The organism is Rhodanobacter terrae (assembly GCF_042657005.1).
Lineage (GTDB): Bacteria > Pseudomonadota > Gammaproteobacteria > Xanthomonadales > Rhodanobacteraceae > Rhodanobacter > Rhodanobacter terrae.
The window spans coordinates 1-113,713 of the sequence record NZ_JBHSNG010000010.1 but is presented as its reverse complement, the minus strand read 5'-3'; the positions used below and the strand labels follow the sequence as shown (position 1 = coordinate 113,713).

General features: G+C 65.7%; 100 protein-coding genes, 2 tRNA genes, 1 other RNA gene and 2 riboswitches (1 of these 105 cut by a window edge). Of the genes, 56 read left to right on the top strand and 47 right to left on the bottom strand.

Features of this window, described 5'->3' with window-relative positions:
- A protein-coding gene (crp, locus tag ACFPPB_RS11200) for a cAMP-activated global transcriptional regulator CRP (RefSeq protein WP_377327120.1) crosses the window boundary here: on the bottom strand, window positions 1-596 show its 5' portion. 106 nt of this gene lie to the left of the window's left edge; the window shows 596 of its 702 coding nt (coding positions 1-596); it begins with the start codon at window positions 594-596; its stop codon lies beyond the left edge, outside the window.
- 287 nt (window positions 597-883) lie between these two features.
- Here crp and speD point away from each other — a divergent pair, with 287 nt between their 5' ends.
- Window positions 884-1,669: an adenosylmethionine decarboxylase gene (gene speD / locus ACFPPB_RS11195; protein WP_377327039.1), complete on the top strand. Its 786-nt coding sequence runs from the start codon at window positions 884-886 to the stop codon at window positions 1,667-1,669.
- Window positions 1,670-1,839: 170 nt separating this feature from the next.
- On the opposite strand, the gene coq7 is transcribed toward speD, so the two are convergent.
- Both coq7 and ACFPPB_RS11185 read right to left on the bottom strand, forming a co-directional pair.
- On the bottom strand, window positions 1,840-2,481 hold the full coding sequence (gene coq7 / locus ACFPPB_RS11190) for a 2-polyprenyl-3-methyl-6-methoxy-1,4-benzoquinone monooxygenase (RefSeq protein WP_377327037.1): 642 nt from the start codon (window positions 2,479-2,481) through the stop codon (window positions 1,840-1,842).
- 13 nt (window positions 2,482-2,494) lie between these two features.
- Window positions 2,495-3,703 (bottom strand): (Fe-S)-binding protein, encoded by a 1,209-nt coding sequence (locus ACFPPB_RS11185; RefSeq protein ID WP_377327035.1) that lies wholly within the window; start codon window positions 3,701-3,703, stop codon window positions 2,495-2,497.
- A 156-nt stretch (window positions 3,704-3,859) separates the two neighbouring features.
- Here ACFPPB_RS11185 and rplM point away from each other — a divergent pair, with 156 nt between their 5' ends.
- The 3 genes from rplM (at window position 3,860) to ACFPPB_RS11170 (ending at window position 4,833) form a co-directional block, all read left to right on the top strand.
- The gene (rplM, locus tag ACFPPB_RS11180) at window positions 3,860-4,288 is read left to right on the top strand and encodes a 50S ribosomal protein L13 (RefSeq protein WP_072758724.1); all 429 of its coding nucleotides are present in this window, start codon (window positions 3,860-3,862) and stop codon (window positions 4,286-4,288) included.
- Between the two features lie 9 nt (window positions 4,289-4,297).
- On the top strand, window positions 4,298-4,690 hold the full coding sequence (rpsI, locus tag ACFPPB_RS11175) for a 30S ribosomal protein S9 (RefSeq protein WP_377327033.1): 393 nt from the start codon (window positions 4,298-4,300) through the stop codon (window positions 4,688-4,690).
- 69 nt (window positions 4,691-4,759) lie between these two features.
- Window positions 4,760-4,833 (top strand) — tRNA-Gln (locus tag ACFPPB_RS11170).
- Between the two features lie 397 nt (window positions 4,834-5,230).
- On the opposite strand, the gene chrA is transcribed toward ACFPPB_RS11170, so the two are convergent.
- From chrA to ACFPPB_RS11155, 3 genes are read right to left on the bottom strand one after another with little or no spacing between them, the layout of a single operon-like run.
- Complete coding sequence (gene chrA / locus ACFPPB_RS11165; protein ID WP_377327031.1) at window positions 5,231-6,622, bottom strand: chromate efflux transporter; 1,392 nt, start codon at window positions 6,620-6,622, stop codon at window positions 5,231-5,233.
- A gap of 47 nt (window positions 6,623-6,669) precedes the next feature.
- A complete protein-coding gene (locus ACFPPB_RS11160) occupies window positions 6,670-7,593 on the bottom strand; it encodes a DUF1259 domain-containing protein (RefSeq protein WP_377327029.1) in 924 nt (307 codons plus the stop codon).
- Entirely contained in the window at window positions 7,590-8,537 is a 948-nt protein-coding gene (locus tag ACFPPB_RS11155; RefSeq protein WP_377327027.1) for a chromate resistance protein ChrB domain-containing protein, read from the bottom strand. The genes ACFPPB_RS11160 and ACFPPB_RS11155 overlap by 4 nt, the downstream gene beginning before the upstream one ends.
- Window positions 8,538-8,702: 165 nt before the next feature.
- Here ACFPPB_RS11155 and ACFPPB_RS11150 point away from each other — a divergent pair, with 165 nt between their 5' ends.
- The 3 genes from ACFPPB_RS11150 to ACFPPB_RS11140 all read left to right on the top strand — a co-directional run bounded on the left by ACFPPB_RS11150 (window position 8,703) and on the right by ACFPPB_RS11140 (window position 12,125).
- Window positions 8,703-9,722, top strand: a complete 1,020-nt coding sequence (locus ACFPPB_RS11150) for a YncE family protein (protein WP_377327025.1) — start codon at window positions 8,703-8,705, stop codon at window positions 9,720-9,722.
- Between the two features lie 83 nt (window positions 9,723-9,805).
- Entirely contained in the window at window positions 9,806-11,698 is a 1,893-nt protein-coding gene (locus ACFPPB_RS11145; RefSeq protein WP_377327023.1) for a chloride channel protein, read from the top strand.
- Window positions 11,699-11,849: 151 nt separating this feature from the next.
- Window positions 11,850-12,125 carry a hypothetical protein gene (locus ACFPPB_RS11140; protein ID WP_377327021.1) on the top strand — a complete coding sequence of 92 codons (276 nt, stop codon included), beginning with the start codon at window positions 11,850-11,852 and terminating at the stop codon, window positions 12,123-12,125.
- Window positions 12,126-12,223: 98 nt separating this feature from the next.
- Here ACFPPB_RS11140 and rpiA read toward each other — a convergent pair whose 3' ends face one another.
- From rpiA to ACFPPB_RS11110, 6 genes are all read right to left on the bottom strand, one after another.
- On the bottom strand, window positions 12,224-12,883 hold the full coding sequence (gene rpiA / locus ACFPPB_RS11135) for a ribose-5-phosphate isomerase RpiA (protein ID WP_377327019.1): 660 nt from the start codon (window positions 12,881-12,883) through the stop codon (window positions 12,224-12,226).
- A 64-nt stretch (window positions 12,884-12,947) separates the two neighbouring features.
- The gene (locus ACFPPB_RS11130; RefSeq protein ID WP_377327017.1) at window positions 12,948-13,400 is read right to left on the bottom strand and encodes an EVE domain-containing protein; all 453 of its coding nucleotides are present in this window, start codon (window positions 13,398-13,400) and stop codon (window positions 12,948-12,950) included.
- Window positions 13,397-14,014, bottom strand: a complete 618-nt coding sequence (locus tag ACFPPB_RS11125) for a 5-formyltetrahydrofolate cyclo-ligase (RefSeq protein ID WP_377327015.1) — start codon at window positions 14,012-14,014, stop codon at window positions 13,397-13,399. Before ACFPPB_RS11125 ends, ACFPPB_RS11130 begins: the two co-directional genes overlap by 4 nt.
- Window positions 14,015-14,134: 120 nt before the next feature.
- A non-coding RNA gene (ssrS, locus tag ACFPPB_RS11120) (6S RNA) lies at window positions 14,135-14,321 on the bottom strand.
- 98 nt (window positions 14,322-14,419) lie between these two features.
- A complete protein-coding gene (locus ACFPPB_RS11115) occupies window positions 14,420-14,728 on the bottom strand; it encodes a cell division protein ZapA (RefSeq protein WP_377327013.1) in 309 nt (102 codons plus the stop codon).
- An 8-nt stretch (window positions 14,729-14,736) separates the two neighbouring features.
- Window positions 14,737-14,976, bottom strand: a complete 240-nt coding sequence (locus ACFPPB_RS11110) for a TIGR02449 family protein (RefSeq protein WP_072758696.1) — start codon at window positions 14,974-14,976, stop codon at window positions 14,737-14,739.
- A 111-nt stretch (window positions 14,977-15,087) separates the two neighbouring features.
- Between ACFPPB_RS11110 and ACFPPB_RS11105 the strand changes: the two genes are divergently transcribed.
- Both ACFPPB_RS11105 and ACFPPB_RS11100 read left to right on the top strand, forming a co-directional pair.
- A complete protein-coding gene (locus ACFPPB_RS11105; RefSeq protein ID WP_377327011.1) occupies window positions 15,088-15,651 on the top strand; it encodes a UPF0149 family protein in 564 nt (187 codons plus the stop codon).
- A complete protein-coding gene (locus tag ACFPPB_RS11100; RefSeq protein WP_377327009.1) occupies window positions 15,609-17,000 on the top strand; it encodes an aminopeptidase P N-terminal domain-containing protein in 1,392 nt (463 codons plus the stop codon). The genes ACFPPB_RS11105 and ACFPPB_RS11100 overlap by 43 nt, the downstream gene beginning before the upstream one ends.
- Here the strand turns inward: ACFPPB_RS11100 and cydX are convergent.
- The 3 genes from cydX to ACFPPB_RS11085 all read right to left on the bottom strand — a co-directional run bounded on the left by cydX (window position 16,997) and on the right by ACFPPB_RS11085 (window position 19,977).
- On the bottom strand, window positions 16,997-17,137 hold the full coding sequence (cydX, locus tag ACFPPB_RS11095) for a cytochrome bd-I oxidase subunit CydX (RefSeq protein ID WP_072758693.1): 141 nt from the start codon (window positions 17,135-17,137) through the stop codon (window positions 16,997-16,999). The two genes, ACFPPB_RS11100 and cydX, sit on opposite strands and share 4 nt — an antisense overlap.
- Window positions 17,138-17,273: 136 nt before the next feature.
- The gene (cydB, locus tag ACFPPB_RS11090; protein ID WP_377327007.1) at window positions 17,274-18,404 is read right to left on the bottom strand and encodes a cytochrome d ubiquinol oxidase subunit II; all 1,131 of its coding nucleotides are present in this window, start codon (window positions 18,402-18,404) and stop codon (window positions 17,274-17,276) included.
- A gap of 10 nt (window positions 18,405-18,414) precedes the next feature.
- On the bottom strand, window positions 18,415-19,977 hold the full coding sequence (locus ACFPPB_RS11085; RefSeq protein WP_377327118.1) for a cytochrome ubiquinol oxidase subunit I: 1,563 nt from the start codon (window positions 19,975-19,977) through the stop codon (window positions 18,415-18,417).
- Window positions 19,978-20,502: 525 nt separating this feature from the next.
- On the opposite strand from ACFPPB_RS11085, the gene ACFPPB_RS11080 reads away from it, so the two are divergent.
- On the top strand, window positions 20,503-20,916 hold the full coding sequence (locus ACFPPB_RS11080) for a hypothetical protein (RefSeq protein WP_377327005.1): 414 nt from the start codon (window positions 20,503-20,505) through the stop codon (window positions 20,914-20,916).
- Between the two features lie 153 nt (window positions 20,917-21,069).
- Window positions 21,070-21,579, top strand: a complete 510-nt coding sequence (locus ACFPPB_RS11075) for a DUF2127 domain-containing protein (protein WP_377327003.1) — start codon at window positions 21,070-21,072, stop codon at window positions 21,577-21,579.
- A 101-nt stretch (window positions 21,580-21,680) separates the two neighbouring features.
- On the opposite strand, the gene pepQ is transcribed toward ACFPPB_RS11075, so the two are convergent.
- The 6 genes from pepQ to rph form a co-directional block, all read right to left on the bottom strand.
- Window positions 21,681-23,000 (bottom strand): Xaa-Pro dipeptidase, encoded by a 1,320-nt coding sequence (pepQ, locus tag ACFPPB_RS11070; protein WP_377327001.1) that lies wholly within the window; start codon window positions 22,998-23,000, stop codon window positions 21,681-21,683.
- A 171-nt stretch (window positions 23,001-23,171) separates the two neighbouring features.
- Window positions 23,172-23,519 (bottom strand): PilZ domain-containing protein, encoded by a 348-nt coding sequence (locus ACFPPB_RS11065; RefSeq protein WP_377326999.1) that lies wholly within the window; start codon window positions 23,517-23,519, stop codon window positions 23,172-23,174.
- Entirely contained in the window at window positions 23,516-25,852 is a 2,337-nt protein-coding gene (locus ACFPPB_RS11060) for a DUF1631 family protein (protein WP_377326997.1), read from the bottom strand. The genes ACFPPB_RS11065 and ACFPPB_RS11060 overlap by 4 nt, the downstream gene beginning before the upstream one ends.
- Window positions 25,853-25,941: 89 nt before the next feature.
- Window positions 25,942-27,108 (bottom strand): radical SAM family heme chaperone HemW, encoded by a 1,167-nt coding sequence (gene hemW / locus ACFPPB_RS11055; RefSeq protein ID WP_377326995.1) that lies wholly within the window; start codon window positions 27,106-27,108, stop codon window positions 25,942-25,944.
- The gene (rdgB, locus tag ACFPPB_RS11050; RefSeq protein ID WP_377327116.1) at window positions 27,105-27,704 is read right to left on the bottom strand and encodes an RdgB/HAM1 family non-canonical purine NTP pyrophosphatase; all 600 of its coding nucleotides are present in this window, start codon (window positions 27,702-27,704) and stop codon (window positions 27,105-27,107) included. Before rdgB ends, hemW begins: the two co-directional genes overlap by 4 nt.
- A gap of 39 nt (window positions 27,705-27,743) precedes the next feature.
- Window positions 27,744-28,472, bottom strand: a complete 729-nt coding sequence (gene rph, locus ACFPPB_RS11045) for a ribonuclease PH (protein WP_377326994.1) — start codon at window positions 28,470-28,472, stop codon at window positions 27,744-27,746.
- A 93-nt stretch (window positions 28,473-28,565) separates the two neighbouring features.
- On the opposite strand from rph, the gene ACFPPB_RS11040 reads away from it, so the two are divergent.
- From ACFPPB_RS11040 to ACFPPB_RS11010, 7 genes are all read left to right on the top strand, one after another.
- Window positions 28,566-29,429, top strand: a complete 864-nt coding sequence (locus ACFPPB_RS11040; RefSeq protein WP_377326992.1) for a YicC/YloC family endoribonuclease — start codon at window positions 28,566-28,568, stop codon at window positions 29,427-29,429.
- Between the two features lie 77 nt (window positions 29,430-29,506).
- Window positions 29,507-30,130 carry a guanylate kinase gene (gene gmk, locus ACFPPB_RS11035; protein WP_377326990.1) on the top strand — a complete coding sequence of 208 codons (624 nt, stop codon included), beginning with the start codon at window positions 29,507-29,509 and terminating at the stop codon, window positions 30,128-30,130.
- A 63-nt stretch (window positions 30,131-30,193) separates the two neighbouring features.
- Window positions 30,194-31,030 carry an ABC transporter ATP-binding protein gene (locus ACFPPB_RS11030; protein WP_377326988.1) on the top strand — a complete coding sequence of 279 codons (837 nt, stop codon included), beginning with the start codon at window positions 30,194-30,196 and terminating at the stop codon, window positions 31,028-31,030.
- Window positions 31,027-31,803, top strand: coding sequence for a lipid asymmetry maintenance ABC transporter permease subunit MlaE (gene mlaE, locus ACFPPB_RS11025; protein ID WP_377326986.1), 777 nt, complete (start codon window positions 31,027-31,029; stop codon window positions 31,801-31,803). The genes ACFPPB_RS11030 and mlaE overlap by 4 nt, the downstream gene beginning before the upstream one ends.
- A 63-nt stretch (window positions 31,804-31,866) precedes the next feature.
- Window positions 31,867-32,742 (top strand): outer membrane lipid asymmetry maintenance protein MlaD, encoded by an 876-nt coding sequence (gene mlaD / locus ACFPPB_RS11020; RefSeq protein WP_377326984.1) that lies wholly within the window; start codon window positions 31,867-31,869, stop codon window positions 32,740-32,742.
- Window positions 32,743-32,771: 29 nt separating this feature from the next.
- On the top strand, window positions 32,772-33,449 hold the full coding sequence (locus ACFPPB_RS11015) for an MlaC/ttg2D family ABC transporter substrate-binding protein (RefSeq protein WP_377326982.1): 678 nt from the start codon (window positions 32,772-32,774) through the stop codon (window positions 33,447-33,449).
- The gene (locus ACFPPB_RS11010) at window positions 33,446-33,754 is read left to right on the top strand and encodes an STAS domain-containing protein (RefSeq protein ID WP_377326980.1); all 309 of its coding nucleotides are present in this window, start codon (window positions 33,446-33,448) and stop codon (window positions 33,752-33,754) included. Before ACFPPB_RS11015 ends, ACFPPB_RS11010 begins: the two co-directional genes overlap by 4 nt.
- Before the next feature lie 76 nt (window positions 33,755-33,830).
- Here the strand turns inward: ACFPPB_RS11010 and ACFPPB_RS11005 are convergent, their stop codons facing one another.
- A complete protein-coding gene (locus tag ACFPPB_RS11005) occupies window positions 33,831-34,670 on the bottom strand; it encodes an MlaA family lipoprotein (RefSeq protein WP_377326978.1) in 840 nt (279 codons plus the stop codon).
- A gap of 237 nt (window positions 34,671-34,907) precedes the next feature.
- On the opposite strand from ACFPPB_RS11005, the gene rpoZ reads away from it, so the two are divergent.
- From rpoZ to ACFPPB_RS10970, 7 genes are all read left to right on the top strand, one after another.
- The gene (gene rpoZ, locus ACFPPB_RS11000; RefSeq protein ID WP_007509529.1) at window positions 34,908-35,198 is read left to right on the top strand and encodes a DNA-directed RNA polymerase subunit omega; all 291 of its coding nucleotides are present in this window, start codon (window positions 34,908-34,910) and stop codon (window positions 35,196-35,198) included.
- A gap of 117 nt (window positions 35,199-35,315) precedes the next feature.
- Window positions 35,316-37,499, top strand: coding sequence for a RelA/SpoT family protein (locus ACFPPB_RS10995; protein WP_377327114.1), 2,184 nt, complete (start codon window positions 35,316-35,318; stop codon window positions 37,497-37,499).
- Between the two features lie 104 nt (window positions 37,500-37,603).
- A complete protein-coding gene (locus ACFPPB_RS10990) occupies window positions 37,604-37,987 on the top strand; it encodes a Rid family detoxifying hydrolase (protein ID WP_377326976.1) in 384 nt (127 codons plus the stop codon).
- A gap of 95 nt (window positions 37,988-38,082) precedes the next feature.
- Entirely contained in the window at window positions 38,083-40,197 is a 2,115-nt protein-coding gene (gene recG, locus ACFPPB_RS10985; protein WP_377326974.1) for an ATP-dependent DNA helicase RecG, read from the top strand.
- Window positions 40,198-40,262: 65 nt separating this feature from the next.
- A complete protein-coding gene (locus ACFPPB_RS10980; protein ID WP_377326972.1) occupies window positions 40,263-41,198 on the top strand; it encodes a nucleoside hydrolase in 936 nt (311 codons plus the stop codon).
- 117 nt (window positions 41,199-41,315) lie between these two features.
- Window positions 41,316-41,570 carry a type B 50S ribosomal protein L31 gene (locus tag ACFPPB_RS10975; RefSeq protein WP_377326970.1) on the top strand — a complete coding sequence of 85 codons (255 nt, stop codon included), beginning with the start codon at window positions 41,316-41,318 and terminating at the stop codon, window positions 41,568-41,570.
- A 295-nt stretch (window positions 41,571-41,865) separates the two neighbouring features.
- Complete coding sequence (locus ACFPPB_RS10970; protein WP_377326969.1) at window positions 41,866-43,161, top strand: citrate synthase; 1,296 nt, start codon at window positions 41,866-41,868, stop codon at window positions 43,159-43,161.
- An 87-nt stretch (window positions 43,162-43,248) separates the two neighbouring features.
- Here ACFPPB_RS10970 and ACFPPB_RS10965 read toward each other — a convergent pair whose 3' ends face one another.
- Window positions 43,249-43,920 (bottom strand): hypothetical protein, encoded by a 672-nt coding sequence (locus tag ACFPPB_RS10965; protein WP_377326967.1) that lies wholly within the window; start codon window positions 43,918-43,920, stop codon window positions 43,249-43,251.
- A gap of 70 nt (window positions 43,921-43,990) precedes the next feature.
- Window positions 43,991-46,513: a penicillin-binding protein 1A gene (locus ACFPPB_RS10960; RefSeq protein ID WP_377326965.1), complete on the bottom strand. Its 2,523-nt coding sequence runs from the start codon at window positions 46,511-46,513 to the stop codon at window positions 43,991-43,993.
- Between the two features lie 252 nt (window positions 46,514-46,765).
- Here ACFPPB_RS10960 and ACFPPB_RS10955 point away from each other — a divergent pair, with 252 nt between their 5' ends.
- The 11 genes from ACFPPB_RS10955 to ACFPPB_RS10905 all read left to right on the top strand — a co-directional run bounded on the left by ACFPPB_RS10955 (window position 46,766) and on the right by ACFPPB_RS10905 (window position 59,169).
- Window positions 46,766-47,824, top strand: coding sequence for a pilus assembly protein PilM (locus ACFPPB_RS10955; protein ID WP_377326963.1), 1,059 nt, complete (start codon window positions 46,766-46,768; stop codon window positions 47,822-47,824).
- Window positions 47,824-48,582 carry a PilN domain-containing protein gene (locus ACFPPB_RS10950; RefSeq protein WP_377326961.1) on the top strand — a complete coding sequence of 253 codons (759 nt, stop codon included), beginning with the start codon at window positions 47,824-47,826 and terminating at the stop codon, window positions 48,580-48,582. The genes ACFPPB_RS10955 and ACFPPB_RS10950 overlap by 1 nt, the downstream gene beginning before the upstream one ends.
- The gene (locus ACFPPB_RS10945) at window positions 48,579-49,238 is read left to right on the top strand and encodes a type IV pilus inner membrane component PilO (protein WP_377326959.1); all 660 of its coding nucleotides are present in this window, start codon (window positions 48,579-48,581) and stop codon (window positions 49,236-49,238) included. The genes ACFPPB_RS10950 and ACFPPB_RS10945 overlap by 4 nt, the downstream gene beginning before the upstream one ends.
- Complete coding sequence (locus ACFPPB_RS10940; RefSeq protein ID WP_377326958.1) at window positions 49,238-49,780, top strand: pilus assembly protein PilP; 543 nt, start codon at window positions 49,238-49,240, stop codon at window positions 49,778-49,780. The genes ACFPPB_RS10945 and ACFPPB_RS10940 overlap by 1 nt, the downstream gene beginning before the upstream one ends.
- Before the next feature lie 56 nt (window positions 49,781-49,836).
- Complete coding sequence (gene pilQ, locus ACFPPB_RS10935; RefSeq protein ID WP_377326957.1) at window positions 49,837-51,975, top strand: type IV pilus secretin PilQ; 2,139 nt, start codon at window positions 49,837-49,839, stop codon at window positions 51,973-51,975.
- 183 nt (window positions 51,976-52,158) lie between these two features.
- Window positions 52,159-53,154 carry an AAA family ATPase gene (locus ACFPPB_RS10930; protein ID WP_377326955.1) on the top strand — a complete coding sequence of 332 codons (996 nt, stop codon included), beginning with the start codon at window positions 52,159-52,161 and terminating at the stop codon, window positions 53,152-53,154.
- Window positions 53,151-54,089 (top strand): DUF58 domain-containing protein, encoded by a 939-nt coding sequence (locus tag ACFPPB_RS10925; protein ID WP_377326953.1) that lies wholly within the window; start codon window positions 53,151-53,153, stop codon window positions 54,087-54,089. The genes ACFPPB_RS10930 and ACFPPB_RS10925 overlap by 4 nt, the downstream gene beginning before the upstream one ends.
- The gene (locus ACFPPB_RS10920) at window positions 54,086-54,619 is read left to right on the top strand and encodes a DUF4381 domain-containing protein (RefSeq protein ID WP_377326951.1); all 534 of its coding nucleotides are present in this window, start codon (window positions 54,086-54,088) and stop codon (window positions 54,617-54,619) included. Before ACFPPB_RS10925 ends, ACFPPB_RS10920 begins: the two co-directional genes overlap by 4 nt.
- The gene (locus ACFPPB_RS10915) at window positions 54,612-55,598 is read left to right on the top strand and encodes a VWA domain-containing protein (RefSeq protein WP_377326949.1); all 987 of its coding nucleotides are present in this window, start codon (window positions 54,612-54,614) and stop codon (window positions 55,596-55,598) included. Before ACFPPB_RS10920 ends, ACFPPB_RS10915 begins: the two co-directional genes overlap by 8 nt.
- A complete protein-coding gene (locus ACFPPB_RS10910; protein ID WP_377326947.1) occupies window positions 55,595-57,487 on the top strand; it encodes a VWA domain-containing protein in 1,893 nt (630 codons plus the stop codon). The genes ACFPPB_RS10915 and ACFPPB_RS10910 overlap by 4 nt, the downstream gene beginning before the upstream one ends.
- A complete protein-coding gene (locus ACFPPB_RS10905; RefSeq protein WP_377326945.1) occupies window positions 57,487-59,169 on the top strand; it encodes a BatD family protein in 1,683 nt (560 codons plus the stop codon). Before ACFPPB_RS10910 ends, ACFPPB_RS10905 begins: the two co-directional genes overlap by 1 nt.
- On the opposite strand, the gene ACFPPB_RS10900 is transcribed toward ACFPPB_RS10905, so the two are convergent.
- Complete coding sequence (locus tag ACFPPB_RS10900) at window positions 59,156-59,677, bottom strand: O-acetyl-ADP-ribose deacetylase (protein WP_377326943.1); 522 nt, start codon at window positions 59,675-59,677, stop codon at window positions 59,156-59,158. The genes ACFPPB_RS10905 and ACFPPB_RS10900 overlap by 14 nt on opposite strands.
- Window positions 59,678-59,744: 67 nt before the next feature.
- On the opposite strand from ACFPPB_RS10900, the gene ACFPPB_RS10895 reads away from it, so the two are divergent.
- The 3 genes from ACFPPB_RS10895 to ACFPPB_RS10885 all read left to right on the top strand — a co-directional run bounded on the left by ACFPPB_RS10895 (window position 59,745) and on the right by ACFPPB_RS10885 (window position 64,615).
- Window positions 59,745-60,209: a MarR family winged helix-turn-helix transcriptional regulator gene (locus tag ACFPPB_RS10895; RefSeq protein ID WP_377326941.1), complete on the top strand. Its 465-nt coding sequence runs from the start codon at window positions 59,745-59,747 to the stop codon at window positions 60,207-60,209.
- A gap of 170 nt (window positions 60,210-60,379) precedes the next feature.
- Entirely contained in the window at window positions 60,380-61,510 is a 1,131-nt protein-coding gene (locus ACFPPB_RS10890; RefSeq protein ID WP_377326939.1) for an efflux RND transporter periplasmic adaptor subunit, read from the top strand.
- A 9-nt stretch (window positions 61,511-61,519) separates the two neighbouring features.
- A complete protein-coding gene (locus ACFPPB_RS10885; RefSeq protein WP_377326937.1) occupies window positions 61,520-64,615 on the top strand; it encodes an efflux RND transporter permease subunit in 3,096 nt (1,031 codons plus the stop codon).
- Window positions 64,616-64,663: 48 nt separating this feature from the next.
- Here the strand turns inward: ACFPPB_RS10885 and ACFPPB_RS10880 are convergent, their stop codons facing one another.
- The 3 genes from ACFPPB_RS10880 to ACFPPB_RS10870 all read right to left on the bottom strand — a co-directional run bounded on the left by ACFPPB_RS10880 (window position 64,664) and on the right by ACFPPB_RS10870 (window position 67,419).
- Window positions 64,664-66,106 (bottom strand): M20/M25/M40 family metallo-hydrolase, encoded by a 1,443-nt coding sequence (locus ACFPPB_RS10880; RefSeq protein ID WP_377326935.1) that lies wholly within the window; start codon window positions 66,104-66,106, stop codon window positions 64,664-64,666.
- A 135-nt stretch (window positions 66,107-66,241) separates the two neighbouring features.
- Window positions 66,242-66,652, bottom strand: coding sequence for a large-conductance mechanosensitive channel protein MscL (gene mscL / locus ACFPPB_RS10875; protein WP_377326933.1), 411 nt, complete (start codon window positions 66,650-66,652; stop codon window positions 66,242-66,244).
- An 80-nt stretch (window positions 66,653-66,732) separates the two neighbouring features.
- Window positions 66,733-67,419, bottom strand: a complete 687-nt coding sequence (locus tag ACFPPB_RS10870; RefSeq protein WP_377326931.1) for a fumarylacetoacetate hydrolase family protein — start codon at window positions 67,417-67,419, stop codon at window positions 66,733-66,735.
- A gap of 391 nt (window positions 67,420-67,810) precedes the next feature.
- On the opposite strand from ACFPPB_RS10870, the gene ACFPPB_RS10865 reads away from it, so the two are divergent.
- From ACFPPB_RS10865 to ACFPPB_RS10850, 4 genes are all read left to right on the top strand, one after another.
- Entirely contained in the window at window positions 67,811-69,046 is a 1,236-nt protein-coding gene (locus ACFPPB_RS10865; RefSeq protein ID WP_377326929.1) for an efflux RND transporter periplasmic adaptor subunit, read from the top strand.
- 145 nt (window positions 69,047-69,191) lie between these two features.
- Window positions 69,192-69,881 carry an ABC transporter ATP-binding protein gene (locus ACFPPB_RS10860; RefSeq protein WP_377326927.1) on the top strand — a complete coding sequence of 230 codons (690 nt, stop codon included), beginning with the start codon at window positions 69,192-69,194 and terminating at the stop codon, window positions 69,879-69,881.
- 103 nt (window positions 69,882-69,984) lie between these two features.
- Window positions 69,985-71,145, top strand: a complete 1,161-nt coding sequence (locus ACFPPB_RS10855; RefSeq protein ID WP_377326925.1) for an ABC transporter permease — start codon at window positions 69,985-69,987, stop codon at window positions 71,143-71,145.
- 11 nt (window positions 71,146-71,156) lie between these two features.
- Window positions 71,157-72,476: an ABC transporter permease gene (locus tag ACFPPB_RS10850; protein ID WP_377326924.1), complete on the top strand. Its 1,320-nt coding sequence runs from the start codon at window positions 71,157-71,159 to the stop codon at window positions 72,474-72,476.
- A 107-nt stretch (window positions 72,477-72,583) separates the two neighbouring features.
- Here ACFPPB_RS10850 and ACFPPB_RS10845 read toward each other — a convergent pair whose 3' ends face one another.
- From ACFPPB_RS10845 to ACFPPB_RS10835, 3 genes are all read right to left on the bottom strand, one after another.
- Window positions 72,584-73,972, bottom strand: coding sequence for a short-chain fatty acid transporter (locus ACFPPB_RS10845; RefSeq protein WP_377327112.1), 1,389 nt, complete (start codon window positions 73,970-73,972; stop codon window positions 72,584-72,586).
- Window positions 73,973-74,196: 224 nt separating this feature from the next.
- A complete protein-coding gene (gene yedA, locus ACFPPB_RS10840) occupies window positions 74,197-75,117 on the bottom strand; it encodes a drug/metabolite exporter YedA (RefSeq protein WP_377326922.1) in 921 nt (306 codons plus the stop codon).
- A 157-nt stretch (window positions 75,118-75,274) separates the two neighbouring features.
- The gene (locus ACFPPB_RS10835; protein ID WP_377326920.1) at window positions 75,275-75,550 is read right to left on the bottom strand and encodes a hypothetical protein; all 276 of its coding nucleotides are present in this window, start codon (window positions 75,548-75,550) and stop codon (window positions 75,275-75,277) included.
- Between the two features lie 77 nt (window positions 75,551-75,627).
- Here ACFPPB_RS10835 and ACFPPB_RS10830 point away from each other — a divergent pair, with 77 nt between their 5' ends.
- A complete protein-coding gene (locus ACFPPB_RS10830) occupies window positions 75,628-76,020 on the top strand; it encodes a Rieske (2Fe-2S) protein (RefSeq protein WP_377326919.1) in 393 nt (130 codons plus the stop codon).
- A gap of 70 nt (window positions 76,021-76,090) precedes the next feature.
- Here the strand turns inward: ACFPPB_RS10830 and ACFPPB_RS10825 are convergent, their stop codons facing one another.
- The 3 genes from ACFPPB_RS10825 to ACFPPB_RS10815 form a co-directional block, all read right to left on the bottom strand.
- On the bottom strand, window positions 76,091-77,908 hold the full coding sequence (locus tag ACFPPB_RS10825; RefSeq protein WP_377326917.1) for an SLC13 family permease: 1,818 nt from the start codon (window positions 77,906-77,908) through the stop codon (window positions 76,091-76,093).
- Window positions 77,909-78,144: 236 nt separating this feature from the next.
- A complete protein-coding gene (trmB, locus tag ACFPPB_RS10820; RefSeq protein ID WP_377326915.1) occupies window positions 78,145-78,876 on the bottom strand; it encodes a tRNA (guanosine(46)-N7)-methyltransferase TrmB in 732 nt (243 codons plus the stop codon).
- Window positions 78,877-78,981: 105 nt separating this feature from the next.
- Window positions 78,982-81,279 carry a DUF6600 domain-containing protein gene (locus ACFPPB_RS10815; protein WP_377326913.1) on the bottom strand — a complete coding sequence of 766 codons (2,298 nt, stop codon included), beginning with the start codon at window positions 81,277-81,279 and terminating at the stop codon, window positions 78,982-78,984.
- A 293-nt stretch (window positions 81,280-81,572) separates the two neighbouring features.
- On the opposite strand from ACFPPB_RS10815, the gene ACFPPB_RS10810 reads away from it, so the two are divergent.
- The 8 genes from ACFPPB_RS10810 to ACFPPB_RS10775 all read left to right on the top strand — a co-directional run bounded on the left by ACFPPB_RS10810 (window position 81,573) and on the right by ACFPPB_RS10775 (window position 88,297).
- Window positions 81,573-81,646: transfer RNA gene (locus ACFPPB_RS10810), tRNA-Gly, on the top strand.
- 37 nt (window positions 81,647-81,683) lie between these two features.
- Window positions 81,684-82,151, top strand: coding sequence for an ATP-dependent zinc protease family protein (locus ACFPPB_RS10805; protein WP_377326911.1), 468 nt, complete (start codon window positions 81,684-81,686; stop codon window positions 82,149-82,151).
- 10 nt (window positions 82,152-82,161) lie between these two features.
- Complete coding sequence (gene rimK / locus ACFPPB_RS10800; protein ID WP_377326909.1) at window positions 82,162-83,085, top strand: 30S ribosomal protein S6--L-glutamate ligase; 924 nt, start codon at window positions 82,162-82,164, stop codon at window positions 83,083-83,085.
- A gap of 109 nt (window positions 83,086-83,194) precedes the next feature.
- Entirely contained in the window at window positions 83,195-83,683 is a 489-nt protein-coding gene (locus ACFPPB_RS10795; protein ID WP_377326907.1) for a hypothetical protein, read from the top strand.
- Between the two features lie 67 nt (window positions 83,684-83,750).
- Window positions 83,751-84,146 (top strand): BlaI/MecI/CopY family transcriptional regulator, encoded by a 396-nt coding sequence (locus ACFPPB_RS10790; RefSeq protein WP_377326905.1) that lies wholly within the window; start codon window positions 83,751-83,753, stop codon window positions 84,144-84,146.
- Window positions 84,146-85,864, top strand: a complete 1,719-nt coding sequence (locus ACFPPB_RS10785; protein ID WP_377326903.1) for a TonB family protein — start codon at window positions 84,146-84,148, stop codon at window positions 85,862-85,864. Before ACFPPB_RS10790 ends, ACFPPB_RS10785 begins: the two co-directional genes overlap by 1 nt.
- Window positions 85,865-86,346: 482 nt before the next feature.
- Window positions 86,347-87,033 (top strand): response regulator transcription factor, encoded by a 687-nt coding sequence (locus tag ACFPPB_RS10780; RefSeq protein WP_007809337.1) that lies wholly within the window; start codon window positions 86,347-86,349, stop codon window positions 87,031-87,033.
- The gene (locus ACFPPB_RS10775) at window positions 87,017-88,297 is read left to right on the top strand and encodes a sensor histidine kinase (protein ID WP_377326901.1); all 1,281 of its coding nucleotides are present in this window, start codon (window positions 87,017-87,019) and stop codon (window positions 88,295-88,297) included. The genes ACFPPB_RS10780 and ACFPPB_RS10775 overlap by 17 nt, the downstream gene beginning before the upstream one ends.
- 257 nt (window positions 88,298-88,554) lie before the next feature.
- Here ACFPPB_RS10775 and ACFPPB_RS10770 read toward each other — a convergent pair whose 3' ends face one another.
- The 4 genes from ACFPPB_RS10770 to ahcY form a co-directional block, all read right to left on the bottom strand.
- Window positions 88,555-89,472, bottom strand: coding sequence for a branched-chain amino acid transaminase (locus tag ACFPPB_RS10770; protein ID WP_072758574.1), 918 nt, complete (start codon window positions 89,470-89,472; stop codon window positions 88,555-88,557).
- 67 nt (window positions 89,473-89,539) lie between these two features.
- Window positions 89,540-90,145, bottom strand: coding sequence for a DUF4124 domain-containing protein (locus tag ACFPPB_RS10765; RefSeq protein WP_377326899.1), 606 nt, complete (start codon window positions 90,143-90,145; stop codon window positions 89,540-89,542).
- Between the two features lie 22 nt (window positions 90,146-90,167).
- The gene (gene metF, locus ACFPPB_RS10760) at window positions 90,168-90,992 is read right to left on the bottom strand and encodes a methylenetetrahydrofolate reductase [NAD(P)H] (RefSeq protein ID WP_377326897.1); all 825 of its coding nucleotides are present in this window, start codon (window positions 90,990-90,992) and stop codon (window positions 90,168-90,170) included.
- Between the two features lie 232 nt (window positions 90,993-91,224).
- Window positions 91,225-92,667: an adenosylhomocysteinase gene (gene ahcY, locus ACFPPB_RS10755; RefSeq protein ID WP_377326895.1), complete on the bottom strand. Its 1,443-nt coding sequence runs from the start codon at window positions 92,665-92,667 to the stop codon at window positions 91,225-91,227.
- A gap of 73 nt (window positions 92,668-92,740) precedes the next feature.
- Window positions 92,741-92,839, bottom strand: a riboswitch (S-adenosyl-L-homocysteine riboswitch).
- Between the two features lie 87 nt (window positions 92,840-92,926).
- On the opposite strand from ahcY, the gene ppc reads away from it, so the two are divergent.
- Entirely contained in the window at window positions 92,927-95,632 is a 2,706-nt protein-coding gene (ppc, locus tag ACFPPB_RS10750; RefSeq protein ID WP_377326893.1) for a phosphoenolpyruvate carboxylase, read from the top strand.
- 113 nt (window positions 95,633-95,745) lie between these two features.
- On the opposite strand, the gene ACFPPB_RS10745 is transcribed toward ppc, so the two are convergent.
- Together ACFPPB_RS10745 and ACFPPB_RS10740 are read right to left on the bottom strand one after the other, a co-directional pair.
- Window positions 95,746-96,027, bottom strand: coding sequence for a GIY-YIG nuclease family protein (locus ACFPPB_RS10745; protein WP_377326892.1), 282 nt, complete (start codon window positions 96,025-96,027; stop codon window positions 95,746-95,748).
- A gap of 4 nt (window positions 96,028-96,031) precedes the next feature.
- On the bottom strand, window positions 96,032-96,661 hold the full coding sequence (locus tag ACFPPB_RS10740; protein WP_377326890.1) for a glutathione S-transferase family protein: 630 nt from the start codon (window positions 96,659-96,661) through the stop codon (window positions 96,032-96,034).
- A gap of 264 nt (window positions 96,662-96,925) precedes the next feature.
- Between ACFPPB_RS10740 and ACFPPB_RS10735 the strand changes: the two genes are divergently transcribed.
- Window positions 96,926-98,065 (top strand): D-alanyl-D-alanine carboxypeptidase family protein, encoded by a 1,140-nt coding sequence (locus tag ACFPPB_RS10735; protein ID WP_377326888.1) that lies wholly within the window; start codon window positions 96,926-96,928, stop codon window positions 98,063-98,065.
- 118 nt (window positions 98,066-98,183) lie between these two features.
- Here ACFPPB_RS10735 and ACFPPB_RS10730 read toward each other — a convergent pair whose 3' ends face one another.
- Complete coding sequence (locus tag ACFPPB_RS10730; RefSeq protein ID WP_377326886.1) at window positions 98,184-100,058, bottom strand: ATP-binding cassette domain-containing protein; 1,875 nt, start codon at window positions 100,056-100,058, stop codon at window positions 98,184-98,186.
- Between the two features lie 458 nt (window positions 100,059-100,516).
- On the opposite strand from ACFPPB_RS10730, the gene ACFPPB_RS10725 reads away from it, so the two are divergent.
- Window positions 100,517-103,357 (top strand): serine/threonine-protein kinase, encoded by a 2,841-nt coding sequence (locus tag ACFPPB_RS10725; protein ID WP_377326884.1) that lies wholly within the window; start codon window positions 100,517-100,519, stop codon window positions 103,355-103,357.
- Between the two features lie 95 nt (window positions 103,358-103,452).
- Here ACFPPB_RS10725 and metK read toward each other — a convergent pair whose 3' ends face one another.
- From metK to ACFPPB_RS10695, 6 genes are all read right to left on the bottom strand, one after another.
- On the bottom strand, window positions 103,453-104,652 hold the full coding sequence (gene metK / locus ACFPPB_RS10720) for a methionine adenosyltransferase (RefSeq protein WP_377326882.1): 1,200 nt from the start codon (window positions 104,650-104,652) through the stop codon (window positions 103,453-103,455).
- Between the two features lie 243 nt (window positions 104,653-104,895).
- Window positions 104,896-107,190: a 5-methyltetrahydropteroyltriglutamate--homocysteine S-methyltransferase gene (metE, locus tag ACFPPB_RS10715; protein ID WP_377326880.1), complete on the bottom strand. Its 2,295-nt coding sequence runs from the start codon at window positions 107,188-107,190 to the stop codon at window positions 104,896-104,898.
- 194 nt (window positions 107,191-107,384) lie between these two features.
- A riboswitch (cobalamin riboswitch) is annotated at window positions 107,385-107,595 on the bottom strand.
- A gap of 210 nt (window positions 107,596-107,805) precedes the next feature.
- Window positions 107,806-108,792: a tRNA dihydrouridine synthase DusB gene (gene dusB / locus ACFPPB_RS10710; RefSeq protein ID WP_377326878.1), complete on the bottom strand. Its 987-nt coding sequence runs from the start codon at window positions 108,790-108,792 to the stop codon at window positions 107,806-107,808.
- A gap of 76 nt (window positions 108,793-108,868) precedes the next feature.
- The gene (locus ACFPPB_RS10705) at window positions 108,869-110,140 is read right to left on the bottom strand and encodes a nucleoside permease (protein ID WP_377326876.1); all 1,272 of its coding nucleotides are present in this window, start codon (window positions 110,138-110,140) and stop codon (window positions 108,869-108,871) included.
- A gap of 121 nt (window positions 110,141-110,261) precedes the next feature.
- Window positions 110,262-110,897, bottom strand: a complete 636-nt coding sequence (locus ACFPPB_RS10700; RefSeq protein ID WP_377326874.1) for a uracil-DNA glycosylase family protein — start codon at window positions 110,895-110,897, stop codon at window positions 110,262-110,264.
- Window positions 110,898-110,920: 23 nt separating this feature from the next.
- Window positions 110,921-112,291 carry an FAD-binding oxidoreductase gene (locus tag ACFPPB_RS10695; protein ID WP_377326872.1) on the bottom strand — a complete coding sequence of 457 codons (1,371 nt, stop codon included), beginning with the start codon at window positions 112,289-112,291 and terminating at the stop codon, window positions 110,921-110,923.
- Window positions 112,292-112,567: 276 nt separating this feature from the next.
- Here ACFPPB_RS10695 and ACFPPB_RS10690 point away from each other — a divergent pair, with 276 nt between their 5' ends.
- Window positions 112,568-113,128, top strand: coding sequence for a methyltransferase family protein (locus tag ACFPPB_RS10690; protein WP_377326870.1), 561 nt, complete (start codon window positions 112,568-112,570; stop codon window positions 113,126-113,128).
- Window positions 113,129-113,713: the final 585 nt, after the last annotated feature.

Genomic DNA, 113,713 nt, shown 5'->3' with positions numbered 1-113,713 from the left:
ATGCGGCTCACTTCCTGACGCGAGATGCGGATCTGGGTACCGTCCGGATGGGTCATCGAATCCGGCTCCTGGCACAGGTCCAGCAGCGTGCGCGAGATGCGGTTGGTGACGTCCATGAACGCCATCCGGCTGACCTGGCGCGAGGTGCGCAGCAGGCGGTTGGTGAGCTGGGCGCCGATCGCGAACAGGATCTTCGGGCATTCCTCGCGCAGCGGGCCTTCCATCAGCTGGAACAGGCGCTCGTAGCTGATCTCGGCCATCTCGCACGGGGTACGCGTGCGCACCATCGACTCGCGCTGAGCCTGCTCCACGAACAAGCCCATCTCGCCGATGAACTGGCCACGGCTGATATACGCGAGGATCAGTTCACGGCCCTGTTCGTCCTCGGTACATACCGCCAGCGAGCCTTCCATGACGTAGTAAAGCGTGTTGGCCGGGTCGCCGGGCCGGATGATCGCGGTCTTGCCGGGATAACGGCGGCGATGGCATAGCCCGAGAAAGCGCTCCATCGCAGCAGGGTCGGGAGCAAAGCCGAGCGGAGCCTGGGAGCGCTCGAAAGCCTGTTGGAGCTGGTATTTAAGTTGCGCCACGATGATCCCCGAAGGTACTTGTTTTTCCTGCAGCCGTTGCAGTGACGGCGGGTTTGCGTGTCTGTAACCACCTTGCAAGCTTGGCATTATGGCAAACCCTGACGGCTTGCCGAAGGTTCAATTTCATTTCATTTTGCCGCATACTTCGCAGTCTCCCGGTGGCGACGAGCTTGTCGCATACCGTTCACAAGGGTCGTGCAGGCTACCTGCCTGCGCTTCACACCATTCTGCGGGGACCCTTGTCGCTAACCCGCCTCTACTGCTGACCGGATGTCCGGTCATGGAGAGCTGCCGTGGTCAAACCACTTCCCCGTCTGCGCCTGCAGGGTTTCAACAACCTGACCAAGGCGTTGAGCTTCAACATTTACGACATCTGCTACGCGGTGTCCGAGGAGCAGCGCAGCCGCTACATCGAATACATCGATGAGCAGTACGACGCCGACCGGCTGACCCAGATCCTCACCGACGTGGCCGAGATCATCGGCGCGAACATCCTCAGCATCGCGCGCCAGGACTACGATCCGCAGGGCGCCTCGGTGACCATGCTGATCTCCGAGGAGCCGGTGGTCGAGAAGCTTGGCCGCGACACCATCTCCGGCGCCGTCGTCGCACACATGGACAAGAGCCACATCACCGTCCATACCTACCCGGAAACGCATCCGCACAACGGCATCGCGACGTTCCGCGCGGACATCGACGTGGCCACCTGTGGCGTGATCTCGCCGCTGAAGGCGTTGAACTACCTGATCGACAGCTTCGAGTCCGACATCGTGATCGCCGACTACCGCGTGCGCGGCTTCACCCGCGACGTCAAGGGCAAGAAGCACTTCATCGACCACAAGATCAATTCGGTGCAGGACTACCTGGCCAAGCACATCCGCCAGAAGTACGAGATGTTCGACGTCAACGTGTACCAGGAAAACATGTTCCACACGAAGATGCACATCAAGGACTTCGACCTCGACACCTACCTGTTCGAGGCGCATGCCGACGACCTCTCGTTCAAGGAACGCCAGCGCATCGAGCAGCTGCTGCGCCGCGAGATCGAGGAACTGTTCCACGGCCGCAACCTGATGTGACGAAAACCCCGCCGAAAGGCGGGTTTTTCGTATGCGGCAGCTTCGCCTCTTCTATCGCTCACATAGTAGGAGCCCGCTGGCGGGCGATGCTCCTGCTCTGATGGTTGAGCTAGGAAAAATCAGAGCAGGAGCATCGCCCGCCAGCGGGTTCCTACACATGTTTTGCGGTCCTACAGGCGGTACGCCACGGCCTTCATCACCATCGAGCTGACGTGCATCAGCTGGGGCAGCGGGAACGGCAGTTCGATGCCGCCGCGCTGTTGCGCCGCCTGCGCATGGCGGATCTCGTCGGCCTGCATCAGGGTCAGCACCGCGCGTGAGCGTTCGTCCTGCGCCGGCAGCTTTTCCAGGTGTTCGGCCAGATGCGTTTCCACCTGGCGCTCGGTCTCGACCACGAAGCCGAGGCTGACCGGATCGCCGGCCAGCGCAGCGGCGGCGCCGATCGCGTAGCTGCCGGCATACCACAGCGGATTGAGCAGGCTGGGACGGCTGTGCAGCTGCTGCAAGCGCTGGGCGCACCAGGCCAGGTGATCGGTTTCCTCGGCGGCCGCATGCAGCAGGTGTCGGCGGGTACCGGCGTCGCGCGCCAGCGCGGCCTGGCCGAAGTACAGCGCCTGCGCGCAGACCTCGCCGGTATGGTTGATCCGCATCAAGCCGGCGGCATGGCGGCGCTCGGCATCATCCAGTTCCGCTTCGGCGAGGCCGACGGCGGGCGAGTGGCGATGCGCCTGCGGCGAACTGGCGATCGCTTCCAGTGCGCGCTCGCAACCGGCCAGCAGGCGATCGAGCGGGCTCAGCGTGCGGATGTTCATGGGCGTTCCTGTTTCAATGGCTAGGTTCCAGTTGTCGGGCCAGCAAGGTCAGCGGATGCCGAGTGGGCCAGTGCAAACCCTGCTGGTCGATGCCCGCGGCCAGATGCAGGCGGCAGCCGATATTGGACGACAACAGCTGCTGCGGTTCCAGCGTGGCGGCTTGTCGAAGCGTCGCGTCGCGCAGCTGTGCCGCGCGGGCGGGAAACTCCAGCAGGTGGCTGCCGGCCGCGCCGCAACAATACGGCGGACGCGGCAACGACAGCACGTCGAGTTCGGGTATACGGCGCAGCAACTGCAGCAAGGCCGCATCGGTGCGCGCCACATTGATCTGCGTGCATGGCAGGTGCAGCGCCATCCGTTGCGCCAATGGGCGGAAGTGCAGCGATCCGGCCCGTGCCGCCAGCAGTTCCACCGGATCGAGCACGCTGATGCCGGGCAGGGCGCGACGCAGCGTGCCGAGGCAGCCAGGCGTCACCGAGAGCAACTGGCTCGCGCCGCTGGCGGCCCAGGCTCGACGCACCTGCTGCGCGGCTTGTTCGGCCGCGGCTGCTGCGCCGCCATGCAAGTCCATCGCTCCGCAGCAGAATGCCGGCAGCACGCTGACGTGGAAACCCGCCGCCTGCAGCAAGGTCACCGCGGCCTGCTGCGCCTCCGCATCGTCGACGCTGGCCACGCAACCGGGGAACAGCGCCAGTCGCGGCTGTTCATTCTTGTTGTCACTGACTCGAACAGGTGCGGCCGGAGACCCGGCCGGCAGGCCGAGCAGGGCGGCACGCCATGGCGAGCGCTGCGGCAGTCGTCGCGCCAGCCGGTTTTTCCAAAGCGACAACCCCAGCCAGCCGCCGACCCGGCGCAGCGCGCGCAGCAGCGCCGGGCGCTTGACCAGTTCCAGCAACAGCCGTGGCCGATGCGACGCCGGTCCCAGCAGGGCGCGGGTTTCGATCAGCAATTCGCCGTACTGCACGTTCGCCGGGCAGACCTTTTCACAGTTCAGGCAGCCCAGGCAGTGATCCAGGTGCTCGCGCAGCCCGGCGCCGGGCTCGGCCAGCCCGCGCGCCAGGGCGGAGGCGATGGCGATGCGCCCCCGCGGCGATTCCGCCTCGTTGCGGTCCAGAGCGTAAGTGGGGCAGACCGGCAGGCACAATCCGCATTGCACGCACTGGTCGGCCAACTCGGCGATGCGGCCGGCAGGCGCGTGCAAGGGGGACTTTTCAAGCAGCATGCTCGTCATGCTATCATTGCCAGCTCACAGCCCGCCGGTCGGTGGGCTTGCGCCATGGATGACGGCTCCGCTATCATCTCGCGCCTTTGTTCCACCGAAAGCATGCTTTCTCGAATCATGCGTACCGCCTCGCGGCGGCAGACCAGGTATTCTGAAATGAAAACGTTTAGCGCCAATGCAGACAACGTCAAGCGCGACTGGTTCGTGGTCGACGCCACGAACAAGACGCTCGGTCGCCTGTCGACCGAAATCGCTCGTCGTCTGCGCGGCAAGCACAAGCCGGAATACACCCCGCATTGCGACACCGGCGATTATATCGTGGTGATCAACGCGCAGAAGGTGGCCGTCACCGGTGCCAAGCTGGACGACAAGAAGTACCACCGCTTCACCGGCTACATCGGCAACCTGAAGACCACCAGTCTGAAGGACTTGCTGGCGACCTACCCGGAGCGCGTGATCGAGATCGCCGTCAAGGGCATGCTGCCGAAGAACCCGCTGGGCCGCGAGATGTACCGCAAGCTCAAGGTCTACGGCGGCGCCGAGCATCCGCATATCGCACAGCAGCCACAGGCGCTGGAACTCTAAGGAATCAATATGACGATCCAGCAGAACTACGGCACCGGTCGCCGCAAAACCTCCGCCGCCCGCGTGTTCCTGCGCAAGGGCAAGGGCGCCATCGAAGTCAACGGCAAGTCGCTCGAGGCATTTTTCGGCCGCGAGACGTCGTGCATGATCGTGCGCCAGCCGCTCGAGCTGACCCAGAACACCGAGAAGTTCGATATCAAGGTGACGGTCGCCGGCGGTGGCATCACCGGCCAGGCGGGTGCGATCCGCCTCGGCATCGCCCGCGCGCTGATCGAGTATGATGAGACCCTGAAATCGCCGCTGCGCAAGGCCGGTTTCGTGACCCGCGACGCCCGCGAAGTCGAGCGCAAGAAGGTCGGCCTGCACAAGGCCCGTCGCGCAACCCAGTTCTCGAAGCGCTAATTTAGCTACCGGAAATCGCGCTTGTTGGTTCGATGCATCAAAGTCAGAGCGCGTCGATCCAGTTGTTTTTGGGAGATCGTCTAACGGTAGGACGACAGCCTCTGACGCTGTCTATCTAGGTTCGAATCCTAGTCTCCCAGCCAAAATAAAAAACCCGTCCTCGTGGCGGGTTTTTTATTTTGGCTGGGGTACAGGAGGCGAACCACGTTCGACAAATTTGTCTGGAACAAATTTGGACAGCCGCAGGCTGGCCCTGAGCGCAGCGAAGGGTGAGTCCCATGGATGGGACGAACAATCCCGATCTCGCAGCCGCCCCGATCCCTTCTGCGGCCAAGCTACCGACTTCCCGTGCCTCGCCCTTCGGGCCATCGGCTGCGCCGATGTTCGCTCCGGGATCCTGCCTTCGCAGTCGACGTGTTGCCTGGGACTTGTTGGACAGCCGCAGGCTGGTCCCGCGCAGCGGGGTTTGGCCCATGGCATGGATGGGCCAGACAATCCTAGTCTCCCAGCGGCGCGCGCCTGGACCAAACACCTCGGCGCCTACGGCAAGTGACTGATCAAGAGGAGCGACAACGCCCCAACGAAGCCACTGCCCAGCAGCGTCCATCCCATGCCGATCTTGAAGCGCAGCATGGCCAGCATGGCGCCGACCGCCAGGGCTGTGGCCAGGCCGTGGAGTGTGGACCATTGCGGCACCTCCACAGCCAGCGCACCATAACGCTGCGTCTGCACCGTTCCGAACAACGTGTGCAGGGCGAACCAGACCGAAAGATTCAGCACGACCCCCACGATGGCGGCGGTGACCGTCGAGAGGGCCGCGTTGAGGGTGTGCTGGCTCCGTAGCGCTTCGACATAAGGGGCGCCCAGGAAGATCCACAAGAAACAGGGCGCAAAAGTCACCCAGGTGGTGAGCACCGAGCCGATGACGCCGGCAGCCATGGGAGACAGGCCCGCCTGATGATGGAAAGCCCCTAGGAAGGCCACGAACTGCAGCACCATGATCAATGGTCCTGGCGTGGTCTCCGCCAAAGCCAGTCCATCGAGCATCTGCCCGGGCGTGATCCAGTGAAAGTGTTCCACGGCGCGCTGTGCGACATAGGCCAGCACCGCGTACGCACCACCAAATGTCACCACGGCCGTCTGCGAAAAGAAAATGCCTTGTTGCGCGAGCACGCTGTGCAAACCGAAGGTGCCGATCACCACGCCTACCGGCAGCAGCCAGATAGCCAGCCACGTCAGCAAAATACGCACGGCGCGGCGGCCCGATGGCATGGTGTGCCGAAGTTGGCCTTGGCCGAGCAGTCGATCGATCAGGTATTCCGATGACGCATCGGCTTCCGTGGACTTGGGTGGGGGAAAACTTTGCGGCAACCACCAACGCCCCAGCACACCCAGCACTGCAGCCGCGGCGACGATGAGGGGGAAGGGCAGCTTGAAGACGTAAATGGCAATGAATGCCAAGCCGGCAATACCCACCATCGCCCGGTTCTTCAGCGCCTTCCGCCCGATACGCAGCACCGCTTCCACTACGACCGCCAACACGGCGGCCTTCAACCCGAAGAACACGGCGGCGATGAGGGGGACATCCCCAAGCAGGGCATAGATGATGCTGAGCCCGAGGATCGTGATGAAACCAGGCAACACGAAGAGAATGCCCGCGATGAGCCCGCCCACGGTTCGATGCAGCATCCAACCGATGTAGATGGCCAACTGCGTGGCCTCGGGGCCAGGCAGTAGCATGCAATAGTTCAATGCATGCAGAAACCGTGCATCGCTGATCCACTTGTGCCGTTCCACCAGTTCCCTGTGCATCACCGCAATCTGGCCAGCGGGGCCGCCGAAGCTGAGCATGCCGACCTTCGTCCAAATGCACGTGGCCTCGCGCAACGAAGGCCGGTCTGGCTCGGCAACGGCAGGGGAGGTGTCCATCATGGCTGCCGCCGCGGGCTTTCATTGTTCAAAAAAAGTTGGTGGATTCATCAGTGCGATGTGTGGTTCGCTTGGGCATCCAGCGCCGCGCGGAAGCCACGGGCCAAGTCCGCCGTCGTGCCCTCGCCCCAGAAGTGGGTGAAGTAGAGGTTGGGGGTTTCACTCATCATGTGGTTGTGCAAGGCCACGACGTGGATACCGGCTTTGCGCAACGCCATCAGCACCGGGCGCACTTCATTGGTGCGCATGATGAAATCGCCATCGACCGCAGCCAATTTATCGCTGCCGCTGAACGCGGCCCAGGTGGTCAGTCCCATGGAAGCGCCAACCGCCCGCCCGTGCATCTGACCTTCAGTGCCGATCGTCACTTTGACTACGCCATCGGTGACCGGAGCCGGATGGCCCACGATCTTGGCGATGGCTCCGGCATTCATCGCACCCATCGACGGTATGTGGCTGCCGAAACCATCGGCCGGTTGCGGATGTGCGGCGCGTACCGCCTTGATCGCATCCCACACGGCTTTCACCCCGGCCGCCAACTGCGTGGGCGAACCATCGCCACCGAGATGCATGAAATAGACCTTGGGCTGGTCGTAGAAGAAGTGGTTGTGCAGGCCAGTGACTTGCAAGCCATGGGCAAATGCCGCGTCCATCGCCGCATCCACTTCGTCCTGGAACACCACGGTGTCGCCCATCACCATCGCCTGGTTGCCCATGGCAGTGAACGCAGCCCACGAGCCCAGGCCTGCCACCGGCGACAAGCGCATGCCGTCCACGGTGACCGGCACGTCGTTGCGGCTCCAACCGATCTTCACCACGCCGTCGGGTTGCGCCTTGGCTTCGACGCCTGCGGCCTTGCCAATGGAGACTGGGTCCAAGGCCGCCGCGGCTGCCGGGAGTGCGGTGAGCAAGCTCAGCATCAGCGCCATTGTGCTCAACAAAGGCACGCAGCGCACAGCGAATGTCGTCGTCATGAGAGTTCTCCAGGGATATCAAGGTAGGCGGCATACAGGCAATCGAGCACCATGCCGATGTCGGCCAGCAGGCCGTCGTCGTCGTCGCTGAGGCGGGCGCGGGCACCTGTCATCACACTTGCAAATCCGGCGGCGTCTGCCACGGGAACGCCGCCCACATCGAGGTAGTGCACCAGCCGGCCCATGCGGACCAGGCCGGGGTCGTGGTCCAGGAGGCCAAAGCTGGCGGCCAGCACTTCAAAGCTGACCCGCGATCCCACATGAGTGAAAGCGGCGCCGTCGAAATCGAACCCCAGCGCGTCGGCAGGGCAGTCGGCGGGACTGGCCAACCACAGAAACCGGGCATCGGGATCAATGAAGCGGCGAATCAACCAGGCCGAGGCGACGCGATCCACCCAGAGGTGGCGCCGCGTGGCCCAACGTCGGCCGTGGTAGTCGGCCAGGTTCCGACGGGTGATGGACCCTTTGGTGGCGTGCGGTTCGTCGGGGGAAAACTGGGCATTGACCGCCTGCTCTGCGTCGCGCAGCGCTCCTTCCGCCTGATTCCGTGCCGGTCCCGGGAAGAAATCCACAGCCGCGATCCCTGCCAGCTCCCGGCGCAACGCCACCAGTTGCCGGCGCGCGTCCACCTCCGACAAGCCACGCAGCTCAGCCTTCAGTCGGGTCATTCGTTCCAGACTTTCGGCGTAAAGCGCCGTGCGATCGAAGGCCTGGCGAAGTTCGGCTTCCTGCCCGCCATCGGCCGCCGTGAACGGGATGACGTGGGCTGAACCACCGGCTTCCGTCACCTCCGTAGCCTGGACTCGGAGAAAGGACCAGCTCGCTTCATTCGAGGGGAGGACATAAACGCCATCCCGGATGGCTGCCACACCAGCGGCTTTGAGGGCGCGCCAGAGACGCATGCGCGGGTTGGGACTGCGCCCTGTCAACGAGGCGACCAGCATGACCCAGGTGGCTTGGTTCCATGGCATGTCATGAATACTACGTTTCTGTCATAGTTATAACAAGATGAGATTGGGCTGCCCAACCTGGCTGCAGGTGCCATGCCTCTGGGCAGGCTGGCCGAGCCTCGATCATTTGACGAACCAGCAGGCTTTCGGGAGGACGCTATGGCCCCGCAACTGACTCCGAAACGCCGCTGGGCTATGGCGTTCACGCCGGTGCTCATCGTGGCCGCCACTACCGCGTGCAGCAGTCCAGCGATTGGGCACCTCCCGCTCGCCGCGGTGGCCGATGCGCCCCTGACCGGTGGAACCACCCGCTGGGATTACGCCAGTCTCGACCCAGCTGCCCATCGCCTTTATCTGGCCCACCTGGGCGACAGCGTGGTCACGGTGTTCGACACGCAGACCCAAAGGGTTGTGGCGGACGTGCCCAACGTCAGTCACGTGCATGGGGTGCTGTTCGTGCCTGAGTTGCGACGGGTCTATGCCTCGGCCACGGGCACCGATGAAGTGGTGGCGATTGATCCCGTCACGTTGAAGATCACGGCACGCGTGCCAGCGGGCGACTACCCCGATGGAATGGCCTATGCCTCGGAGGCCCACAAACTTTATGTGTCCGACGAGCACGGTGGCACCGACACGGTGATCGACGTGCGCACGAATACGCGGGTGGCGACCATCCCGCTGGGCGGCGAGGTGGGCAACACGCAATACGACCCCGTGTCCAGGCACATCTTTGCGAACGTGCAGACCCGCAGGCAGTTGGTGGAGATCGACCCAGCCACCGACAAAGTGATCAGCCGGATGGATCTGCCGGGGGCAGAGGGCAACCACGGCCTCTATATTGATCCCGTCACGCATCTGGCTTTTGTCGCCTGCGAGGACAACAACAAGCTGATCGTGGTGGATCTCACCAGTCGACGCGTGGTGTCCACGTTCGATGTCGCCAGGGATCCCGATGTGCTGGCGTTCGATCGCGGCCTCGGCTGGTTGTATGTGGCCGGTGAGTCCGGAGAGGTCTCGTTGTTCCATGTTCAGGGGCAGACCGTCGATCCGGTGGCTTCGGGCGTGTTGGGACCGAATGCCCATGTGGTGGCGGTAGATGAGGTCACACACCGGGCCTATTTTCCGCTCAAATCCCTGGCAGGCAGGCCTCAGTTGCGGATCACGGAGCCCAAGCGGTAACAAACCGCCATTCGCAAAAACCTGCCTCTTCGGTTCCTCACTCCGTCAGCGTAAAATTTCCACTTTTACCCTGCGGCGAATCGATGACCTCCGAGACCGAAAACACCATCGGGCATGCCGACGTGCGCCTGGAAGGCAGTACCGACGCGCTGCCGCTGTCGCCTTCACTCGGCGTGACGCTGGACGCCACCCGAATGCCGCGGCGCTCCACCCTGGTGGATCGTCGGGTGTTGCGCATCACGGCGGTTGCCGTGCTGCTCGGTGTCGGCGCAGCCTTCATCGCGCGGATCCTTACCGCGCTGATCGGACTGGTGACGAACCTTGCATTCTACGGCCGGGTGTCGACGGCGTTCAGCTCGCCGGCGAATAACCATCTGGGACCGTGGGTAATCGTGGTGCCGGTGATCGGCGGCCTGATCGTCGGCGTGATGGCGCGTTGGGGTTCGCGCGCGATCCGCGGCCACGGCATTCCGGAAGCGATGGAGCAGGTACTGCTCAACGAGTCGAAGATCCCGCCAAGGATCACCTTCCTGAAGCCGATCTCGTCCGCGATCGCGATCGGCACCGGCGGCCCGTTCGGTGCCGAGGGCCCGATCATTGCCACCGGTGGCGCGCTCGGTTCATTCATCGGCCAGTTGCTGCATGTGACCGGCGCCGAGCGCAAGGTGCTGCTGGCGGCAGGTGCCGCGGCGGGCATGGCGGCGGTGTTCGGCTCACCGATTGCGGCGGTGGTTCTGGCGATCGAACTGCTGTTGTTCGAACTGCGTCCGCGTTCGCTGATCCCGGTGGCGCTGGCCGCCGTCGCGGCAACCGGCGTGCGTTATGCCACGGTGGGTTCGGCACCGGTGTTCGCGATGCCGCCGCTGGCCACGCCGGGCCTGGTGGCGCTGCTTTCGTACGTCGGCATCGGCGCCTTGCTCGGCCTGGTCAGCGTGGGCGTGACGCGGCTCGTCTACGGCATCGAGGACGTGTTCGAGAAGCTGCCGATCCACTGGATGTGGTGGCCGGCGATCGGCGGTGTCGTGGTGGGTGTGGTCGGCTATTTCGCGCCGCTGACCCTTGGCGTGGGCTACAGCAACATTGAAAACATCGTGTCCGGCCAGCTGACCTTGCAGGCGCTGGCGTTCCTGTGCGTGATGAAATTCCTGTCGTGGTCGATCGCACTGGGCAGCGGCACGTCCGGCGGCACGCTGGCGCCGTTGTTCACCATAGGCGGCGCGCTGGGCGCGCTGCTCGGCCTGGGCGTCGCCGCGCTGGCGCCGCAGTTCGGCGTCGACCCGCGAATCGCCGCGCTGGTCGGCATGGCGGCGATTTTCGCCGGCTCCGCGCGTGCGATGCTGACGGCCGTGGTGTTTGCGTTCGAGACCACCGGCCAGCCGGCCGGATTGCTGCCCCTGCTCGGCGGTTGTACCGCGGCTTATCTGATTTCCGCGCTGCTGATGCGCAATACCATCATGACCGAGAAGATCGCCCGTCGCGGTGTGCGGGTGCCGGCCGAGTACGTCGCCGACTATCTGGATCAGGTGGTGGTGCGCGATGCCTGCACGCATGAAGTGATGACCTTGCGCACCACCCAGACGCTGGCCGAAGTGCGCCGCCGGTTCGACGAAGGCCTGCCCGACATGCAGCATCAAGGCTATCCGGTGATCGACGACGCGGGCCACGTGCGCGGTGTCCTCACCCGCCGCACCTTGCTGGATCCGCAGTGGCACTACACCCTGACCCTGGGCGAGCTGGTGCTGCGCGAGCCGATCGTGGTGAAGGAAAGCCATTCGCTGCGCGAGGCAGCCGATCACATGGTGGCGCACAACGTCGGTCGTCTGATCGTGGTGGGCGACGAGGCGCCGCACGTGCTGGTCGGCATCCTCACCCGCGGCGATATTCTCGCCGCGCATGGGCAGCGCCTGCAGGAGGCCCGCCAGTCCGGACGCTATCTGCATTTCCGCAAGGGGCGCGTGGTGAAGCGCCCGGTCTAGCCGGCTTGCTGATTGTTCCGGATCTCATCGGGGGCGGCGGATACGGTGCGGACCATCGGTATAACGGCCTAGGCCTGATGGCTACTGCAAGCACGGAATCGTTCGGCGTAGCGTGTGCCGGATCGCGCACGGTGCGCGTCTGGAGGTCATCATGGCTGTGCAAAAGAAAGTCGCCCTGACGTTGGAAGGGATGGTCGAGAAATACGGTATCGCCGCACTCGCGGCGCTGCGCAACCCGGCGTTGTGGGACGTGATCGTCCCGCATGGGCCGATCCAGAACGGCGGCCTGTCCGCAAGCGCGAAGAAGCAGCTGCATAGTGAACTGGATGCGGTCTACAGTGTCCTGCTCGGCAACGCCAAGGCCGGCGATGCGATATCCGGCGCCTTCGCGGCGCAGGTGGCCATGCAGAAAGCGGCCTTGCACTGAGCGCCCTGGACCGCATGGGCCGGGGAAGGGCCGCATTGCCGAGGCGGCCTTTCCAGCAGCGGGAGATGCCGGGGGTCGAATAAGACCCCCGCGGGTGGTCAGGCCATCAACTGACCGCCGATCAGCACCACGTCGGCCGGACGCCGTGCGAACAGGCCGACGGTGACGATGCCGGGCAGCTGGTTGAGCTCGCTCTCCAGCGCGGCCGGGTCGGCGATCCGCCAGCCGTGCACGTCGATGATCCAGTTGCCGTTGTCGGTGACCACGCCGTCGCGCCACACCGGCTGGCCGCCGCGCTTTACGATCTCGCGGCCGACCAGGCTGCGCGCCATCGGGATTACCTCGATCGGCACCGGAAACTTGCCGAGCAGGTCGACTTGCTTGCTGGAATCGATGATGCAGACGAACTTCTCGCTGGCCGCCGCGACGATCTTCTCGCGGGTGAGCGCCGCGCCGCCGCCCTTGATCAAGCGCTTGCACGGGTCGCATTCGTCGGCGCCGTCGATGTAGATCGTCAGCGGACCGGCGCTGTTGAGGTCGAGCACCGGAATACCGAGCCGCTTCAGTTGCGCGGTGGATTGTTCGGAACTGGACACTGCACCCTGGATGCGATGCTTCAGGTCGGCCAGCGCGTCGATGAAATAAGCCACCGTGGAGCCGGTGCCGACGCCGACGATGGCGCCGTCCTCGACATAGCGGATCGCGGCCTCACCGGCCTGGCGCTTCTGGTTGACGGTGCCGTCGTTGGCATTGCTCATGACATCGGTTCCGGGAAGAGTATGGTCTGGACAGTGGATGGGTAGCGCGCGGGGCCGACCGAAATCATTCGAGCGCGAGGATATAGCGCCATTCCGTGGCAGCCACCGGCATCACCGACAGCCGGTTGCCTTTGCGCAGCAGCGGCATTTCGTCCAGCGCGTCGTGACCCTTGAGTTCGTCCAGGGTTATCGTGCGCTTGAGTTTCTTCACGAACTTCACGTCGACCAGCATCCAGCGCGGTTCTTCGCGCTTGCTGCCCGGATCGAAGTACTTGCTCTTGGCATCGAACTGGCTGGAATCGGGATAAGCCTCGGACGCGACCTCGGCGATGCCGACGATGCCGGGCTCGGCGCAGTTGGAGTGATAGAAGAACACCTTGTCGCCGGGCCGCATGCCGTCGCGCATGAAGTTGCGCGCCTGGTAGTTGCGCACGCCGTCCCAGGCCTCGGTGCGCTTGCGCTTGAGATCATCGATCGAGAATGCCTCGGGTTCGGATTTCATCAACCAGTATTTCATAGGCCTGCCTTGCCGCCCCGATCAGTAGAACAGTCGATCAGCTCGCGCTCGGTCGCCACGAAGTCGAGCGGAACATCCCACGCCTCCTCCTCGACCCGCGGCAATTCCTGGAAGGAGTAGGCGATGCCGACCAGCAACGGCTCGGTCGGTCGCATCTGCCCGTTGAGGAATGCGAAGCTGTGATCGTAGTAGCCGCCGCCGTGGCCGAGCCGGTGGCCGCGGCGATCGAAGCCCAGCAGCGGCACGAATACCAGGTCGAGCTGGAACGGCTCGAACAATTCGCGCGATTCGACCGGCTCGGGGATGCCGTAACGATTCGGCTGTACCTCGTCGCCGGATTGCCACGGCGCGAAACGCAGATGCTTGCTCTGGCCGATCACCGGCAGCAGAAACTGCTGGCCGCGCGCGGCCAGCGGCGGAATCACCAGGTTGAGCGGCAGCTCGCCGTGGCTGGCCCAGTAGCCGGCCACGCGCGTGTCGGTGAGGTATTCGGGCAATTGCTCGAGGCTGCGGCGCAGGCCTTGCGCGGCACTCATGCGTTCGGGCGGGCTCAGGGCACGGCGGCGTTCGGCCAGGCTCCGGCGCAGCTCGCGGCGTTGGGCGATGGCGTCCACGTGTCGCGCGTCTCCCGTCAAAAAAAGCGCGCCCGGCGGACGTCGCTGCGAGCGAATGGTTACTGCCTGCGTCAACGTCCGGTCGCCGTCATCGACGGCGACCGGACGGGGAATGAAGTGGCGTCAACCGCAATGCCGCTGCCCACCAAACGACCTTGATCCAAGATGGATCAGGTGGGAGAGCTACATGGTCTCGAGGCTTTCCGCACGTGGCGGACATGCACAACAACCGATGTGAAGCCGACCCGGGGCCGTATTTAGGAACAAGGCAAATGTAAGAGTGTGCTGGCGCACATCGCAGAAAACGCCGAGACCGATTTTAGGCGTTTGCCCGGCAATGCGCCACTGGGGAATTACAGTCGTGGTTCATCGAACAGCGCGACAGGCACGTATCGATACCGTCGTTCACCGCTTCAGCGGATCGCTCTCGAGCGCAGCATCCAGCTTGCTGCGCAATGCGGCCAGGCTGTCGCTGAGGCGCCGTTCCTGGCCATCGTGCTGCTTGCGCAAGGAGAGGAATTCATGCGTGACGCTGATCGCGGTCAGCACCGCCAGCCGCTCGAAACTGGGTGCTTTCGCGTTTGCGCGCAGTTCGCGCATCTTGCGATCGAGAAAGCCGGCCGCTTCGAGCAGGCCATCGCGCTCTTCCGGTGCGCAGGCGATCAGGAATTCGCGGTCGATCAGTCGCAGGGCGACCGGTTCACTGCTGGACATGGTTTCTATCAACCGTTGTTTTCAAGCGATTTCAGCCGCTGGATCATCGCCTCGACGCGGCTACGTGCCTGTTCGTTGCGTGCCATCAAACCGGCCCGCTCGCCGGACAACTGCTCCTGGCTCTGGCGCAGGCTGCGGTTTTCCTCGGTGAGCCGACGTACGGTGTCGAGCAACCGGTCCAACTGCTGGCTCAACGCAACCAGCTCGTCGTGGACATGGGTGGACTGAACGGGATCAGGCGTGCTCATGCGCGAAACTATAACAGGACGCTGGTGGAAATCAGCCGGTCTTGACCGGCGGTCGTGGCTGGCATGGCGGCTGCATTAAACTGGCGGCCATTCCCTGTAAGGAGTACCGCCATGACAGCTGCCGGGCCCGTAGGCCACGACGATATCGACGCGCTGATCATGCGCTTGCGGCTGGGTACCGAGGCCAGCGAATTGCACGGCTCGCTGTGCGGCTATATGGCGGGCGGCGGCTCGCTGCGCGGCAGCTCGGTGCTGGCGGCGCTGCAGCTGGACGGCGAGGCCACCGATCCCAGCGTGGCCGACGAGGCCTTGCTGCAGCAGCTGGCCCGGCAGTGCGAGGCCGAGCTGGCCGATCCGGAGCTGGGTTTCGAGCCGCTGCTGCCCGCCGACGATCGGCCGCTGGCCGAGCGTGCCGAGGCGATGGTCGACTGGTGCCGCGGTTTCCTGGGCGGTTTCGGCCTGGCCGGCACGGCGGCGCATGCGCAATTGTCGGAGGAGGCGCAGGAAATCCTGCGCGACCTCGGCACGGTCGCCGCCTCGTCGTTCGATTTCGGCAATGAGGCCGAAGACGAGGACGCGCTGATCGAAGTGCAGGAATTCGTCCGCGTCGCCGCGATGCTGCTGCACACCGAATGCACCGCGCACGACCCTTCCGCCAGCGGCACCGTGCATTGATCCCCAGCGCACCGAACCTGGCGGCGCTGGCGATCACGCCGGACGAATTCGCAAGACGTCGCCGCCAGCTGATGCAGATGGCTGGCGAGGACGCCGTGCTGCTGGTCGCCGCCGCGCCCGAGCGCATGCGCAATGCCGATGCGGCGTGGCCGTACCGGCAGGACTCGGACTTTCATTACCTGGCGGGCTTTCCCGAAGCCGACGCCGTGCTGGCGCTGCTGCCGGGCCGCAAGCATGGCGAGGCCGTGCTGTTCTGCCGCGAGCGCGACCCGATCCGCGAGCGCTGGCATGGCCAGGCGATCGGCACCGAGCAGGCCGTCGTCGGCTATGGGATGGACGACGCGTTTCCGATCGACGACATTGACGACATCCTGCCCGGCATGATCGAGGGTCGCGGTCGCGTGTACTGCCACTTCGGCCGCGAACCGGAATTCGATGCGCATTTGCTGGGCTGGATGCGCAAGCTGCGGCAGCTGCGCGGCGGCGGCGTGGTGCCGAAGGAGTTCGTGGCGTTAGGCCATCTGCTGCACGACCTGCGCCTGTACAAGTCCCGTGCGGAGCTGAAGCTGATGCGCGCATCAGCCGCGATCGCGGTGGACGCGCACCTGGCGGCGTTGCTGGTCGCCACGCCCGGTCGCCTGGAGTACGAGGTCGAAGCCGAGCTGTTGCGCGTGATGCGCAGCAGCGGCGGGGTGCCGGCGTTTGCGCCGATCATCGCCGGTGGCGCGAATGCCTGCGTGATGCATTACCAGAGCCACCGCGCGTCGCTGCGCGATGGCGACCTGCTGCTGATCGACGCAGGCGCCGAGCTGGACTGCTATGCGTCCGACATCAGCCGCACGTTTCCGCTCAACGGGCGCTACAGCCGCGAACAGCGCGCGCTGTACGAAGTGGTGCTGGCCGCGCAACTGGCGGCGATCGACGAAGTGCGGCCCGGCCGGCCGTTCGGCGCCGCGCATACGGCGGCGGTGCGCGTGCTCACCGAGGGTTTGTGCGAGCTGGGCCTGCTCAAGGGCAGCGCCGACGCGGCGATCGCCGAGGGCAGCTACCAGCGCTTCTTCCCGGCCAAGACCGGCCACTGGCTGGGGCTGGACGTGCACGACGTCGGCGATTACCGGGTCGGCGGCGAGTCGCGCCTGCTCGAACCGGACATGGTGCTGACGGTGGAGCCGGGCCTGTACGTGGCGCCGGACGATCGCTCGGTGGCCGAGCGCTGGCGCGGCATCGGCATTCGCATCGAAGACGACGTGGCGGTGACCCGTGACGGCAGCGAGGTGCTTACCGCAGCGATGCCGAAAGAGGCCGAGGCGATCGAAGCCTTGCTGGCTGCGCGCCAGGGGCGTCCCTAGCTCAACTCGTCGGGCAGCTGTGAATCTTCCCGCAAGCGATTGGCCTCGTCGGTGGCATGCACCTCGTACCACATCGCATTGAGGATGGCGAAGGCGCAGGCCAGCCCGAGTCCGAGAATCCAGGAAAAATACCACATGCCGGCTTACCTCGTGTTCGTGTAAAAAACCGCGTCGTCTTGTAGGAGCCCGCTCGCGGGCGATGCCTTTGCTTTGATCTTTCCTACCCAACTATCAGAGCAACAACATCGCCCGCGAGCGGGCTCCTACAAGCATTCAATAGCCGCCGTGCGCCTTGCGCACCTGTTCCAGCGTGACCCGTCCGCGCATCACGCGATAGACCCAGCTGGTATAGAGAATGACGATCGGCAGCAGCACTGCGCTGACCAGCAGCATCAGCTGCAGGGTGCCGCGGCTGGACGAAGCGTCCCACACGGTGAGGCTGGAGCGCGGGTCGAGGCTGGACGGCAGCAAGAACGGAAACAGCGCGAAACCGGCCGAAGCGATCGTGCTGCCCACCATCAGGCTGCTGGCGATGAAGCCGGCGATGCTGCGCCGGCCGATCAAGGCCTGCACGCCGACGGCGGAAACCAGCGCCAGCAGCGGTGCACTCCAGAACCACGGGTATTGCATGTAGCCGGCAAACCAGCTGCCGCCTTCGGCGACCTGCTTGTACAGCGGATTGGAGGCGCCGTCGGTGATCACCGGGCCGACCACGGCGTAGCCGGGAATGCCGTAGGCCAGCCAGACCCCGGCCAGCACGTAAAGCGCGGCGAAGACCAGCGTCATCCATCGCGCGATTTTCACTGCGCGCACCGCAATCGCGTGATCGGCTTTCAGCGCGGCCCAGCACGCGCCGTGCGCCAGCAGCATGCTCAGCGACACCAGCCCGCACAGCAGCGCGAACGGATGCAGCAGATCGAAGAAGCCGCCGTGCCAGCTCATGCGCAGGTCGCCGTCGAACCGGAACGGCACGCCGAGGAACAGGTTGCCGAAGGCGACCCCGGCAACCAGCATCACGACGAATCCGGAGCCGGTGAGAACCCAGTCCCACAGCGACGCCCAGCGCGGGTCGTGGATCTTGCCGCGGAAGTTGAAGCCGACCGGGCGCAGGATCAGCGCCAGCAGTACCAGCGCGATCGCCATGTACATGCCGGAGAACGACACAGCATAGAGCATCGGCCATGCCGCGAACGTGGCGCCGCCGGCGAGGATGAACCATACCTGGTTGCCTTCCCAGGTCGGCTCGATGCCTTCCAGCAGGACCAGCCGTTCCTCGTTGTCGCGGCCGAGCACCTTGAGCAGGCCTGCGACACCGAAATCGAAGCCGTCCATGATGGCGAAGCCGATCAGCAGCGTGCCGAGGAGTGCCCACCAGATCATCCGCAGCGTGGCGTAGTCGAGCATGGCGATGTCCTCAGTGAGCGGCTGCTGTGGATGGAGCCATGGACGGCCAGATGCCCAGGCCATCCGGCCCCTTGCGGGCGAACTTCAGCATCAGCACCACGTCGACGATCGCCAGCGCGGTATAGAACAGCACGAAGCCGCCGAGCGAGGTGAGCACCTGGCCGGCACCGACCGAGGACACGCCGAGCGCCGTCGGCAGCACGCCTTCGATCGCCCATGGCTGGCGGCCGTATTCGGCGACGATCCAGCCCAGCTCGATCGCCAGCCATGGCAGCGGCAGGCTGTACAGCGCGAGGCGCAGATACCAGCACTGAGTATCGAGCTGGCGTCTGCTGGCCTTCCAGAAGGAGAACGCGAACAGCGCGATGAAATAGAAGCCGCAGCCGACCATGATGCGGAACGCCCAGAACAGCACCGGCACGTTCGGAATCGTGCTGTCGGCAGCCTTCTGGATGTCTGTCGGTGTGGCCTGGCGTGGATCGTCGACGTATTGCTTCAACAGCAGGGCGTAGCCGAGGTCCTTGTCGTGCGCGGCGAGGGTGGCCTTCGCTGCTGCGTTGTCCTTGTCCTGGCGCAGCATCAGCATGGCGTCATAAGCCTGGATGCCGTTGCCGATGCGGCCCTTGGCTGCATCCACCAGTTCGGCGATGCCGGGCATCGTCTCGTCGATCGAGCGGGTACCGATCAGGCCCATCACCCAGGGAACCTTCACGGCGTAGTGCGTGGTGCGCTGCTGCACGTCGGGTATGCCGAACAAGGTGAACGACGCCGGGGCCGGCTCGGTGTGCCACATCGCCTCGATCGAGGCCATCTTCATCTTCTGATTCAGCGACACGGTGTAGCCCGACGCATCGCCCAGCACCACCACCGACAGCGCCGCGGCGAGGCCGAAGCTCGCCGCCACCGTCATCGAGCGCTTGGCGAAATCGACATTGCGTCCGCGCAGCAAGTACCAGGCGCTGATCGACAGCACGAACATCGCGCCCAGCACATAGCCGGCGCTTACCGTGTGCACGAATTTTTCCTGCGCCACCGGATTGAAGAACACGTCGGAGAACGAGGTCACCTCCATGCGCATCGTCTGTGGATTGAAGCGCGAACCCACCGGATGCTGCATCCACGCATTCGCGATCAGGATCCATAGCGCCGACAGGCTGGTGCCCAGCGCGAGGAACCACGTCACCAGCAGATGCTTGATCCGCGAGATGCGATCCCAGCCCATGAAGAACACGCCGACCAAGGTGGCTTCGAGGAAGAACGCCATCAGGCCCTCGATCGCCAGCGGCGCGCCGAAGATGTCGCCGACGTAATGCGAGTAGTACGCCCAGTTCATGCCGAACTGGAACTCCATCGTCACGCCGGTGGCCACGCCCATCGCGAAATTGATGCCGAACAGCACGCCCCAGAACTGCACCATGCGCTTCCACACCTCGCGCCCGGTCATCACGTACACGCTTTCCATGATCGCCAGCATCCACACCAGGCCCAGCGTCAGCGGCACGAACAGGAAGTGATACAGCGCAGTCAGCGCGAATTGCAGGCGCGACAGCGTGACGACGTCGGGGTCGATCATCATGGACGGGCTTCCTGCGAAGGTGGAGAAGCGGGGCCGGCCGCAGCGCGGCTGGCTTCGAGCTTGGGATGCGGCGCGATCGCCATGCGTCCGATCGGCGTCGGCAACGCGATCCGGGCCGGCACGCCAGGTGCGAGTTCGGCGGAAAGCCTGCGCGGCGGACGGCGCACCGCATCACGAAGCGATTCCCCAGACGATGACATGCGGCGGCGACCCTGTGCGTTACATGCCCGGCAGCATACGCCGTGAACGTGAAGCCGCCGTGCGGACGGATGCCGCAGTGGCAGAATGCCGCGCGGCAATGCGCGCCCGTCCGCGTTCGTGACTGCGAGCTGTACACCATCGGCCGGGAGGCCGGCGGCTAAGTTACCCCTAAGAATCGAGGCGTATCCAGGAACCATGCGAGCCGGCGGTTGCAGGCGGGTATCGATGATTCGCCCAGTACGGTGGATCAATCGGCTGGATTCCCGGGTCGCATGAAGTACGACAAGCCGGACATCGAGATAGAACCGACGGAGGTGTGTCATGGTCAAGCGCGTGGTTGCCAAGCAGATGTTGATCGGACTGGCCGTTGCGGTGTTGTGCGCCGCGCCGCTGGGCGCATCGGCCCATGACCGCTGGGGCCACGGCTGGGCTCATGGCGGCTGGCATCAGCACGGTTGGGGCCGCGGCGACTGGCACGGAGATCGCGACGACTGGCATCGCGACGATGACAGGGACGGTGGCCGGTGGATTGCGGGCGCAGTGGTAGCCGGTGCCGTGGCGGGCCTTATCGACAGTGCCGTCGCTCCAGCACCGGGTTATTACGAAGCGCCGCCGACGGTGGTTTATCGTGAGCCTGCCAGGGTGATCTACGAGCGTGCGCCGGTGGTCACGCGGACCATTGTGTACGGCGCGCCATACGGATCGCGTTACGACGACGATGATGATGGTGACTGAGCTTGAACGGCACGGTTCGACCCGAGCCCGGCCCCGGCCGGGCTCTTTATTTCAGGTCCTTCCGGCTTTAGCGTGAGTGGCGATCGGGGCCACCCGGAAGAAGCAGGCGGCGGCGCGTCCCGGATGAAGACACGTACCGGATTGAAGAGACGCATGCGACACTCATCCATGCAGACGGCGGTCGACAAGGCGTTCGCCATCGCGCTCGGGCTCAAGGCGGTCGATGCCCTGAGCGAAGTGGCGGGCGGCTTGTGGCTGCTGCTGATCGATCCGCAATGGCTGCAGGGCAGGGCTGCCGCTTTCTTCGCGCCGGAGTTGCGCGAGGACCCGGGCGATTTCCTCGCGACCCACGTCCTGCAATGGGTGGCCCACTTCAAGCAGCACGCCATGCTGTTCGCGGCAGCTTATCTGCTCTCGCACGGCGTGGCGAAGCTGGTCGTGGTGCTGGAGATCGTGCGTGGCCGGCTGTGGGCCTATCCGGGACTGATCGTGCTGACCGCACTGTTCGCGGCCTACCAGCTTTACCACATGGCCGTGGCTGGCCTCACGCCAGGCTATCTCGTGCTGACGCTGTTCGATCTGCTGATCATCGTCCTCACCGCCGTGGAGTACGCCAAGCTCCGCTCGCATCCCCGCCACATGCAGCGCACGCCACCGACATGACCGGCGGGCGTGAGGGTGACGTCCGCCCGGCACAATATACGGTGCCGGCGGTTGTCGGAATTCGACGGTACGGTGCAGCAGGCGGGCTTTTTCCCGGCGGGTCAGTCGTGTTGTGCGAACGCGTCGCGGGTGAGGTTCTCCGGCGCGTCGCTGGTGCATACCACGTCGTCCTCGATACGGATGCCGCCGTACTGGCGGAAAGAGTCGACTCTGGCCCAGTCGATGTCGGCGGCGACCGGCCTGGTGCGCAGTTCTTCCAGCAGCATGTCGATGAAGTACAGGCCCGGCTCGATGGTCACCACCATGCCGGGCTCCAGCACGCGGGTCATGCGCAGATAGGGGTGGCCGGCGGGGCGTGAAATGCTGCCGCCGCGTTCGCTCTGCTGGAAGCCGGCGACATCGTGCACCTGCAGGCCGATCGGATGGCCCAGGCCGTGCGGGAAGAACGCGCTGCTCACGCCGGATTCGACCGCACTCTCGGCGCTCATGCGGATGAAGCCGTGTTCGCGCAGCACGTCGGCCAGCACGTGATGGGCGTGGATGTGCAGTTCGGGATAACTTTGCCCGGCGCGCACCTTGGCGACGAAACCCTGCTGCGCGGCATCGACGCTGTCGATCAATGCCTGGAATTCTGCTGCCTGCGGTGCGGCGTAGGTGCGCGTGATGTCGCTGGCATAACCGGCCGCACTGGCGCCGGCATCGATCAGGAACGAGCGGCTGCGCGCCGGGGGCAGGCGGGCGAAATTCGTGTAGTGCAGCACTGCGCCATGTTCGTTGAGGCCGACGATGCTGGCGTACGGCAGTTCGGCATCGGTCTGTCGCGCGGCGGCGAGGTAGGCCAGGTGGATGCCGAACTCGCTTTCGCCGGCGCGGAACGCTGCTTCGGCGGCGCGGTGCGCGCGGGTGCCGATGCGGCTGGCTTCGCGCATCAGCATCAGTTCGTACCGGGTCTTGTAGCTGCGGTGCCAGTGCAGATAGTCGAGTACCGCCGGCGGGTTGTTCGCTTCGACGCCGTCGATGGCGGGACAAGCCGCGGCGATCACGGCGCGCCTGCCGGCGGGCAGCGCGGCCAGCGTGTCGGCGGCATCGCGCACGAGCACGATGTCGAAGTGCTCGACCCAATAGCCGTGCGGCGCTTCCGGCACCACATGCCAGTAGTCGTGCGGCTGCAGGAAAATCAGTTTCGGCTTGCGGCCCGGCGTGTAGGCGATCCAGCTGCCCGGCGCATCGGTCAGCGGAAGCCAGTGCTTGAAGTGCGGACTCACCACGAACGGATAGTCCTGGTCATCCAGGAACTTGCGCAGCGGCGTGCCCGCGGCGATCAGCAGGTGATCGAAACCGCCCAGCGCGAGTGCCTGGTCGGCGCGCTCGCGCAGGGTGGACAGATGGTGCGGATACAGCGAAGCGACCTGATCGTGCATGGAAACTCCTGCGGGCGGTGGGCAGCTCTCGCTGCCGGATCGCTGGGCGTGTGACAACGGACCGCCGTGCCGCGAGCCGCTCTCGCATGCGGGGCCGGGAAAGCCCGCGATGGGGGAAGGGGAAAGCAGGCGCCCATGATGCCGCGCGGGCGCCGCGACCGCCAGCGAAGGTCAGGCTTGCGCCAGCCAGCTGTCGAGGCGGGCGGCATCGGCATCGCTGATCGCCACGATGCGGTAGCCGGCCCAGATCTGCCCGGAACTGGCGGCGGATTCGTGCCATTGCTCCTGGATGCCGACCTCGATCGGTTGCGACTGCGTCAGCATCCGACCCGAACCCGGCAGGCACAGGCTTACCTGATAGAGCGCTTCGCTGCGCGGCTCCTGCGCCCCGATCAGCAGCATGCCGCTGCTGGAAATATTGCCAAGGTGGCCGATCGGCAGGCCGCTGATCACGTCGGTCACGATGGCCGTGACGGGTGTGTGCTTGCGCTCGGCGCGGCGCTGGTTGATGGAGCTCATCGACGATCGGATCCGGGTGCAATGGACGGCTTGGCCACGGCCGACTGGCGCAGGCTGCCGGTGAGGCTGCGCCAGGCGCGATCGAGCAGGCTCTCGCGCTGCTCCACCACCTCGGACACGCGGCCACCGGCAATCTCGTGGGCCAGCTGGCTGAGGCTCATTTCCTCGCCGCGCTGACCGCGCCGGCTGACCAGCAGACAACGCCCGGACATCGGCGAATACCAGGCCAGCTTGCGTCGCGTGATCTGGCCGCTGGCCGGATCGACGAATTCGAACCAGCTGCCGAACGGGAGCTCGCGCAGATGCTGCTCGATGCGACGCTCACGCGGGCTGGGTTCCGGCGCCTGTGGCCGGGCACGTGCAGGAGTCTGTGCTGGTTGCTCGGAAGCCTGTGCGGGATGACTGGTTGCCGGCTCGGGTTGGGCAGCCTGATGTTCGCCCAGGCGCTGATGCTGTTTCAGGCGCAGCGCGAGATCGGTGGCGCTGGGCAGTTCCACCGCCGGGTCGGGTTTACCCGCCCCGAGCAGCCGCTGCGCCACCTGCACCGCTTCCTCGGCATGCATGCCGATCTGTTGCAGGCCGCTCTCCACGTTTCGCTGCAATGTCGCGCGGTCACCGACGGGCAGGCGACCGAGCAGCTGATCGGTGATCGCCAGCTGTGCGCCGAACGCATCGCTTTCCTCGCCGTGACGCAGCAGGGTCAGTGCCAGCACGTCCGACCACGCCCGGTCCAGCAGTGCGCGCAGCAGGCCGCGTGGCGGCGATTGCGCAAAGCGTTCGGCCATCAGCTCGCTGGCGCGCTGGCGCGCCCGATCCAGCCGCTCGCGCCCCTGCGCCGCCTCCACGTGGCGGCGTTCGGCAGCCTGCGCCTTGCGTGTGAGCAGGGCCAGGTGATGCTCGATATCGGCCAGCAAGGTGGTGTACAGACCGGCGCTGGGCGGTTCCTGATTGGCGCGGCTGACCAGTTGTTCGAGCTTGGTTGCCAGTGGCCGGTTGCTTTCGTCGTCGCTGCCGTCGAGCCAGTCGTTGGCCGTCGCGGTGACGGTGTCCAGCAGCCGGCGCGCCGGATGCTCGCGCTTCTCGAAAAAAGTACGGTCGGCGACGGCCATGCGCAGCACCGGCAACTGCAGGTCGCTGAGCAAGGTCTTGGCATTGCCGCCATGTTGCAGTTGCTGGCCGAGCTGTTCGAACAGCCGTGCCACCAGTTCCACCTTGTCGCCCTGTTCGCCGCTGAGCTGGGTACGCGGGGCGTCGCTGGGCTTGCCGAAGTTGAGCTGGGCCAGCAATTCTTCGCGCAGCCGTGCGGCGCTGCGCAGTTCGCGGCTGGCATGATCGGTGACCTGGGCCAGATGCTGCTGCAGCGCGCCGAGCGCGGTCTGCAGTTCTTCCTCGCTGGCGGCGCGACCGCTCGGCTGGCCGTGGGCGTTGCCCAGATTGGCGCGCTGCTGCGCCAGCAGGTCGCGCAGCGATTCCAGTACTTCGATGGAGCCGCCGTGGGAGCCGCCGCCGGGCACGCCCTGCATCGTGCCCGGGTTGCCGGTGGAGGAGGCTGCGGCCGGTTCGGCGGGTGCCGCGGCTTCGACGTCGGCGGCGCGCGGCCGTTTGCCGATATGGCGGGGAATCGGAATGCTGCGCAGCTGCGGCAGGATGCCATCGGCCTTCAGCTGCACATTGATGGCGTCGTACAGCGGCGCCAGCGATTGCAGCACCCACCGATCGAAGTGCTGCAGCAGCAGTAACTGGTGTTTCCGCGGCAGCTCGAGTTCGGCGCTGGCCTGATGGCATACCCGTGCCAGTGCGTGCGGCCCCAGCGGCAGCGCCTGGCCTTCCAGGGGGGGCGCGCCGATCAGCACGCCCATCCGATAGCTCAGCTCGTACAGCACGTTGCTATGGCGCACCTCGCCGCGGGCGCCCAGTTGCTCCAGCGTCATGGACAGCTCCTGCTCGCCCGTATCGAGCAGCTCCAGCGATTGCCATGGCTTGGCTTCGTCCGCCTTGTTGGCAGGTTTGCCGACGGCATTGTCGAGCTCATCGATCGCGGTGCCGAGCAGCTCCATGAAGCGCTGTTCGAACGTGGTCCGATCCTGCAGCACGCGTTGCCGGCTCGCAAAGCAGTCCTGCTGCTCATCCGCTCGGGCCGCCCGTTCCGCCAGCGCAAAAAGCTGCTTCTCGAATTCGCCCAGGCAGCGTCGCAGCGGTTCGTGCAACCCCTCGACGGACAAGGTATAGCTGGCTTCGAGCTGCCGCTGCGCGCGCGCGGGCCAGCGGCCGCTGCCGAGGCAGCGGCCCTGCGGCGGCGTCAGCTGGCGGCGTCGATCCTGTCCGACATCCATGCAAGAACCTGTGGTTTCCCCCGAGGCAGCCAGTCTATGCCGGTTGCCGCGTCTATGCCATCGCTGGGGGGCGCTCCGGTCGAGAAATCTCAGTCGAGAAAACTGGCGATCACATCGTTGAGAAAGCGCTGGCCCGGCACGGTGGCATGCAGCCGCTGCGGATCGTCGTGCAGCCAGCCGCGTCCGCGGGCCGCGGCCAGTCCGGCGGCGATGCGCCCGGGCCTCAGGCCGGTGCGTTCGGAGAAGGCGGTCAGCGGTACGCCGTCGATCAGGCGCAGCGCGTTCAACATGTACTCGAACGGGAGTTCGGCGGCGCTGACCACGTTGTCGCCGCCGATGCGCGCGGCACCACCGCGGGCTTCCAGATAGGCACGCGGGTGGCGGGCTTTCCAGCGCCGCCGCACCTGGCCGCTCACGGTGTCGCTGAGCTTGCCGTGCGCGCCCGCTCCGATGCCGAGATAATCGCCGAACTGCCAGTAGTTGAGGTTGTGCACACAGCGCCGGCCCGGCAGTGCGTAAGCGGAGATTTCGTACTGGCCATAGCCGGCATTGGCGAGACGGGCTTCGCAGGCTTCCTGCATCGCCCACGCGTGGTCGTCGTCCGGCAGCGGCGGCGGGTTGGCGGCGAACGCGGTGTTCGGCTCCAGGGTCAGCTGGTAATGCGAGATGTGCGTGGGCTCGAGCGCGACCGCACGCTCCACGTCGGCCAGCGCACCGTCCAGCGTCTGCTGCGGCAGCGCGTACATCAGGTCGAGGTTGATGTTGGTGTAGCCGGCGTCCTGCGCCGACTTCACCGCGGCCTCCGCCTCGTTCGCCGAATGGATGCGGCCTAGCCGTTTCAGCTTGTCGTCGTCGAAGCTCTGCACGCCGAAGGAGATGCGGTTGACGCCGGCCGCCAGATAGCCGTCGAAACGGCCGTGCTCGACCGTGCCGGGGTTGGTTTCCAGCGTGATCTCGGCATCGGTGGCCAGCGGCAGGCGTTCACGCACGCCATCGAGCAGCCGGCCGATCAGCTCCGGCGCGAACAAACTGGGCGTGCCGCCGCCGAAGAACACGCTGATTACAGGCCGGCTTTCCAGCGCCGCACTGAAATCGACGCGATCGGCATCCAGATCGGCCAGCAGATGATCGATGTAGTCGGCGTACGGCGGCGGCTCGCTGCGCAGGCCGTGTGAGTTGAAATCGCAGTACGGGCATTTCTTCACGCACCACGGCATGTGGATGTACAGCGACAGCGGTGGCGCGAGCAGGCTCATGCGTGGCGTTCGGCCAGCCTCGCGTGCAGCTGCGCCAGCGCCTGGCCGCGATGGCTGAGGCGGTTCTTCAGCGCCGGATCGAGTTCGGCGGCGCTGAGCGCCTGGCCATGCGGCAGGAACAGCGGGTCGTAGCCGAAACCCTGTTCACCGCGAGGCGTGTCGAGCACGCGGCCGTGCCAGCGGCCTTCGGCGATCAGCGGGGCGGGGTCGTCGGCATCCTGCAGCAATACCAGCGCGCAGATGAAGAACGCGCCGCGCTGCGCCGCGGGCACGCCGTCCAGTGCCCGCAGCAACTTCACGTTGTTCGCCGCGCTGTCGCCGTGGCCGCCGGCATAGCGCGCCGAATACAGCCCGGGGGCGCCGTGCAGGTGCTCCACGCACAGGCCGGAGTCGTCGGCCAGCGCAGGCAGGCCGCCGGCCCGGGCCGCGTGGCGCGCTTTGAGCAGCGCGTTCTCGACGAAGCTGAGGCCGGTTTCCTCGGCGTCCGCGACGCCCAGGCTCGACTGCGCCACCACCTCGAAGCCGCTGTCGGCAAGCAGCGCGTTGAACTCCGCGACCTTGCCGCGATTGCTGCTGGCCAGTATCACCCGTTGCATCATCGATCGATTCCCGATTCCCGATTCCCGATTCCCGGCTTACAGCGCCAGCGCCGCGCGCTGCGCCGCGACCAGTTCGCCGATGCCTTTCTCGGCCAGCATCAGCAGGCCGTCCATCTCGTCGCGGCGGAAGGCATGGCCCTCGGCGGTGCCCTGCACTTCGATGAAGCCGCCGCCGTCGTTCATCACCACGTTCATGTCGGTGTCGCAACCTGAGTCCTCGATGTAATCCAGGTCGAGCACCGGCAGGCCCTGGTAGATACCGACCGACACCGCGGCGACCGCGCCGACGATGGGATTGCGCTTGAGGTTCTCGCGCTTCATCAGCAGATTCACCGCATCGACCAGCGCCACATAGGCGCCGGTGATCGCGGCAGTGCGGGTGCCGCCGTCGGCCTGCAGCACGTCGCAGTCCAGCGTGATGACGCGTTCGCCCAGTGCCTGGCGATTGACGCAGGCGCGCAGCGAGCGGCCGATCAGGCGCTGGATTTCCATGGTGCGGCCGCCCTGGCCGCCACGCGCGGCCTCGCGCTGCATGCGGGTGTTGGTGGCGCGCGGCAGCATGCCGTATTCGGCGGTGATCCAGCCTTCGCCCTTGCCGCGCAGCCATGCCGGTGCGCGATCCTCGATGCTGGCAGTGCACAGCACGCGGGTGTCGCCGAAGCTCACCAGCACCGAACCCTCGGCATGGCGGGTGTAGTGGCGTTCGATGGTGACAGTGCGCAGCTGGTCGCTGGCGCGGCCACTGGGACGGGTGACGGAATTCATGGGGCAGTTCCTGGCGTCGCTTGGCCGGATTGGGCAAGGCGGGACGGGAGAGTTTACCATTGCACTCTCATCCCCACGTCCGGACGGCGACAGATGATCCGCAGCATGACGGCTTACGCCAGTGCCGAAACCACCGGTCCCGCCGGTACGCTCAGCTGCGAGCTGCGCACGGTCAACCATCGCTATCTGGAAATCAGTCCGCGATTGCCGGACGAGTTGCGCAATTTCGAATCGCAGCTGCGCGAGCGGGTGGCGGCGAAGCTGTCGCGCGGCAAGCTCGACCTGACCGTGCGTTTGCGCGGCGGCGATGCGCGCAGCGATTCGTTGCAGGTCAACGGCGCATTGCTGTCGCGCCTGTCGGAGCTGAACCTGGACATGGCCGCGCTGTTTCCCGCCATGCAGGTGCAGTTCACCGAATTGCTGCGCTTCCCCGGCGTGATGCAGCAGGCCGAGACGGATCCGGAAGCGCAGCAGGCCGCGCTGTTCGACGTGCTCGATCGGGCGCTTGACGCGCTCGCCGCGACCCGCGAAAGAGAGGGCGAGAAGCTGGGCGAGATCCTGCGCGACAAGCTGGACGGCATCGAACGCGTGGTCGCCGACGTGCGCGGCTGGATGCCGGAGATCCGCGCCGCGTTGCGCACCCGGCTGGAAACGCGACTGGCCGATCTCAAGCAGCCGGTCGAGCCGGGCCGGCTCGAACAGGAACTCGTATTGCAGATCACCCGCACCGATGTGGACGAGGAACTCGACCGGCTCAGCACGCACATCGGCGAAACGCGCCGGGTGCTGGGGCTGCAGGAACCGGTCGGACGCCGGCTGGATTTCCTGATGCAGGAGTTCAATCGCGAGGCGAACACCCTGGGTTCCAAGTCGGTCGACGCGCGCAGCACCAATGCGGCGGTCGAGCTGAAGGTGCTGATCGAGCAGCTGCGCGAACAGGTGCAGAACATCGAATGAAGACGAGTTCTGCGCAAGCCCCGGCCCCTCACCCCGGCCCTCTCCCTCGGGGGAGAGAGAGCGAGGAGCTTCGCATCATGTCGGTTGAAGCGGGCACGCTGTTCGTGGTCGCCGCGCCTTCGGGCGCCGGCAAGTCCACCCTGGTGAACGCGCTGCTCGAGCGCGAGCCGGCGATCTCGCTGTCGGTGTCGCACACCACGCGGCCGCCGCGCACCGGCGAGCTTTACGGGCGGCATTACTATTTCGTCGAGCGCGCCGAGTTCGAGCGCGAGATCGCCGAGGGCGTCTTTCTCGAACATGCCGAAGTGCACGGCAACCTGTACGGCACTTCGCGCACGTCCGTGCAGGAGCTGCTGTCGCAGGGGCGCGACGTGCTGCTGGAGATCGACTGGCAGGGCGCCGAGCAGATCCGCCGCAGCAAGCCCGATTGCGTCAGCGTGTTCATCCTGCCGCCGTCCCGGGCGGAGCTCGAGCGGCGCCTGCGCGGCCGCGGCTCGGACAGCGCCGAGGTGATCGAGCGCCGGCTGCGCAATTCGCGCGGCGAGATGGCCCATGCGCACGAATTCGACTACATCCTGGTCAACGACGTGTTCGAGGATGCACTGGCCGATTTGCAGGCGATCGTGCGGGCGGTGCGCCTGCGCAGCGCCCTGCAGTGGCAGCGGCATGAATCGCTGATCACCGAATTGCTGGCGTTGTAGGAAGCCGCATGGCGTTGCGGCGCGCGTTCGATTACCTTGTCCTCCTTTGTGGCCGAAGTCTCCATGACTCAACCTGACCGCCAGCCGCCCGACGACAGCACCCTGGTGCGTATCCGCGGCCTGACCACGGTACTCAACGGCAAGACCATCTTCGAGGCGCTGGATCTGGACATTCCGCGCGGCAAGGTCACTGCGATCATGGGTCCCAGCGGCACCGGCAAGACCACCTTGCTCAAGCACGTCACCGGTCAGATGCGCCCCGATGCCGGCGAGATCCGGGTCAACGGCGAGAACGTGGCCGACATGTCGCGCGAACAGCTGTACAAGATGCGCGAAGGCATCGGCTACCTGTTCCAGAACTCGGCCTTGCTGACCGATTTCGACGTGTTCGAGAACGTGGCGTTTCCCTTGCGCCAGCACACGCAGTTGCCGGAAGTGCTGATCCGCAACCTGGTGCTGCTGAAGCTGCAGGCGGTCGGGCTGCGCGGTGCGGCGCGACTGATGCCGAACGAACTGTCCGGGGGCATGGCGCGGCGCGTGGCACTGGCGCGGGCGATCGTGTTCGATCCGATGCTGATCCTGTACGACGAGCCGTTCGTGGGACTCGATCCGGTGGCGCTGAACCAGGTCCTGAAACTGATCCGCACCCTCAACCAGACGCTGGGCATCACCAGCGTGCTGGTCGCGCACGAACTCGAGGCGGTCAAGCAGGTCGCCGAGCATGTGTTCCTGATCGCCAACGGCAAGGTGGTGGCGCAGGGCGATCCGAAGACCATTGCGAACGACGGGTCGCCGTGGACGCGGCAGTTCTTCGGCGGCGAACCGGACGGCCCGGTACCGTTCCAGTATCCGGCCGGCGATCTGGCACAGGCATTGGGCTTTACTGGAGCAGCGAAATGAACGTGCGCGCACCACATAGCAATAACGTGGTGATCCAGTCGCTGACCCAGATCGGCAACTGCGGCCTGTTCCTGCTGACCCTGCTGGCGGCGATTCCGCGCAGCTTCCGCTACGTCCGCGAGACGATCCGCCAGCTGTGGTTCGTCGGTGCGATGAGCTTGACCATCATCATGGTCTGCGGCCTGTTCGTCGGCATGGTGCTGATGCTGCAGCTGTACCACGTGCTGTCGATCTTCGGCGGCACCTCGGCCAGCGGCATGGTGGTGGCGTTGTCGGTGTACCGAGAACTGGGGCCGGTGGTCACCGCGCTGTTGTTCGCCGGCCGCGCGGGCACCTCGGTCACCGCCGAGATCGGCCTGATGCGCGCCACCGACCAGATCGACGCGATGGAGATGATGGCGGTCGATCCGATCGCCTATGTCGCCACGCCGCGCTTCCTGGCCGGGCTGATCGCGATGCCGCTGCTGTGCTGCGTGTTCTGCGCGATGGCCGTGCTGGGCGGCCATCTGGTCGGCGTGACCTGGCTCGGCATCGACAACGGCACCTTCTGGTCGAACATGACCGCGGAGGTGGACGTGCATACCGACATCGTCAACGGCGTGTTGCTCAAGAGCCTGGCGTTCGGTGCCGTGGTGTCGCTGATCGCGGTATTCCAGGGCTTCACCACGCCGCCGACCAGCGAGGGCGTGGCCTACGCCACCACCCGCACCGTGGTCGCCTCGTCGATCGCGATCCTGGCTCTGGACTTTGTGCTTACCGCGTTTCTCATGTGAGTGTGCCGACGTGACTGCCATGAACTCCATTTCGAATATCCGTACCCCATCGAGGATCGTGCCGTGAGCCAACCGAGAAGTTCCTATGCCGTCGGCACCGGCCTGTTCATCGTGCTGGGCTTTGCCGCGCTGGCTTATCTGGCCACCCAGACCAGCTCGGTGGCCAACGTGCGCCAGGGCGACAGCTACATCGTCGACACCCAGTTCACCAACATCGGCCAGCTCAAGGAGCGCGCGCCGGTGAAGATCGCCGGCGTTCGGGTCGGTCAGGTGAAGTCGATCACCTTGACGCCGGGCCACGAGGTGGCCGAAGTGAAGCTGTCGATCGACAAGACTTACGACAAGATTCCGCAGGATTCGGTGGCGACCATCTTCACCAGCGGCCTGCTCGGCGACCAGTACGTGGGCATCCAGTACGGCAGCGCAAAGCAGATGGTGGCGGCCGGAGGCACGCTGTCGCGGACCAAGTCGACCGAGCCGCTGGAAGAAATGCTGGGCAAGTTCTTCGGTGCGGGCAGCGTGGTCGACAATGTCGGCGGCAGCTATACGGTGAGGGCGGACTTCAGCAACGTGGGTTCGCTCTCGGCCGGTGCGCCGGTGAAGATGGCCGGCGTGGTGATCGGCAGCGTGCAGTCGGTGCATGCCGATCCGGTCAAGTTGAATGCGCAGGTCGTGCTGGCGATCGATAAACGCTACAACGCGATTCCGGACGATTCCTCCGCCGCGGTGTTCACCAGCGGTTTGATCGGCACCCAGTATGTTGCGATCCAGCCCGGCGGCTCGCCTGACGCGCTCAAGGACGGCGACGAGATGATCCTGACCCAGTCCGCGATGCAGCTGGAGGATCTGATCGGCAAGTTCCTGGTCAACGGTTCGCCCAACGACAAGAAAGACGCCGGCAACGGCAAACCATCCGATACCCCCGCCGGCAAACATTGAGCCGGTTCTGTTTGCTGAAGGAGTTATTCATGTTGCGCAGACTGGCACTGGCCACCGCCCTCGCGTTCGGCACTGTCGTAGCCGCCCCTGCATTCGCCCAGGCGGCCGCCGCGCCGGCCACGGCCGGACAGGCCCAGACACCCGTACAGATCGTGCAGGGCATTGCCGATCAGCTGGCATCGGCGATCGAGGGGCATCGTGACGAGCTGAAGCACAATCAGGAAAAACTGATCAACATCATCGACGAAGTGTTCCTGCCGCACTTCGACATCGACTATGCCTCGATCCTGGTGCTCGGCCAGCATGCCCGCGAAGCCACCCCGGAGCAGCGCGAGCGCTTCGCCAAGGCGTTCTACAATTCGATCACGCACCGCTATGCCGAGGGTCTGCTCAATTATTCCCGCGGCCGGGTCAAGGTGCTGCCGTTCAATGGCGACCTCAACGACAAACGCACCATGGTGCGTACCCAGGTGGTGCTGGACGACGGCAAGCTGGTGTCGATCGACTACGCGTTCCGCAAGAGTCGCAGCGGCGACTGGAAGGCCTACGACGTGGTCATCGAAGGTATTTCCTACGTCACCAACTACCGCAACCAGGTGGATGCCGAGATCCGCAAGGTCGGCATCGAGCAGTTGATCAAGAACCTCGAAACCCAGGGCGAACAGGCGCTGGAGACGATGGCCAAGGACAACAAGGACGCGAAGTGAGCGTCGCCGCCGAGCCCCGGTTCCTACTGGATACCGGCACACCGGGGACGCTCGGCGTGAGCGGCGTGTTGAGTTTCGATACGGCGGCAGCGGCGTTGCGGGCGATCCAGTCCGCGTTAGCCACGGGCAGCGTGGCGCGGCTCGACCTGACGGGTATCCGCCAGAGCGACAGCGCCGGTCTTGCCTGCGTGCTGGCCGTCGCGGCCGAAGCCCGTCGGCGCGGACAGGCCTTGCAAGTCGTCCAGATGCCGGCCGGCATGCGGGTGCTGGCGCAGGTCTGCGAGGTCGAACCTCTGCTCGCCTGATCCTTCATCGGCCAGGCCGCAACAACAGAAAGGGGCCATATGGCCCCTTTCTTGTGTCACGGCATCAGTGAAGGCATCAGTGCGATTGCGGCTGGTTGGTCGTCTTGTCCGGATGCTTGTTTTCCCACTGGTGCTGCTGATCCAGCAGCTCGTCGGGATCGAAATTCTTGTCGTCCAGGCCCTGCATCTGCTGGATGAGCTCGGCCGGCGGGTTGCCGTCGTAGATCGCGTACAGGCGCTGTTGCCGGTACGCATCGCGAAGGAACACGTAAGGATCGTAAGCGGACTTCAGGAAGCTCTCCGCGTCGATTGCGCGCGAACGCAAGGTCACCAGATACATCGCCTGCGGCAGATACTCCAGGCCGTTGTAATCATGGTTGCTGGCATACAGGCTCAATGGATCGAAGAAGTAGCTGTCGACCGGCAGGTGCCAGATATCGCGGGCGGTGCTGGGGCCGAAGAACGGTAACATCAGGAAATCGCCTTCGGGTGCGCCCCAGCGTGCCAGGGTAATGCCGAAGTCGTTGTCTTCCAGCGGCAGTCCGAGCTGGCTGGCCGGATCGAAGAAGCCGCCGATGCCCAGGGTCAGGTTGACCAGGAACCGGCTCGTGCTCTGCAGCGCCTGCTTCGGACGTGCCTGCAGCAGGTCGTTGGCGACCGTGATCGGCATCCGGATGTTGGTGAAGAAATCGCTGAACGAGCGACGCAGCGGGGGCGTGGTCACCTTGCGGTAGCCGACCGCGACCGGGCGGACCACCGCCTTGTCCACCGCGTCGTTGAATTTGTAGGCGCCCCGGTTGTATTTCTCCAGCGGGTCGTCGGTGCGTGGCTTGGCGATCGTGCAGCCTGCCAGCAGGGCGACCGCGAGCACGGGCAACCATCGGCTCAGTGAGGGAAGTCGAAACAGTGAGGGCATGGGTGCGGGGGATTCGCGTCGAAGGGCGGTATAAGTGTACCGTCTGGTTTTATATCTTGCACGGCTTTCCGTGTGCTTTCGCCGTCGGGAACGCGAGATCCATTCAACGCAGGCGGCGCGATGCGGTGACGATCCGAGCGCAGCCCGCCATGATACGCGTTGCCCGCATTGCCAGCAAAGCACCCGCTGGCTACACTGTCAGACCATATAAGTCATTTTTTTCTTTAAGGATTTCGCATGGCACGTATTACCGTGGAAGACTGCCTAGAGGTGGTCGATAACCGTTTCGAACTGGTGCTGATGGCAACCAAGCGCGCGCGCCAGCTGGAGAAGGGCGCCGAGCCGGCAGTCAATCCCGATCACGACAAGCCGACCGTGCTGGCACTGCGCGAGATCGCGGCCCGCCGCATCGACCAGGCCACGATCGATCAGATCGACAAGGCCGAGCGCGAGCGCGCCGAGCGCGAAGCGCTGGAGTGGGCCGCGGCCGAGGTCGATGACGATCTGTCCAAGGGCGGCGACGACTGATGGACGACGGCTGCTGTAGAACGCGCGACTGCTGCACCGGCTGGCCCGGTGCGATGGCCTGCGCGCGTCCGGCAGCCACGTGCCATAGCCGCATCGGTGACGAGGTGGGCGCCTGAGCTGGCGCCAATTCCGATGACAGCGGCGACCCATTCCGCGTCGGTCGATCCATCCGCGTTGCCGCCGTATGTGCTGGCACTGAAAGAACGCATTGCCTACTTGCCCGACGCGCAGGTCGAGCGCGTGCTGCGAGCCTTCCAGATCGGCGCGCAGGCGCATGCCGGCCAGGAGCGCAAGAGCGGCGAACCGTACATCACCCATCCGGTGGCGGTGGCGGGGATCCTGGCCGAACTGGGGCTGGATGCCGAAACGATCATTGCGGCGATCCTGCACGACACCCTGGAAGATACCGAGCTCAGCCGCGAAGCGCTGGCCGCCGAGTTCGGCGAGGTGGTGGCCGAGCTGGTCGATGGCGTCACCAAGCTGGACAAGATGCGCTTCGGCAGTCGCCAGGAAGCCGATGCGGAGAGTTTCCGCAAGATGCTGCTGGCGATGGCGCGCGACCTGCGCGTGATCCTGATCAAGCTGGCCGACCGCCTGCACAACATGCGCACGCTCGGCGCCAAGGATGCCGCCTCGCGCCGCCGTATCGCGCGCGAAACGCTGGAAATCTTCGCGCCGATCGCGCAGCGGCTGGGCATGAACAAATTCAAGGCGGAGCTGCAGGACCTGGGCTTTCGGGCGCTCTACCCCGATCGCTACCGGGTGATCAGCGAGCGCATCCGCGCGGCAATCGGCAACCGTCGCGAGGCGATGGGCAAGATCGAGGCGGCGCTGTCGGCGCGACTCAATGCCGATCATCTGCAGAACCGTGTGGTCGGCCGCATCAAATCGCCGTGGAGCATCTATTCAAAGATGCACGGCGAGCACAAGAGTTTCGCCCAGTTGATGGATGTCTACGGTTTTCGCGTGGTCGTCGACAGCGCGATGAGCTGTTACATGGCGCTGGGCGTCGTGCACGCGCTGTACAAGCCGGTGGACAAGCGCTTCAAGGATTTCATCGCGATTCCGAAGGCGAACGGCTACCAGTCGCTGCATACCGTATTGCTGGGGCCGTTCGGCGCGCCGATCGAGGTGCAGATCCGCACCGCCGAGATGGAGTCGGTGGCCGAAAGCGGCGTCGCCGCGCATTGGGCGTACAAGACCGAAAGCGGCCCGGCCAACAGTGCGCAGGCGCGCGCGCGCGAATGGCTGTCGTCGCTGGCGGACAGTTCGGCGCACACCGTCTCGTCGTCGGAGTTCATCGAGAACGTCAAGATCGACCTGTTCCCGGACGAGGTCTACCTGTTCACTCCGCGCGGCCACATCCTGTCGCTGCCGCGCAATGCCACCGCGCTGGACTTCGCCTACGCCGTGCATACCGACGTCGGCGACCATGCGGTGGCGGCGCGGGTGGACAAGAAACTGCTGCCGCTGCGCACGCGGCTGGAGTCGGGCCAGCTGGTGGAGATCATCACCGCGCCATCGGCGGTGCCGAATCCGGCGTGGCTCGAAGTGGTGGTCACCGGCAAGGCGCGTATCGCGATCCGGCAGTACCTGAAACACCTGCAGCACGAGGACGCGGTCGACTTCGGCCACCGCATGCTCGACCGCGCGCTGGACGCACAGGGCAGCAGCCTGGACGGCATCCCTGCCGCCGTGCTGGATCGATTCCTGGAAACCTCCAAGCTCAAGCGGCTGGAGGAGCTGTTGTCCGATATCGCGCTGGGCAATCGCATGCCCGACGTGGTCGCCAGCCAGCTGCTGGCGTCGCGCGGCAAGAAGGCCGGCGGCAAGCGGCAGGCGTCGCCGCATGCGCACGAGAAGATCCGCATTACCGGTGCCGAGCGCGGCGTACTCAGTTTCGCCAACTGCTGCCATCCGCTGCCGGGCGACGACATCATCGGTTACCTGTCGTCGGGCAAGGGCATCGTGGTCCATCGCGAGGAATGCCCCAATGTCGCCGAGCTGCGCAAGTCGCCGGAGCGCTGCGTGGCGATCGAGTGGGACCGCGACGTGCAGGGCGACTACCGGGCGGAGCTGCGCATCGAAGTGATCAACCGCCCCGGCGTGCTGGCCACCGTGGCCGCGGCGATCGCCGCCGCCGACTCGAACATCGACAATGTGGAATACGTCGAGCGCGACGCCGCCGCCGCCACTCTGCTGTTCGCGATGGAAGTGAAGAACCGCAAGCACCTGGCTGACGTGATCCGTCGCGTGCGCCGTACCGGCGTGGTCAGCGGGGCGCACCGATATCCGCTGTAGGAGCGCACCCTGTGCGCGAAAAGGTTTGGCGTAGCCGCTCCGTCGGCTTTTCGCGCACAGGGTGCGCTCCTACAATCATGTCTTTCCCCGTGCGAGGTTTCCCCATGTCCCGCAACATCATCGCCACCGAACTGGCGCCGGCCGCGATCGGCCCGTATTCGCAGGCTGTGCGCGCCGGCAATACCGTGTATTTCTCCGGGCAGATTCCGCTCGATCCGGTCACCGCGTCGATGGTCGACGGCGACATCACGATGCAGGCGCGGCGGGTGTTCGACAACCTCACCGCGGTGGCGCAGGCCGCCGGCGGTTCGCTGGCGCAGATCGTGCGCGTTGGCATCTATGTCACCGATCTGGCCAATTTCGCGGCCGTCAATGCGGTGATGGCGGAATACTTCCAGCCGCCTTATCCGGCGCGCTCGACCATCGAGGTGTCGGGGTTGCCGAAGGCGGCACAGGTCGAAGTGGACGCGGTGATGGTGCTGCCGTGACCGGGATGATCTGATTTTCCGCGCGGCCCGCACCGACGGCCGGCGTCGGTATCCGGCTTACGATGCGAGACGATGCTCGGTTAGGCTTGCACGTCATGGCCGCCCGCACCGTTCGTCCTGCTCCCTCCGCTGATACCGACCCGGGCATGGCACCGGTCGGTGCGCTGCCCGGTGTCGGCCCCGCTTTGGTCGCGGCACTGGCGCGGCTGGGCCTGGAACGGGTGCAGGACCTGTGGTTTCACCTGCCACTGCGCTACGAGGACAAGACCCGGGTCACCGCCATCGCCGATTTGCGCGTCGGCGAACGGGCGCAGGTCGAGGGCGTGGTAGAGGCGGTCGAACGCGGCTTTCGCTATCGCCCGCAGTTGAAGGTAGCGATCGGAGACGTCAGCCGGCAGACCTTGTTGCTGCGTTTTTTCCATTTCAACCGGGTGCAGGCCGAACAGCTGTCGCCAGGCACCCGTCTGCTTTGCTACGGCGAGGTGCGGCATGGAGCGCAAGGGCTGGAAATGGTGCATCCCACCTACCAGCGTCTGGGTGCCGACGAGACGGTCAATGTCGACGAGTTGCTCAGCCCGGTGTATCCGACCACCGAAGGGCTGGGCCAGAAGCGGCTGGCGGGCGCGATCGGCAAGGCGATGGCGCTGCTGCCGCCGGCCGAACGGCTGGAGCTGATTCCGCCCGAACTGTGCGCCGAGCACGGCCTCACCTCATTGCGTGACGCGCTGCTGTATGTGCATCGGCCGCCACCGGACGCGCATCTGGGGCAGCTCATGCTGGGCCGGCATCCGGCGCAACAGCGGCTGGCGTTCGAGGAGCTGCTGACCCAGCATCTGAGCCTGAAGCGCATGCGCGCCGCGGTGCGTCGCCGGCATGCGCCGAAGCTGGGCGGCGATGGCGGCTTGCGCGCGCGATTGCTGGGCGGACTGCCATTCCAGCTGACCGCGGCCCAGCAGCGCGTCAGTGCAGAAGTGGCTCGGGACCTGGCGCAGGCCAAGCCGATGCTGCGGCTGGTGCAGGGCGATGTTGGCAGCGGCAAGACGGTGGTCGCCGCGCTGGCCGCGCTGGCCGCGGTGGAAGCAGGCCATCAGGTGGCCTTGATGGCGCCGACCGAGCTGCTCGCCGAGCAGCATCTGCACAATTTCCGGCATTGGCTCTGCCCGCTCGGCATCGAGGTGGCATGGTTGGCCGGCAAGGTGACTGGCAACGCGCGCAAGTTGGCGCTGGAGCGGGTCGCCGCCGAGGCGGCGGTGGTGATCGGCACGCATGCGTTGATGCAGGAAGGGGTGGCGTTTGCGCGGCTCGGGCTGGTGATCGTCGACGAACAGCATCGCTTCGGCGTGCAGCAGCGGCTCGCCTTGCGCGACAAGGGTAAGGATGGCCAGCTGGTGCCGCATCAGCTGGTACTGACCGCCACGCCGATCCCGCGCACGCTGGCGATGAGCGCGTACGCCGATCTGGATGTCTCCTCGATCGACGAGCTGCCGCCGGGCCGCACGCCGGTGCAGACCATCGCGATCTCGAATGCACGGCGGCTGGAGGTGATCGAGCGCATCCACGCGGCCTGCGCCGAGGGACGCCAGGCATATTGGGTGTGCACGCTGATCGAGGAATCCGAACAGCTGCGCGCGCAGGCGGCCGAAGTGGCGCACGCCGAACTGTCCGCCGCGTTGAGCGGATTCCGGATCGGCCTGATTCACGGCCGCATGAAACCCAAGGAGAAGCAGGCGGTGATGGACGCGTTCAAGGCCGGCGAACTGGCCGTGCTGGTGGCGACCACGGTGATCGAGGTCGGGGTGGACGTGCCCAGGGCCAGCCTGATGGTGATCGAGAACAGCGAGCGGCTCGGCCTGGCCCAGCTGCATCAGCTGCGCGGCCGGGTCGGCCGCGGCGCGCTAGCTTCCAATTGCGTGCTGCTGTATCAGCCGCCGCTGGGCCAGCTGGCGCGCGAGCGGCTGCAGGTGATGCGCGACACCAACGACGGTTTCCGCATCGCCGAAAAGGACCTGGAGCTGCGCGGTCCCGGCGAAGTGCTAGGTACCCGCCAGACCGGCCAGCTCAGTTTCCGCATCGCCGACCTGACCCGCGACGCGCATCTGCTGCCGGCGGTGCAACAGGTCGGCGAACACATGTTGAAGGAACATCCGCGGCAGACCGAGCAGTTGATCGAGCGCTGGATCGGCGGCGCCGCGCGCTTCGTGCATGCGTGAGGCACGGCTATCCGCCATGTCCGTTCCGCTAAGCTAGTCCATTGCACCGAGCCGACCTCTATTTCATGAGCAAACCGCAACTCCTGATCGATACCGATCCCGGCGTGGACGACGCGCTGGCGATCCTGATGGCGCATGCGCATGCCGACATCGCCGGCCTGAGCATCGCCGCCGGCAACGTGGGACTCGACCATACCGTGCGCAATGCGCGTGTCTTGCTCGATCTGCTGGGCAGCACGGCGCCGGTGTTCGCCGGGTGTGCCACGCCGCTGGTGCGTGCGGCGGAGGAGGACGCCGCATTCGTGCATGGCACGGACGGTTTCGGCGATATCGGTTTTCCGGAACCGAAGGCTACGCTGTCGGCCGAGTCGGCAGCACTGGCCTTGCTGCGGCTGACCCGCGAGCGTCCTGGCAAACTCACACTGGTGGCGCTGGCGCCATTGACCAACCTGGCGCTGGCGCTGCGGCTGGACCCCAGCTTGCCCGAGCGGGTCGCGCGGCTGGTCGTGATGGGCGGTGCGGTGACCGGCCATGGCAACACCGGCAGGGTGCCGGCCGAGTTCAATATCGGTTTCGACCCGGAGGCGGCGCACGTGGTATTCGAAGCGTTCCCTTCATTCGACCTGGTCGACTGGGAGGCGACCTTGCGGCATGCCTTCGACGATGCCGAATTCGATGGCTGGCTGGCGGCCGGCGACCGGCGCGCGGACTTCTTCGGAAGGGTCGTCGCGACGGCGCGCCAGTACAACGCGAAGCGCGATCGCCGTGGCTTGATCGCTGCCGACGCGTTGGCGATGGCGGTGGCGATCGATCCGGCTATCGTCACCCGCCGGGAGACGCGTGCGGTGGCGGTGGAGCTGGACGGCCGGTTGACTCGCGGCGCCACGGTGGTCGACTGGGCCGCGCGGCTGGGCCGTCCGGCACAGGCGAATATCGTGCTGGAAGTGGATCATGCACGCTTTTCCGCCATGGTACGGCGCGCCCTGGGTGCGCAAGGCTGAAGCGCGTGTGGGCTCGCGCTGGCACTCCGGTCCGGCGTTTGAATGAGCGCAGGCTTGCGGCGGCGGTCAATTTCTCGTTACAATGCCGCTCTTTTCACCACCGCTTTAGAGCCTGTCATGAAGCCTGCTATCCATCCGAACTATAACCCGGTGGTGTTCCAGGACCTGTCGTCCGACTTCTCGTTCCTGACCAAGTCGACCATGTCCAGCAAGGAAACCATCAAGTGGGAAGACGGCAATGAGTACCCGCTGATCAAGGTGGATATCTCCAGCCATTCGCACCCGTTCTACACCGGCAAGCAGAAGTCGCTGGACGTGGGTGGCCGCGTCGACAAGTTCCGCCGCCGCTATGCGGGCACGGTCAAAGAGTAAGCGACGCTCTCGACCGGTGCGTCGTGCCGGTCGACCAGGGTGCCGATTCGAAGATCCGGAATCGAAAGCGCGGGGCAAGTGCAGACTTGCCCCGCGCTTTTTCGTGCCCGGGATTCGACCATTCGCCATCGAATGTGGATGGAGCCTTGTGCGATAATGGGCGGTGAGCTGACGCCATGGCGTCCGTCGCATCGCATGTTGCTTTCCCCAATGTTCGGTGCCAGACATTCCCTCGCCGGGCGGCGCCGTTATGGCGGTCGCCGCCTGGCGACGACCCACATGTAAGGAGGTTTCCGTGTCCGAATCCAAGATCGTCAAGCTGGTGGATGAGTCGAGCAACCGCAGCAGCGAGCTGCCGCTGATCAGCGGCACGCTCGGCCCCGCATGCATCGACATCGGCACGCTGTACAAGGACACCGGTCACTTCACCTACGACCCGGGTTACGGCAGCACCGCCAGCACCAAGAGCGCGATCACCTATATCGACGGCGACCAGGGCGTGCTGCTGTATCGCGGCTACCCGATCGAGCAGCTGGCGCAGAAGTCCGGCTTCCTCGAGGTGTCCTACCTGCTGCTCAACGGCGAGTTGCCGAACAAGGCGCAGTTCGAGGGTTTCGAGCACGACATCACGCATCACACGATGATGCACGAGGCGCAGAAGAACTTCTTCCATGGCTTCCACCATGACGCGCATCCGATGGCGATGCTTGCCGCGGCGGTCGCCTCGTTGTCGGCGTTCTACCACGACGACCTCAACGTGGATGACCCGGCCGACCGCAAGCTGGCCGCGATCCGCCTGATCGCCAAGATGCCGACGATCGCCGCCGCCTGCTACCGCTATTCGATCGGCTGGCCGATGCGCTATCCGCGCAACAACCTGGAGTACGTCGACCGCTTCCTGCACATGATGTTCGAGGTGCCGAGCGAGCCGCTGCAGATGAACCCTGTCGCCGCCAGGGCGCTGGATCTGCTGTTCATCCTGCACGCCGACCACGAGCAGAACGCGTCTACCTCGACCGTGCGCCTGGTCGGATCGACCGGCGCCAATCCGTACGCGTCGATCGCCGCCGGCATCACCGCTCTGTGGGGCCCGGCGCATGGCGGCGCCAACGAGGCCGTGCTCAAGCAGCTCAAGGAAATCGGTACGCCGGACAAGGTCGAGACCGCGGTCAAGCGCGCCAAGGACAAGAACGACAGCTTCCGCCTGATGGGCTTCGGTCATCGCGTGTACAAGAATTTCGATCCGCGCGCGAAGATCATCCGCGAGATGTGCCACAAGGTGCTGGCCGAGCTGGGTGTCAACGATCCGCTGCTCGACGTGGCGATGAAGCTGGAAGAGGCGGCGCTGAAGGACGATTACTTCGTCGAGCGCAAGCTGTACCCGAACGTCGATTTCTACTCCGGCATCATCTACAAGGCGCTGGGCATTCCGACCGAGATGTTCACCGTGATGTTCGCGATCGCACGCACCTCCGGCTGGATCGCGCACTGGATCGAGCAGCACGAAACGCCCGGATCGCGGATCGGTCGCCCGCGCCAGATCTATACCGGCGCCGACGTGCGCGACTACGTGCCGACCGCCAAGCGCTGACCCGGCACCACGACGCGTCCGACAGCAAAACGCCCCGCCCTGGACCGGGGCGTTTGCCTTTGCGACGGGGTGGCGGGCTGATCCGGTTCAGCGCAACGCGGCGCTCAGTCGCTGATCGAAGTCTTCGCCGGAGCTCTCGTCTAGCAGGATTTCCACCTGGGCCAGCGTGGCGCGGCGCATCGGCCGATCGTCGGTCCGGTTGAGCGGCGCCTGGCGCAGCGCGTCTCGCGGCAGCACGGTGAGATCGAACGGCAGCTCGTCGGCGGCAAACAGCAGGACCGGATACTCGGGCTGATCGTCGCGGCTGTTGCGCAGCCGACGGGTCTGCGTCTCGAACGGTACGCCGTGATCGTGCAGATAAAGCGTGACCGCGTCGGGGTCGTCGCTGAACACATGCAGGCATACCGCGGAGTGCGCATCGGCGGTGCCTTCCAGCACGGCACCGACCAGGCGCGGCTCGAACGCGGCGAGAAAGCGCATCGCCTCGACCGCAGCCTCGCGTCGTTGCCGCAACAACTGCGGCTGGCTGTCGGCGAGAAACAGGCGCTGGTGTTCACGCAGCGCCTGCTGGATCTCCAGATTGCGCGGCAACGCCTGCGTTTCGAGGATGCCCAGTCGCTCGGCCGCCTTCAGCTTGGCATGGTGAAAGTCGCGGATGCCGTGCTCGCTCATCAGGCGTGCGGCTTCCTGGGCGATGCGCATGCGATTGCGCTGCAACCGGTCATGCGCGTGGATGCGGTGATGTTCGCCTCGAGACATGGCGCGCTCCTCATCGATCGGTGGATGGCAGCGAGGGTGGAGGCCGCAGTGCCCGGACCGCCTCGCTGGTTCAGAAGATGTCGTAGGCGTGCTGCTGATCCTGCTCCTTCTGCTGGGCGGCCTGACTGCGTAGCCGGTCGACATCTTCCACCTTGAAGATTTCGTTCATGCTGTCCGGATCATCGGGGGTGGTAGGCAGCCCGTTCTGGCGATTGATCAGTACCGTACTGATTCCCGGCGGCATCGGCAACGTGCTTGGCGGCAGGCCCTTCAGAGCCGCGCCCATGTAATCCATCCAGATCGGAAGCGCCGCCTTGGCGCCAAACTCGCCCTGGCCCAGCGAGGTGTAGTCGTCGAAACCGACCCAGACCGCGGTCGAAAGGTCGCCGTTGAAACCGACGAACCAGGCGTCGCGATGATCGTTGGTCGAGCCGGTCTTGCCGGCGAGGTCGTCGCGACCCAGCGCCTTGGCGGCGAAACCGGTGCCGCGCAGGATCACGTCCTTCATCAGCGAGGTGACCAGGTAGTCGTTGCGCGCCTCGATCACCAGCGGGGCGAGTACCGGCGGATGCGCGTCGTCGCCATGCACGTCGGCCGGCAGGACGGCTTCGCCGATGCCGTCGACGCTGCCGGAGCTTGCCGGCGCGCTGGCGCCGGTCAGGTTGTTGGCCGGCGTCGACAGCATATTGGCGGGCGGCGGGCCGGGCGGACGCGAATCGAGCAAGCGTTCCTGGCAGCTGCGGCAGGCGCGCGCGGGATTCGCCACGTAGACGGGCTTGCCGCTGCGATCGTCGATCTCGTGGATGAAATACGGCGTGACCAGGTAGCCGCCATTGGCGAACACCGCATAGCCGCGGGCCATGCTCATCGGCGACACCGACGCAGTGCCCAGCGCCATCGACAAGTTGGCCGGGATCGCATCGAGCGAGAAGCCGAAGCGGGTGGCGTACTCGCGCGCATAGCGCACACCGATCGCGTCGAGCAGGCGCACCGAAACCAGGTTCTTCGATTGCACGAGTGCTTCGCGCAGGCGCATCGGGCCGGCGAATTTGTTGTCGTCGTTGGACGGCGTCCACAAGCCATTCGGCTTCGACGGATCGGGCAGCGCCAGTGGCGCGTCGTTGATGATCGAGGAAGGCGTGAAGCCGCGCTCGAAGGCGGCCGAGTACAGGTACGGCTTGAAGCTCGAACCGGGCTGGCGTGCCGCCATCACCGCGCGGTTGAACTTGCTGCGCACGAAGTTGAAGCCGCCGACCAGCGCCTGGATCGCGCCGTCTTCCGGATTGATCGAGGTCAGTGCCGCCTGCGCGGCCGGAATCTGCGCAAGCTGCCACTCGCCCTTTTCGTCGCGCGCAAGCCGGATGATGTCGCCGCGCTTGAGCACGCTGCTGACGCTGGTTGGCGCGGCGCCGACGCGGTCGTCGCCGACATGCGGGCGCGCCCAGCTCATCGCAGCCAGGTCGAGGATCACGTTTTCGTGGCTGGGCAGGTAGATCGTCGCCTGTTTGGCATCGCTGGCGATGACAAGTCCGGGCAGCAAGCCGGAAACATTGTTGTAGCTGGACAGCAGGTTGTCGTAATCCGCCGCCCTGGCATCCGCCGGCAGTTCCTGATGGGCTTCCGGGCCGCGCCAGCCATGCCGGTGATCGTAGGTGATCAGGCCGTCGCGCAAGGCTTCCACAGCCATCTGCTGGTTCTTGCTCTGCAACGTGGTCTTGACCACATAGCCTTCGGTGAGCGCGTCGTTGCCGAACCGGTCGAGTACCTGCCGTCGCACCATCTCCGCCAGATAGGGCGCATCCACTTCGATCGGCTGTTCGTGCGGATAGGCGCGGTTCGGCTCGGCAATGGCCTGCTCGTACATCGCCTTGGTGATGTAGTTGTGCCGCAGCATTTCGCTCAGCACCCAGTTACGGCGGGCGATCCCGCGCTTAGGGTTGTTGATCGGGTTGACCATCGAAGGCAACTGGAAGGTCGAGGCGATCATGGCGCATTCGGCCACGGTCAGCTGGTCCAGCGTCTTGCCGTAGTAATACTCCGCCGCGGCGGCCACGCCGTACGAGCGGTGGCCGAGGAACATCTTGTTGAGATACAGCTCGAGGATCTGATCCTTGCTGAGTTCATGCTCGATGCGCAGCGCGATGAATATCTCGGTGATCTTGCGCGAGTACAGCTTCTCCGGGCTCAGGAAAATGTTGCGCGCCACTTGCTGGGTGATCGTCGAGCCACCGGGACCCTTGTCGCCGCCCGTCGCTATGACGTGCCAGCCGGCGCGGGCGATGCCACGCCAGTCCACCCCGGGATGGTGGTAGAAATCCGCGTCCTCGGCCGACAGCACCGCGTGCTTGAGCCGGTCCGGCACGTTCTCGATGGCCACCGGAATGCGCCGCGTCTCGCCGAAGCTGGCGATCAGCTTGCCGTCGGCGCTCAGGACGCGCAGCGGCACCTGCATGTGGTAGTCCTTCAGGTCCGCCACCGAGGGGAGTCTGGGGGCCATCAGCCAGTACGCCACGCTAACTGCGACAACTGCCAGGAGCAAACCGGAAAAGGCCAGGATCAATGCCCAGCGCAACAAACGCTTGAAAATTCGCATGGTGTGGGGATAGCGAGACCTGAGTCAAAACATGGCAGAGTATAGATGTAGCAGTATTCGGCACATGCGGCAGGGTTGGCCAAAGCAAGGGTCGCGCCACTTGAGGTGATTCCGCAATTGTGTTGGACATCACGTCAATTACTTGAGAAAGTTCCTGTAGACCGTTGCCATTACATTAATTTTTCGATTTAATGCCATTGCGCACCCCGCCAGGATTCTGGCTACGGGCGTCAGCGGCAAGGGGGAAACACCGTGGGGCTCTTTACACCCAAGAAGCCGGCGCTGATTGGTGTCGACATCAGTTCGACTGCCGTCAAGCTGCTGCAGCTAAGCCAAGTGGGCGGCCGCTATCGCGTCGAGCATTACGCGGTCGAGCCGCTGCCACCCAATGCCGTGGTCGAAAAGAACATCGTCGAGGTCGAGGCGGTGGGCGAGGCGATCCGCCGCGCGCTGGCGCGTTCCGGCTCCAAGCTCAAGCACGGAGCCGCGGCGGTGGCCGGATCGGCCGTGATCACCCGCATCATTCCGATGACCGGCGATCTTTCCGACGACGACTTGGAAGGCCAGATCCAGGTCGAGGCGAACCAGTACATTCCCTACCCGATCGACGAAGTCAGCCTCGACTACGAGGTGATCGGTCCGGTACGTGACAACCCCGACATGAATAACGTGCTGCTGGCGGCTTCGCGTACCGAGAACGTCGACATGCGCGTGGCGGCGCTGGATCTGGGCGGCATCACCGCCAGCGTGATCGACGTCGAGGCCTTCGCGATGGAGAACGCGTTCGCGATGGTCGCCGACCAGCTCAACGTCAGCCGCGATGCGCTGGTCGCCGTGGTCGACATCGGCGCCACCATGACCACCCTGTCGGTGCTGCGCAATCAGCGCACCATCTATTCGCGCGAGCAGGTTTTCGGCGGCAAGCAATTGACCGATGAAATCATGCGCCGCTTCGGGCTTTCCTATGAGGAAGCCGGCCGCGCCAAGCGCAAAGGCGGCCTGCCCGAGTCCTACGAGACCGAGGCGCTGGAGCCGTTCAAGGAATCGCTGATCCAGCAGATCAGCCGGCTGCTGCAGTTCTTCTTTGCCGGTAGCGAATACAGCAAGGTCGATCAGGTGGTGCTGGCCGGTGGTTGCGCCTCGATCGAAGGATTGGGCCCGATGCTGGAAGAACAGCTCGGGGTGCCCTGTGTCGTCGCCAATCCGCTGGCCCGCATGTCGTTGTCGCCGCGGGTGCAGGCGCAGTCGCTGGCGCAGGATGCTCCGGCCCTGATGATCGCGGTCGGCCTCGCCCTGAGGAGCTTCGACTGATGGCACACGTCAACCTACTTCCGTGGCGCGCCGAACGGCGCAAGCAACGCGAGCGAGAGTTCTACATGCAGCTGGTCGCCGCCTTCGTGGTGGCGCTGGGCGTGCTGCTGCTGTGGATATTCTGGATGGATCAGCGCATCGACAACCAGAACGAGCGCAACGCGTATCTGCAGACCGAAATCAAGCAACTCGACGTGCGCATCGCCAAGATCAAGGACCTAGAAAAAGTGCGTGAGCATCTGCTGGCGCGCAAGCAGATCATCGAGCAATTGCAGGCGGACCGCTCGCAGATGGTGCACCTGTTCGACGAACTGGTGAAGACGATTCCTTCCAGCGCGCGCCTGACCGGGCTGAAACAGAACGGGCAGTCCATGTCGCTCGATGGCGTGGCGCAGTCCAACGCCAGCGTCGCCGAATACATGCGCAATGTCGAAAGCTCGCCGTGGATGGGTCATACCGACCTGCGCAAGACTGAAAACACCCATGATGCCACCCGCATGCCGTACACCTTCGGGCTGGACGTGACGCTGAGCCGACCCAAGACGGCGGACGAGGCCGACGCCGGCAAGGTGCCGGTGCTGCCCGCCGGTACCGGTTCCAGCGCGCCGCCGGCAGGGGCTGCCTCCGCAACGTCCGCCAGCGCCGCCAAGGCAATGACCGCCGTACCCGCGAAGCCCGCCGATGCAGCAGCGAAACGGGCCGCGCCGGGAGGCAAGCCGGTAAGTGCGTCAGCTGCCACGGTAGGAACCAAGCCATGAAGTTCCTCGACGATATCCGCAACCTCGACCGCAACAACGTCGGCGGCTGGCCGCAGTCGGTCAAGGTGTTTTTCACCGGGCTGCTGTGCGCCGTGGTACTGCTGATCGGCTGGTATTTCTTTGTCAGCGGCCAGCAGGACACCTTGACGACGCTGGCCGGCAAAGAGGACCAGCTCAAGCAGGAGTTCTCGACCAAGCAGGCCAAGTCGGTCAATCTGGAAGCGCTGCAACAGCAGCTCGACGAGATGCAGGACATGCTGCGCCAGCTGCTGCGCCAGCTGCCCAGCAAGACCGAGATGCCCGAGTTGCTGGTCGACATTTCGCAGACCGCGCAGTCGGCGGGACTGGAAAGCGACCTGTTTCAGCCGGGTCCGGAAACTCCGAAGGATTTCTACGCGGAGAAGCCGATCACGCTGCGCATGACCGGTACGTATCACCAGTTCGGTACCTTCATCAGCGGCGTGGCTTCGCTGCCGCGGGTGGTGATCCTGACCTTGCACGACGTCTCGCTGACTCCAAAAACGCCAAGCAAGAACGGCACTGCGAGCGGGCAACTCGTGCTGCAGGGCACCGTGAAGACTTACCGCTACCTGGACGAAGAAGAAAGCGCAGCGGCAACAGCCGGTGGCAAAGGCAAGGCGAGGGGAGCGAAATGATGAACAAGTTTGCTCCCGTCAAACCGGCATCCATGGCGCGGATCCTGCTGATGCTGGGTGTCGCACTGGTGCTTGGCGGTTGTACCCGGGGTATGTCGGACCTGCGCGACTGGGTTGCGCAGGAAAAGGCCAAGAAGGGCGCGCCGATCCAGGCGCTGCCGGTGATCAAGACCTTCGAGACGTTCAAGTACGACGATCAGGATCGACGCGATCCCTTCAGTCCGAGTACGGCCGAGCTGCAGACCAATACCGCGACCAGTGGTCCGCGGCCGGACGCCAATCGCGCCAAGCAACCCCTGGAGATGTTCGCACTGGACAGCCTCAAGATGGTCGGCACGGTCGGCGTCGGCGCGAACATGGAGGTGTTGATCAAAGACCCGGGTGGCGTGATCCATCGCGTCCATGTCAACGAATACATGGGGCAGAACTACGGGCATGTCACCGCGATCAGCGAAGACCATATCGACCTGGTCGAGCTGATATCCAACGGTAATGGTGGCTGGATGGAACGTCCCGCCAGCATCGCGCTCGACGCGAAATAGGAAATACAGGGGCTGATGCAATGACCAACCAAATCCAATCCGTCCGGGGCCGTGTCATGCGCCATGCGATCCGTTACACGTTGATGGGCCTGCTGGTCGCCGGCGCCACCTGGGCCGGCGCAGCGATGGCAGCGACCACCACGCTGAAGAACATTAGCTACGACGCACTGCCTGGCGGCAGCGTCGAGCTGCATATGGACTTCAACGGACCGGTGCCGCAACCGAAGATATTCACCACCGGCAATCCGCCGCGGATCGCGGTCGACTTCGCCGACACCGACAATGCTGCCGCGCGGCATCTCGATATCGGCAAGGGCTCGACTTCCGGCGTATCCGCGGTAGCCGCCGGCGGGCGTACCCGCGTCGTGGTCGAGTTGATGCGCGAATCGAGCTACCGCTCGCGGGTCGAAGGCAACAGCCTGGTACTTACCGTCAACAACGGCGGCACGGATCAGTCGGTGACCACGGCTTCCACCATCGATCCGACCAAGGCGCTGCCGTCTTCGTCGAACGGCCCGGCGATCTCCAATATCGATTTCCGCCGCGGCCCGAACGGCGAGGGCCGCGTGCTGGTCAGCTTCAGCGGTGCCGGCGCGAATGCCGAGATGACCCGCAAGGGCGACATGGTGCTGGTCAACATCGATCACGCGAATCTGCCGCCCAATCTCGCCCAGCGCCTGGATACGCTGGATTTCGCCACGCCGGTGCAATCCATCGTCACGCGCGCCGGCACGGGCGGCGGTGCCCGCCTGGAGATCGCGGTCAAGGGCGATGTCGAGACCTCGGCCTATCAGACCGCCGACCAGTACGTGGTCGAAGTGGCGCCGAAGAAAGCCGCAGCCAAGGATGAAAAGCTGGCCAGGCTGGGTCAGGAGCCGAGCTATAGCGGCAAGCGCGTCACCTTCAATTTCCAGGACATCCCGGTACGTTCGGCACTGCAGCTGATCGCCGATATTTCCGGACTCAATCTGGTGGCATCGGACAGCGTCGGCGGCAGCGTCACCCTGCGGTTGGTCAATGTGCCATGGGATCAGGCGCTGGACGTGATCCTGCGCGCGAAGAGCCTGGACAAGCGCCGCAACGGCAACGTGGTCTGGGTTGCGCCGCAGGCCGAGCTGGCCAAGTACGAGCAGGATCTGGCCGACGCCAAGCTGAAGGCGCAGGACACCGCCGAGCTGGTCACCGACTACGTGCCGATCAGCTACGGCAAGGCGGCGGATATCGCCAAGCTGCTGACCAGCGGGAGCCTGCAGGGCGGTGGCGGCAGTGGCGGTGCCAATACCCAGCGCGGCTTCCTGTCGCCGCGCGGCAGCGTGTCCTTCGACGTGCGCACCAATACGCTGCTGCTCAACGACACGCCGGAAAAGATCAAGCAGATTCGCGACGTGATCGCGGTGCTGGACAAGCCGGTGCAGCAGGTGCTGATCGAGTCGCGCATCGTGGTTGCCACCGACGACTTCACGCGTGACCTGGGCGCCAAGTTCGGCATCAACGGCAAGGTGAACAACACGCAGTTCCAGAATGCCGCCACGGCAACGCCGGCGTTGACCGCCGGTCTCGGCGGAGGCAACGTCACATCGGGCGGTTTGAACGTCAACTTGCCGGCCACAGGGGCGACCAGCACCTTCGGCCTGGCCATCCTCGGCGCCAACTACGCGCTCGACCTGGAGCTTTCCGCCGCGCAGACCGAGGGTCGCGGCGAAGTGATCTCCAGTCCGCGCGTGATCACCGCCAATCAGCAGGAAGCGGTGATCCGCCAGGGCCAGGAAATCGGCTACGTCACGTTCCAGAACAGCGCCGGCGGCGGCGCGGGCAGCGGCACTGCCACGGTGCAATTCAAGGATGCCGTGCTGGAGTTGAAGGTGACTCCGACGATCACCGCCGACAACCGCGTCTACCTGATGATCAACGTCAAGAAGGATGCGCTGGCCGGTTATGTGGACGCCCCTGGCAGCGGCAAGATCCCGACCATCGATACCCGCGAGATCAACACGTCGGTGCTGGTGGACAACGGTCAGACCGTCGTGCTGGGCGGCATCTACGAAATCAACAAGTCCAATACGATCAGCAAGGTGCCCGGCCTGGGCGATATTCCGGGCATCGGCATCCTGTTCCGCAACACCAGCCGCTCCAATACCAAGGCCGAGCTGCTGATTTTCGTGACGCCGCGCATCCTCAGCGATACGTTGCAATAAGCTGCCGTGCACCGCGATTGAAAGAGGCGGCTTCGGCCGCCTCTTTTTTTTCGCGGCTCGTACGGCAAGGCCGGCCGATTAAACTTCCGGCGCCGGTTATGGTCTGTAGCACGCCGCCCGATCCACCCGCGCATGGCAGCGCGGTGAATCAGCCGCGTCGCACCTCGAGAACGGAACCCGATCATGGATATGCCCGAAACACCGTCGCTGAGCCCCCTGCAGCAGTCCTTCGCGCGGCTGCGCGACGATTTGCAGCGCTGCATCATCGGCCAACCTCGCCTGATCGACTGTCTGCTGGTGGCCTTGCTGGCGGACGGCCATCTGCTGGTCGAGGGAGCGCCCGGACTGGCCAAGACCACCGCGGTGAAGGCGTTGGCGGCACGGATCGAGGCGGATTTCCACCGGGTGCAGTTCACTCCGGACCTGTTGCCGGCCGACCTCACCGGCACCGACGTGTTTCGCCCGCAGTCGGGCAGTTTCGAATTCGAGCGCGGTCCGCTGTTCCACAACATCGTGCTGGCCGACGAGATCAATCGCGCGCCGGCCAAGGTGCAGTCGGCGTTGCTGGAGGCCATGGCCGAGCAGCAGATCACGGTGGGCCGCAGCACCTGGCAGCTGCCCGAACTGTTCATGGTGATGGCGACGCAAAATCCGATCGAGCAGGAAGGCACCTTCACGTTGCCGGAAGCCCAGCTCGATCGTTTCCTGATGCACGTGACGATCGGCTACCCGGATGCGATCGCCGAACTGGCCATCCTCAAGCTGGCGCGCGAGCAGGCCAGTCGACGCGCGCATCCGGTGGCGCCGCCATCGGCCTTGCTCAGTCAGGTCGACGTATTCGCCGCACGCGATGCGGCGATGGCGGTGCACATGGCGCCGGCACTGGAGGAGTATCTGACCCAGCTGGTGCTGGCCACGCGCGATGCCGGTCGCTACGGCGCCGAGCTGAAGCGCTGGATCGCCTGGGGCGGCAGTCCGCGCGCGACCATCGCGCTGGATCGCTGCTCGCGTGCGCAGGCATGGCTGGCCGGACGCGATTATGTGCTACCCGAGGACGTACACGGCATTGCTCATGAAGTGCTGCGCCATCGGGTGCTGCTCAGTTACGAGGCGGAAGCCGAAGGCGTGCGACCGGATCAGGTGATCGACCGCCTGCTGGATCTCGTGCCGCTGCCGTGAACGTCGTCGTGCAACATCGTGTGGACGGCGATGGCCGCAGCCAGGTCTCGTTGGCCGAACTGATCGCGCTGCGCGGCCGGGTCGGCCGCGTGCGCATGGCGCCGCTGGTCAGCCGCGCCGCCCGCAGCGGGCAGCAGTCCAGCCGTCTATACGGCCGTGGCATGGACTACGCGGAATCCCGGGTTTACCAGGCCGGCGACGACGTGCGCCGGCTGGACTGGCGGCTCACCGCGCGCAGCGGCAAGCTGCACACCAAACTGTTTCAGGAGGACCGCGAAGGATGCCTGCTGATCCTGCTGGATACCCACGCCAGCATGCGTTTCGGCACCCGGGTGCGGTTCAAGTCGGTGCAGGCGGCGCGGGCAGCCGCCGCCGCCGCGTGGTACGCGGTGCGTGCGGGCGAGCGGGTCGGGATGATGGCGTTCGGTCACGCCGACCACCTGTTGCGTCCGCAGGGAGGTCCGCGCGGCGCACTGGCGCTGTGCGGCGCGCTGGCCGAGTGGGACGCTTCGCCGCCGCCGTCGGACAAGCACGAGCCGCTGTCCGACGCATTGACCCGCGCATCGCGCGTGTTGCATGGCGCCAGCCGCGTGTTGCTGATCAGCGACGGTTTCAGCTGCGACACCTCGGCCCGCCAGCGCCTGCTCGATCTGACCCGGCACGCGGGCGTCAGCGTGCTGGTGGTGGCCGACGCACTGGAGCTGGCGCTGGCGCCGGCGGGGCGCTACCCGCTGGAACACGCCGGAGAGCGCAGCGAAGTGCTGTTGCAGTCCGAACGCCAGCGGCGTGAATTTCAGCGTGCACTGGGCGCCGGACCCGCGCGGCTCGGTGAACTGGCCAGATCGCTGGGCCTGCGTTGCAGCAGCATCGACACCACGGCTGATCCGTTCGATGCGGCCACCGGCTTGTTCGGCCACGTGAGGCCGGCACGATGATGGCGCCGCCTGCTCAGTCCGCGGCCACGCCGGCGCCGGGCCCCAGCCTGCGCGACATCCATCTGCCGCCCGAGCCGTCGTGGTGGCCGCCCGCGCCGGGCTGGTGGGTGCTGGCGGGCTTGCTGTTGCTGGCGGGGCTGGCCGCGAGCTGGTTGTGGCGAAAGCATCGACGCGCGCAGCATCAACGGCGGCAGGTGCTGCTCGAACTCGATCGGCTCGTGATACAGCATCAGCGCGATGGCGATCAGTCCGCACTGGCGAGTGGGCTGCATCAGCTGCTGCGCCGCGTGGCACGGAAGCATGATGCGCTGGCCGCGCAGCAGCGCGGCGAAGCCTGGCGACAAACGCTGGCACGGATGCCGGTCGATGCGGCCACGCTGGACCGGCTGCTGGCGCTGGATCAGCAGATCTATCGGCCGTCTTCGTCGTTCGACCACGCCGCAGCGGTTATCGCAGCGCGGCAATGGCTGCGACTGGCCCTGAACCCCGCGGCATGGAAGCGGACCGCGCCGGAGCATGCACATGCCTGAGTTTGAGTGGCCGTGGGTTGTCGTGCTGTTGCCGTTGCCGTGGCTGCTGCGCCGCTGGCTGCGGCCGGCCGCGCCGGGGCAGGCATTGTATCTGCCGCAGCCGGGTGTGCAATTGACTGCGGTGGCCGGTACCCGTGCGCATGGCATCGTGTCGTGGCTGCTGGTGCTCGCGTGGTTGTGCCTGCTGGCGGCGGCGGCGCGGCCGCAAGCGGTGGGGCCACCGCAGGCGCAACAGCGCAGCGGTCGCGCACTGATGCTTGCGGTGGACTTGTCCGGCAGCATGCGCACCGACGACATGCAACTGGCCGGACAGCCGGTCAGTCGTTTCGGTGCGGTCGAGGCGATTGCCGGCGACTTCATCAACCGCCGCAGCGGCGACGAAATGGGCTTGATCCTGTTCGGCAGCCAGGCATTCCTGGTGACGCCGCTGACCTACGACCTGTCGGCCGTGCGCGCGCAATTGCAGGGCGCGGCGGTGGGCCTGGCCGGCACCGAGACGGCGATCGGCGATGCGATCGCGGTGGCGGTGAAGCGGCTGTCGGCACTGCCCGAACAGGCGCGTGTGCTGGTGCTGCTCACCGATGGCTTCAACAACGCGGGCAGCATCGCGCCGCGCGAGGCGGCGCGCGCGGCCAAGGCGGCCGGCGTACGCATCTACACGATAGGCATCGGCGCCACGCAGATGCGCATACCGGGATTTTTCGGCAGCCAGCTGGTCAATCCCTCGGCCGACCTGGATGCGAACATGCTCACCAGCATCGCCGCGGAGACCGGCGGGCGCTTCTTCCGCGCGACCGACAGCGGCGAACTGGCCGACGCCTACCGCGCCATCGATGCGCTGGAACCGATGCCGCAACACGGGCCGACTTTGCGTCCGCGACATGAACTGTTCCGCTGGCCGTTGCTGGCGGCGATCGTATTGCTCTTGATGGCGGTCGTGCCGCGCCGGTTCGGCCGTGGGCCGGAGCGAGCCGCATGAGCGCGATGCTGCAGCAGTTTCATTTCCTGCAGCCGTGGTGGCTGATCGCACTGGCCCTGTTGCCTCTGCCGGCCTGGCTGGGCTTGCGGCGCAACGCGACACAAGGAGAATTGTCGCGATTGGTCGATGCCGAGTTGCTGCCGCATCTGCTGCGTGGCCGGGCCGGCAACCGCCGGCTGCCGCTATGGCTGTTCGCGCTGGGTTGGACATTGTGCTCACTGGCGCTGGCCGGGCCGGCCTGGAACCGCATCACCCAGCCGCTGTACGCGAGCCGGCCCGCACAGGTGGTGGCCATCTCGCTGTCGCAGCACATGCTGGCGCGCGACGTGGCGCCGAGCCGGCTGGACCGGGCGCGCTACAAGGTGCGCGATCTGCTGGCCAGCAACCACGACGGACTGAACGCGCTGGTCGGTTATGCCGGCGAGGCCTTCGTGGTGGCACCGCTGACGTCCGATGCGAACAGTCTCAACGACCTGCTCGATGCGCTGTCGCCAGACACGATGCCGGTGGACGGCGACAACGCCGCACTGGCGATCGAACGCGGCGCGGCGCTGATCCACGATGCCGGGGCCGGCGGCGGTTCGCTGGTGCTGATCACCGACCAGGCCGATGCCGCCGCCGATGTGGCCGCGCGCAAGGCCGATGCCGCGGGCGTACACGTGTCGGTGCTCGGCGTGGGCACGCCGCAGGGCGGGCCGGTGCCGTTGTCCGATGGCGGTTTCCTGCACGACGCGCAAGGCAGCATGGCGTTGGCCCGTCGCGACGATGCCGCACTCTCTGCGCTGGCGGCGGCCGGCGGCGGCAGCTATGTGGCGATGACGGCCGATCACCACGATATCGACGTGCTGCATGCTCAGCTGCGTGATGCACCCGTCACGGCGGCGACTGGCCACGCGGGCGACGAATGGCAGGATCGTGGTCCGTGGCTGTTGCTGCCGTTGCTGCTGATCGTGGCGCTGGCCTTCCGTCGCGGCTGGCTGTTGTTGCTGCCGCTGGTCGTGCTGCCGCTGCTGCCGGCCACGGCCGAAGCGACGACCTGGCACGATCTGTGGCAGCGTCCCGACCAGCAGGCAGCGCAGGCATTGCGGCAGGGTCGGGCGAAGCAGGCCCAACAGCTGGCGCGCGATCCGGCCTGGCGCGGCGCCGCGGCGTATCGCGCGGGCGACTATGCCGCCGCGGCTCAGGCGCTGCAGCAGGCATCCGGTGGCGATGCGGCGTACAACCTGGGCAATACGCTCGCGCGGCAGGGCCGGTATCGGCAGGCGATCGCGGCTTACGATCACGCCTTGAAACTCAATCCTGCCAATGCCGATGCCAAGGCCAATCGCAAGGCAGTCGAGGACTGGCTGCGCCAGCAGCAACAGAAGCAGCCGTCGGACCAGAAACAGCACGAGGGCCACAACGGCGGCCAAGGACAATCCTCGGCCGGTGAGCAGGGCAAGGGCGGCAAGCCGGATTCGCAGGATCGGAAATCCGGCCAGGACAGCGCCAAGCCGTCCGGGCAGCCGGGCCAGGATGGCAAGACGCAGCCACAGGATCAGTCCAGCCGGAATTCATCGGGGCAGGATCGCTCAGGAAAGGAGCAAGGCGGCGATCAACCGAAACCGCAGACGGCGCAGCAACATGCCGAGCAGCAGGCGAAAGCGGAACAGGCGCAGCAGGCGCTGAAGCAGCAGATGGACCAGGCGCTGGCCCATCCGGGAGACAAGACGCAGCCCCATCAGCTCGGCACGTTGACGAAGGACGACCCGGAATCGAAATGGCCGGCGGACCTGCAAAACGCATTGCAACGCGTGCCGGATGACCCGGGCGCGCTGTTGCGACGCAAGTTCGAACTGGAATATCAACAGCGCCATGGCGGCGCACCGGGCGAGGATCAACAACCGTGATGTTTCGACGACTCCTTGTGGGATGGTTGCTGGCGCTGCTGCTGGTTCCGGCACTGGCGCACGCGAGCGATGTGCAGGCCACACTGGATCGCAACAACGTGCAGCTGGGCGAAACCGTGACGCTGAACCTGCGCGTGGCGAATGCGAACGGCGGCGTCGGCATGCCCGACCTGAGTGCGCTGAACCAGGACTTCAGCATCCTCGGCACCTCGCAGAACAGCAGCCTCAGTGTCGTCAACGGGGCGGCCACCTCGACCCTGACCTTCGGCGTGGCCTTGCGCCCGAAGCATGTGGGCACGCTGCAGATCCCCTCGCTGAGCGTGGGCGGCAGCCAGACGCAACCGCTGCAACTGCAGGTGAGCGCGCCGAACCCGAGCCAGGCGGCGGCCGCCGACCGGAACGTCTTCATGGAAGCGCAGGTCGAGCCCACGCACGGCTACGTCGGCCAGCAGCTGAGTTACGTGGTACGCCTGTTCTATGCCACCAACATCAGCAACGGTGCGTTGAATGCGCCGCAGCTCGACGGTGTGGAGGTGAGCCAGCTCGGCGACGATCTGAATTACGACGCCGAGCGCAGCGGCCGCAGCTATCACGTGCTGGAGCGGCGCTATGCGCTTATCCCGCAACACGCCGGGAAGCTGGAGATTCCCGCTGCCAGCTTCCAGGGCGAAGCGATCGATCCGAACGATCCGAACAGCTTCTTCGGCTCCAGCACGCCGATCTCGGCCAGTGCACCGGCCGTGTCGATCGACGTGCAGGCGGCGCCCGGCGACTGGAAGAGCGCATGGCTGCCGGCGCGCCAGCTCAGCCTGACGCTGGATGGCTGGCCGGGCGCGCAGGAGCAGGTTCGGGTAGGCCAGCCGCTCAACCTCACCATGAACCTGCAGGCGACCGGTTTGCCGTTCGAGGCGCTGCCGGCGCTGAGTCTGCCTGCGCTGGATGGTGCCAAGGTGTATCCGGACAAACCGGTCACCGGCACCCGGCAGGATGGCCCGTGGCTGGTCGGGCGGCGCCAGCAGTCGTTTGCGATCGTGCCCGAACGCCCCGGCACGCTGACCATACCGGCGACTACCTTGCAGTGGTGGAACGTGCTGACCGACCGCATGGAAGTCGCACAGATTCCCGCGCACAGCGTGACGGTGTTGCCGGCGGTCGGCGCGACGGCCGCGCAGCCGTCGGTTCCGTCCGCCGCATCCAGCAGCGGCGCCAGCGTCGCTGCGGCGGCCACGGCGGCAGCACCCACGCCATGGCGCTGGATCGCATTGGGCAGCCTCGGCCTGTGGCTGTGCAGCTTGCTGGCCTGGTGGCTCTGGCGCCGTCGCCGCACGTCGCCGGTGAGCACTTCGGCACCGACGCAAACATCATCACGTCAATGCCAGCTGGTCTTCCTGGCCGCGGCGCGCGGCAACGATGCGGCGGCACAGGCGCGCAGCCTTCTGGCGTGGGCGCGCGCCGAGCGGCCGGCGATCCAGCATCTGAGCGAATTGGCGGCGGCGCTGGACGATGCATCGCAGCGCGCCGCGATCGCGGCCTTGCAGCGACGGCACTACGCCGGCACGCCGATGCCCGGCGACGGGCCAAAGCTGGCGGAGGCGTTCAAGCGCGGATTCGTCTGGCGTGTTGCCGACGCGGGCGGTGACGGCTCGGCGCTGCCGCCGTTGTATCCGTTCAAGCTGCATTGAGTGCGTGCTGGAAAATCGCGCGCATGCCATCGCTGAAACAACACAAGGTGACATCGATCGCGTCGTCGCCGGCCAGTTCGTCGCGCAGCGTGGCGATCGCCACGTCGGCTGCCTGCGCAGCAGGATAGCCGTAGACGCCGCAGCTGATGGCGGGAAACGCGATCGTGCGTAGCCGTTGCCCGCGCAGCAGCCCCAACGCATTGCGATAGCAGCGTTCCAGCAGCAGCGCTTCATCCTGGTGCCCGCCGTGCCAGACCGGCCCCACCGTGTGAATCACATAGCGTGCGGGCAACAGAAACCCGGGCGTGATGCGCGCCCCGCCGACCGGGCAGCGCACGCCCGGTGCGGATTCCGGCAGCGTGCGGCAGGCCTGCAGCAAGGCCGGTCCGGCAGCGCGGTGGATCGCGCCGTCCACGCCGCCGCCGCCGAGCAGGCCAGGGTTGGCTGCGTTGACGATCGCATCCATCCGCAAGCTGGTGATGTCGGCACTGACGACTTTCAGAGGCATGGCTTCGCGGCGGGTGGCGTCTTATGCTGCGGGCAGGTATTCGGGTGCGATGAGGTTGCGACGGATCATGGAGAAAACGGAAGACATTTCCTTCGGCTATCTGCTCAGCGACGTGACCTTGCTGTTCCGCAAGCACTTCGACCGGCGTGCGGTGAAATTCGGACTGACCCGCGCGCAATGGCGCGCCACGAAGATGTTGTACCACCGCGAAGGGCTGCGGCAAACCGAGCTGGCCGAGTTCCTGGAAATGGAACCGATCGCGGTGGGCCGGGTGATCGATCGGCTGCAGGCGGCGGGGTTCGTCGAACGGCGTCCCGATCCGAAGGACCGGCGTGCGTGGCGGCTGTACACCACCGAACAGGCGCGCGGAGTCATCGATGACATGGAGTTGATCGCCCGCGACCTGCGTCGTGATGCCACCACGGACATCACTTATGCCGAAATGACGCAGGCGATGGCGGTGCTCAACCGGATCAAGGAAAACCTGCAGGCACTGGAGGTCGTCGAGGCCGTGCCGGACAGCGACGAATGAGCCTGCTGCAGTGTTCGACGGCACGACGCGCGCAAAATATGTCGTGACAGTCAACGGATCGACCGGATGCGCGTTATGTCCGGGTCGGATCCCCTGATACCCCCTGAAATTCATGGCAGCGCCGCATCGCGATGCAGACGCCCCGCCAGCGGCCCACGGCCGGAGAGATCATGCCGCAGCACAAGTCCTGGAGAAAACTCGCGCTGGCTGTCGTGGCGCTGACCGTCGTGGGTTTCGTCGCCCATGCCCTGCTGGGCGGTGGTGGAAAGGCGGCACCTGCTGCAGCACACGCTGCCGTAGTACCGGTCAAGGTCGCGAGGGCGCAGCGCGGCGACCTGGATCTCTCGCTGAAGGTGATCGGCAGCGCCGAGGCGTATTCCACGGTCAATGTGCAATCGCGGGTGAGCGGTCAGTTGCTGTCGCTTTCGTTCAAGCCGGGTGGCCGGGTCAGGCAGGGCGAGACCATCATCCGCATCGATCCCAGCCTGCTGCAGTCGCAGCTGGACGAGGCATCGGGCAACCTGGCCAAGGACCAGGCGCAACTAATCAATGCGCAGGCCGTGCTGAAGCGGTATGCCCCGCTGCTGGCCAAGGGTTATGTCGCCCAGTCCGATGTCGATACCTACAAGGCCAATGTCGGTATTTATACTTCTTCGGTGAAAGCCGACAAGGCGGCCGTAGAGCTGGCGCGCACGCAGCTGAGCTATGCGCAGATCCATGCGCCGGTCGACAGCATCGCCGGTGCGCCGCTGGTCTACCCGGGTGCGCAGGTCACCGCCAACAACACCAATCTCGTCGTGTTGAATCAGGTAAGCCCGATCTACATCACGTTCTCGATTCCGCAATCCGCGCTGGCCGGACTCAAGGCGTCGTATGCGCGCGGCGCGCTGCCGGTGACGGCGAAGATCCCGGGCAGCAGGAGCGTTTTGCAGGCTACGCTGGACTTCATCAATAACGCGGTGGATACCAGCACCGGCACCATCCAGCTGAAAGCCAGCTACGCCAACACGGACGACCAGCTGACGCCGGGCCAGTTCGTCGAGGTGTCCTTGCCGACCACGCGGCTGACGAACGTGGTGACCGTGCCGGTCGTGGCGCTGCAGAACTCGCCGAATGGCAGCTTCGTATTCGTGGTCGACGCCGACGGCGCGGTGCAGCAGCGCATGGTCACGGCAGGGGAAAGCAGTGGCGACCGAATCGTGATCAGCAAGGGCTTGAACGGTGGCGAGCAGGTGGTGACAGACGGGCAGCTGCTGCTGGTGAACGGCACCCGCGTGCGCATCGTCGGCGACAACGGCTGAGCGGCGGCCATGAATCTGCCTGCCCTGTGTATCCGCCGTCCGGTGATGACCGCGCTGATGATGATCGCGCTGGTGGTGTTCGGCGTGGCGGCCTATCCCAAGCTGCCGGTGAACGAGCTGCCGAACGTGGACTTTCCCACCATCTCGGTGAGCGCCGACTTGCCCGGCGCCTCGCCGGAGACCATGGCCACCGCGGTGGCCACACCGCTGGAGAACCAGTTCTCCACCATCGCGGGCATCCAGCAGATGACCTCGACCAGTGCGCTGGGCTCGACCTCGATCACGCTGACCTTCGACCTCAGCCGCAGCATCGACGCCGCCGCGCAGGACGTGCAGGCCGCGATCTCCGCGGCGCAGCGCCAGCTGCCCACCTCGATGCCGACGCCGCCCACGTTCCGCAAGGTGAACCCGGCGGACAAGGCGATCCTGTACCTCACGCTGAGTTCGGACACGTTGCCGCTGTCCACCGTGGACGAGTACGGGGAGACCCAGCTGGCGCAGCGCTTGTCGATGATCGACGGGGTGGCGCAGGTGAGCGTGTTCGGCTCGCAGAAGTACGCCGTGCGCGTCAACATCGACCCGGACAAGCTGGCCGCCAATGGCATCGGCGTCGACACGCTGCAGCAGGCGATCGCCAACGCCAACGTCAACCTCGCCACCGGTTCGCTCAACGGCAGCCGGCAGTTGCTGCAGGTGAGTTCGGACGGCCAATTGCGCACGGCGGCGCCCTACAACGACCTGATCGTAGCCTACCGCAACGGCGCGCCGATCCGGCTGTCCCAGCTGGGGCGCGCTAGCGATGGCGTGCAGAACGACCAGGTGGCGAGCTGGTTCAACGGCAAGCGCGCGGTGATCCTGGCGATCGACCGCCAGCCCGGTTCCAACACGGTGGCCACGGTGGACCGCATCCGCGCGGTGCTGCCGCAGTTCGAGGCCACGCTGCCGCCGGGGATCCAGTTCGGTGTGCTGTACGACCGTTCCGATTCGATCCGTTCGTCGGTGGACGACGTGCAGTACACGCTGCTGCTGGCCGGTGTGCTGGTGGTGCTGGTGATCTACCTGTTCCTGGGCAATGCCTCGGCCACGCTGATTCCCGCGCTGGCGCTGCCGGTGTCGGTGATCGGCACGTTCGGGGTGATGTACGCGCTGGGCTACAGCCTGGATGGCCTCTCGCTGCTGGCGCTGACCCTGGTGGTCGGCTTCGTGGTGGACGATGCGATCGTGATGCTGGAGAACATCGTGCGTCATGTCGAGCACGGCATGGAGCCGTACGAGGCATCGCTGAAGGGCGCCAGCGAAATAGGATTTACCATCTTTTCGATGACGCTGTCGCTGGTGGCGGTGTTCCTGCCGGTGATGTTCATGGGCGGCATCGTGGGCCGGCTGTTCCACGAGTTCGCGGTGGTCATCAGCACGGCGATCCTGATTTCCGGCTTCGTCTCGATCACGCTGACGCCGATGCTGTGCAGCCGCTTCGTGAAGCACGCCGAGCACGAGCACAAGTCGCGCGTGGTGCTGTGGTTCGACCGCGGCTTCAACCGGGTGCGCGACGGCTACAACCGTTCGCTGGCCTGGGCGGTGGCGCATCCGGGGGTGACGCTTGGCGTGTTTTTCGCCAGCTTGCTGGTCACCGCGCTGCTGTTCGTGGTGGTGAACAAGGACTTCATCCCGGCCGGCGATACCGGCCAGCTGATCGTCAACGTGGAAGGGCCAGACGACATCTCGATCACCGGCATGATGCAGCGTCAGCAGCAGCTGGCGGCGATTGTGGCGCAGGACCCGAACGTCGCCGCCTACATGTCGTCGGTGGGCAGCGGCGGTTCGCGCACCACCACCAACAACGGCTCGATCTTCATGCGGCTGAAGCCGGCCGGCGAGCGCAAGCTCGATCCGGACCAGATCATCCAGGAGCTGCGCACGAAGTTCGCCAAGGTGCCGGGCATCCGCGCCTATATCCAGAATCCGCCCGCGATCCAGGTCGGCGGGCGGCAGTCCAAGGCGGAATACCAGTACACGCTGCAGTCGGTGGACCTGGACGAGCTGTACGGGTGGTCGGGCAAGGTGCTCACCGCCTTCGGCAAGCTACCCGGTTTCCAGGACGTCACCAGCGACCTCGACCTAAACGGCCCGGCGATCGCGGTGCAGGTGGACCGCGACAAGCTGGCGCCGCTAGGGCTCACCATGCGCCAGGTGCAGACCGCGCTGGGCACGGCGTTCGGCGAGAACCAGGTGTCGACGATCTACGGCTCGGCCACGCAGTACTGGGTGATCATGCAGGTCGACTACGCGCAGCAGAACGACCCGGCCATCCTGTCGCAGCTGTACGTCACCTCCGACACCGGCACGCTGGTGCCGCTCAGCGCGGTGGCCAGCTTCCAGCGCAAGTCGCAGCCGCTCACGGTGAACCACCAGGGCGAACTGCCTGCGGTGACGGTGTCGTTCAACCTCGCGCCCGGCGTGAGCCTCAGCCAGGCGGTGAGCGAGATCGACGGTGCGATGAAGCAGATGAATATGCCCGCCACGATCACCGGCAGCGTGCAGGGTACGGCGCAGGCGTTCGAGCAATCCATGCAGGGCATGGGCTTGCTGCTGGTGCTGGCGCTGTTCGTGATCTACCTGGTGCTGGGCATTTTGTACGAGAGCTTCATTCACCCATTGACGATTCTGTCCGGCCTGCCGGCGGCAGGGGTGGGCGCGTTGCTGACGCTGATGATCTTCCATGCTCCGCTGGACCTGTTCTCCTTCGTGGGCGTGGTGATGCTGATCGGCATCGTGAAGAAGAACGCCATCATGCTGATCGACTTCGCCCTGGAACGGCAGCGCGTGGAAGGCATGACGCCGGCGCAGGCGATCGTCGAGGCCTGCCATGTGCGCTTCCGCCCGATCATGATGACGACCATGGCCGCATTCGCCGGCACCTTGCCGATCGCCCTGGGCATCGGCGCAGGCGCCTCGTCGCGGCGGCCGCTGGGTTTGGCGGTGGTGGGCGGCCTGCTGGTCTCGCAGGTGCTTACCTTGTACCTGACGCCGGTGATCTATCTGTACATGGATCGCCTGCAGCAGCGCTTCGGCCGCCGCGCCAAGGTGCAGCCGGCGGCGCAGTAATCCGCGTGTTCGCTCCTCCCCGGCGCGCAGGGGAGGAGCGTATCGCTTCTATTCGTCGGCACCGTCGCCGGCGAATGCGCCGGGGGCCGAGCCGAAGTCGCCGTCGGCCTGCGCGGCCATGTACGAGAACGCGGCATACACCGCCACGTTCTGCGCCAGTTGCTTCGGATCGATCTTGTCCAGCGTGTCGTTCGGCGTGTGGTGCCAGTCGAAGTAATGCGTGCCGTCCTGGGTGAGCGTCAGCGCAGCCATGCCCTTGCCGTGCATCTGCGACAGGTCCGAACCGCCGCCGCCGGGCTTCTTGGCGTCATAGGCGACGCCGATCGGCTCCAGTACATTCGCGATCTGGGTGATCGCGCCGCGCGCCGCCGGCTTCACGCTGGCGCTCATCCGCCAGACCGGGCCGGCGCCGAAATCCGACTCGGTGCCCAGCTGAAACTTCGCCACTTCGCGGGCGTGCTTGTCGGCATAGGCGCGGCCGCCCCACAAGCCCATCTCCTCGTTCGCGAACGCGATCACCCGGATCGTGCGGTCGGGCCGCTGCGGCAGATCGTGGATCAGCTTGCCGGCGGCCATCGCGATCGCCACGCCGGCGCCGTCGTCGATCGCGCCGGTACCCGGATCCCACGAATCCAGGTGCCCGCCGATCGCCACGACCTGATCGGGATGCTTGCGGCCGGTGATCTCGCCGATCACGTTGGCGCCGGTGTATTCGCCGACCACGCCGCAATCCAGATCCAGTTTCAGCGTCACCGGTTTGCCGTAGGCCAGCACGCGCTCGAGCTGGTCGGAGTCGGGGTTGGACAGTGCGGCGGCGGGAATCGCCTTGGCCGGATCGCGGAAGCCGGTAACGCCGGTATGCGCAATCCGCTGATCCGCGTCGGTGCCCGCCGAGCGCAGCAGATAACCGGCGGCGCCCTTGGCGGCAGCGATCGGGGGGCCGGCGGTGCGCACGGCCGAACCCATGCCGTAATCGTGGCCATCCTTGGTGCGCTGCATGCGATAGCCGATGTAGACGATCTTGCCTTTCACGCTGGTCGGGTCGGCTGCCTTCAGCGCATCCAGGCTGTCGAACTTCACCACCTGGGCGGTGAGCCCGCCCTTCGGCGTGCCCGGTGAATAACCCAGCGCGGTCAGCACCAGCGGCTGCGGGAACGGCGCGACGATCGCACCGTGCTCGCTGCGGCGCACCCATAGCGGAAAGGTCACCGGCTCGGTGTAGACCTTGTCGTAGCCGAGCGCCTTGAACTTCGCCACGGCCCAGTCGCGGGCACGCTGGTCGGCATCGCTGCCGGCCAGGCGCGGGCCGATCTCGGTGGTCAGCGATTCGACGATCCGATAGCCGGTGTCGTCATGCATTGCCTTGTCGCGCAGCTGTTCGGCCGTCTTTACGGTTGCCGCGGAAATCGTGGTGGCCGGATCGGCGGCGCGGGCGATGCCCGCGGCCAGCAGCAGGCTGACGGCGAGCAAGGTGAGGGGAAGAGGGCGCATCGGAAGACTCCGCTGAGGGAATCCCGATTATGGCGCGACCGTCAGCTATCGCTTAGGTCATAAGTCATGCCTGCCGCGAAAACGGCAAGGATCGGGCCACAAGCCACGGACCGGCCCTAGAAACGCATCACCGCTTTACGATTTGCCCTTCAACAGGTCGCGGATCTCGGTGAGCAGGACCACATCGGCCGGGGGGGCAGCCGGAGTCTCTTCCTGCTTCTTCTGCATGCGATTGATGGCCTTGACCGCCAGGAAGATCGCAGCGGCGATGATGAGGAAGGTGATGATGGTGTTGATGAAGTCGCCATAGCCGATCGCCACTTCGGCGATCTTGTGCTTGGGGTCGCTGTTGTCGCCGGGCTTGAGCACCCACTTCAGCTGACTGAAGTCGATGCCGCCGGTCAGCATGCCGATCGGCGGCATGATGATCTTTTCCACCAGCGAACTGACGATCTTGCCGAACGCACCGCCGATGACGACACCGACCGCCAGATCGACGACGCTGCCGCGCATGGCGAAGGCCTTGAATTCCTGCAGCATGCTCATGCTCTTTCTCCGTGGATTGGGCCGAATGGCTAGACTTTAGCGCGCCGCCGCGGACCGGCACAGTACTCCCGGGCGGAAATTCAGACGATCCGCCCGTCCAGTTCGGCGACCCCGGTCAGCTCGGCATGGAAGCGGTCGCCGCGATGCAACGCAGCCACACCTGCCGGCGTGCCGGTGAAGATCAGGTCGCCGGCCTTCAGTTCGAACAATGTGGACAGCGCTGCAATGATTTGCGGCACGCCATGCACCATGTCGCCCAGCCGACCGTGCTGGCGCAGTTCGCCGTTCACATGCAGGCGCAGCTCGGTGTCGGGGCCTGGCGCGGCTTCGCCGGCGGGGCGCAATGCCGAGACCGGGGCGGAGTGGTCGAAACCCTTGGCCACGTCCCACGGATGGCTCTTCGCCTTCACCTGCGCCTGCAGGTCGCGGCGGGTCAGGTCCAGCCCCACGCCATAACCCCAGACCAGCGCGGCGCCTTGTTCCGGGCTGAGATCGCGACCGCCAGCGCCCAGCGCCACCACCATCTCCACCTCATGATGCAGGTCGCTGGTGGCTTGCGGATACGGCACGTCGGCGCCGTCGCTGACTACCGCATCGGCCGGTTTGCTGAAAAACATCGGCGTGCCCGTGTCCACCACGGAGCCCATTTCACGCGCATGCTCGGCGTAGTTGCGGCCGACGCAGAACACGCGGCGGATCGGAAAGCGCAGGTCGCTGCCGAGGATCGGCAGGCTTGGCTGGACGGGAATGGCGATGGCGTAGGTCATGCCGGCAAGCGTAGCAAAGCATGTGCGCGCCGTCGTGCCCCCACCTTGATCCGCGCGGGGTGGCAGCCGCAGCGCGAGGAAGGTTACTCTCTGCGCAGCTCCGGGCAATCGTGCAGCAATTACTGCAACGGTAACGCAAGCCCGGTCGTCGGGGTTCCGGGAAGTTTCTAAGCGGATGTCGATTTTCTTCGATCTCGTTCGTTGTCATGGAAAGCACCTCATTCTTCACCAAGGCGATCCACGATGAGCTTGACGCTCCGTACCCACCATGGCAGCCCGCCCGGATGACACCTGTCATCGACGATGGCTGATGCTGCACCCTGATCGCGCTGCGGCCGATCGGCCAATCTTGCATCTATCGAGCAACCGGCATGCCGGGCGGGGAACACGAGTGGACAACGGCGAACTGTTGAAGGAACTGCGCATCGGGCGTGATCAGCGCGAGGATCACGACCGAGGCGCTGGCCGTTGGCCATGGATCGTCGGCGCGCTGATCGTGCTGCTGGCGTTGCTCGGTGGCGCCGGCTGGATGCTGTTCGGTCATCGCGCGGTGGCCGTGCAGACTGCCGCGGCGATCGCGCCAAGCTCCGGCAGCGGGGCGGGTGCGGTGTTGCAGGCGACCGGTTACGTCACCGCACGGCGGCAGGCCACGGTGTCGGCGCAGATCACCGGTACGCTGACCGCGGTGCTGATCGAGGAGGGCGATCACGTCACGCAGGGCCAGGTGCTGGCGCGGCTGGACGACAGCGGCTACAAGGCCAATCTCGACGCGGCGCTGGCCCAGGCTGCGTCGAGCCACGCGCTGGTGGCGCAATACAAGGCCCAGCTGGCGCAAGGCGAACACGATGCCATGCGCCAGCAGACGCTGGCGGCGAGGGGGTTGGTTTCCACCCAGAGCGCCGAGCAGGCGCGTACCCAGGTCGACACCTTGCGTGCGCAGCTCGGCGCGCAGCAGAAACAGGCCAAGTCGGCCGATGCGCAGGCGGCGGTGGCGCGGGTGAATTTCGATTACACCGTGGTGCGCGCGCCGTTCGGCGGCGTGGTCACCACCAAGGATGCCCAGGTCGGCGAGATCCTTTCGCCGCTGTCTGCCGGCGGCGGTTTCACCCGCACCGGCGTGGGCACCATCGTCGACATGGATTCGCTGGAAGTCGACGTCGACGTCAACGAAGCCTACATCGGCCGCGTCCAGCCGGGCATGCCGGCCGAGGCCGTGCTCGACGCCTACCCCGACTGGAAGATTCCCGCCCACGTAGTCGCCATCGTGCCCACCGCCGATCGCGGCAAGGCCACGATCAAGGTGCGCGTGGCACTGGAAAAGAAGGACGCACGCGTAGTGCCGGACATGGGGGCGCGGGTGTCGTTCCTCGAGGAAAGGCAGAGCGCCACGGTGCCGCCCCCGCAAGGCGTACTGGTGCCGGCGACGGCGATCGCGTCGCGCGCCGGCCGCAGCGTGGTGTTCGTGGTCGACGGCGACCAGGTGCGCCAGCGCACGGTCGACCCGGCGGCGCAGGCCTATGGTGAGCTGCGCTTGCTGCCGGCTGCAGTGAATCCGGGTGACAACGTAGTGATTTCGCCACCGGCCGGGCTGCACGATGGTTCGGTAGTCCAGATGAAAAAACCGTAGCTCGTTTCGTACCGTGCGTGTGTGTGTAGGAGCCCGCTGGCGGGCGATGCTCTTGCTTTAAATCCTCCGGACATCAGAGCAACGGCATCGCCCGCCAGCGGGCTCCTACAAAAACAGAAAAATTCATGTTTATCGGAGATCCACCATGGGCACACTGATCGATATCCAGAATCTGGCCAAGACCTATGAGCGTGGCAAGCAGAAGGTCGAGGTGTTGCATCACGTCGACCTGGCCATCGCCGAGGGCGATTTCCTTGCGTTGATGGGGCCGTCCGGTTCCGGGAAAACCACCTTGCTCAACCTCATCGGCGGGCTGGACACGCCCAGCGCCGGCAGTATCAGCGTGGGCGGCCAGCGCATCGATCAGCTCGGCAGCGGTGCGCTGGCGAAATGGCGCGCGTCGAACGTCGGCTTCGTCTTCCAGTTCTACAACCTGATGCCGATGCTGTCGGCACAGCGCAATGTCGAACTGCCGTTGCTGCTGACCAAACTATCCGGCGCCCAGCGCAGGAAGAACGCCTCGATCGCGCTGCAACTGGTGGGCCTGGCCGATCGCGCCACGCACAAACCCAGCGAACTGTCCGGCGGTCAGCAGCAGCGCGTGGCGATTGCACGCGCGATCGTTTCCGATCCCACGCTGCTGGTGTGCGACGAGCCGACCGGCGATCTCGACCGCCAGTCGGCGGAGGACGTGCTCGGCCTGCTGCAGCAACTCAACCGCCAGCACGGCAAGACCATCGTGATGGTCACGCACGACCCGAAGGCAGCCGAATACGCCAGTCACACGCTGCATCTGGACAAGGGAACCCTGGTCGAGCAAGGCGCGTTTGCGTGATGCCCATGGGCATCACGCGCGCCGCGCGAGGGCGAGGCAGGAAGCCGAGCGACAGCGCACCAAGGACGGTTGCTCGCCTCACAAATTCGAGAGGTCACGATTTATGAAATACCTTCATCTGATCTGGGCGGCGCTGTTCCGGCGCAAGACCCGCACGATACTCACGCTGGTGTCGATCATCGCCGCGTTCCTGCTGTTCGGCATGCTCGATGCGGTGCGTGTTTCTTTCGCGGAGGCGGGCCAGTCGGCGAACGGCGCCGAGCGCCTGCAGACGGGCGCGCGGCTGTCCTTCATCCAGCCGCTGCCGCAAGGACTCGGCGCGCAGATCGCCAGGGTCGACGGGGTCAAGGACGTTGCCTACGCGAACTGGTTCGGCGGCGCTTACCAGGATCCGCACAACCAGGTTTTCACCTTCGCCGTGAGCCCCAACTATCTGGATCTCTATCCGGAAGTCGAGGTGGCTCCCGAGCAGCGCAAGGCGTTCGATTCGACCCAGGACGGCATTCTCGCCGGCGAGACCATCGTCAAGAAATATGGCTGGAAGATCGGCGACAAGATTCCGCTGCAATCGCAGATCTTCCCGAACAAGAGCGGCAGCAAGAACTGGAGTTTCAATCTGGTCGGCGTCATGCATTCCAAGGACGCCAGGGCCTTCCAGAGCCAGATGATCATCATGCACTGGAAGATGTTCGACGAAACCACGCCTTACAACAGCGGCATGGTCGGCTGGTATATCAGCCGGGTCAACGACATCAACCAGTCCGACCGCATCGCCAAGGCGATCGATGCGTTGTCGGACAATTCCGATCACGAGACCAAGACACAGACCGAGCAGGCAGCGACCGCGAACTGGATCAAGCAGATGGCCGACATCGGCCTGATCGTGACCTCGATCATGGGTGCCGTGTTCTTCACGCTTGTATTGCTGACCGGCAACACGATGATGCAGGCGGTGCGCGAGCGCACTTCCGAACTGGCCGTGCTCAAGACGATAGGCTTCTCCAGCGCCAGCGTGCTGATGATGGTGCTGGCCGAGTCGGTGCTGCTGTTGCTGCTGGGCGGAGTGATCGGGCTTGGCCTGGTCAGCGTGCTCGCGCCGGTCATGTCGTCGCAGAGCGGCGGCATGATCACCCACACCAGCGTCGGTGCAGGCAGCTGGGCGCTGGGCATCGTCCTGGCCATTGCGATCGGGTTGGTCGTCGGAGCCTTGCCCGCGTGGCGCGCGATGCGCCTGAACATTGTCGATGCACTGGCCGGACGTTGAGGAGAAGCGCAATGAAATTCTTGATCGGTCTTGCGACCTTCGTTGCCGTCATCATCGGCGTGGTGGTATTTCTGAGCCTGCCCTGGCCGGGCATGCTGGTGCTGCTGGCGCTGCTCGCCTTGTGGATGGTCCTGACCCGGCGCGGCCAGCAGACATGGTCGGTGACCGCCGTCGGCATCAGTACGCTGCCGCAACGGCTGGGCTCCTCCGCGGTGATCGTGATCGGCATCGCCGGCGTGGTCGCCGTGCTGGTCGCCATGCTGGCCATGGCCGACGGCTATCGCGAAACCCTTCGTCGCACGGGCTCCGACGACACCGCCATCGTGATGCGGGGCGGTTCGGCGGCGGAAGTTTCCTCGGTGCTGGATCACGAAAGCACGCTGGTGATCGCGCAGGCGCCCGGCATTGCCCGGGATGATCAGGGCAAACCGATTGTCTCGCCGGAACTCGTCGTTGCGGCCAATCTGCCGATGAAGGGCGGCGATCCGGAGCGGGATGTCGGCAGCGTGCAGCTGCGCGGCGTCGGCGACGAGGCCTGGAAGCTGCGCACCAACGCGAAAATCATCGCCGGCCGCAAATTCGAGCCCGGCAAGTACGAACTGGTTGCCGGCAAGGGCGCGCAGCACCAGTTTGCCGGCCTCGAACCGGGCAAGCAGATCAAATTGGGCAGTCAGACCTGGACGGTGACCGGCATCTTTGCCTCGAACGATGCGATGGATTCGGAGTTGTGGGCGGATTCGGGCATCGTCGGCCCCGCTTATCGGCGCGGCTCCAGCATGACGACGGTGTTCGCGAAACTTACCGGAGCCGCCGCGTTCGACAAGTTCAAGGCCGCGCTGGCTTCCGACCCGCGGCTGCAGACGGATGTGTCGACGACGCTCGACTATTTCAGCAAGCAGTCCGAAGGCACCACGAAGGCCATCACCATCATCGGCATCGTGGTCGGCGCGATCATGGCGATCGGTGCGGTATTCGGCGCACTCAACACCATGTTCGCGGCGGTGGCCACACGTGCACGCGAGATCGCCACGCTGCGCGCGATCGGTTTCCGCGGACTGCCGGTGGTGATGGCGATCATGCTCGAAACCATGCTGCTCGCGCTGGCCGGCGGCGCGTTGGGCGGCGTCATCGCCTGGTTGATATTCAACGGCTATACCGCGTCCACACTGGCGGCCGGAACAACGGGCCAGCTCACCTTCGAGTTCAAGGTCGCCCCAGCCGTGCTCTGGACCGGCTTGAAATGGGCGCTGGCGATCGGCTTCGTGGGCGGCCTGTTCCCGGCGGTGCGCGCGGCGCGGCTGCCGGTGACCACCGCATTGCGCGAGCTGTAATTGTGTGTAGGAGCCCGCTGGCGGGCGATGCTTTTGCTTTGATCCTTCCAACCGACCATCAAAGCAACAGCATCGCCCGCCAGCGGGCTCCTACAACACTTGCAGGATTACGGCATGACTGGCGGGACGTACGCTAGCGTCAACCCGAGCAGCCACAGCAGGCCCAGCACCAGCGGCACGTGCACCACCAACTGCATGAAGGTGTAGCCGACCACGTCGCGCGCCTTCAGTCCCAGTACGCCCAGCAGCGGCAGCATCCAGAACGGATTGATCAGGTTCGGTAGCGCCTCGGCCGCGTTGTATACCTGCACGGCCCAGCCCAGATGCACGTGCAGGTCGTTCGCCGCCTGCATCACGTACGGTGCCTCGACCAGCCACTTGCCGCCGCCGGACGGCACGAAGAAGCCGAGCACGGCGGAGTAGGAGCCCATCACGGCGGGAAAGCTGTCGGTGGTCGCGACCTGCACGAACAGGTTCGACAGCCGGTGCGCCAGCGTCACGCCGTCGGCGCCGGGCACTTGCGTGAGCAGGGCCGCGATGGCGCCGTACAGCGGAAACTGGATCAGCACGCCGGACGTGCCGGGCACCGCGCGGCTCACCGCATCGAGGAAGCTGCGCGGGCGCCAGTGCAGAAGGATGCCTAGCGTGAGAAACAGAAAGTTGTAGGTATTGAGGTTGGCGATCGCGCTGATCGCCGGCTTGCTGGCGAACTCGTGGCCGAGCCAGCCGAGTCCCAACAGGCCGATCGCCAGCGACAGCAGCGGGCTGTACTCCAGCCATTCGCCGGGACGCGTGCGCGGCGGCAGCGCGGGCGTGGAGGTTTCGCCGGCGTCGAAATCCAGCGCCGTGCGCGCACGCGCGTCCGACGGCGCCGTGGTCCAGCAGACCAGCAGCGACGCCACGATCAGTACACCGGTCAGCACGAGCGACTGCCACAGGAAAATCGTCTCGCTGAAAGGCAGTACGCCGGTGATCGCCAGCAGGCCCGGCGGCATGCTGCCCGGGTTTGCCTGCAACTGGGCCGCCGACGAGGACAACCCCATCGCCCAGATCGCGCCCAGGCCGAGGTAGGCCGCCGCGCCGGCCGCGCGGTAGTCCATGCGCAAGTCGCCGCGACGTGCCAGCGCGCGCACCAGCAATCCGCCGAATACCAACGAGAAGCCCCAGCTCAGCAGCGATGCCAGCATGCTGACCAGCGCCACGTAGACGACCGCGCCGCGGCCCGTGCGCGGTGCGCGCGCCAATACGTCGATGAAACGCGCTACCACCGGCGCGGTGGCCAGTACGTAACCGCCGATCACCACGAATGCCATCTGCATGGTGAACGGAATCAGACCCCAGAAGCCGTCGCCGAAGGCCTTCACCGCCGCTGTGGGCGTGGCGCCGAAAGCGAATGCCGCCAAGGCCACTACTACCACGCCCAGCGCGGCGAACACCCATGCGTCGGGGAACCAGCGCTCCGCCCAGGCAGCACTGCGCAAGGCTGCGCGCGCCATCCACCCGTCTTGCGATGCGTTCATGCCGCTCTCCCGTCGGTGCTCGCGACATCGTCGCGCCCAACCGGCCATACAGGCAAGCCGACCAAGGTCGAACAGGTCCGAGTGGGCGGCTTCTCCAGCCCCGTGTAGGAGCGACCTCGGTCGCGATGCCTTTCGTCAAGAGCATCGCGACCGAGGTCGCTCCTACAACGGAAGGAAGTCCCTGGTGGACAGGAACCGCGCTACGAAGCCTTACGCTTCTGCTTCGCCAGCGTGATCACCGCCACGCCGAACAGAATGATCGCCATCCCGGCGAGGTCATAGGCACCCACGTGTTCCCCGGCCAGCCATACGCCGAACAGCACCGCCACCGGCGGATTCACGTAGGCGTAGCTGGTGGCCAGGGCCGGCCGCGCATGCCTGAGCACATACAAGAACGCGCTGAACGCGATGATCGAACCGAATACGGCCAGATAGACCAGCGCCAGCGTGGCCCGCGCGGTCGGATGTGCCGGCAGCCGTTCGCCGCTGGCGAAGCCCACCAGCAGCAACGCGACGCTGGCGCAGAGCATCTGCGCGGCGGTGTTCATCGGCCCCGGCGGCATTTCCCGGCGCCGGCTCCAGGCCGAGCCGAAGGCCCAGCACATCGCGGCGACCAGCAGCGCCAGCGCACCGAGTCGCGAGCCGGACAGGCTGCTGCCCAGGTTCAACACCACCACGCCAGCAAAACCGATCGCGAGGCCGATGCTCTCGCGCCGGTTCGGCCACTCGCCATACATGCCCGAGAACAGCGCGGCGAACAGCGGCATGCTGGCCACCGCCACGGCGGCGATTCCCGAGCTCACCCGTTCCTCGGCGAAACACACCAGGCCATTACCCATTCCCAGCAGCAGCAGGCCGGTGAATGCCGCATTGCGCCACTGCAACGGCGTCGGTGGCGCCATCCCGCGCAGGCGCAGAAAGCCGTACAGCGCCACGCCGGCACAGAGGAAACGGACACCGGCGAGCAGGAACGGCGGATAGCTTTCCAGCGCGTAACGGATGCCCAGATAGGTCGAGCCCCAGATCGCGTACAGCGCCAGCAACGCCAGCGGTATCAGAAAGCGCGGATCGGTCAGGCTGCGCGGCGTTTCAGCCGCGGCACCGGCAGAGATATCGGACATGGGGTAGGGTCGTGTGGGGACAGCGCATTATCCGCGAGCCCGCCCCGCTTGTCGCCGCGTAGGGCGTGTATGTCTGTAGGAGCGCACCCTGTGCGCGATGCTCTAATGTCGATCAAAGCAAAGAGCATCGCGCACAGGGTGCGCTCCTACAGATTGCTCAATGCGCGACCGGCCGACCCTGCCGGATCACCACAAACTCGCCTTCCAGCACGGCTGGCTGATGAGTGGCGTTCGGCACAGCGGGCTTCGCAGGCGCACGGACTTGCTTCCACTGCCGCACCGCCAGCAACACGCCGCCGCCGACCAGCAGCACGCCGGCGACCACCAGCCCGAACACCAGCAACACGCCGATCATGGCCACACCCAACAGCAACGACAAGGCACGAACCAGCGGATGGCGAGGACGACGAATGGAAGGCATGGAAAAGTACATGTGTTAAAAATCCGTGTGGTAAAATCAACGACTTACGCGACAACGATGGGGCCATACGGCCCCCGAGGCAAGTGCCGATGGATACAGTTTTCCCTGCCGCCTCGCCGGACCGGCAAGCGCTCTGCCGGCTGGATGAGATTCCCGATGGTGGCGCCACCGCCGTCGACGCCATGCTGACCGATGGCGAGGCCGATCCAGAACAGAGCAGCCTGATCTTGTTGCGGCGCGGCGGGCAGGTGCGCGGCTATCTCAACGTCTGCCCGCATACCGGTCGCCGGCTCGACTACGCTCCCGGCAAATTCCTGCTGAAGAACGACACCCTGATCTGCGCCGTGCACGGCGCCACCTTCAATCAGGCCGACGGTCTGTGCATCGCGGGCCCGTGCCGCGGCGAACATCTGCGCGAGGTTGCGCTGCAGGTGCAGGACGGCGCAATTCATCTGGCGCCCCGCGTGACCGAGGCGATTTAGGGGCTCGGCTTGCGCGGCTCGCAGAACTCGCCAGTGCGCCGATCCGATGGCTCGCCAGTGGCGTGCAGGATCAACGGAACATCAGGTTGATCGCGATCAGCGTGACCACGAGTACCAGCACGGTGAGCGGCGCGCCGACGCGCAGGAAATCCTTGCTCTTGTAGCCGCCGGGGCCGGTGACCATCATCAGCGCCGGATGGCCGGAACTGAGCAGGAAGGTATTGGACGAGGACACCGCCACGATCAGCGCGTAGGCCGACGGGTTGCCGCCGGTGGCGACGGCGACGCTGATCGCGATCGGCACCATCATCACGGTGGCGCCCACGTTGGACATCACCTGCGAGAACAGCAACGTGAGGATCGCCAGGCACGCCTGCAGCACCCACGGCGATGCGCCACCGAGATGCTGCAGCACCACCTGCGCGATCCATGCGGCAGTGCCGGTGGCGTCCATCGACCAGCCCAGCGGAATGAGGCACGCGGTGACGAAGATCGTCTTCCAGTTGATCGCCCGGTACGCCTCGTCCATGTTCAGCACGCCGGTCAGCAACATGCCGATCGCGCCGGTCATCATCGCCACCGACAGGTCGAGGTTGGTGAACAGCGCCAGGCACTTCGCCATCACGAAGAATCCCACCGCCTGCCAGATCTTGCCGGGGCGCTGCTCTTCCTTCGGGATGTCGGTGACGACGACCAGGTCCTTGTCTTCCGAGGCCAGCGCCAGATCGCGCCAGTTGCTGTGCAGCACCACGGTATCGCCGGCGCGCAGGTTGACCCCGCGCACGTCGTCGCGGAATACCTGATCGCCGCGGTTCACCGCCAACACCGAGATGCCGAAGCGTTTGCGCAGGCGCAGCTCGCCGACGGTGTGCTTGATGAAGCGCGACACCGGCGGGATCACCACTTCGGAAATGCCGGCGCGGGTGGGGTTGAACAGCTCGCCGAGCTGGCGCATGCGGGTCGACAGCCGGCACAGCTGGTTGTTGGCAAACTGGGTCAGCTGATCGCGCGGGCCGAGCACGCCCAGCACCGAGCCGACCCAGATCACGTGATCGGCCGGCGGCGCCATGCGCGCGTCGTTGCCGCTCTTGATCGCCAGGATCAGCGGCGCGCCGTGCAACTGCTCGACCTCGCCGATGCTCATGCCGACCAGCGGGCTTTCCGCGGTGACGGTGAGCTCGGCGGTCTCGCCGCCGATGCCGTAGGTCTCGGCGAAGTAGCTCTCGGTGCGCCCGGGCGTCACCTTCAGCCGCTCGTCCTCATGGCCAGGCAGCAGCTTGCGGCCGAAGAAGTAGAAATACGCCACGCCGAGCAAGGCCAGCGCCAGGCCGATCGGGGTGACGCTGAACAGGCCGAACTTCGGGATCGTGTGCGCGCCCGGCGGCAGGTTGACGTTGGCGCTGGCGATCAGGTCGTTCAGCACGATCAGCGGCGAGTTCGCGATCAGCGTGGTGTTGGTGGCGGTGAGAATGCAGAACGCCATCGGCAGCAACAGCCGCGACAGCGGCACGCCGGTACGTGCGGACAGCCGGCTGCTGACCGGGATCATCAGCGCCGCCAGCGCCTGGCTGGGAATCACCGCACTGAACAGACTGGCAACCAGGTTGATCACCACGCCGAGGCGCGACTCCACGCCGCGCGCCATGCGCATCACGAAACGCGCGGTGAGGTTGAGTACGCCGGCGCGGTCGAGTCCCTCGCCCATGATCATGATCGCCATGATCGCGATCACCGCGTTGCCGGCGAAGCCGTTGAACACGCGATCGGACGGAATCAGCCCGGTCAACCCGATCACCACCACGACCAGCAACGCGACCATGTCGGCGCGGATCCACTCCAGCACCAGCATCAGCATGGTGAAGCCGACCAGCCCGAGTACCAGGACCATTTCGGGGGTGAGCGAAAGTCCCACTAGCTGACGTCTCCGATAAGTAGCCGGCTGCGGCGGATACGGCGGGGCAGTGGAAGCTTCACGCTGCGTCGATTCGTCCCTGGGTGATTAGCGTGAGTATAAGCGGGCTGATGCAGCGACTGGTGAACCGAAGGCCAAGAGCGAAGGCTAAGGTGGGGCCTTCGTGATCCCTCACCGGAGGGACTTCTTCGAAGTCGTTCCGAGCCTGCCCTTCAAACCCTCCGATACAGCAAATCCCACACCCCATGCCCCAGCTTCAATCCGCGCCGTTCGAAGTGCGTCTCGATGCGCCACTCGGGTTTCTCGGCGTACTGGCCCGGACCGCGCTGGTTGCGCCAGGCGGGCGCGGTTTCCATCACGTCGAGCATGTGCTCGGCATAGGCCTGCCAGTCGGTGGCCAGATGCAGCAGGCCGTCCGGCGCCATGCGCGAGGCCAGCAGGGCGACGAACTCGGGCTGGATCAGCCGGCGTTTGTTGTGGCGTTTCTTGTGCCACGGATCGGGAAACCAGATGCGTGTCTCGGCGAGGGTGCCCGGCGCGATCTCGTGTTCGAGCACTTCGACCGCGTCGTGCTTGTATAGCCGGACGTTGCCGGCATCGCGTGCGGCCAGGGCATTCATCAGCCGGCCGACGCCGGGGCCGTGCACTTCGACGCCGAGGAAGTCGCGCGCCTGGTCGTGCTCGCTGGCCCATGCCAGCGCCTCGCCGTTGCCGAAACCGATCTCCAGGACCAGCGGCGCTTGGCGGCCGAAGGTCGCGGCGAAGTCGCACGGGGTGCCGCGATAAGGGATGCCGAAGCGCGACCACAGCGTATCGAACGCGCGCTGCTGTGCAGGCGTCATGCGGCCCTCGCGCAGCACGAAACTGCGGATGCGGCGCATGTATTCCGGTGCGGGGTCGTCGCGGCCGGGGTTATCGGTGCCGGGGTTGTAGGTTTTGGGCATGCGTCATTGTAGCGGCTGACATCGAGAGCGCCGCTGCGAGCCGCTGCGCTCGTTCCGACCTCTCACCGCGGGCTGGGGAGAAGTCGGAGCGCGGGCCGTGACGCCTCAGTGCTGCTCCGCGTCGTCTTTCGGCCGATGTGGGGTTTTTTGCGGCGGCGGCCCTGACTCGGTGCGTTGCTGCGGATGGGGTGCTTCGGCGCGCGGCGGCGGCTCGAAGCGCGGCTGCTGCTGTGGCTGGAAGGCCGGACGACGCGGCGGCTCATTGCGGGCCGGCTCGGGCATCGGCTGTGGTCGTTCGCGAACGTAGCCGCGCGGGGCGGGCTCGGCACGGGCCGGCGCGGCACGCTGAAAGCGCGGTTCCTCGCTGTTGCGAGTCGGTGCGGCCGGCGTGGGCAAGTCCTGCCGCATCGTGCGATTGGACTGGTAACGCTGGCTGCCCCCGTCGCCGGCCGGCGGGTTCCGGTAGCCCGGGATCTGCTCGGCACGCCGGATCTGCGGCACCTGCGGCAGCGACGAGTTATCGCGGGCAGCGGGACGAGGCTGGTTTTCGCCGGCGCCCGAGATATAGCTGACGCCCGGCCGCGGCATCGATTCGCGTTGGTCCACGTTGTCGCGGCTGCGTGGATGGGCGAAACGTGTCGACGGCAGTCCGGCGCCGCCGCGCGCTTCGGGGCGGTTGTCGTTGCGCATTGCCGGTTGCGGCGAACCCGCGGTGACGCGGGGGCTGGCCGGAGGCTGCTGCGGTGTGGCGGTAAATCGGCGCGCATTGTCGCCCGCGCGATCGGCGGGAATGGGGCGAACGCCGCGATCGCGGTTGTCGCCCGCATTCAACACGCGGACATTGGATGCGGACACGCCGGCTCGGGGCGACTCGGCCAGACGGTTATTGCGTCCGGGCCCGCCTGCACCCTGCGCCACCATCGGCGGTGCGTGGCGTGCCACTACTTCGCGATTGAATCCGCCGGCCGGCAGGTTGCGTGCATGTGCGCTGAGTGCAGGCCTGGCCTCGGCGACGGGGCGCAGCTGGCTGGCTCCGCGTGAAAGCACAGGCGCCGCGGCCAGCTGACGCGGATCGACCTTCACCAGGTTGTGCTGCACATGGCGACCACCGGCGAACGTATTGCCTGGCACGGCGGTGAAGCCGCGTGGCGCTTCACGGTTGGCGTAGTGCCCATCACGCACCGGCTGACCGCTGCGATAGTTGTTGTACGAATGGTTGATGCTGTTGATGATCGTGGTCTGGTTGTAGGTGTTGTGTACGTTGATGTTGGTGACGTTGACGCGGGTGTAGTAGTTGCGGCTGGCGCGGTACCACGGGTTGTAGACCTCGCCAGGACCCAGCGGGAACCAGCCCACCGGGCCACTGCTGATGCCGACCGACCAGCCACCGCCACCGACAAAGGCCACCAGCGCCGGTGCGTAGATCGGACGCACCTCGCGCGGCCCCGGAATCCAGCCCCAGCCACGACGCGTGTAAGCCCAGCGGCCGTAGTGGTAAGGCGCGAAGCCCCACGGCGAATCGTCCACCCAGGTCCAGCCCCACGGCGCGATGTACGCCCAGTGGCCATCGCGGTACGGCGCCCAGTCCACGGCGACCCGGGTGGGATACCACACTTCGCCGTAGTCGCTGGTGGTCTGCCAGTCGCCGTACTGATCCAGGTCCTGATAGCCCACCACGTCGTCGGAAACGTATTGCCGGCTGCGCGACTGCCCATAGCGGCGGTCGCGCCCGCCGACCCACGCGTCGAATGCATCGCCGCCGCCGATGTCGCTGATGGTCACATCGGCGAGGCCGGAATCGGCAAAGCGGTAGCTGCGGCCGGGATTGATGGTGCGCTGCGCGTTGTTCTCGCCATACACGGTGGCGCCGCCGTCGAACGCCGTGACCTGGGTGCTGCCGCCGTTGTCGTCGATGTCCACGCGGAAGCTGCCGGGCTGATCGACCACCAGCGCCACGGTCGGCGTGTCGATCTCGTAGCTCTGGCCCTGATCCAGATGACGCACCGTAAGGTTGAGCGTGCCCTGGGTCAGCTCGATCTGCGCCAGCTGGTCATTCAGATTGAGCAGGCCGAAGTCGGTCTGGCCGTCCATGCGCAGGCTGCCGCCGCCAAGTTCCAGTTCGGCGCGGGAACCCCGGCCGGTGGACAGCCGGTCGCCGGTAGTCAGCGGGCGGTTGACGCTGGCATCGCTCCAGTCCTTCGCGCCGGCCGGCAGGAAACCGAGATCGCCGGAGATGTACGACAGACGGGCCACCCGGCTCGGCGGATCGGCGCTGTTGTCGTTTGCAGCGGACTGGGCCTGCACCAGAGCTGTAGAGGCGCACAGCAGCACGATCGCCAGCAGTCGCCCCAGCAGTCGCCAGCCGAAGCGTGATGGAGCGAGGAATTTGGCGAGCACACGCATGTGAGTTCCCCCAAAAGGTGGACGCGGTAAGTGTGAACGCGATTTGCCATCGCGCGATGGGTTTGTTCGATCCGATTATGGGCACATTAAAAATTAGTCCGGTCTTAAGTTCTGCTGATCGGGCCGCCGGCGATTCAGCTGGCCGCCATCTGTGATTCATGCGGCGTTGGGGCGGCGCGGTCGTGCGCTGCTTCCCAAAGCACACCAGAGCAGCGGCCGGCTCGCGTGGCGAAACTCCGCTCTCGCCCGACTTTCCAACGGCGCATGTCACGCGTTACCATCCGCCGGCCAATGCGGGTGTAGCTCAATGGTAGAGCTGTAGCTTCCCAAGCTACTGACGAGGGTTCGATTCCCTTCACCCGCTCCACTCCCCGCTGCAGCGATCCGAGCTATCCCGAAACCCTATGGCGGATCTGATCACCGCGGGCCTGATTACGTTGGGCTGGCGCGAGCGGCTGGCGTTGCCGCAGCTGGGCATCGGCATGCTCAAGGCCAAGCTGGACACCGGCGCGCGCAGCAGTTCGCTGCACGTCGATACCCTCGAAGAGTTCCAGCGCGGCGGAGACACCTGGCTGCGTTTCACCATGCATGTCGGGCGGCGCCAGCCGACGCACATATGCTGCGAGGCGCCGGCGCTGGATCGGCGCGCGGTGACCGATACCGGCGGCCGGCGTACCGAGCGCTGGTTCATCCGCAGCGAGGTGCGGCTGGCCGGGCAGCATTTCAGTGTCGACATCAACCTGACCGACCGCCGGCATATGCTGTTTCCCATGTTGCTGGGCCGCAGCGCGCTGGACGGGCGTTTCGCGGTCGATCCGGCGCGTTCCTATACCCAGCCGCGGCCGTTGCCGGCTGCTTCGGACATCCCATGACGGCCCTGCCATGAAAATCGCCATCCTGTCGCGCAACAGCCGACTCTATTCGACCAAGCGGCTGGTCGAGGCTGCGCGCGAGCGCGGCCACGTGGTGCGGGTGCTCGATCCGCTGCGCTGCTACGTGCGCATCGCCCCGGGCGCGGTGGCGATCCGTTACAAGGGCAAGGAAGTGCGCGACATCGATGCGGTGATACCGCGCATCGGCACCACCAGCACGTTCTATGGCACCGCCGTGCTGCGCCAGTTGGAGATGATGGGCGTGTACACGCCGAACCCGTCCGATGCCGTGCTGCGCGCGCGGGACAAGTTGCGCTGCCTGCAGATCCTCGCCGCGCAGGGCATCGACATGCCGATCACGGTATTCGGAGACAACCCGGACGATACCGCCGACGTGCTGGCTCTGCTGGGCGATCCGCCGCACGTGATCAAGCTCAACGAAGGAAGCCAGGGCACCGGCGTGGTGCTGGCCGAGAAACGCAGCGCTTCGCAAAGCGTGATCGAGGCGTTCCGCGGGCTGTACGCGAATTTCCTGGTCCAGGAGTTCATCGCCGAGGCGAAGGGTAGCGACCTGCGCTGTTTCGTGGTCGGCAAGAAGGTGGTGGCGGCGATGCAGCGCGACGCCAGCCCGGGCGAATTCCGAGCCAACCTGCACCGCGGCGGCAGCGCGATGGCGGCAACCTTGAGCACGGAGGAAAAACGCATCGCCGTGCGCGCTGCTGCCGCGCTCGGCCTGGGCATCGCGGGAGTGGATCTGTTGCGCTCCAATCGCGGCCCGCTGCTGCTGGAAGTGAACGCCTCGCCCGGCCTGGAAGGTATCGAGGCGGCCACCGGCGTCGATGTGGCTGGCGCGATCGTGGAACTGCTGCAAGCGCAGGCTGGTGACGCGGCGCCGAGTGGGCGGGCACGCCGGGGTACATTACGAAGTATTTAGTACGAACATCTTCGTTGACAGTGTTCTGGCGGCAGACCTACCATCCATCGCGGGATGATCGGGTGTCGGGCGTTCCTTACCGGAGCGCAGCCTGATCGGGGAGAGAGGCATGAAACTGAAGTTCTGGCTGTTGGGTGCGGTCGTGGGCATGGCGCTGCTGCAGGCAAGCGCTATTTACGCCCACAAGACGGAAGTCATCGTCAAGGCCGAGAACAAGGACGATTTCGCCGCCGTGGTGGCGGCGGTGCATCAACAGATGCAGTCCGGTGGACGCTACGAGTTCGTCGATCAGGGCGAGCGCCAGAAGGTCGATGCGAGCTTCGCCGACATGCAATCGCTGTTCGACAAATACAATAACGTTGCGCAGATGGACCAGAACGCCAAAGTCCAGCTGTTCAACGACCAAGAAGCAGTCAACGCGATTCTGACTCACCGTGACGACAAGCGGCTGGTCTGCGAGTCGGTGGCACCGATAGGTTCCCATATACCCAGGACGAGCTGCCGCACATATCGTGAGATCGAACAGGAGCACCGCGACACCCGGAACATTCAACAGCAAATGCAGCAGGTGCAGGAAGTCAGGGGGGGCAAGGGTTGAGCGCTGCACCGTCAGCCATCGTCTCAATGTCAGGTTTCTTATCTCATGGGTGAACCGAGGTGTCGGCATGAAGGCACAGCTCCCAATCAGTCCCAGACCCACCGAGGGTGAGCTTGAGATTCTGCACGTCTTGTGGGCGCGCGATGCCTGCACCGTGCGCGAAGTACACGATGTGCTCCGTCCCGATGTCGGCACGGGCTACACCACGACGCTGAAACTGTTGCAGGTGATGCATGCCAAGGGACTGGTCGAGCGAGATGATTCGCAGCGCGCGCATGTGTATCGTGCTGCGGTGAGCAAGGAACGCACGCAAAAGCGGTTTCTGGTTGATCTGGTGCAACGGGTATTCGAGGGATCGTCCTCGCAGCTGGTCTTGCACGCGCTCGGGAGCCAGCAGGCCAGCCGTGAGGAGCTGCGGGCGATCCGCAGCCTGTTGAACAAGCTCGACAAGGATGCATCGTGATGGACGCGTTGCCCGTGGTGCTTGCGAGTGTGCGGGTGGTGGGCTGGACATTGCTGCATTTTGTCTGGCAGGGGGCGTTGCTGGGATTGCTGTATGCGGTGGCGCGTGCGGTACTGGCTCGTGGCGAGGCACGCTACCGATTCGGCATGGCCATCCTGGTGGCGCTGGCCCTGTGCCCGTTGCTGACCTTGTGGCGACTGCTGGAAACGGCGTCGCAGGTGACCCCGGCAGCTACTGCGCTTGTGATTCCGCTCGTAAAGGATTACGGCACGGCAGCCGCCACGACGACCTGGGCATGGGGTGCCGATCTGGACATGCTTCTGCCATGGTTGGTGCTGGCGTGGTCGCTCGGCGTGCTGTTGCTGTCGCTGCGCGCATGGCGCCAATGGCGCGGGCTGAAGGCACTGGTGCAGATGGCTGCGCTGTTGCCGGAATGGCAAAGTCATGTCGCCGCGATGGCCGGACGTTTCGGCCTGCGCCGACGTATCACCGTGCTGTGCAGCAAGGTCATCGCCACGCCGGCGGTCGTCGGCTGGATGCGGCCGGTGATCCTGTTGCCGATGGCCGTCGTGTGCAACTTCCCCGTGGAGCAAGTTGAATTGATCCTTGCCCATGAGCTGGCACATCTGCGTCGCTGGGACCCGTTTGCCAACCTGTTCCAGGTCGTTCTCGAGACGCTGTGTTTCTATCATCCGGTAGTGCACTGGGTGTCGCGCGATGTACGCAATGAGCGCGAGATCTGTTGCGATGAGTTGGCGCTTTCGGTCAGTGGCGGCAGCCGACACGCCTTCGTGACGGCGTTGGCCGAGCTTGGTGAATTGCGCCGGCAGCATGCTTCGCTGTTGCTCGCAGCCAGCGGTGGCGTGCTACTGGATCGCGTGCAGCACATGGTGCTTCCGCGGGAGCGGAATGGCGCATCGATGCGCACGTCTGCGCGCTTCGTGGCCGTGCTGCTCGGCGCCGCACTGGTGGCGCTGACGCTGCGGCTGGAGTGGAAGCTGAATCACCTGCAGAGCCGCATGACCGCAGCGATCACACAGCTGAAGTCGATGTGGACGCCATCCGGGTTGCCGCTGATGCATGCCGACGTGAGCTGGCACCCAGCCGATCTGGCCTTGGTACATGCCCAGGTGCAGCGGCCGATGGAAAGTTTATCGGGGATGGCGGACGACACGGATTCCCGTGGTGCAATGGCGCTGGTGCCGGTCGCGATGAAGCTGCCGCAGCTGGTTCCGTTGCAGGTGGCCAACCTGTTGGCGATGCCGCAGGCCGAGCAGGTAGCGGCTGCCGCGATGCCGGTGGTGCCGGCTGCCCCATCGGCTGTACCGGCACCGACGTTGATCAGCGCTCGCCGGCCGGCCTATCCGCACGCGGCATTTGCGCACGGTATCGAGGGACAGGTGGTGATCGAGTTTGGCTTGTCCGCTGCGGGCGATGTACTGGATCCGCGGGTAATCAGCGCTCGGCCGGCGGGAGTGTTCGACCAGGCCGCGATTGACGCGATCCGCACGTGGAAATATGCGTTGTCCGAAACGGGTGCGACATCCCGGCGATATCGCCAGGCGGTGGCGTTCACACTGAAAGCGGGTGACTCCGGAACTGCCGCTTCCCGGCGCCGGGCTGATTGTCAGGTGGTCACCGGAACGCACATCTGTCGAGGACTCGATGAGGTGGTGGCGCGCATCGGTCACGTCGTTGATTGGACGACGCGGCCCTGATTCGAGGGGATGATCGCAAAGACCTTCTGTTGGTGTCACGTGTTTAACGACGAAGTGAGTACGGGTTAACTGCACCATAACCAGGCACGCCCTATAAAACAGTGGCTGTTCTTTGCATGGCACTCCACCGCCGAAGGCGGGTGACGGCAGACGACGGTGTCGGGGCAGTAGCTTGGGCCCAGGTGTTGCGACGGCGAGTCGTGCACCTGGGCCTTTTTATTGGCCGGGAGGAAGGGCTAAGGGCATCGCCCGCGAGCGGGCTCCTACGTGGTTTTCGTGGGGTGGGGTGGCCCGATGCGTGTGGCAATGGGGGTTCCCGCCACCCGGCGGTAGGAGCCCGCTCGCGGGCGATCCCGCCGCTTTTCCCCGCCGGCAGCATCGTGCGTTCAGTTTCGTACCGCGATCGGCGCACTTCATTCACGCAAGCTTGTTAAGCTTGCATCCTCAGCCGGCCCCATGCGTCGGCTGCGCAGGAGTGACACATGCGCGTTCTGGTGATCGAAGACAACAGCGATATCGCGACCAACATCGGCGATTATCTGGAAGACCGCGGCAACGTGGTCGATTTTGCGGGGGACGGGGTGACCGGCCTCCACCTGGCGGTGGTGCACGATTTCGATGTGATCGTGCTGGATCTCACGTTGCCGGGAATGGATGGTCTGGAAGTGGCGCGCAAACTGCGCCACGAGGCGCACAAGCAGACCCCGATCCTGATGCTGACGGCGCGCGATGCGCTGGAGCAGAAGCTGACCGGCTTCGAGTCCGGCGCCGACGATTACATGACCAAGCCCTTCGCGCTGCAGGAACTGGCCGCGCGGCTGGAGGTGCTGGCGCGCCGTGGCAAGGGCCCGCAAAGCCGCGTGCTGAAGGTGGCCGACCTCACCTTCAACCTCGACACGCTGACGGTGAACCGCGAAGGCAAGTCGATCCAGCTGAACCCGATCGGCCTGAAGCTGCTGCAGGCGCTGATGGAAGCGAGCCCGTCGGTGGTCACCCGGCAGGATCTGGAACAGAAAGTGTGGGGTGAGGAGTTGCCGGACAGCGATTCGCTGCGCGTGCATATCCACGGCCTGCGTGCGGCCATCGACAAACCATTCGAGAAGCCGCTGATCCACACGCGGCACGGCATTGGCTATCGGATGGTCGAGCCGGATGCAGTCCAGGCGTAAGCTTCGTTTTCGATTGATCGTTTCCTTCACGCTGTTCGGCTTCGGCCTCAGCGCGTTGTTTGCCGTGGCTGCGCTGAACATTCGCGCCAAAGTCGAAAGCCAACTGGTTACCGCGTCCTTGCAACAGGACGTGGATCAGGCCGTCGAGAAAGTGCACAAGGATCCCTCCAAGCCTGCGGGCTCGGATCTGATCGAGGCCTGGATGCGCAGCGATCGCACGCTCTACAACATGCCGCTTTCCTGGCAGGCGCTCGACAGCGGCGTGCATGACATTTACGAAACGGGAACGGACGGAACCACGCATCATTACAAGCTTGCCGTGCGCAAGAAGTACGGGCTTATCGGATTCATCCGCTACGACGTCACTCGCGACGAGCTGGGCAAACGGCAACTGCTCATCAGTGTGATCGGCGCCGTATTCCTGTTCGGCCTGCTCTCGCTGGCGATAGGCGTGTGGCTTTCGCGCAAGGTACTCAAGCCGGTCAGCGAGCTGGCCGACCGCCTGCGCGATTTCCGCAAAGCCGGCAAGGCCGAGCCGCTGGCGCCGCACTTCGCCGACGACGAGGTGGGTGAACTGGCGCACGCGCTGGATGAGTACTCGGCACGTCTCACCGCGATGGTCGAGCGTGACCGCGAGTTCAACTCCGACGTCAGCCACGAGTTGCGCACGCCGCTGGCGGTGATCGCCAGCACCACCGAGCTGCTGCAGGGTTCGCCCGATCTCACCGAGAAATTGAGCGAGCGGTTGAAACGCATCGAGCGCGCCTCGCGTCAGGCGACCGAACTGATCGAGGCGTTGCTGCTGTTGTCGCGTGCCGAACGGCGCGGCCCGACCCGGGGCGAAATTACCGAGGTCGGCAAGGTCGCCGCCGATGTGATCGAAAGCCAGCGCCCGCAGATGCGCGGCAAGCCGCTGACCATCGAGCTGACCGTCGACGAGACGGTCAACGTCAATGCGCCGGCCTCGGTGCTGTCGGTGGCGCTGACCAACCTGATCGGCAATGCGATCAAGTACACGCTCGAAGGCACCGTGCGGGTGGAAGTGGGTGCCGGCCGCATCGAGGTGATCGACACCGGCCCCGGGATCAAGCCGGAAGATGCCGAACGCCTGTTCCAGCGCGGCGTACGTGGCGAGGGTGCCGGCGGCAGCGGTGCTGGCCTCGGCCTGGCGATAGTGCGCAGGCTATGCGAGTTGTATGGCTGGGATGTCTCGATGCGCCCGCGCAGCGACGCCAATGGCGCGATCGCCAGCATCAAGTTCTAGCGGCAGAAGCGAGTGGTGGAGCGAGAAGTGAGAAAAGAGAAAAGAGAAAAGAGAAAAGAGAAAAGAGAAAAGAGAGGGGTCGCTCACACCGCAGCTACCCTGACGCACGGGCAGCTGGTCCAGCCGCATGCTTTGCATCCAGTCACTCTTGCCGACACGAAAACGCCCCGCATGACGGGGCGTTTCGTTGAGCGGGTTGTGCGCGAACCGGGCTATCTCTCTTTTCTCACTTCTCGCTCCACCACTCACTCCTTTCGTCACACCTGCTCCAGCCAACCCCACTTGTCATGGGTACGGCCGTCGAACAGGCCGAAGAACAGCTCCTGCAGGCGCAAGGTGACGCGGCCGGCCTTGCCGGTGCCCACCTGCTTGCCGTCGACCGAACGGATCGGGGTGATCTCGGCCGCGGTCCCGCACATCAGCAGCTCGTCGGCCAGATACAGGTATTCGCGCGGGATGTCGCGTTCGACCACGTCGATGCCGTCTTCGCGGGCCAGCGTCTTCAGCGTGTCGCGGGTGATGCCCGCGAGAATCGAGGCGCTGGCCGGAGTGGTGTGCAGCACACCGTCGAACACCAGGAACAGATTCTCGCCCGCGCCTTCGCTGAGCAGGCCGCTGGATGCCAGCGCGATGCCTTCGCCGAAGCCGAGGCGGCGCGCCTCGCGGGCGATCAGCTGACCGGACAGGTAGTTGCCGCCGGCCTTGGCGCCGGCCGGGATGGTGTTCGGCGCGAAGCGCTGCCAGCTCGACACGCAGGCGTCGATACCGTTCTGCAGCGCCTCCGGCCCGAGGTACGGACCCATCGGCCATGCCGCCACCGCCACGTCGATCGGGGTTTCGGCTGACAACCCGAAACCGCCCAGACCGCGGTACGCGACCGGGCGCAGATAGGCCGCGCCGAGTTCGTTCTTCTTGATCACCGCACGGCAGGCTGCGGCCAGCTCGTCGGCGGAATGCGGCAGCACCATGTCGTAGATCTTGGCCGACTGGTACAGCCGGTTCAGATGATCGGTGAGCCGGAAGATCGCCGCCCCATCAGGCGTGGCGTAGCTGCGGATACCCTCGAATACCGACGAGCCGTAATGCAGCGCGTGCGACATCACATGCGTGGTCGCTTCGGCCCAGGGCTTGATGCTGCCGTTCTGCCAAATCCACTCAGGGTATTGCTGAGCCATGTCGTTTCTCCAAGGGTGACCGCCCATGATAGCTGCTGTGAACCTGCCAGGCGTCAATCCGGACGTCTCAGTCGGGGTTGCGCAACCATAGGCAACCGGCCCGGCTGACGACATCGAAACGCAGTTCGCGCGAGCTTCCGCTGCCGTCGTTGCCGGCAGTATGCAGCACCAGTTGGGCGTTGGCGGGTATCGAGTCGGGCGAAGTGCCAGGGGGAGCGATGGCGGCCATATCGTTGGCAGCGATCGCCGCTGCCGGCGACTTATCGCCGGATGCGGAATCGTCCGGCGTGTCGACATCCAGCAACGGCTGTTTCATCAGCTCGCCCAGCGAGCGGATATCCGCAATCACCGTGCCACGGCCGAAGCCGCTCCACAGCATCAAGCCGGCCATGCGGTTCGCATCATGGCTGGCGAACGCGTCGATCACGCTCTGGCGCAGCGCGCCCAGGCTGGCCGCACAGAGGGTTGGCGGCGGCGCGGTTGCGGGAGGGGTGCCGTTGCCGCGCGTGGCGGCCGGGCCGACCGGGGTGGCCTGCAGCGCGGCGCACGGCTGGTCGGTGAACACGGCGCCGCCGTTCGCGCCGATGCAGCGGTGGATCTCCGTCTGTGCCCGCGCCGGCGCCGCCCAGGCGAGCAGGACGAGGCACAGCAAGGCAGCTGACTGGCGCATCATGCCAGCATACCCGCCCACTGCCTCAGGCAAGTTGCTGCAGCACGGACTGCGTCGCCTTGGCGCGATTCAACGTGTAGAAGTGCAGGCCCGGGGCGCCGCCTTCGAGCAGGCGCCGGCACAGCTGCGCCACCACTTCGGCGCCCAGCGCGCGCACCGACTCGGCATCGTCGCCGTGCGCCTGCATGCGCTTGGCGATCCAGCGCGGAATCTCGGCGCCGCACATGTCCGAGAAGCGTTTCAGCTGGCTGTAGTTCGCGATCGGCATGATGCCCGGCACGATCGGCACGTTCACGCCCAGCTTGCGCACGTCGTCGACGAAGCGGAAATACGCGTCGGGGTTGAAGAAATACTGGGTGATCGCGCCGTTTGCACCGGCGTCGATCTTCGCCTTGAAATGCTGCAGGTCGCGCAGCGCGTCGTCGGCCTGCGGGTGGACTTCCGGGTACGCCGCCACCTCGATATGGAAGTGATCGCCGCAGTGCTCGCGGATGAAACCCACCAGCTCGGCCGCATAACGGAAGTCGCCCGCCGTGGCCATGCCCGACGGCATGTCGCCGCGCAGCGCGACGATGCGCCGGTAGCCAGCCGCGCGGTAGTCATCCAGCAAGGCACCCAGTTCGGCGCGGGTGCCGCCCACGCAGGACAGGTGCGGCGCCACGTTGAGGCCGTGCTGTGCATGCAGCCGCGCCACCGTCTCACCGGTGTAGCTCAGCGTCGAACCGCCGGCCCCGAAGGTGACCGAGGCGTATTCCGGCTGGTACGTCTTCAATGTCTGGGCGGCACGATCGAGTTGTGAACGCTGCTCGTCGTTCTTGGGCGGGAAGAATTCGAAGCTGATGGCCGGCATGGCGGAGGTTCCGGATGGACGATGCGGGCCAGTATATATCTCTATCTCGCGATGAAGCGATATATGGCAGAACCGGGAATGGGGAGTCGGGAGTGGTTGGAAGCGAAGAAAGCTTGGCCGCTCCGCTGACCTGCAGGCGAGAATCGCGCATAAACAAGGGGCGCATCGCTGCGCCCCGTCTGTTTGGAGAACCGGGCCTCGATTCCCGATTCTCCATTCCCGACTCCCGTCATCAGTACCGGTAATGGTCCGGCTTGTACGGGCCTTCCACCGGCACGCCCAGGTAGCCGGCCTGCTCCTTGGTCAGCGTGGTCAGCTTCACGCCGATCTTCTCCAGATGCAGGCGCGCGACTTCTTCGTCGAGCTTCTTCGGCAGGATGTAGACCTTCGGCTCGTAACTGTCCTTGTTCGCCCACAGGTCGATCTGCGCCAGGGTCTGGTTGGAGAACGAGTTGGACATCACGAAGCTGGGATGGCCGGTGGCGCAGCCGAGGTTGACCAGGCGGCCTTCGGCGAGCAGGAAGATCGCGCGGCCGTCCGGGAACACGTACTTGTCCACCTGCGGCTTGATGTTGATTTTCTCCACGCCGGCCATCGTGTTCAGCGCATCGACCTGGATCTCGTTGTCGAAGTGGCCGATGTTGCAGACGATCGCCTGGTCCTTCATCGACTTCAGATGGTCGAGCGTGAGCACGTCCTTGTTGCCGGTGGTGGTGACGTAGATGTCGCCGCGGCCCAGGGTCGACTCGACCGTATTGACCTCGAAGCCTTCCATCGCCGCCTGCAGCGCGTTGATCGGATCGATCTCGGTCACCACGACGCGCGAGCCGTAGGCACGCAGCGAATGGGCGCAGCCCTTGCCGACGTCGCCGTAGCCGCAGACCACGGCGACCTTGCCGGCCAGCATCACGTCCATCGCGCGCTTGAGGCCATCGGCCAGCGACTCGCGACAGCCGTACAGGTTGTCGAACTTGCTCTTGGTCACCGAGTCGTTGACGTTGATCGCGGGCACCAGCAGCGACTTCGCCTCGGCCAGCTGGTACAGGCGGTGCACGCCGGTGGTGGTCTCCTCGGAGACGCCCTTCCAGTCCTTGACCACGGTGTGCCAGTAGCCCGGGCGCTCCCTGTGCACGCGCTTCAACAGGTTCTTGATCACCTGCTCCTCGTGCGAGGACGCCTTCTCGTCGACCCACTTGCTGCCATTCTCCAGCTCGTAGCCCTTGTGGATCAGCAACGTGACGTCGCCGCCGTCGTCGACCACCAGCTGGGGCCCGAGGAAGCCGCCCTTGCCGTCGGAGAAGGACAGCGCGTCCAGCGTGCAGTCCCAGTACTCCTCCAGCGTCTCGCCCTTCCAGGCAAACACCGGCGTGCCGGTGGCGGCGATCGCGGCGGCGGCGTGGTCCTGGGTCGAGAAGATGTTGCATGAAGCCCAGCGTACGTCGGCGCCGATGTCCTTCAGCGTCTCGATCAGCACCGCGGTCTGGATCGTCATGTGCAGCGAGCCGGTCACGCGCACGCCCTTCAGCGGCAAGGTGGCGGCGTGCTTCTTGCGGATCGACATCAGGCCCGGCATCTCGTGCTCGGCGATGTCCAGCTCCTTGCGGCCCCAGTCGGCGAGCGACAGGTCGCGGATCTTGTAGTCGTGGGTAGCGGTTTCTTTGGTAACGGCGTTCATGGATGTCTCCGGTTAGTGCAAGGCTCTTTCGAGGAGTCCGGCCATGGATGGCCGGTCTTCTGCGAAGGGACTCGCGTACAGAGCGCCGTTGTGGAACGTGCCGCGCCGAGCCTGGCCGTTTCCGACGGCGGATGGATCCGCAGTCGGAACGGTCGCAGCGCCCCTCGGCGGGCAGTACAAGCCCGTCATTGTAGCGGGAGATGCCTCCGGCGCTGCAATTCGATAGGCTGGCCGTTCACCCAGCACTGGAGCGACTGCATTGGAAGAGAACCGCGAGGCCGAATTCCTGCCACCCGATGGCCCGCTGCGCGAGGACGTCAGCCGGCTCGGCGCGATGGTCGGCAGGATGCTGGCCGAGCAGGGCGGGGCCGCGTTCTTCGAACGGGTCGAGCAAGTGCGCGTCGCGGCCATTCGCCGCCGCCGCGAAGGTGCCTCGGTGGATGAACTGGCCGACTCGCTGGCCGGTCTCGATGCGGCGGATGCGCAAGCCATGGCGCGTGCCTTCGCCACTTATTTCCAGGCGGTGAACACCGCCGAGCGGGTGCATCGCATCCGCCGTCGGCGCGACTACCAACGCGAGGGCAGTGCGCCGCAGCCGGAGTCGCTGCTCGACGTGCTGGGCCGGCTGAAGGCTGAAGGCGTCGGCGCGAACGAGCTGCTGGGCTGGCTGGATCGGCTGTGGATCGAGCCGGTGTTCACCGCGCACCCGACCGAGGCCGTGCGCCGTTCGCTGCTGGAAAAGGAACAGGCGATCGTCAGCTCGCTGATCGACGGCTTCGACCAGCACCGCACGCCGCAGGAGCGCCGGGAGGACGACGACCGCATCTACATGGCGCTGTCCTCCGGCTGGCAGACCGCCGAAGCCTCGCCGGTACGGCCGACCGTGCAGGACGAACACCATCACGTCGGTTTCTATCTGGCCAACCCGCTTTATCGCATCGTGCCGGCGCTCTACGAATCGCTGGCCGGAGCGTTGCAGTCGGTCTATGGCGTGGCCGCGGACCTGCCGCAGCTGCTCGGCTTCGCCACCTGGGTCGGCGGCGACATGGACGGCAACCCGAATGTCGGGGCGGATACCATCGCCGCCAGCCTGGCCACCCAGCGTGCGAATGTGATCGAGCATTACGTGGCCGATGTGGCGGGGTTGGCACGCCTGCTCAGCCAGACCGAAGGCCGGGTCGCGGTCGACGCGGACCTGCAGCAGCGCCTGGACGATTACCGCGCGCGTTTTCCCGCCGCCGCGCAGAGAGTGCGGCCGCGGCATGCCGACATGCCGTACCGCTGCCTGCTGACGGTGATCGGTGCCCGCCTCGAGGCAACCCTTGGCGACAGCCATACGGAAGGCTATACGTCCGCGGCCGAACTGCTCGATGACCTGCAGTTGATCGTCAGAAGCCTGGTCGACCATCACGGCCTGCACGCCGGTGCCTACGCGGTGCAGCGCCTGATCCGCCGCGTGCGCACTTTCGGCTTGCACCTGGCGCGGTTGGACGTGCGGCAGGATTCGCGCGTGCACGACGATGCGCTGGCGGCACTGCTGGACAACGTAGCGTGGCCGCAGCTCGCCCCCGACGAACGCGCGCTGCAGCTGCGCGGCTACGCCAGCGGCAGCGCGCGTTTTCCGATCAGCCACGCCGACGTGGTCGCCTCGCTCTACGACGTATTCGCGACCCTGGGCGACGCCCGGCGCCGCTACGGCAGCGAGGCGGTCGGCCTGTACATCATCAGCATGGCGCGCTCGGCTGCCGACGTGCTGGCGGTACTGGCACTGGCGCGCTACGGCGGCCTGGTCGAGAACGACAGCGTCCCGCTCAACATCGCGCCATTGTTCGAGACCGTCGACGATCTGAAGGCGGCCCCGCAGACCCTGGGCGCGTTGCTCGACGACCCGGTCTATCGCCAGCATCTGGCCGCGCGCAACAACCAGCAGTGGGTGATGCTCGGCTATTCCGACAGTGGCAAGGACGGCGGCACGTTGGCTTCGCGCTGGGGCCTGCAGCGCGCGCAGGTGGAGTTGCTGGAAGTGGCGAACGCGGCCGGCATCGAGCTGGCGTTCTTCCACGGCCGCGGCGGTTCGGCCAGCCGCGGCGGCGCGCGCATCACGCCGGCGCTGATGTCGTCGCCGCGCGGTACGGTGGCCGGCGTGCTGCGCGTCACCGAGCAGGGCGAGGTGATCCATCGCAAGTACGGCATCCGCGCATTGGCCTTGCGCAACCTGGAGCAAACCGTCGGCGCGGTGTTGCGCGCCAGCCTGCGGCCACGCGAAACCGAACCGCGCGAGGAGCATTGGCGCGGGCTGATGGATACGTTGTCGGCGAACAGCCGACAAGCCTATCGCGCCTTCGTCGACCGGGAGCACTTTGTCGATTATTTCCGCGCCGCCACGCCGATCGACGTGATCGAGAAGATGACGTTGGGCTCGCGTCCGGCCAGCCGCCGCAGCATGCGCGGGGTGCAGGATCTGCGCGCGATCCCCTGGGTGTTCGCGTGGACCCAGTGCCGCTCGATCCTGCCCGGCTGGTACGGCCTCGGCAGCGCGCTGGAACAGAGTGCTCAGCAGCTCGGCGAAGAAGCACTGGTGGAGATGGCGCGTGACTGGCCGTTCTTCAGCAACGTGCTGGACGACGTCGAGATGGTGCTGGCCAAGTGCGACCTGGACATCGCCGAGGCGTTCTCGAAGCTGTCCGGTCCGCTGCACGAGGAATTCTTCGGCCTGATCCGCGACGAGTTCGCGCGCACCCGCCACTGGCTGCTGCGGCTCAAGCGTAGCGATGCGCTGCTGCAGGTCGAGCCGCGCCTCGCCGCATCGATCCGCCTGCGCAACCCCTACGTCGATCCGATGAGCCTGCTGCAGGTCGATCTGCTGCAACGCTGGCGCGCCACCGAGCGTGCCGACGATGCCTTGCTGCAAGCCCTGGTCGCCTGCGTCAACGGCGTCTCCCAGGGGCTGCAGAACACCGGCTGACCCGCGCCTCGCACCTCCACATTGACAGGTAGGAGCCCGCTAGCGGGCGATGCTTTTGCTCTGATTTTTCCTACCGGGTCATCAGAACAAGAGCATCGCCCGCCAGCGGGCTCCTACAGACTAGACGGAGTATGTGCATGCAACGTGGCGATGCGCTGGGCGCGCGGCAGCCGTTTCCAGGCGATTTCCAGCCGCAGCGCTTCGCTGTGGCCGGCAACCCAGACCCAGCCGAGCAGCTGCCGCGGCGGGTTCGAGCGGGTGAAGCGGGCGCCCTTGCCGGCAAGGTGTCTGGCGTAGCGTTGTTCGGGGTCGCGGGCGATGCCGGTATACACGCGGCCGTCGGCGCACTCCAGCAAGTACACCGCCCAAGCGTCGGCAGCGGGTGCCTCGTTCACGCGCTCAGGCCCACTCGGTCAGCCCCTCGGCTTCACACAGACGCCGCCATGACGGTCGCGCTTTCAGTCGCGTCGCCAGTGCGGCGATATGCGGCCAGGTGATGGCCTGGTGCGGCATGTTGCGCGACCAGCGCATCAGCATCAGCGCGTACAGGTCGACCACGCTGAACGTGTCGCCGAGCAGGTAGGGGCCGTGTGTGGCCAGGTGGGTATTGATGCGCGACCAGCAGGCCTCGATGCCGATGCGCGCCGCCTCCTTGATGCCCTCGCCGGCGGCAGGCAGGTAGTCGCCGGGGTAGAACCACTGACGGAACAGCGGTTGCAGCGAGTTGGCCAGGTACAGCATCCACTGCAGGTAGTCGGCACGCTGCGGGCTGTCCATGGCCGGCGCCAGCGCCGCATCGGCGTGCCGCTCGACCAGCAGCATCGCCAGCGCGGCCGCTTCACCGTGCGGCACGCCGTCTATCACCAGGGTTGGCACCACGCCGTTCGGATTCAGCGCGAGGTACGCAGCGCTGCGCTGCTGTCCCGCATCGAGATCCACCCGTTCCAGCCGGTACGGCGCGCCGCACTCGAGCAGGGTCAGATGCACCAGCATGTTGGCCGAACCGGGGGCGTAGTAGAGCGTGTACATGGCAGTCATTCGCGGCAGATGGTCGGCGGATGATACGCCGTGGTGGCCGCCGTTCCCGTTTGTCGTCCGGCCTGCGAGGAGCGGTATTGCCGCGCGCCGCGGTTCGGCACGCGTATCGCCTTGGCGGATGCAGGCATGCAGATTGCCTACCTCGATCTGGTTTTCATTGCATAACATGCATTTGTATGAGCTAGTTGAAGTGGAAATCTATGGATTTCCTCGTGGGGTTCCGGTTATCGTTGCGCCAGGAATCGAGGACCGCCCATGCACGTCAAATCCCCCTGGCCCGTCCGGTCGCTGCACAGGCTGGGCCGCATCGCGCTGGCGGCCGTTCTGATATGCGGTCTGGGTGGCTTTGCCGGCAACGCGCAGGCGGGCCATGCTGCGCTGGTCCTCGACGGTTCGACGGGCGACGTGCTCAGCGCGATCAACCCGGATGAACTCAATCATCCGGCTTCGCTGACCAAGATGATGACGCTCTATCTCACCTTCCAGGCGCTGGAAGATGGGCGGCTGAAACTGGATCAGCTGTTGCCGGTGTCGGCCCACGCAGCGAGCATGGCACCGACCAAGCTGGGCCTGCGCGCCGGCCAGACCATTTCGGTGCAGGACTGCATTCTGGGCATGGTCACCAAGTCGGCCAACGACGCCGCCACCGTGGTGGCCGAGAAACTGGGCGGCTCCGAAGATCACTTCGTCGAGATGATGAACGCCGAAGGCCTGTTGCTGGGCATGACCCATACTCGGTTCGAAAGCGCCTCCGGCCTGCCCAACCCGGACGACGCCACCACGGCGCGCGACATGGGCAAGCTGGCGATGGCGCTTTATCGCGACTTCCCCAGCCAGGCACCTTATTTCGCCACCCGTGAATTCAGGTTCCGCGGCCGGCTGGTGCGCGGCCACAACCATCTGATGGATCGTTATCCGGGGATGGACGGGCTCAAGACGGGCTTCACCGACGCCGCCGGCTTCAACCTCGCCTCCACCGCCGTGCGCGATGGCCAACGCCTGTTCGGCGTGGTCCTGGGTGGCCGCACACCGATCGCCCGCGATAATCTGATGGCCCACCTGCTGGACGACGGTTTCGAGCATCGGCAGATTTCGCCAGCCCTGGTCGCCGAAGCGAGCAGACCCGACCACCGCATGACGCACCGGATGCTCGCAGCGCTGTCACCGATCGGCAACGCCGAGGCGGCGACCGTGGCGAGGCCTGCACCGCGAGCGAAGAAAACGGTATCGCGCCGGCATGCCCGCACCGTGGCCAGCAACCGGTTTCGCGCCACATGCCGGAAAAGCAGCAAGGGCCGCGCCGGCTGCCTGCACCACAAGCACGCGCCCGCTGCTGATAGTGCGACAAAGCTGGCTACACGCTCCGGGTCAGCGACAGCGCCGCATCGCGACTGAAGTCGCTCCCACCACCAAGCCAAGGCATGCCGGCCATCCCTGTGGGAGCGGCTTCAGCCGCGATACCTCCAATCCGCCAAAAACATCGCGACTTGAAGCCACGCGTCGGTACACAGCCTCAGACGTCCAGCTCGCTCCAGCGCGCGTACGCGGCGTCCAGCTCTGCCTGCAGCGCCGCCAGTGCCTCGTTCGCCTTGACGATGGCGGCACTGTCCTGCTGGAAGAAGGCCGGTTCGTTCATCGCCGCGCTGCGGCTGCCGATCTCGCCTTCCAGTTGCTCGATGCGTTTCGGCAACTGTTCCAGTTCGTGCTGTTCCTTGAAGCTGCGCTTGCGCCTGGATTCCACCGGTGCTGCCGCTGCCGAAGGGCTGGAGGGCGCAGGCTTGACCGCCGCCGCACTGCGTGTGCCGGGCCGCTGCCGCAGCCAGTCCGTATAACCGCCAACGTACTCGCCGATCCGGCCTTCGCCCTCCAGTACCAGCGTGCTGGACACCACGTTGTCGAGGAAGGCGCGATCGTGCGAGACCAGCAGCAAGGTGCCCTGGTAGTCGGTCAGCAGCTCTTCCAGCAGCTCCAGCGTTTCGACGTCCAGGTCGTTGGTCGGCTCATCCATCACCAGCAGGTTGGAAGGCTGCGCGAACAGCTTGGCCAGCAGCAGGCGGTTGCGCTCGCCGCCGGACAGGCGGGTGATCGGTGAGCGCGCGCGCTCGGGCGAGAACAGGAAGTCCTGCAGGTAGCCGATGATGTGCTTGCGCTGGCCGTTGAGCTCGATGAACTCGCGGCCCTCGGCCACGTTGTCCAGCGCATTCAACTTGTCGTTGAGCTGCAGGCGGTGCTGGTCGAAGTAGGCGATCTGCAGGCTGGTGCCCAGCGTCGCTTCGCCGCGTTGCGGCTTCAGCTCGCCCAGCATGATCTTCAGCAGGGTGCTCTTGCCGGCGCCGTTCGGGCCGATGATGCCGATGCGATCGCCGCGCATGATCGTGGTGGACAGGTCGTCGATCAGCACGCGGCCGCCGTAGGCCTGATGCACGTGTTCGAGGTCGATCACCTTCTTGCCGGACGACTGCGCGGTGGCCAGCGCCATCTTCGCGTTGCCGGTGAGGTTGCGCCGCTCGGCGCGCTCGTTGCGCAACGCCTTGAGCGCGCGCACGCGGCCTTCGTTGCGGGTGCGCCGGGCCTTGATGCCCTGGCGAATCCACACTTCCTCCTGCGCCAGCTTCTTGTCGAACAGCGCGTTCGCCTGCGACTCGGCGTGCAGGCGTTCCTCGCGGCGGCGCAGGTAGTTGTCGTAGTCGCCCGGCCAGTCGGTCAGCGCGCCGCGGTCGATCTCGACGATGCGCGTGGCCAGCGCGCGCAGGAAGCTGCGGTCATGGGTGACGAAGAGGATGCTGCCGGCGAACTGCTTGAGGAAGCTTTCCAGCCAGCCGATCGCCTCGATGTCCAGGTGATTGGTCGGCTCGTCCAGCAGCAGCACGTCCGGCTTGCGCACCAGCGCCTGCGCCAGCAGCACGCGCCGCTTCATGCCGCCGGACAGCGCGGCGAAGTCGGTATCGCCGGGCAGTTCCAGCTGGGTCAGCACCTCGGTCACCCGGCGATCGAGGTCCCAGCCGTGCTGCGCCTCGATCTGATGCTGTACCTCGCCCAGCGCATCGAAATCGGCCTGCGTGTGCAGTTCGTGCAGCAAATGGTGATAGCGCGCCAGCAGGTGGCCGAGATCGCCCAGCCCTTCGGCGACCACGTCGAACACGCTGCCGGCGGTGCCCTGGGGCACTTCCTGCGCCATGCGCGCGATCACCACGCCGTTCTGTACGCGCACTTCGCCGTCGTCGGCATGCAGCTCGCCGGAGATCAGCTTCATCAAGGTGGATTTGCCTTCGCCGTTGCGGCCGACGATGCACACCCGTTCGTTCGCCTCGATCGACAGATCGACATGTTCGAGCAGGAGCGGGCCGCTGATACTGAAGTCGACGCGTTGCAATTGGATAAGAGACATCCGCTCATTGTAGCTGGACCGCCCCCCCGCAAGCCCGGAAAACGAGGTCAATCTTTCTCAACGCGGCGGATGGGATGTTTTTAGGAAAATCGAGTTGCCCGAATTTTCCCAAAAAATCGACAATCGTTCATTGCACTGGTAGGAGCCCGCTGGCGGGCGATGCTTCTATTTCGATGGTTGGGTAGGAAAAATCAAAACAACAGCATCGCCCGCCAGCGGGCTCCTACGGGCGATCCGTGTAGCTTCGATGTTCAGCCGCGCTGGCGGTCAGCTTCATCAGGATGGACTTGCCTTCGCGGTTGCGGCCGACGACGCATATCCGCGTAGGAGGCGCCGATGCTGGAATCGACGTGCTGAAGCTGGATCAGCGACATCCGCTACCCTAGGCGGTCCAGGGCAGGCACTGACGCGCGGATACGTTTCCGCCGCGGGTGCCGGTGCGGGTTCGCGGGGGATCCATGACCGGGCAGCTGACTGATCAGTATCTGGAGGCCAAACGCATCGCGCTCGCCGCGATGGAGGCTCATGCTCTCGAGCGCGAGGCGCTGATCGGGCGCGAGGTAGGTGCGGACGAGGCGCTCGGCCGCGAAGTGCGCTGGATGATCGCGGCGATCGAGGGCAGCCATACCGCCGCCTTGCCTTGCATGGCCGGCGATGCGATCGATCTCAGCGGCCGCGACGCGCAGGTCACCGCGCCGCGCCACTATCGCCTGCTGCGGCGCCTTGGCGAGGGCGGCATGGGCGTGGTCTACCTGGCCGAACGCGGCGACGGCGACTTCGTGCAGCCGGTGGCGCTGAAGGTGCTGAGCGCCGGCGCGGAGGGTTCGCCGCTGCTGCTCGAACGCTTCGCGCGCGAGCGCCAGCTGCTGGCACGGCTGGAACACCCGGGCATCGCGCACCTGCTCGACGGCGGCGTACTGGCCGACGGCAAGCCCTTCCTCGCGATGGAATACGTCGAAGGCGAGCGCATCGATGCATGGTGCGCGCGGCATGCGCCGGTGCTGCGCGATCGCATCGCGCTGTTCCTCAAGGTCTGCGCCGCGGTGGAATATGCGCACCGCAACCTGATCATCCACCGCGACCTCAAGCCAGCCAATATCCTCGTCACCGAGGACGGTGAGCCCAAGCTGCTGGACTTTGGCATCGCGCGCATCGTCGACGAACAGCCGCTGGAGGCCGGTCTCACCCAGACCGGCCAGCACGCGCTAACCCTGGCCTATGCCAGCCCGGAGCAGATCGAGCAGCGGCCGCTGACCACCGCGGTGGACGTGTATGCGCTGGGCGTGGTGCTGTACCAGCTGGTGGCCGGACAGCGGCCGTTCCAGCACATCGCCACGCCGCATCTGCTGACCCATGCGATCGTCTGCGGCGATGTGGTGCCGCCCAGCCGCAGCGCACCGGCTGCCGTGGTGCCGGCCGACATCGACGCGATCGTGCTGAAGGCGATGCGCCGCAAGGCCAGCGAACGCTACGCAACGGTGGGCGAGTTCGCCGCCGACCTGCGCCGCTGGCAGGCGCGGCGGCCGGTGCTGGCGCGTCGGGGCCGCCGGCTGTATCGCCTGCGCCGCTTCGTGCAGCGCAACCGCTGGCCGCTGGTCGCGGCGTCGCTGCTGCTGCTGAGCATTCTCGCCGGCCTGGGGGCATCGCTGTACGCCCTGCGCCAGGCACGCACGCAGCAGCAACTGGCCGAGCGGCGGCAGCACCAGCTCGAACGCATGGTGCAGTTCCAGCAGTCGATGTACGACAGTGTGGACATCGACGCCATGGGGCACGCGCTGGTGGCCGCGACGCAACAGCAGGTGCAGGCAGCGCTGGCGAAAGACGCCGCGCCGCTGGATCAGGCCTTCGCGCGCGTGCAAGCCACCGACGTCGCGCGCTCGACGTTCGACGCCTATGTGGTGACCCACACGCTGGACAATCTCGATCGCGCCTTCCCCGACGCGCCACTGCTCGCGGCCGATCTGCGCCAGTCGCTGGCGCGGGTGCTGCTGAACATCGGAAGCTATGCGCACGCGGCCGCTGAACTGCGCCGAGTGATCGCGGTGCGCAGCCGCGCATCGGACAACGCCGGAGGGCTGCTCTCGGCACGCGTGGATCTGGCGCAGGCTCTGGAGCGGCAAGGCCATCTCGATGCGGCGGAGCAGTTGTTCGCGCAGGCCGATACGGATGCCGCCGGCTTGCCGCCGACGGATGCCTTGCGCGTGGCCGCCGAGACCGGTCGCGCACGCGTGCTCGCCGCGCAGGGACATCTGCAGGACGCCCTGAAACGGCAGCAGGCACTGTACGCGGCACTGGCGCCGCATCTGCGACAAACCGATCCCGGCCTCATGCAACTGCAGCGCAACCTGGTGATGACGTTGATCGGGCTGGGCCAGCGGGACCAGGCGCTGGCGCTGGCCCAGCCGCTGGTCGCGCTGGATCGCGCCACGCTCGGCCCGGAGAACCCGCAAACGCTCGATGCGATGGTCACCCTGGCCAAGCTGCTGCATTACCGCTACGACTACGAGCAATCGCTGGCATTGGCACGCGAGGTGGCGGTGGTCCGCCGGCGTCGGTTGGGTGCGGATCATCCCGACACGCTGAGCGCCGAGAACATGGTGGCGACCGACGAAGTCTATCTGGCACAGGATCCGAAGGCCTTCGCCCAGGCGGACGCCGTGCTCGAACAGGTCATCGATGCGCGCCGACGCATGCTCGGCCCCGACCATCCGGACACCGTGGCTTCCAAGACCGTGATGGTGCGCTTGCTGGCGAAGCAGGGCGACTTCGCGAAGCGCCCGGAGGAGCAACGCCGCTACTACGCGCAGGCGATCACGCTCGAGCGCGGCATTCTTGCCTCGCACGAGCGATTGCTCGGGGCGGACCATCCCAACACCTTGATGGCGCACGGCAGCCTGGCGGGCTTGCTCGATGCTGCCGGCCAGTACAAGGAGGCGCTCGCCGAGGCCGAGCTGACCCTGGCCGGGCAGCGCCGCGTGCTCGGCGCCGACCATCCCATCGTGTCCGCCACGCTGACCCTGATCGGCGACATCGAGACCGATGCGCATCAGCTGCAAGCCGCGCGCACCGCCTACCGGCAGGCGCTGACTGAGCGCGAGCACCTGCTCGGCCTGCGCGATGCGCACACCATCGAAAGCGCTTCGCATCTTTACGAGGCATTGACCCAGCTCCACGATACCGTCGCGGCCACGGCGGTACGCCAGCGCTACATGGACCCGGTGATCGCGATGGACCCGAAGACGCTCAATGCCGCCATGCGCAGCGTGCGCGACGAGGCGATCCGCATGCTCAAGAGGTGAAATGCGGCGATCGCGAAGAGGCGGTCGTGCCGTCACGCCAACGCCAACGCGAACGGGCCGCGCAGGGCGGCCCGTTCGGCAGGCGGAAATACCGCTTACTTCAGCTTGGCGTCGGCACGCAGCGCCTCGGCGCGATCGGTCAGCTCCCACGAGAACGCGGTGAAGGTGTTGCCTTTGGCGTCCTTCATCTGGTGCGGGGTACGGCCGAAGTGGCCGTAGCTGGCGGTCTGCTGGTACATCGGGTGGATCAGGTCGAGCATCTTGAGGATGCCGTACGGGCGCAGGTCGAAGTGCTTGCGGATCAGCTTCTCGATCTTCTCGTCGCTGATCTTGCCGGTGCCGAACGTGGTCACCGAAATCGAGGTGGGATGCGCCACGCCGATCGCGTAGCTCACCTGCACCTCGCAGCGGTCGGCAATGCCGGCGGCCACGATGTTCTTGGCCACGTAGCGCGCGGCGTAGGCGGCCGAGCGGTCGACCTTGGACGGATCCTTGCCGGAGAACGCGCCGCCGCCATGACGAGCCCAGCCGCCGTAGGTGTCCACGATGATCTTGCGGCCGGTCAGGCCGCAGTCGCCCACCGGGCCGCCGATGACGAACTTGCCGGTCGGATTGATGTGGAACTTGGTGCCCTTGTGCAGCCATTTCGCGGGCAGCACCGGCTTGAGGATGTACTCGCGCACGGCCTCGATCAGGTCTTTCTGCTTGACGTCCGGATCATGCTGGGTCGACAGCACCACGGCATCGATCGCGGTGGCGACGCCGTGCTCGTAGCGCAAGGTGACCTGGCTCTTGGCGTCCGGGCGCAGCCACGGCAGCGGCGAGTTCTTCTTCTTGCGCACCTTGGCCTGCTGCTCGACCAGGCGGTGCGAGTAGTAGATCGCCGCCGGCATCATGTCCTTCGTCTCGTTCGTCGCGTAGCCGAACATCAGGCCCTGGTCGCCGGCGCCCTGGTCTTCCGGGTTCTTGCGGTCCACGCCCTGGTTGATGTCGGGCGACTGCTTGCCGATCAGGTTCAGCACGCCGCAGGTCTCGCCGTCGAAACCGACTTCGGAGGAGTCGTAGCCGATGTCGACGATCACCTTGCGGGTGAGCGCCTCCAGGTCGATCCACGCGCTGGTGGTGACTTCGCCGGCGACGATCGCCACGCCGGTCTTGACCATGGTTTCGCAGGCGACGCGGGCGCGCGGGTCCTGCGCCAGGATCGCGTCGAGCACGGCGTCGGAGATCTGGTCGGCGACTTTGTCCGGATGGCCTTCGGAGACCGATTCGGAGGTGAACAGGTAGTTGGACATCGCGGTATATATCCTTTCGTGCGGATAAAGAGATACAAGAAGCCGGGCATGATACATCGGTCGCCCCGCTTTTGCAGCCTGGGGTGATTCTGATGTCCACCGGGTTAGGCGCATGTTCAGCCGTTTGGACGGCTGTTCTGCCCATTCCGCGTTGTGGGAGCGACTTCAGTCGCGATGCTCTGGAGTCGGGGCAGCCCAAAAGCTGTCGCGGCTGAAGCCGCTCCCACAAGAGTAGTGCGGGTATTACGCGAGAACCGCTGCCAGCTCCCCGCGCAACTGCCGCGCGCTGGCCACCATGTGGTCCAGCGCCAGCTCCACCTCGGCCCAGCCGCGGGTTTTCAGGCCGCAGTCGGGGTTGATCCACAACTGTTCCGGTTGCAGCACGGCTAGCGCCTTGTGCAGCAGGTCGAGCATCTCCGCCGTATCGGGCACGCGGGGAGAGTGGATGTCGTAGACGCCGGGGCCGATGCCGTTGGGATAGCGGAAGCGCACGAATGCGTCGAGCAGTTCCATTCGCGAGCGGCTGGTTTCGATCGAGATCACGTCCGCGTCCATCGCCGCCACCGCCTCGATGATGTCGTTGAACTCCGAGTAGCACATGTGGGTGTGGATCTGCGTGGCATCGCGCACGCCGCCGGCAGTGATGCGGAAGCATTCCACCGCCCATGCCAGATAGACCGGCCAGTCGGCGCGGCGCAGCGGCAAGCCCTCGCGCAGTGCGGGCTCGTCGATCTGGATCACGTCGATGCCGGCTGCCTCCAAATCGTGCACTTCATCGCGCAAGGCCAGCGCCATTTGCCGGCAGACCGTTTCGCGCGGCAGATCGTCGCGCACGAACGACCATTGCAGCATCGTCACCGGCCCGGTCAGCATGCCTTTCATCGGCTTGTCGGTGAGCGATTGGGCGTAGCTCGACCAGTGCACCGTCATCGCGGCGCGGCGTGCGATGTCGCCATAGATCACCGGCGGCTTCACGCAGCGCGAGCCGTAGCTTTGCACCCAGCCGAGCTGGGTGAACAGATAGCCGTCCAGCTGCTCGCCGAAGTACTCGACCATGTCGTTGCGCTCGGGTTCGCCGTGAACCAGCACGTCCAGGCCGATGTGCTCCTGGAAACGTACGACGCGCTCGACTTCCGCTTTCAGCAGATTGTCGTAGGCGGCATCGTCGAGCTTGCCGGCGCGATGCGCGGCGCGTGCCTTGCGCAGCTCGTCGGTTTGCGGGAACGATCCGATCGTGGTGGTCGGCAGCGGCGGCAGCGCCAGGGTTTCGGCCTGGGTCGTTCGACGTATCGGATAAGCGGACCGGCGCAAGGTGGCTTGTGGGCTCAGCGTGCGCAAGCGGTTGCGCACGCCGGCGTCGACCACGCCGGGCGCATGTGCCTGCGTGTCCAGCAAGGCTTGTTGCGCGGCGAGCGCGGCATGGGCTTCGGGCAGGCCGGCGAGCGCATCGGCGTAGACGCGCAGCTCCTCGACTTTCTGCCGTGCGAACGCCATCGGTGCGCGGCGCTTCGTGTCGAGTGCGGTTTCCGCTCCGAGATCGATCGGCACGTGCAGCAGCGAGCACGACGGCGCCAGCCACAGGCGTTCGTCGCCGATGCGCGCCTGCGCTTTGCGCAGCAACGGCAGCACGCGCTCGGGCCGGCTGCGCCAGATATTGCGGCCATCGACCACGCCGGCACTAAGGACGAGACAGGCCGGCAGCGCATCCAGCACGGCATCGAGTTGTTCCGGGGCACGCACCAGGTCGACATGCAATCCGTCCACCGGCAGCGAGGCGGCCAGTGCCAGGTTGTCGCCGAGCGCGCCGAAATAGCTGGCCAGCAGTCGGCGCGGTGTGCGTGCAGCCGCGAGAGCCGCGTAGGCGCGGCGATATGCGGCACGATCGTCATCGTCCAGATCCAGCACCAGGCAGGGTTCATCCAGCTGCACCCAGTCGGCGCCGGCATCGGCCAGTTGTCCGAGCAGATCGATGTAAGGCGCCAGCAAGGCGTCGAGCAGGGCCACTCGGTCGCTGCCGTCCACCGTCTTGGACAGCAGCAGGAACGACACCGGGCCCAGCAGCACCGGACGCGCCTGGAAACCCAGTTCACGCGCTTCGAGGAAATCGGCCAGCGGCTTGTTGCCGCGGAGCGCGAAACGCTGGCCGGCTTCCAGCTCCGGCACCAGGTAGTGGTAATTGGTGTCGAACCATTTGGTCATCTCCAGCGCGTGCAGGTCGTGACCGTCGCGCTTGTGACCCCGGGCCATCGCGAAATAGCCGTCCAGCTCATCGACGGCAAACACCGGTCGATAGCGCGAAGGAATGGCGTCGAACAGCACAGCCGTATCGAGTACGTGGTCGTACAAGCTGAAATCGTTGCACGGCACGACGTCGGCCCCGGCTTGCGCAGCCAGCGTCCAGTGCCGCTTGCGCAGCATGCGGGCGGTGTCGAGCAAGGTCTCGGCGCTGCTGTCGCCGCGCCAGCGGGATTCGAGCGCTCGCTTGAGTTCGCGCTTGAGGCCGATGCGTGGAAAGCCTGAGTAGGTAACGAGTGACATGAGAATTCCTCTTGCATGGTGGGCAAAGAGGAACGAAGGATGGCCAGCCTCATCGCTGTGCCGTTGACCTTCGCCCCCGCGGGCGAGCCGGTGTCGACGCGGGGGACGCAAAGCCGCCGCCACGGCCATAGGGGCGGCAGCGCGCAAGCTCCGGTGTTCCCCCGCGGAAACGCCAGGTCGGGCAGAAGCGCATTCGTGCGCTTCAGGCTGAGGCAGGTATTCGGGCTCGTGGACGTGTCACATGACCTACTGTCCGTCGCTTCCCGGACGTGTTGCGTCCAGTGCCTGTGACGGAGGTCGTTTCCACATACCGCTGCGGGGCAGCGCCGGATTCGCACCGGCTTCCCTTGAGGTCGCCTCCTTATTTGCATAAAGAGACGACTACCATCAGCGCGTCGCAAACTAGACGTATGGACGTCCAAAGTCAAACGAAGGCAGCCTTTTGTAGGATCGGCTTCAGTCGCGACGCTTTTGGCGGGTCGGAGAGCTATCGCGGCCGAGGCCGCTCCTACAGGGGTGGCGGGATGCCCTGGCTGCTGTGGGAGCGACTTCAGTCGCGACGCTTTTGGCGGATTGGAGAGCTATCGCGGCCGAGGCCGCTCCTACAGGACGGGATCAAGCGGCCAGGCGCTCGCCGGCAGCAAGCACCGCGAAGTAATCGCGGGTCAGGCGCAGCTGTTCGGTGGCCGTCTCGGCGCGGTTGACCACTTGCCGGAACGCCCCGTTCTCGGGGCGATCCTTGGCGTACCAGCCCAGGTGCTTGCGCGCGATGCGCACCCCGGCCTGCTCGCCGTAGAACGCGTAGAGCTGTTCGAGATGGCCCAGCAGGATCGCGGCGACTTCGGCGGGCTCCGGTTCGGGCAGCAACTCGCCGGTGGCCAGGAAGTGCGCGATCTCGCGGAAAATCCACGGCCGCCCCTGCGCGCCGCGGCCGATCATCAATGCATCGGCGCCGGTCACGTCGAGCACGTGGCGCGCCTGCTGCGGGGTGTCGACGTCGCCGTTGGCCAGCACCGGAATGCGCACGGCAGCCTTCACCGCGGCGATGGTGTCGTACTCGGCGTTGCCTTCGTACCTGTCGGCACGGGTACGTCCGTGCACGGCCAGCGCGGCGATGCCGCAGTCCTCGGCGATGCGCGCGATGTTCAGCGCATTGCGGTTGTCGCGGTTCCAGCCGGTGCGGATCTTCAGCGTGACCGGCACGTCGACCGCGTCGACCACCGCCTTGACGATGCGCGCGACCAGCGGCTCGTCCTGCAGCAGCGCCGAACCGGACCACACGTTGCACACCTTCTTGGCCGGACAACCCATGTTGATATCGATGATCTGCGCGCCATTGGCCACGTTGAAACGCGCCGCCTCCGCCAGCATCGCCGGGTCGTAGCCGGCGATCTGCACGCTGACCGGCTCGGGTTCGCCGTCGTGATCCATCCGCCGAAGCGACTTGCGCGTATGCCACAGGCGCGGGTCGGCATTGGTCATTTCAGACACGGCCAGACCCGCGCCCAGCCGCTTGCACAGCAGACGGAACGGCTTGTCGGTGACGCCCGCCATCGGAGCGAGCACCACCGGCGGGTCGATCAGGTAAGGGCCGATACGCATCCGCGCATTGTAACTGCAGCGCCTGCGCGGCGATGGAATGCAGGCGACGGCCAGCTCGCTGCTGTATCGAGCCGCCTCAGACCCTGTGCAAACTGTCCGCACTGGCCGTCGTGGCGCCGCGCACATGCTGGTGCTTGAAGAAGATCACGAACAGCACGGCCACCACCAGCGAATACGACGCGAACGTCGTCCAGATACCGTGCCAGTCCTTGCTGCCGTCGGCATGGGTGAACCAGAGATCGATGATCACGCCGCTGATCGAGCTGCCCAGGATCGCGCCGACGCCGTTCGTCATCAGCATGAACAGGCCTTGCGCGCTGGCGCGGATCGCCGCGTCGCTCTGCTCCTCGACGAACAGCGAGCCGGAGATATTGAAGAAGTCGAACGCCATGCCGTACACGATGCACGACATCACGATCATCCACAGGCCCGGCCCCGGGTTGCCGTAGGCGAACAGGCCGAAGCGCAGCACCCAGGCCAGCATGCTGATCAGCATCACGGTCTTGATGCCGAAGCGCTTGAAGAAGAACGGTATCGCTAGGATGAACAAGGTCTCGGAAACCTGCGATATCGACATGATGATCGCCGGGTAGCGCACCGCGATCATACCCTTGTACGCGTCGACGTTGGCGAAGTCGTGCAGGAAAGTGTCGCCGTAGGCATTGGTCAGTTGCAGCGCCGCGCCCAGCAGCATCGCGAACACGAAGAAGATCGCCATCTTGCTGTTCTTGAACAGCGCGAACGAGGTCAGCCCCAGCGTATCCAGCCACGAGGTATGCGCCTGGCCGCGCAGGCGCGGCGGACACTTCGGCAGGGTGAACGCATACAGGCCGAGCAGCAGCGCCGCGCCGGAGGCGACGTAGAACTGGCCGCCCGAGGTTTCCAGATGCAGCAGGCTCACCGTCCACATCGCCGCGATGAAACCGACCGTGCCCCACACGCGGATCGGCGGGAACACCAGCACCACGTCCGCGCCCTCGGTCTTCAACGCGTTGTAGGCCACCGCGATCGCCAGCGAGATCGTCGGCATGTAGCACATCATGTTGAGCAGCATCACCCAGAACAAGGTATGCGGGTTGTCGATCGCAGGCACGATGAACAGCACCACCGCACCGCCGATGTGCAGCAGGCCGTAGAGCTTCTCCGCGTTGAGCCACTTGTCCGCGATCACGCCCATCAGCGACGGCATGAACAGCGAGGCGATGCCCATGGTCGAGAAGATCGCGCCGAACTGCGCGCCCGACCAGTGCCGGTACTGGAACCAGTACGCGCCGATGGTGATCAGCCAGGCGCCCCACACGAAAAACTGCATGAAGTTCATCGCCACAAGACGGAGCTTGATGCTCATCAATCGATATCCCGCATAGTGATTTCCCCCGGAGAGGGCCGAGGGAACACCCTGCGGCCAACGAGCTCCGGCAGGTTAGATGAGTCGGCGCCCGGCCGGCAAGGCGCGTTGCAGCGCCGCTTCAGTCCACAGCGCCATCGCGCAGCAGTGCGCTCACGCGTTCGCGCAGCACCGGCAGCAGATCCTGTTCGAACCACGGGTTGTGCATCACCCATGGCCGGTTGCGCGGGCTGGGATGCGGCAGCGGCAGCAGCCCATGGGCCAGATGCGTGCGCCACGCACGCACGGTGTCGGTGAGCGAGGCGGCCCGTGCGGTACCGAGCAGGCCCACCTGCGCGTACTGCCCGATCACCAAAGTCAGCCGCACCTGCTTCAACAGCGGCAGCAAGCGCGGCTGCCACGTCGGCGCGCACTCCGGCCGTGGCGGCAGATCGCCACCGCGGCCGCTGCCGGGGAAACAGAAACCCATCGGCACGATCGCCACGCGGCTGGCGTCGTAGAACGTATCGCGGTCGATGCCCAGCCACTCGCGCAACCGCTGGCCACTGACATCGTTGAACGGGATGCCGGTGTCATGCACCTTGCGCCCCGGCGCCTGGCTGACGATCAGCAAGCGTGATGTGGACGCCGCCTGCAGCACCGGGCGTGGTCCCAGCGGCAGATGCGCCTCGCAGAGGCGGCAGGCGCGAATTTCCGCCAGCAAGGGGTCCGCCGTGTGCGACACCCGTGCGGCGCCCGTGCTTTTCCGATTCCCCATTCCCGACTCCCGATTCCTGTCCGTCAAGGCAGCAGCTTGCCGGGATTGAGGATGCCATCCGGATCGAACGCGGTCTTGATGTTGCGCATGAGCGCCAGCGTGGAAGCTTCCAGCGCCAGCGGCATGAACGCGCGCTTGACCATGCCGATGCCGTGCTCGCCCGACAGCGTGCCTTCGAGCGAGATCACCAGCGCGAACACGTCGGCGAGGCAGGCATGTGCGCGTGCGCGCTCGGCGTCGTCGCGCGGCAGCAGGTTCACATGCAGGTTGCCGTTGCCGGCGTGGCCGAAGGTGACGATCAGCACATCGTGTTTCGCCGACAGCTGCTTGATGCCGTCGACCAGTGCAGGCAAGTGACTGACCGGCACCACCACATCCTCGTTGATCTTGTTCGGCGAGATCGTGCGCTGCGCCGGCGACAACGCCTTGCGCGCCGCCCACAGGGCGCGGGTTTCCTCGGCGCTCTGCGCCACCCGCAGTTCTTCCAGCCCGTCGCCGCGTGCGGCCGCCGCCACCGCATCGACCGCGCTGTCCAGCGTGGCCGGTTCGCCATCGACTTCGATCATCAGCATCGCGCCGGCCAGCGGCACGCTGTCGCCGCCATGGTCGTGCGCCAGCTTCAGCGCCACGTCGTCGATGAACTCCAGCGCGCATGGCGTCACCGGCTGCGCCATGATTCGCGCCACCGCGCGCGCGGCGCTGCCGACGTCGCGGTAGGTCGCGCGCAGCGTGCGCACCGCCGACGGTTTCGGCGTGAGTTTCAAGGTGGCCTCGGTGATCAGCGCAAGCGTTCCCTCCGAGCCGATCAGCAGCCGGGTCAGGTCGTAACCGGTGGCGCCCTTGCTGGTATAGGTTCCGCAGCGAAAACCTTCGCCGTTGCCAGCCACCGCGCGCAGCCCCAGCGTGTTCTCGCGCGGGCTGCCGTACTTCACCGTCCGCGGTCCGGCCGAGTTGCAAGCCAGGTTGCCGCCGATGCTGCACCACGGTGCCGAGGTGGGGTCCGGCGGCCAGAAAAATCCGAACGGCAGCAACGCCTGTTGCAGATCGCCATTCAACACACCCGGCTCGACCACCGCCAGGCGATTGTCCGGGTCGATCCGCAGGATGCGGTTCATCCGCTCGAAGCTCGCCACCACGCCGCCCTGAACAGGCACCGTGGCGCCCGTAGTGTTGCTGCCGCGCCCGCGCGCCACCAAGGGCACGCCATGCGCGCGACAGGCACGCACCAGTGCCTCGACTTGCGCATGCTCCGTAGGAAACACCACCGCATCCGGCAGCGCGTTGAGCCGCGAGTTGTCGTAGGCGTAGGCAAGGCGTTCGGCTTCGGCGATCGAGAGCGCCCCGACCGGGAATGTCTCGTGCAGAAGGTTCAGCAAGGCGGGTGCGAGTGGCATCGCAGCAGTTTAACGCTGCGCACACGACGGGTGCGCGTGTGATGCGAGGTGCCTGATAGGGTGAAACGTTTGCATTACATGCAAAGGGCGGCGCTGCACCTGATGGAATCCCGGCGATCGTAGGCACTTTCCGACTATTCTAACCGTCAGCTTCTGGTCGATAGCGGGCCGATAGCGTCCGGCAAGCCGCGACAGGTAGAGGTTGGACCATTTCTGCCGGTCGCGGCGTTGATGAGTGACGACCGGCTGGCTAATCATCGGAAGTCAGGAGTCATCATGCTGATCTTGCGCGACGTCGCCATCGCCCTTCTGTTTGCATGGATATCTATCGATGCCATCGTGGTCTTTCGGCGCAAAAGCGGACAAGCGGAGAATCGCGATCGTTCCTCGCTGAAACTGCTGATGATTGCCGGACCACTGGTCTGGATGGTCAGCATAGGTCTCGCCTTTACCTCGATCGGTGCCTTTCAATTTCCGAAGGGGCAGGTCATCGGGTTGCTGGTGATGGTGTTCGGAATCGTCCTGCGCTCGACTGCGATTGCTCAGCTGGGTCAATTCCATACGCCGAACGTAGCGGTGCTCGCGGAGCATCAAGTGAAGGCGACGGGCTTGTATCGGCATGTGCGGCATCCGAGCTATCTCGGCGCGCTGATCGGTTTCGCGGGGTTCGGGCTTGCGCTCGGGAACTGGCTGAGTCTGCTGTTGATCGTACTGGTCACGCCGGCGATCTATCTGCATCGCATCCGCGAAGAGGAGATTGCACTGACCGCGGGGCTGGGCGACGCGTATCGCGAATATTGCCGGCACACGAAACGGCTGATCCCCTGGGTCTACTGAAAGCTACCATCCACGCGTGCGTGCGGTTGATCGAGAGGGCTGCGCGTCGAGGCGGGACAGGTTAATCCTAAACTACTCCCGCTATCTCTTTTCACCCCGCTTGTGATGTCGGATGCCCAAAGTTGCTAGCCCTTGGCGTGCTTGGTGGCCTGCTTATGATGGGCTTCTGGTGATTCTTGGTGGCCTTCAGAGCCGCTGCCGCACAAAGGAACGCCCGCGCAAGGCGGGCATTTTCTGTATGAGAGTCAACGAGGTTCGTCATCGACAGTCTATAGCTGCTCAAAAAAATGAGGCCTCTCGTGCCGAAGTTGACTATTCCGCGATCACTGATCACGGTTCTTTGTAACGTGCCATGCAAAACAACTAGGGATGCCCTGATCTATCGACTTTGAAACAGCCGTCCAGACGGCCGTGCGAAAACGCTGGCATGGTTACGGGAAAAAGGCGATGTTTCCGGTGTTTTCGTGCCGCCGTGACGGTGATGTGCCTCTGATCAACTTCATTTTCTGGCTCACAGGCACACCTCCCCTGCAGTAGTCAGCAAAGTTCGTCGCACCATCCACAGATTCGCCAACGCAAACAACG

Coding starts and splice junctions, on each gene's coding strand:
- rplM (WP_072758724.1), top strand. CDS start 3,860: ATGAAAACGTTTAGCGCCAATGCAGACAACGTCAAGCGCGACTGGTTC.
- trmB (WP_377326915.1), bottom strand. CDS start 78,876: ATGCCCAAAACCTACAACCCCGGCACCGATAACCCCGGCCGCGACGAC.
- yedA (WP_377326922.1), bottom strand. CDS start 75,117: ATGTCCGATATCTCTGCCGGTGCCGCGGCTGAAACGCCGCGCAGCCTG.
- rpiA (WP_377327019.1), bottom strand. CDS start 12,883: ATGAGCAATGCCAACGACGGCACCGTCAACCAGAAGCGCCAGGCCGGT.
- ACFPPB_RS10930 (WP_377326955.1), top strand. CDS start 52,159: ATGGATATGCCCGAAACACCGTCGCTGAGCCCCCTGCAGCAGTCCTTC.
- ACFPPB_RS11065 (WP_377326999.1), bottom strand. CDS start 23,519: ATGAGCTCCATCAACCAGCGCCGCGCCGAGCGCAAGCACACACCCGTC.
- ACFPPB_RS11005 (WP_377326978.1), bottom strand. CDS start 34,670: ATGCCCTCACTGTTTCGACTTCCCTCACTGAGCCGATGGTTGCCCGTG.
- ACFPPB_RS10885 (WP_377326937.1), top strand. CDS start 61,520: ATGAATCTGCCTGCCCTGTGTATCCGCCGTCCGGTGATGACCGCGCTG.
- ACFPPB_RS10805 (WP_377326911.1), top strand. CDS start 81,684: ATGGCGGATCTGATCACCGCGGGCCTGATTACGTTGGGCTGGCGCGAG.
- ACFPPB_RS10835 (WP_377326920.1), bottom strand. CDS start 75,550: ATGTACTTTTCCATGCCTTCCATTCGTCGTCCTCGCCATCCGCTGGTT.
- rimK (WP_377326909.1), top strand. CDS start 82,162: ATGAAAATCGCCATCCTGTCGCGCAACAGCCGACTCTATTCGACCAAG.
- ACFPPB_RS10855 (WP_377326925.1), top strand. CDS start 69,985: ATGAAATACCTTCATCTGATCTGGGCGGCGCTGTTCCGGCGCAAGACC.
- ACFPPB_RS11080 (WP_377327005.1), top strand. CDS start 20,503: ATGGTCAAGCGCGTGGTTGCCAAGCAGATGTTGATCGGACTGGCCGTT.
- cydX (WP_072758693.1), bottom strand. CDS start 17,137: ATGTGGTATTTTTCCTGGATTCTCGGACTCGGGCTGGCCTGCGCCTTC.
- pilQ (WP_377326957.1), top strand. CDS start 49,837: ATGCGCCATGCGATCCGTTACACGTTGATGGGCCTGCTGGTCGCCGGC.
- ACFPPB_RS11155 (WP_377327027.1), bottom strand. CDS start 8,537: ATGCTGGTCGCCTCGTTGACAGGGCGCAGTCCCAACCCGCGCATGCGT.
- ACFPPB_RS10895 (WP_377326941.1), top strand. CDS start 59,745: ATGGAGAAAACGGAAGACATTTCCTTCGGCTATCTGCTCAGCGACGTG.
- ACFPPB_RS10880 (WP_377326935.1), bottom strand. CDS start 66,106: ATGCGCCCTCTTCCCCTCACCTTGCTCGCCGTCAGCCTGCTGCTGGCC.
- coq7 (WP_377327037.1), bottom strand. CDS start 2,481: ATGAACATCCGCACGCTGAGCCCGCTCGATCGCCTGCTGGCCGGTTGC.
- ACFPPB_RS11160 (WP_377327029.1), bottom strand. CDS start 7,593: ATGACGACGACATTCGCTGTGCGCTGCGTGCCTTTGTTGAGCACAATG.
- ACFPPB_RS10780 (WP_007809337.1), top strand. CDS start 86,347: ATGCGCGTTCTGGTGATCGAAGACAACAGCGATATCGCGACCAACATC.
- rph (WP_377326994.1), bottom strand. CDS start 28,472: ATGAATTCCGTCACCCGTCCCAGTGGCCGCGCCAGCGACCAGCTGCGC.
- ACFPPB_RS10740 (WP_377326890.1), bottom strand. CDS start 96,661: ATGTACACGCTCTACTACGCCCCCGGTTCGGCCAACATGCTGGTGCAT.
- ACFPPB_RS11015 (WP_377326982.1), top strand. CDS start 32,772: ATGTTGCGCAGACTGGCACTGGCCACCGCCCTCGCGTTCGGCACTGTC.
- mlaE (WP_377326986.1), top strand. CDS start 31,027: ATGAACGTGCGCGCACCACATAGCAATAACGTGGTGATCCAGTCGCTG.
- ACFPPB_RS10965 (WP_377326967.1), bottom strand. CDS start 43,920: ATGTCTCGAGGCGAACATCACCGCATCCACGCGCATGACCGGTTGCAG.
- pepQ (WP_377327001.1), bottom strand. CDS start 23,000: ATGCACGATCAGGTCGCTTCGCTGTATCCGCACCATCTGTCCACCCTG.
- ACFPPB_RS10900 (WP_377326943.1), bottom strand. CDS start 59,677: ATGCCTCTGAAAGTCGTCAGTGCCGACATCACCAGCTTGCGGATGGAT.
- metF (WP_377326897.1), bottom strand. CDS start 90,992: ATGCCGGCCATCAGCTTCGAATTCTTCCCGCCCAAGAACGACGAGCAG.
- ACFPPB_RS10785 (WP_377326903.1), top strand. CDS start 84,146: ATGGACGCGTTGCCCGTGGTGCTTGCGAGTGTGCGGGTGGTGGGCTGG.
- ACFPPB_RS10695 (WP_377326872.1), bottom strand. CDS start 112,291: ATGCCACTCGCACCCGCCTTGCTGAACCTTCTGCACGAGACATTCCCG.
- ACFPPB_RS11060 (WP_377326997.1), bottom strand. CDS start 25,852: ATGGATGTCGGACAGGATCGACGCCGCCAGCTGACGCCGCCGCAGGGC.
- ACFPPB_RS11030 (WP_377326988.1), top strand. CDS start 30,194: ATGACTCAACCTGACCGCCAGCCGCCCGACGACAGCACCCTGGTGCGT.
- dusB (WP_377326878.1), bottom strand. CDS start 108,792: ATGCGTATCGGCCCTTACCTGATCGACCCGCCGGTGGTGCTCGCTCCG.
- ACFPPB_RS11110 (WP_072758696.1), bottom strand. CDS start 14,976: ATGAGCACGCCTGATCCCGTTCAGTCCACCCATGTCCACGACGAGCTG.
- ACFPPB_RS11105 (WP_377327011.1), top strand. CDS start 15,088: ATGACAGCTGCCGGGCCCGTAGGCCACGACGATATCGACGCGCTGATC.
- ACFPPB_RS10910 (WP_377326947.1), top strand. CDS start 55,595: ATGAGCGCGATGCTGCAGCAGTTTCATTTCCTGCAGCCGTGGTGGCTG.
- rdgB (WP_377327116.1), bottom strand. CDS start 27,704: ATGCAACGGGTGATACTGGCCAGCAGCAATCGCGGCAAGGTCGCGGAG.
- ACFPPB_RS10950 (WP_377326961.1), top strand. CDS start 47,824: ATGGCACACGTCAACCTACTTCCGTGGCGCGCCGAACGGCGCAAGCAA.
- ACFPPB_RS10890 (WP_377326939.1), top strand. CDS start 60,380: ATGCCGCAGCACAAGTCCTGGAGAAAACTCGCGCTGGCTGTCGTGGCG.
- cydB (WP_377327007.1), bottom strand. CDS start 18,404: ATGCTCGACTACGCCACGCTGCGGATGATCTGGTGGGCACTCCTCGGC.
- ACFPPB_RS10725 (WP_377326884.1), top strand. CDS start 100,517: ATGACCGGGCAGCTGACTGATCAGTATCTGGAGGCCAAACGCATCGCG.
- ACFPPB_RS11130 (WP_377327017.1), bottom strand. CDS start 13,400: ATGAAATACTGGTTGATGAAATCCGAACCCGAGGCATTCTCGATCGAT.
- gmk (WP_377326990.1), top strand. CDS start 29,507: ATGTCGGTTGAAGCGGGCACGCTGTTCGTGGTCGCCGCGCCTTCGGGC.
- hemW (WP_377326995.1), bottom strand. CDS start 27,108: ATGAGCCTGCTCGCGCCACCGCTGTCGCTGTACATCCACATGCCGTGG.
- ACFPPB_RS10990 (WP_377326976.1), top strand. CDS start 37,604: ATGTCCCGCAACATCATCGCCACCGAACTGGCGCCGGCCGCGATCGGC.
- ACFPPB_RS11140 (WP_377327021.1), top strand. CDS start 11,850: ATGGCTGTGCAAAAGAAAGTCGCCCTGACGTTGGAAGGGATGGTCGAG.
- ACFPPB_RS10795 (WP_377326907.1), top strand. CDS start 83,195: ATGAAACTGAAGTTCTGGCTGTTGGGTGCGGTCGTGGGCATGGCGCTG.
- rpoZ (WP_007509529.1), top strand. CDS start 34,908: ATGGCACGTATTACCGTGGAAGACTGCCTAGAGGTGGTCGATAACCGT.
- ACFPPB_RS10790 (WP_377326905.1), top strand. CDS start 83,751: ATGAAGGCACAGCTCCCAATCAGTCCCAGACCCACCGAGGGTGAGCTT.
- metK (WP_377326882.1), bottom strand. CDS start 104,652: ATGTCCAACTACCTGTTCACCTCCGAATCGGTCTCCGAAGGCCATCCG.
- ACFPPB_RS10960 (WP_377326965.1), bottom strand. CDS start 46,513: ATGCGAATTTTCAAGCGTTTGTTGCGCTGGGCATTGATCCTGGCCTTT.
- ACFPPB_RS11075 (WP_377327003.1), top strand. CDS start 21,070: ATGCGACACTCATCCATGCAGACGGCGGTCGACAAGGCGTTCGCCATC.
- metE (WP_377326880.1), bottom strand. CDS start 107,190: ATGTCACTCGTTACCTACTCAGGCTTTCCACGCATCGGCCTCAAGCGC.
- recG (WP_377326974.1), top strand. CDS start 38,083: ATGGCCGCCCGCACCGTTCGTCCTGCTCCCTCCGCTGATACCGACCCG.
- ACFPPB_RS10690 (WP_377326870.1), top strand. CDS start 112,568: ATGCTGATCTTGCGCGACGTCGCCATCGCCCTTCTGTTTGCATGGATA.
- ACFPPB_RS10945 (WP_377326959.1), top strand. CDS start 48,579: ATGAAGTTCCTCGACGATATCCGCAACCTCGACCGCAACAACGTCGGC.
- ahcY (WP_377326895.1), bottom strand. CDS start 92,667: ATGAACGCCGTTACCAAAGAAACCGCTACCCACGACTACAAGATCCGC.
- ACFPPB_RS10765 (WP_377326899.1), bottom strand. CDS start 90,145: ATGATGCGCCAGTCAGCTGCCTTGCTGTGCCTCGTCCTGCTCGCCTGG.
- ACFPPB_RS10735 (WP_377326888.1), top strand. CDS start 96,926: ATGCACGTCAAATCCCCCTGGCCCGTCCGGTCGCTGCACAGGCTGGGC.
- ACFPPB_RS10845 (WP_377327112.1), bottom strand. CDS start 73,972: ATGGCGCGCGCAGCCTTGCGCAGTGCTGCCTGGGCGGAGCGCTGGTTC.
- ACFPPB_RS11100 (WP_377327009.1), top strand. CDS start 15,609: ATGCACCGCGCACGACCCTTCCGCCAGCGGCACCGTGCATTGATCCCC.
- ACFPPB_RS11145 (WP_377327023.1), top strand. CDS start 9,806: ATGACCTCCGAGACCGAAAACACCATCGGGCATGCCGACGTGCGCCTG.
- mscL (WP_377326933.1), bottom strand. CDS start 66,652: ATGAGCATGCTGCAGGAATTCAAGGCCTTCGCCATGCGCGGCAGCGTC.
- ACFPPB_RS11085 (WP_377327118.1), bottom strand. CDS start 19,977: ATGATCGACCCCGACGTCGTCACGCTGTCGCGCCTGCAATTCGCGCTG.
- ACFPPB_RS10860 (WP_377326927.1), top strand. CDS start 69,192: ATGGGCACACTGATCGATATCCAGAATCTGGCCAAGACCTATGAGCGT.
- ACFPPB_RS10905 (WP_377326945.1), top strand. CDS start 57,487: ATGTTTCGACGACTCCTTGTGGGATGGTTGCTGGCGCTGCTGCTGGTT.
- ACFPPB_RS10870 (WP_377326931.1), bottom strand. CDS start 67,419: ATGACCTACGCCATCGCCATTCCCGTCCAGCCAAGCCTGCCGATCCTC.
- ACFPPB_RS10825 (WP_377326917.1), bottom strand. CDS start 77,908: ATGGTCCTGGTACTCGGGCTGGTCGGCTTCACCATGCTGATGCTGGTG.
- ACFPPB_RS10975 (WP_377326970.1), top strand. CDS start 41,316: ATGAAGCCTGCTATCCATCCGAACTATAACCCGGTGGTGTTCCAGGAC.
- ACFPPB_RS10705 (WP_377326876.1), bottom strand. CDS start 110,140: ATGAGCATCAAGCTCCGTCTTGTGGCGATGAACTTCATGCAGTTTTTC.
- chrA (WP_377327031.1), bottom strand. CDS start 6,622: ATGATGGACACCTCCCCTGCCGTTGCCGAGCCAGACCGGCCTTCGTTG.
- ACFPPB_RS10850 (WP_377326924.1), top strand. CDS start 71,157: ATGAAATTCTTGATCGGTCTTGCGACCTTCGTTGCCGTCATCATCGGC.
- ACFPPB_RS10980 (WP_377326972.1), top strand. CDS start 40,263: ATGAGCAAACCGCAACTCCTGATCGATACCGATCCCGGCGTGGACGAC.
- ACFPPB_RS10730 (WP_377326886.1), bottom strand. CDS start 100,058: ATGTCTCTTATCCAATTGCAACGCGTCGACTTCAGTATCAGCGGCCCG.
- ACFPPB_RS11115 (WP_377327013.1), bottom strand. CDS start 14,728: ATGTCCAGCAGTGAACCGGTCGCCCTGCGACTGATCGACCGCGAATTC.
- ACFPPB_RS10920 (WP_377326951.1), top strand. CDS start 54,086: ATGATGGCGCCGCCTGCTCAGTCCGCGGCCACGCCGGCGCCGGGCCCC.
- ACFPPB_RS10775 (WP_377326901.1), top strand. CDS start 87,017: ATGCAGTCCAGGCGTAAGCTTCGTTTTCGATTGATCGTTTCCTTCACG.
- ACFPPB_RS11150 (WP_377327025.1), top strand. CDS start 8,703: ATGGCCCCGCAACTGACTCCGAAACGCCGCTGGGCTATGGCGTTCACG.
- ACFPPB_RS11040 (WP_377326992.1), top strand. CDS start 28,566: ATGATCCGCAGCATGACGGCTTACGCCAGTGCCGAAACCACCGGTCCC.
- ACFPPB_RS11185 (WP_377327035.1), bottom strand. CDS start 3,703: ATGCTGCTTGAAAAGTCCCCCTTGCACGCGCCTGCCGGCCGCATCGCC.
- ACFPPB_RS10700 (WP_377326874.1), bottom strand. CDS start 110,897: ATGGGGAATCGGAAAAGCACGGGCGCCGCACGGGTGTCGCACACGGCG.
- ACFPPB_RS10770 (WP_072758574.1), bottom strand. CDS start 89,472: ATGGCTCAGCAATACCCTGAGTGGATTTGGCAGAACGGCAGCATCAAG.
- ACFPPB_RS10815 (WP_377326913.1), bottom strand. CDS start 81,279: ATGCGTGTGCTCGCCAAATTCCTCGCTCCATCACGCTTCGGCTGGCGA.
- ACFPPB_RS10915 (WP_377326949.1), top strand. CDS start 54,612: ATGCCTGAGTTTGAGTGGCCGTGGGTTGTCGTGCTGTTGCCGTTGCCG.
- ACFPPB_RS10940 (WP_377326958.1), top strand. CDS start 49,238: ATGAACAAGTTTGCTCCCGTCAAACCGGCATCCATGGCGCGGATCCTG.
- rpsI (WP_377327033.1), top strand. CDS start 4,298: ATGACGATCCAGCAGAACTACGGCACCGGTCGCCGCAAAACCTCCGCC.
- ACFPPB_RS10830 (WP_377326919.1), top strand. CDS start 75,628: ATGGATACAGTTTTCCCTGCCGCCTCGCCGGACCGGCAAGCGCTCTGC.